This window comes from Paraburkholderia sp. J8-2 (genome assembly GCF_905220195.1).
Classification (GTDB): Bacteria; Pseudomonadota; Gammaproteobacteria; order Burkholderiales; family Burkholderiaceae; genus Paraburkholderia.
The window spans coordinates 1-113426 of sequence record NZ_CAJMZA010000021.1 but is presented as its reverse complement, the minus strand read 5'-3'; the positions used below and the strand labels follow the sequence as shown (position 1 = coordinate 113426).

Sequence of the window (113426 nt, the reverse complement as noted above, 5' to 3'; positions counted from 1 at the left end):
CAAAGCCTGGCGCATCTGTACAACCTCACCGGCGTGACGCTGCCCGAAACGCCGCCGTATGCCACGGAAGGCCACTTCGTCGGCAATTTCAGGCGCGGCGCGAGCGTGTTCCGCTATGAGAACTTCACGGGCCGCGTGGGCGGCAGCGACCTGAACGGCACGGTGGTGTACCAGCAGCGCACGCCGCGGCCGCTCCTGAGCGGCGAACTGGTTTCGAACCTGCTGCAGTTCTCGGACCTCGCGCCGATCATCGGCGCAGACAGCACGGCGAGCAAGGCAAAGCGCGGCGACACCGTTGCGCAGCCGGCCGATCGCGTGATCCCGGTCGAGCCGTTCCGCACCGACCGCTGGAGCGCAATCGACGCCGACGTCAAGTTTACGGGCCGGCGCATCATCAAGCAGGGCAGCTTGCCGGTTCAGGACCTCTACGCGCACGTCATGCTGACGAACGGCGTGCTCGTGCTCGATCCGCTGCAGTTCGGTGTGGCGGGCGGCACGCTCGGCACACGTGATTCGCTCGACGGCAGCGGCGCGCCGCTCAAGGCGCGCGGCACGCTGGAGGCGCGTCACCTGAAGCTCAAGCAGCTATTCCCGAACTTCAAGACGATGCAGTCGGCGCTCGGCGAGATCAACGGCGACGCTTCGCTTACGGCGACCGGCAACTCGCCGGCGGCGCTCGCCTCGACCTCGAACGGCGAGGTGAAGCTGCTTGTCACGCAGGGCACGATCAGCCGATTGCTCATGGAGGCGGCGGGCCTGAACGTGGCGAACGTGGTGTACGAGAAGCTGTTCGGCACGCGCGACGTGAATATCAACTGTGCGGCGGCCGACTTCGTCGCCACCAACGGCGTGCTCGATCCGCGCGTGTTCGCGCTCGACACCGACGACGCGGTGATCAACATCGACGGCCCGATCGACCTGCGCGACGAATCGATGAACATGAAGGTCCATCCGCATACGAAGGGCTTTCGCATTTTCACGCTGCGCTCGCCGCTCTACGTGAGGGGCACATTCAAGAACCCGCACGTAGGCGTGGATGCGACGGCGCTCGCGCTGCGCGGCGGCGCGATGATCGGGCTCGGACTTATCAACCCGTTCGCCGCGCTGATTCCGCTCATCGCGCCGAGCAACAACAAGCCGCTGCCATGCGACGCGCTGTTCGCGCAGATGCGTGAACATCCCGTGGCGCCGCCGCCGGGCCAGAAAATGCGCGCGCTGCCGAAGCCGGACCTCGCAAGCGCAGGCGCGGGCGCGAGCGCCGCTGCGGCGACGGATAAGGGCAATAAAGGGGAAGGGGGCGTGAAAGCGAGCCCGGCCACGCGCGACGCGCCGTCGCCAGCCTCGACTGCAACGCCGACGCAAGGGCAGCAGCCGCTCTACAAGGGAAGCTGATTCGGGAAGCTGAAGCGGAAAAACCGCTGCGCCGGGTGTATCGACCCGGCGCAGCGGTGCAGTGAACTTCGTTGAGCGCGCCGACCTGGCGCAACGACTAGCGCAACGAGCGCGGCGCGGTGTCGCCGGCGGCGTCCTGGCGGCGCGTGACGCGGCGGGTGGTCATGGTCGGACGTGCCGCACCGAACTCGGGCAGGACCCGGCTGCGTGCGCGGCTCGCGAACACAAGAAAGCCGAAGCCGTCCGCTTCATACCAGTAACCGCCGTTCTCGAGGCCTTCGATCGGCTGCTCGAGCGCGTGAGCGATCGATTCGATGCAGCGCTTGCGCAATTCACTCGTGCCCGGATACGGTGGCTGCGCTCCGCGCACGCTGCACAGGAGCACATCGAGCCCCGGCAGGATATGCGCATAGAGCACGGGCTCGTCCTGCGCGCGTGCTCGCGCGATCTTGGTATCGAGTTGGCCGAACGGCTTGAAGTGGCTCAGCACGGCGAGAAATGACTCGTCGCCGTCAGCCTTGACGCGTTTGCGCTTTTTCGGGAAGGACATAAAAATTCGCCTGAAAAAGGTGGATTGCAGTACACGCAGCGTTCCCATGCGACCACTCCCGGACTGGTGCGCCGCACGTCGATCCTTTATAGCACACGGATTTGCTGCGTTCACGAGGATAGAGATGGGGACGGTCCGCTCTTGCGGCGCGCGGAGCGCCTGAAGCGATCCGGACCTGCGCGGCCCGCCTGCTGCCCCTCTTTCAAAACCCTCATTGCGTTCGCAAACGCCATGCCGGATCGCACGTCGCGCTCATGTAGATATCCCGGCGCTCTCTCGCTCGTCTCCGTCTCAATAATAGACCTGTGTGTGCGCTCGGTGTGGCGAATTGCCGCAAAAAAACGGGTTTTCCGCGACTCAACGTGTGTGGTGTCACATACATTGTCATCCTGAAAAATCGCGCAGATAATGTTGCGGTTCTGTTGCCCGTGGTTGTCCGGGGCGCCTCGGGCCGATTGGCGTTGCGTGGGTGCATGCCGCGGGACGCATTGCAAATAAACTGGCGAAAAGCACGGCGCGCCGCCCAGACCCGCCACCGAAGCAGGCCAACATGAAACTCTTCGCCAAGGGGCTCTTGCTGATCGCGATTCCGAGCGTCGTCGAACTGGCGCTGCTCGGCGTCGTGTTCGACACCCAGGGGAAGGCCGCGCTCGCGGCCAAACGCGCCGAAAACACGCAGCAAATCCTTTGGCAAGCCAACAGTCTCGTCGACCCGCTGCTGCGCGAAGCCGCGCGCGTGCGCACGGGCATCGTGCTCGAAGATCCTTCATTCATCGATCGCCACGCCGTCTGGACCGAGTTCGCCGACCGCATCACGTTGCTCGCGCGTATGGTCGCCGACAATCCTCCCCAACTCGCGCGCGTCGAGCAGATGCGCAACGCCGCCTATGCATGGCGCAAAGAAGCGGGTGAAATTGCCGATGCACTGCGCATGGGCCGCAGCACGTCGTTCGCTCAGGTGGCGGGCAACGGCATGCCTCCGGAGATCGAGACGGTGCGCGAAGTGCTCGGCGACTTCATCGCCGAGGAAACGCGGCTCGACGAGGCCCGCGCGGCCATGCTGCGCGAGACGCGCGAGCGCCAGCAGGACGCGCTGATCTTCGCGGTGGTGGGCTCGATGCTGATCTGGGGGTTCACGGCCATGGCGTTCGCACGCAACGTGGGCGTGCGCCTTGCCGCGCTCAGCGCGAACGCCGAGCGCCTTGGGGAAAGTGCGCCGCTTGCGCCGCCGCTCACGGGCAACGACGAAATCGCCGCGCTCGATGCGGTGCTCCATCAGACGAGCGCGCAGCTGCGCGTGGCCGAGCGCGAGCAGGCCGCGCTGAAGGCGCAGCTCCAGGCGCGCGCCGCGGACCTCGCGAGCGCCAACGAACATCTGCGCCAGGAGAGTCAGGACAACGAGATGTTCATCTACAGCGTCTCGCACGATCTGCGCTCGCCGCTCGTGAACCTGCAGGGCTTTTCGAAGGAGCTGCAGGTATCGTGCGACGACTTGCGCGCCCAGGTCGACGCGGCGGGCTTGCCCGAGCACGAGCATCGCGCGATGACCGAAGTGCTCGACGGCGACGTCGACGAATCGTTGCAGTTTCTGCGGCAGGCGGTGGCGCGCGCAGCGGCGATCATCGACGCGCTGTTGCGTCTCTCGCGCGCCGGGCGCCTTGAATACCGTTGGCAGCGCGTGAACGTGGCGCGGCTCGTCGAGCGCGTGCTGGGCGGCCTCTCCGAGGAACGCGCGCAGGCGGCGCGCATCGAGGTGGGCGAGCTGCCGCCCGCCTGGGGCGATCCGGCGGCCATTGAACAGATATTCGGCAACCTCATCGAGAATGCGTTGCACCATCTCGATCCCGCGCGCCCGGGCCGGGTCGAGATCGGTGCGCTCGCTGCCGCTAGCGAATCCGCCGACGAAGCCGGCAAAAGCGCGGGCAAGGATGCAGGAAAAACAGGGGCAGCGGAGCCTCTCGAGCGTACGCGGACTTATTTTGTGCGCGACAATGGCGTTGGTATCGCGCAAGCGTATCTGCCCAAGCTGTTCCGCGCGTTTCAGCGGCTGCACGGCGGCGAATCGCCCGGGCAGGGCACGGGCCTCGCGCTCGCCAAGCGGATTGTGGAGCGGCACGGCGGGCGCATCTGGGTGGAATCGGCCGAGGGCGCGGGCTCGACGTTCTTCGTCGCGCTGCCTGACCAGCCGTTGCGCACCACATAGCGGGCACTCGGGCGCGCCTGCCGGCAAGCTTTCAACAAGTTTCGAAAAGTTCATGCGGTACGTAGGAGAGTCGAGATGACGAACGGGGAACAGGTCAGCATCGTGCTGATCGAAGACGACGACGGGCACGCCACGCTGGTCGAGCGCAACCTGCGGCGTTCGGGGATTTCGAACAGCTTCCTGCGCTTTCGCGACGGCCAGGAGGCGCTCGATTACTTTTTCGGCACGCCGGGCGACAATCCGGCAGCGGCGGCGAACTGGGCGTCGCGCGACGCGCTCAGCAATTTCGTCGTGCTGCTCGACTTGCGCATGCCGCGCGTGGACGGCTTCGAGGTGCTGCGGCGCCTGAAAGCGGAGCCCGCCACCGCGTCGGTGCCGGTGATCGTGCTCACGACCACCGACGACCCTCGCGAGATCGAACGCTGCTATGAACTCGGCTGCAACGTGTACATCACGAAACCGGTCGAATATGACGCGTTCATCGAGGCCGTGCGCCGACTCGGCTTTTTTCTCCAGGTCGTCAAGCTGCCGCCGGGCCATCGCTTCGTCCAGGCGCGACCGGCCGGCGCCCAGTAACGGATCGCGCGGGCATCGCGCATGGAAACATCACGCATTGGCAACCGAATGAAAGCAAGGCGACACGCTCGACCCATGCCTGAAGGGACGCTTCGCGCATGACGGAGGAACCCACGATGCTGGACGGCGCGCGCGTGCTCGTCGTCGACGACGACGAAGGCATCCTGCGCCTCGCCCGCAAATCGCTACTGCGCGCGGGTGCGCGCGTGGACACCTGCACGGGCGTGGGGGAGGCGCGCGCGTTGCTCGCCGTGCAGACGCCCGACGTGCTCGTACTCGACTATCAGCTCGACGGCGCGGAAACGGGCCTCGACTTCTTCCGCCGTCTGCGTGCCGACGACGTGCGCGTGCCGGCGATCCTCGTGACGGGCTTCACCGACGAGTCCCGCGTGATCGCCGCGCTACGCGCGGGCGTCTCGGACGTGGTGCCGAAGTCGGGTGATTATCTCGACTATCTGCCGGAAGCCGTCGCGCGCGTGCTCTCGCAGGTGGCGCTGCAGCGCGCCTCCGACGAAGCGCTACTGCTGCGCGATCGCGAAGAGCACTACCGTACGCTCTCCGAAGCGTTGCCGCACCTCGTGCTCACCTGCGGCGCGGACGGCAATTGCGACTTTGTCTCGAAGCAGTGGCTCGACTATACGGGGCTCGACGCCGGCCAGTCGCACGGTCTCGCCTGGCTCGACGCCGTGCACGCCGACGATCGCGAAGAGATTCGCCACACCTGGCTCGAAGCCGTGGGCAGCGGCGCCACCGACTATCGCCATGAGTTGCGTATTCGCCGCCGCGATGGCGTGTATCGATGGTTCGATGTCCGAATCGTTGCGATGCGCGACCCGCGAGGCGGCGTGAACAAATGGTTCGGCAGTTGCACCGACATCGACGCGCAACGCGAAGCGACCGAGGAGCGCGAGCGCCTCCTTGCCTCGGAGCAGGCAGCGCGTCAGACCGCCGAAGAAGCCAACCGCGCGAAAGACCGCTTCCTCGCCATGCTCTCGCACGAGTTGCGCACACCCCTCACGCCGGTGCTCGCGGGCACGCGGCTGCTGGAGCAGATCCCGGCCCTGCCCGACGCAGCGCGCTCGGGCGTACTGATGATCCGCCGCAATATCGAACTCGAGGCACGTCTGATCGACGACCTGCTCGATCTCACGCGCGTGGCCAATGGCAAGCTGAGCCTCGCGCTCGACACGGTCGACGTGCACGAGGTGATCGAGGCCGTGCTCGAGCTTTTCCATAGCGAAATCCAGATCAAGCAGCAGGATGTCCATGTCGACCTGCGCGCCCAGCAGCACTATGTGCGCGGCGATCGCGCGCGCCTGCAGCAGATGCTCTGGAATCTCGTGCGCAACGCCGCGAAGTTCACGCCCGACGGCGGCCACATTTACGTACGCACGCGCGATGAGCGCACGCACGTGGAGATCGAGGTCGAGGACACAGGCATCGGCATCGCGCCCGAGCAGATCGGCAAGCTCTTTCATGCCTTCGAACAGGGCAGCCACAATCTCACGCGTCAGTTCGGCGGGCTCGGGTTAGGCCTCGCCGTGACGCGGGCGCTGACCGAGGCGCACGGCGGGAGCGTGAGTGCGAGAAGCCCCGGTGCGCATTGCGGCGCGACCTTCACCATCGTGCTGCCGAGCGCCGCGCGAGGCGAGGGCGCCGCCGCGGTGGCCGAGCGTCGCGGGCCGCATCGGGTGGGCGCGCTGAACATCCTGCTGATCGAGGATCACGAGGATACCGCTGAGGTCATGTCGCAACTGATGCGCTCGGGCGGCCACGAGGTGGCGGTGGCAGGCAGCGTGGCCGGTGCGCTCGCGCTCACGGCCAGCATGGCCTTCGACCTCGTGGTAAGCGACATCGGTTTGCCGGATGGCTCGGGCATCGACTTCATCCGCGCGTTCCGTGCGCAATCAACGGCGCCTGCCGTCGCGCTCACCGGCTTCGGCACCGACGACGACGTGCGCCGCAGCGTCGAAGCGGGCTTCACCGCGCATCTCACGAAGCCCGTCAACTTCGAGCAACTCGAACGGCTGATCGAAGAGGCCGCGGCCGCGCGCAGTGCGTCGGCCGCGCCCGATTCCGCCGCGCCGGCTCCCTGAGTCTTCCTTGAGCCTCGCTTGAACCGGGCATAAAAAAGCCCGCGCGGCCTTGCGGCGGCGCGGGCTTATGTCTGGACGCTCGCGCGGATCAGCGCGGATTGTTCTGCAGCGAATCGCGGATCTCGCGCAGCAGCAGCACGTCTTCAGGCGTGGGCGCCGGCTCGGCGGGTGCAGCGGGCTGCGGCTGGCGCAGCTTGTTGATGAACTTCACCATCAAAAAGATGATGAACGCGAGGATGACGAAGTTGATCACCGCGGTGATGAACGAGCCATAGCCGAACACGGCCACGCCCGCAGTCTGCAGATCCTTGTACGACTCGGGGTTGCCTTTATAGCTGGCCGGAATGTGTCCGAGCCGCACGAACATGTTCGAGAAGTCGAGGCCGCCCGTGATCACGCCGATGACCGGCATGATGAGATCTTTCACGATTGAGTTGACGATGCTCGAGAACGCACCGCCGATGATCACACCGACGGCGAGATCCATCACGTTGCCTTTGACGGCGAATTCCTTGAACTCCTGGACGATGCTCATGAGCGGGCTCTCCCTGAATGGCGCGGCACGGGGCTGGGGTCAATACGGCGTATTGGCGCAATCATAGCGAACGCATCCGTATCGCGGTAGCAATTTGACATTCCCTGACCTTTCTCCGGGGACTGGCGACGAAGTTCTACCGGACGCACGCGGCGTGCCCACCGCGCTGATTGAAGCCCGTCTTTGGCCTGCTTTCGACTTCAGTGCGCGAGCGAGATCTGCTCGTGAAAGGTTGCTGGATCGGTGTTGCTGCCACCCAGCAGCACGCCTACGCGCTTGCCTTGCAGCGTGTCGCGCAGCGGCCCGAGCAGCCCCGCCGTGGCTGCGGCGCAAGCGGGCTCCACGGCGAGCTTGAGTTGCTCGAAGAGCACGCGCATCGCGCTGCGCAGCGCGTCGTCGGAGACCGTGACGATGCGCTCGAGATGACGGCGGCACAGCGTATAGCTGTATTGCTCTGCATGCGACGCCATGAGCGAGTCGGCGATCGAGTGCATATGCGTCAGGCGCACCGTGTGGTTTGCGGCGAAGCTGCGGCTCATCACGTCCGAACCCTCGGGCTCGACGCCATACACGCGCACGCGCGGGTTCGCGAGCCGCAACGCTGTGGCAACGCCCGCAGCGAGCCCGCCGCCGCCGACGGGCACAACGACCGCGTCGAGATCGGGCGCCTGGGTGGCCCATTCATAGCCAAGTGTGGCCGTGCCGAGCACTGTGCGATAGCCGTTGAACGGATGCACGAAATAGCGTCCCTCGTCGGTCTCGATACGGCGCACGATCTCGAACGCCTCGCTGCTGTTGCTTGCCACGACGATTTCCGCGCCAAAGCGCCTGCATTGCGCGACACGCGCCGCGCTCGTGGTGCGTAAGAGCACGACCTTCGCGCTGATGCCCAACCGCATCGCCGCATACCCAACCGCCATGGCGTGATTACCGCCCGACACGCACGTGACGCCGGCGCTGCGTTGCGCGGCATCGAGCGCGAGCAGATGCGTGAACGCACTGCGCACCTTGAAGCTGCCGCTCGACTGCAGCAGCTCGAACTTGAAGTTCACGAGCGTCGCTTCGAGCGTGGACAGATCGTGGCGGTCGAACACCGGCGTGCGCAACACCCACGGCGCGAGCGCGAAATGCTGCGAAGCGATCTCGTCGAGGGTGGGGATTGCCTCACCGTCTATCGTGTTGCTGGTGGGAAGCGGCGAGGCGGTGGACATGATAGTGCGCGTCCAGCGAGATTACTGCGCCAGGGCTTCGGCGGACATGCCGTGCACGAGCTTGCGCAGGAAACCTTCGCACGCCGCAAGCTGTTCGAGCGAGACATATTCGTTCGGCTTGTGCGCCTGCTGGATGTCGCCGGGCCCGCACACCACGCTCGGAATGCCCGCGCGAGCAAAGAGGCCCGCCTCGGTGCCGTAGGCCACCTTGCGGCGTGCGTCATCGGCGGTGAGCGCGCGCACGAGTTGCGTGATCGCGGCCTGCTCGGTGGCGTCGAGGCCGGGGGCCGCAGCGATCTTCGTGAACTCGATCGCGCCCACCGCGTGCTCGCGTTGCATCTTCGGCACGAGCGTTTCGCGCGCGTACTGTTCGATGCGCGCGAAGATCGTGTCGGGGTTGAGCGTCGGCAGATTGCGGAACTCGAACGCGAAACGGCATTCGGCCGGCACCGTGTTGATCGCATTGCCGCCTTCGATCGTGCTGGTTTGCGCGGTCGTGAACGGCACGTCGTATAGCTCGTCGAACGGGCCGTTCGCGCGGAATTCGTCGGCCATGTCGCGGATGTAGCAGATGAGACGCGCCGCGTACTCGATCGCGTTCAGCCCGCGCGGCGTGAGCGACGAATGCGCGGCCTGGCCGCGCACGCAGCACTGGTACGCGTTGATGCCCTTGTGCGCCACGATGGGGCGCATGCTCGTGGGTTCGCCCACGATGCAGCCTTCGGGCTTCACGCCGCGCTTCACGAGTTCTTCGATCATGAGCGGCGCGCCCACGCAGCCCACTTCCTCGTCGAACGAGAGCGCGAGGTGCAGGGGCTTGGCGAGTTTCGTCTTCTGGATCTCGGGCACGAGCGTGAGCGCCGCGCCGATGAAACCCTTCATGTCGCAGGTACCGCGGCCATAGAGCAGGCCGTCGCGGATCTCGGGCTTGAACGGGTCGCTGTCCCATTTCTGGCCGTCCACGGGCACCACGTCGGTGTGGCCGGAGAGCACGATGCCGCCGTTCGTTTCGCCGTCATGCGCGGGGATCGTGGCGAACAGGTTGGCCCATTTGCCGTCGCGGCCATAGGTGAGCGTCGATTCGATGCCGCGAGCACGCAGATCGTCGCGCACCGTCTCGATCAGGCCGAGATTCGGATGGCGGCTGACCGTGTCCATCGAAACGAGGCGGGTGACCCAGGGGAGCGAGGCGGGAAGGGAGGCGGAAGGCGTAGACGACTGCGCTGTTTCAGCGGCGAGGGACATATTGGGCTCCAGCTTGCTTGTATTCTTCATCTTACCCAAAAAGAATGCGGCAAGCCAAAGCGGGCAGTGCGGCGTCACACGTTCCCGACGATTGCGGTGTACATGGCGCGCTGCAGCATGACGTGAAAACGCCCGCGCGGAGGGCAAACCGCGCGGGCGTCCGAAGATGCGCTAAGGGCGCTTAGCGCGACGCGCCAGCGCGATTGGGTGCACCGAGCGCGCGCAACGTCTCCTTCACGGTAGCCACGCGCACGGCGAGGTCGGGGCTGCGCGTTTCGATGCGCAGCTTGTCCTGGCCCGCGAGCTTGATGTGCTTGTGCTTCTGCACCATCTCGATGATGCGCATGGCGTCCACGGGCGGATTCGGCACGAACTGCAGGCCGATGACCGCTTCGCCCGCATCGATCTTCGTGATGCCGAGCGGCTTCGCCGCCAGTCGCAGACGATGCGTTTCGATCAACGCGTGGGCCTGTGCCGGCATCTTGCCGAAGCGGTCGATCAGTTCTTCCTGGATGCCGTCGATCGAATCGTCGTGCTCGCAGTTCGCGAGGCGCTTGTAGAGCGACAGGCGCTCCTGAACGTCGCCGCAATAGTCGGCTGGCAGGATCGCGGGTGCGTGCAGGTTGATCTCGGTGGTCGCCGCGAGCGGCGCGTTGAGATCGGGCTCGCGGCCGTCTTTGAGCGCTTTCACGGCGTCGTTGAGCATGTCCGTGTAGAGCTGGAAGCCGATCTCCTGGATCTCGCCCGACTGCTTGTCGCCGAGCACTTCGCCCGTACCGCGAATTTCGAGGTCGTGCATCGCCAGATAGAAGCCCGAGCCGAGTTCCTCCATCTGCTGGATGGCTTCCAGCCGCCGTTGCGCCTGCTTCGTGAGCCCTTGCGGATCGTGCACGAGCAAATACGCGTACGCCTGGTGGTGCGAGCGCCCGACACGGCCGCGCAACTGGTGCAACTGCGCCAGACCGAACTTGTCGGAGCGGTGGATCAGGATCGTGTTCGCGGTCGGCACGTCGATGCCGGTCTCGATGATCGTGGTACAGAGCAGCACGTTCGCGCGCTGCGCCACGAAATCGCGCATCACGGCTTCGAGTTCGCGCTCGTGCATCTGGCCGTGCGCCACCGCAATGCGCGCTTCGGGCACCAGCGCTTCGAGCATCGCACGGCGGTTCTCGATGGTCTCGACTTCGTTGTGCAGGAAGTACACCTGGCCGCCGCGCTTGAGTTCGCGCAGCATGGCCTCGCGAATCACGCTGTCTTCCTCGCGGCGCACGAAGGTCTTGATGGCGAGCCGCTTTTGCGGCGCGGTCGCGATCACGGAGAAGTCGCGCAGGCCTTCGAGCGCCATGCCGAGCGTACGCGGAATCGGCGTGGCGGTGAGCGTGAGCACGTCCACTTCCGCGCGCAGCGCCTTGAGCGCCTCCTTCTGGCGCACGCCGAAGCGGTGCTCCTCGTCGATGATGACGAGCCCGAGGCGCTTGAACTGCACATCGGACGACAGCAGCTTGTGCGTACCGATTACGATATCGACGCTGCCGTCGTTGATCTGCTGGATCGCGCCGCTCACTTCCTTCGCGGACTTGAAGCGCGAGAGTTCGGCAATGCGAACGGGCCAGTCGGCGAAGCGGTCCGTGAAGGTTTGCGTGTGCTGCTCGGCGAGCAGCGTGGTGGGCGAGAGAATCGCCACCTGCTTGCCGCCCATCACGGCGATGAACGCCGCGCGCAACGCGACTTCCGTCTTGCCGAAGCCCACGTCGCCGCACACGAGGCGGTCCATCGGCTTGCCGCTCGTCATGTCGCCGATCACGGCGGCGATCGCGGCCGCCTGGTCGGGCGTTTCCTCGAAGCCGAAGCTTTCCGCGAACTTGACGTAGTCGCGCGGTTCGAGCGCGAACGCGTGGCCTTCGCGCGCGGCGCGGCGCGCGTAGAGATTCAAAAGCTCGGCCGCGGTGTCGCGGATCTGCTGCGCGGCCTTGCGGCGTGCCTTTTCCCACTGGCCGGAGCCCAGCGCATGAAGCGGCGCGCTATCCGGATCGGCGCCGCTGTAGCGTGAAATCACGTGCAATTGCGAGACCGGCACGTAGAGCTTGCTGCCGTTCGCATATTCGAGGTGCAGGAATTCGGTATCGCCTTCGCCGAGGTCCATCGTCACGAGGCCGTGATACCGGCCGATGCCGTGTTGCGCATGGACCACCGGATCGCCCACCTTGAGTTCGGAGAGATCGCGCACCATCGAATCGACGTTGCTCGCCTGCTCCTGGCGGCGACGGCCCGCACGGCGCGCAAGCGGGCCGTAAAGCTCGGTCTCGGTGATGACCGCAAGCTCCTCGCCCCGCAGCGAGAAGCCCGTGGAAAGCGGCGCGACGCCCAGCGCGAAGCGCTCGTCGCCGGTGAGCCAGTCCTCGAAGCTGTCGGCGCCCGCGGGGCGCAGATGGTTGTCGGCGAGCAGTTGCGCAATGGTTTCGCGCCGCCCCGCCGACTCCACTGCGAACAGCACGCGGTTCTTCGTCGTGTCGAGATAGCTGCGCAGCGAGGCGAGCGGGTCGTCGGCGTGGCGGTCGATTGCGAGATTCGGCAGCGCCGTGGCCCAGCCGCCCGCGCTCGCAGCGGGCAGCACGAGGCGCGCGAACGGCTTTGCGAACGCGAAGAAGTCCTCGTCGGTCAGGAAGAGGCGCTGCGGCTCCAGGATCGGCCGCTCGCGGTCGTGCGAGAGGAAGTTGTGGCGCTGCTTCGTGTCGTTCGTGAAGCGGCGGATCGACGCGTCGAGGTCGCCCGAGAACACCAGCTGGGCGTTTTCCGGCAGATAGTGGAAGAGCGTAGCCGTCTCTTCGAAAAAGAGCGGCAGGTAGTATTCGATGCCGGCCGACGGCACGCCATTGCCCATGTCCTTGTAGATCGTCGCGCGGCTCGGGTCGCCCTCGAACACTTCACGCCAGCGGCTGCGAAACGCCGTGCGCGCGGCTTCGTCGAACGGAAACTCGCGGCCAGGCAGCAGGCGCACGTCCTTCACGGGGTACAGGCTGCGCTGGCTGTCCGGGTCGAACGCGCGAATCGAGTCGACCTGGTCGTCGAAAAGGTCGATGCGGTAGGGCAGCGGCGAGCCCATCGGAAAGAGGTCGATGAGCGAGCCGCGCACGCAGTATTCGCCGGGGCGCACCACCTGGCTCACATGCTCGTAGCCCGCGAGCGTGAGCTGCGACTTGAACTTCGCTTCGTCGAGGCGCTCGCCCTGCGAGAACGAGAACGTATAGGCCGCGAGAAACGACGCGGGCGGCATGCGGTAGAGCGCCGTGGTGGCCGGCACGATCAGGATGTCGCAGCGGCCTTCGCCGAGATCGTGGAGCGTAGCCAGACGCTCTGAAACGAGGTCCTGGTGCGGCGAGAACGTGTCGTACGGCAGCGTTTCCCAGTCGGGCAAGAGGCGCACGCGCGCCTCCGGCGCGAAGAACGGAATCTCCTGAGCGAGCCGCTGGGCATCCACGGCGCTGGCGCAAATCACGGCCAGCAGCGGCGCCTGGCGTGCGCCGGCGCGCGCGGCCTCGCGGTAGCGCGCGATCAAGAGCGCGTCGGACGAGCCGTGCGTGCCGTCGAACGCGAAGCGCTGCCCCGGCTTGACGACGGAGACGGGGGACGGAGATTGCGAGGAAGCGGCGATATCGGACATAGGCAACAGGGTGGCCGACGCGTGTGTCGGTAGGGTGGCCAGTTCAGTTCGGGCGGAGTGCAACGCCAGAATATGGGGGCCGGTTACTGGTCTTCAAGTGAATCCGGCGCGTTTCGACGACGTTTCGCCGACGTTTTGCGGGCGTCCGGCGTGCGGGTAAGGGACCTATTATAAAATCCGTCCTTTACTTTGACTCATGCGGCTCGCGACACCGTGACTTCACGCCTTTTTGCCCTGATTCCGTGCGCCGGCACCGGCAGCCGTTCGGGCTCGGCCATGCCGAAACAATATCGAATCGTTGCCGGACGCGACCTCCTGCACTATACGCTCGCCGCTTTCGACGCCTGCAACGAATTCTCGCAAACCCTCGTGGTGATTTCTCCCGACGATAACCACTTCGACGCCCGGCGCTTCGGCGGCCTGCGCTTTGCCGTGCGGCGTTGCGGCGGCGCCTCGCGCCAGGCCTCGGTCTATAACGGCCTGGCTGCGCTCGCCGAATTCGGCGCAACCGACAACGACTGGGTGCTCGTGCACGATGCGGCGCGCCCCGGCATCACGCCCGCGCTGATTCGCACGCTCGTCGAGTCGCTCAAGGACGACCCCGTGGGCGGCATCATGGCGCTGCCGGTGGCGGACACGCTCAAGCGCGTCGCCCCGAAGGACCCCGCGGCGCCCGGCGTACACATCGCGCGCACCGAATCGCGCGACGGACTCTGGCAGGCCCAGACGCCGCAGATGTTCCGTATCGGCATGCTGCGCACGGCCATCGAGCGCGCGCAGCAAGACGGTCACGATCTCACCGACGAAGCGAGCGCGATTGAATGGCTGGGTCACGCGCCGCGTCTCGTGCAGGGCAGTCTGCGCAACTTCAAGGTGACGTACCCCGAAGACTTCGCGCTCGCCGAAGCGATCCTCAGCCGGCCCGCAGAATAAGCGCACCGCAATCCCTACACCTGAAACCCCTGGAACCCCACACATGGACATCAGAATCGGACAAGGCTACGACGTGCACGCGCTGGTGCCTGGCCGCCCGCTCGTGCTCGGCGGCGTGACGATCCCCTATGATCGCGGCCTGCTCGGCCACTCGGACGCCGACGTGCTGCTGCACGCCATTACCGACGCGCTGTTCGGCGCCGCCGCGCTCGGCGACATCGGCCGCCATTTCCCCGACACCGACAAGCAGTTCTACGGCGCCAACAGCCGCGTGCTGCTGCGCGAATGTCTGCGCCGCGTGCAGGAGGCGGGCTTCGCGCTCATGAACGTCGATACCACGGTGATCGCCCAGGCGCCCAAGCTCGCACCCCACATCGAATCGATGCGCAAGACGATTGCCGAAGACCTGAACCTACCGGTCGAACGCGTGAACGTGAAGGCGAAGACGAATGAAAAGCTCGGCTATCTCGGCCGCAGCGAAGGGATCGAAGCGCAGGCGGCTGTACTGCTGCTGCGCGCGTGATCTTCCGTTCAGCCCTTGTTTTGAAGGGCTGAACGGCGCAGAGCAGGGCGCGTGCCTGCTCCGCGCCCTACGGCGATGATTGCAATTGCAATCATCGCCGTTGCTTTTCTTGTCGATTAATTTCCGTTTTTTTCGTCCCATACTGAACCGCTATCCGGAAGTGGGGAGGGCAATGGCGGGAGTTGAAAAACGCGTGAAAGGCCTCGACGGCCTGCGGGCGCTTGCAGTCGTGCTCGTGTTCCTCTCGCACAAGGCCCACGTCGACGCGATCGATGCGGGCAAGATCGGCGTCTGGCTGTTTTTTCTGATCAGCGGTTATCTGATCATTGGAGAACTGCATCGCAATCGGGTTCGCATCGAACAGCGCGGCGCTCGCACGGCCGCGCTGCTGTACGTTTTCTTCATGAAGCGCACGCTGCGCATTTTTCCGGTGTACTACCTGCTGCTCGTTGCACTCACCATCGCGCATGCGAGCTTCTATCAGCGCGAGGTTGACCTCGGGCTCGCGTGGCATTTCGTATTCCTCTCCAATTACTGGATCGGCGTGGTACACGATGGCTGGCCCGGCACCGTTTCGCATTTCTGGAGCCTCGCGGTCGAACAGCAGTTCTATCTCGTCGCGCCGTTTGCGCTGCTGTTCATGCGCGCGTCGCGCCATCTCGCGCTTTGCGCGGTGGTCATTGCGGCGGCTGCGTTCGCGCATCTCGCGCTGTACGAGGAAGGGGCGATCGCGCCGCTGATTTACGCGTTTTCGCCATGGAATTTCGCCATGCTCGCGCTCGGCGGCGCACTGGCGATCGGCGGTGCGCGCGTGCCGTTGCGCCCGGGGGTGTTCAGTGCGGTGTGGTTCGTCGGGGCGTGTGCGGCGATCGCCGGCTTCGCGCTGGCGCGCGCCGATTGTGCCGAAGGCGTGAACGGCGCGACGATACAGTCGGGCTTCTTCGACATCGGACTCGCGCTCGCGCTCGGCACGCTGTTTCTGTGGCTCGTGCGTCGCCAGGACAGCATGGTCGTTGCGGTGCTGGAAGTGCGGCCGCTCGCGTATCTCGGCACGATCAGCTACGGCTTCTATCTGTTTCACAACCTCGTGCCGTCGCGCCTTGGCGTGGCGCCGGGGTTTTACGCGCGGCTCCATGTGCCCGATGGTGCGCAGCCCGTTCTTGCGCTCGTGCTGCAGTTCGCGTTGGCCGTGCTGCTCGCGCATCTGTCGTGGCAGGTTCTGGAAAAACGCGTGCTCGAGTGGAAGCGACCGCTCGAAACGGCAATACGCAACCGCTTGCCCACGCGCGCAGCGGCGAGCCGGACTTGATGCAACAGCGCGAGGTCTAGAGCGTCTCGCCGCCCACCACGCGGCCGTCGGGGCACAATTCGCCGGTCTGTAGCCCGTCGAGCACGCGCAGCACTTCTTCGGCGCTGCGCCCGACGTTCAGGTTGTTCACCGTGACATGCTGGATCGTGTTGTCGGGATCGACGATGAACGTTGCGCGCAGCGACACGCCCGCTTCCTTGTCGCGTATGCCGAGCTGATCGATGAGCTCGCCCTTCACGTCGCCAAACGAATAGTGATTGAGGCGATCGAGCGTCTTGTCCTCGCGCCGCCACGCGAGCTTCACATATTCGTTGTCGCAACTGCCGCCCATGACGACCGTTTCGCGGTCATCGAATTCCTTGATGAGCCTTGCGAACGCGATGATCTCGGTGGGGCAAACGAGCGTGAAATCCTTGGGGTAGAAGTAGATGACCTTCCACTTGTTGGCGAAGGTCTGCTCGGTGATCTCGATGAACGCCGATTCGCCGTTTTCCACGGGATGATTGAAGCCGGGCTTCGCGGCGGTGACGGTGAAGGCCTCGAGTTTGTCGCCGACGGTTTTCATGGGGCAGTTCCTCAGACGAGAGGCGGGCAGCGGGGCCCGCTTTGACGCCGCGCGCGAGAGAGCGCAACGCGGCATGCCGATGAAAACGATTGTCGCAGGTGCGGGCGGCGCGTGATGCGAGGGTGCGCCGCCGACGGCTTTCGGTCAAGCGAGGGGAAAGCGGCTCAGGCGCCCTTGGCGAGCGGGAACTCGATCGTCACTTCGAGACCGGGGCCCGGCAGCCGGTTGCGCAGGCGCAGCGCGCCGCGATAGCGGCCCACGAGGCGCTGCACGATGGCCATGCCGAGGCCGGTGCCGTTCGCCTGCGTGCGAGCCGTGTCGACGCGGTAGAACGGCCGCGTGACGAGCGGGAGCTGATCCTCGGGAATGCCCGGGCCTTCGTCGACCACCGAAAGTTCGACGCGCGAGTGCGAGACGCGCGTTTCGAGCATGATGTGCGGAATACCGTCGGTTTCGCTCGCGCCGTATTTGCGTGCGTTTTCGATCAGATTGCCCACCACGCGGCGCATGTCGGTGTCGTCGGCTTCGATCATGGCCGAAGGCGCGAGCCGCGTGATGAGGCGCACGCCGTCTTCGCTCGCCATGCGCGCGGCCATCTCGCCGGCAATGACCGAGAGATCGACGCGCTCGGGCATGCGCTGGGCGGGGCGCGCGTAATCGAGGAAGCGGCCGATGATCATGTCCATCTGCTCGATGTCGTCGATCATCGCGTCCTTGGTCGCCTGATCGGACGGACTCATCTCCGTTTCGAGCCGCAGGCGCGCGAGCGGCGTGCGCAAATCGTGCGAGATGCCCGCGAGCATCAGCGCGCGGTCGGCCTCCAGCTGCTCGAGGTCGCGCACCATCTGGTTGAACGAGCGATTCGTTTCGGCGGCGACGCCCATGCCGCTCTCGGGCAAGGGCGCGGGAGGCTGCCCGGAGCCCAGCATGCGCGCCGACATGGCCAGACGCGCGAATGGCCGGTTCACGAGGCTCGTGATGAAGGCCGCCCCGAAAAGCGATAGCGCGAGCGCGGAAACGCCCCATCCGACCCACTGCAGGCCTGTGACGTTGTCGAGCTGGTCGCGGTCGAGCGCGACCCAGTAGTCGTCGTCGTCGATCTTGAAGCTGATCCACACGCCCGGAATGTCGTTCACGGACTGCGCGATGATCGTGTCGTCGCCAAGACGCCCGCGAATGTCATGCTCGATCAGACGATTGAGCGACTCGTCGGGCTGGAGCTTGTACTTGTCCGTGGTTTCGCGCGGGTACACACGCACGCCCTCGTTGCTCTCGAGATCCTGCAGCAGCGCGCGGCGCAGATCGGGATCGGAGTAGAGGAGCGCCGTGCGCGTGAGCTTCACGATCGCGACGAGCTGGAGCGCCACGCGCTGCGCGCGCGGCTCCCGCTCAATCACGCGAAAGCTCTGGAACCACGCGGCGAGACTCACCGCGATGAGAAGGGCGATCAGCAGGAAGGTGCGCCAGAACAGATCGCCGAACGCGAGCGTGAGCAAACGCCGGTCAATCCGCATGGACCCTTCCCGTTTCAACAGAGGCAGTGCAGACAACGAGACTCCATCCAGGATCAGGCGGCGCCGTCGGGGATGAACACGTAGCCGAGGCCCCAAACCGTTTGAATGAAACGCGGGCTGCCCGGATCGGGTTCGATGAGCTTGCGCAGGCGCGAGATCTGCACGTCGAGGCTACGGTCGAACACTTCGTATTCACGGCCGCGCGCAAGCTCCATGAGCTTTTCACGCGAGAGCGGCTGGCGCGGATGACGCGCGAACACCTTGAGCACCGAGAATTCGCCCGTGGTGAGCGGAATTTCCTGGCCGGCCTTGGTGAGCGTGCGCGTGGCGAGATTCAATGCGAATTCGCCGAACTCGAACACCTCGGTGGTTTCCGAAGGCGCGCCCGGCAGTTCGGACGGCGCCTGACGGCGCAGCACCGCATGAATACGTGCGACAAGTTCGCGCGGGTTGAAGGGCTTGGGCAGATAGTCGTCGGCGCCCATTTCGAGCCCGACGATGCGATCCACGTCCTCGCCCTTGGCGGTGAGCATGATGATGGGCGTGCGGTCGTTGCTGCCGCGCAGACGGCGGCAGATCGACAGGCCGTCTTCGCCTGGCAGCATGAGGTCGAGCACCAGCAGGTCGAAGCGCTCGCGCACCCACAGCTTGTTCATGGCGGGGGCGTTTTCGGCCACGTAGACATTGAAGCCCTGCTCGCCGAGGTAGCGGCGCAGCAGGTCCCGGAGTCGGGGATCGTCATCGACAACGAGAATTTTGGACGGGTTTTTGGTTTCCATGCCTGGCATCTTAGCGCGATTGGATACTGATGCGAGTTTGCACCAATTATCAGGTTACAGTCAGTTACAAAATTTACCCGTGCTGTGCCACGACGGCAAGCACTGACAGATAGACTTCTTTACGTAAAGCGGCTGTTCGGTAGATACTTCATTCGACTTTAAAATTCATGCCCGCGCCGAGCCGGGTTCGCACATGTATTCGAGGTAGCCGTTTGCCGCGTCAAGAAGGGAACAAAACGATGGGAGGGGTCAGGCCGACAATGCGCCACACCATGCTTGCACTGGCGCTAGCCGGTGGCGTGGCGGCTGCACTGGAGTCGTTGCCGGCCCGGGCCCAGCCCTCCGCAGACCGCTACGAGAACCCGCAGTCCTTTGCTCGCTCTCAGGGCGGCAAGCCATCAATGCGGCGCATACGCAGCGATACGGTTCCGCGTCCAGCGTCTGACATCAACCAGCGTCCTGCCGTTCCCCCCGACCTCGATCAGCGCCGCCGCGACGGCCATATGACGCCCGACGAGCGACGTCTCTTGCGTCAGCATATCGAAGACGCTGTGCGCGAACTGTACAAGCGCTAATACTGCTTTCGGCGTGCGTCAACGCCGCTGCGCGGCGATAACGTTTACGCAATATTCAATTCGCGACGCGTTCACGCCTTTCTCGCGCCTTTCACGATTTTATCGGCATGCCATCGTGCATTCGCGCCGTGCAAACGCGCTGAAAAAAACCGTAGCAATTGCGTAGTCAACATCCGTTTTGCCACAGCCGTTAAACCGGTACATTCATTGACTGCGCCGGCGGTTTCGTCGTGCGCCCGTTCATCATGAGCGACTCCAGACGGTCGAGGCCAAACGCGCAGTCCGACGTGCACGCGTCGGCGCCAGACACTGGCGCGGATGCGCGGCTCGACGCCGACGACGCCCGCCATCTTCTCGTACGTACGGGCTTCGCGCCGCGCGAGAGCGAAGTGGCGCCTTATGTGGGGCTCACGCGAGAGCAGGCTGTCGCGCGACTCGTCGGCAGCGCGCGCAGCGAGGCGCTCACGCCGCTTCCCGCATGGACCGCCGAAGTGCCGCCGAGCCGGGCGCAGCGCAATGCACGGACCCCAGAAGAGCGTCAGGAAGCGCAGCGCCAGCGCGGCGCGCGCTACGACGAATTGCGCGCTTGGTGGCTGCGCGAGATGCTCGTCACGTCGTCGCCGTTGACCGAGCGCATGACACTTTTCTGGCACAACCACTTCACCTCGGGCCAGGACAAGGTTGGTGAGCCGCAGTTGATGGCCGCGCAAAACGCGCTTTTGCGGCGCGACGCGCTGGGTAGTTTCGCGAACCTGCTGCATGCCGTCGCGAAGGATCCCGCGATGCTGCTTTACCTCGATGGCGCGAGCAATCGCAAGGGCAGGCCCAACGAGAATTTCGCACGTGAAGTGATGGAGTTGTTCACGCTGGGCGAAGGCCAGTACTCGCAGCGCGACGTTGCCGAAGCGGCGCGCGCGTATACGGGTTGGAGTCTCGATCCCGACACTCAGGCGTTCGTCTGGCGCGTCGACCTGCACGACGGTGGTGAGAAGACCGTGCTTGGCCGCAGCGGGGCGTTCGACGGCGATCAGGTGCTCGACATCCTGCTCGCGCAGCCGCAAACTGCCCGATATGTATCGGGCAAGCTGTGGCGCGAGTTCATCTCCTCGACGCCTGACGAGGCGCAGCTTACAAACGTCGCCGATCGTTTTCGCGCGAGCGGCTATGAGGTCGGCGATGCGCTTCGCGCGCTACTCGTGACGCCAGCGTTCTGGGATGAGCGCAACCGTGGCGTGCTCGTGAGTTCGCCGGTGGAGTTCATCGTCGGCACGGTGCGCCGGTTCGACGTGGTGTACGGCGACACGTTGCCATTTGCGCGCCGCTCGGCGGCGTTGGGCGAGAATCTGTTTTACCCGCCAAACGTGAAGGGGTGGCCAGGCGGGGCGTCGTGGATCAACAGCGCGACGCTGCTCGCACGCAAGCAGTTCGTCGAGCAGTTGTTTCGTGCGACGGAAGCGGGGCGGCCGCCTGTGTCGGGCGCACCCGCCAAGGTCGCGGCAAGCACGCCGCAAAGCATGCAAAACGTGGCGAACGCAATGCGCCGCGATGTGTTGCAAGGCGGTATGCGCTTCGATCTGGATGGCTGGCTTTCGCGTTACGGTCTCACTGCCGATGCCACGCCCGGTCTTTCAGCGCAGTTGCAAATGCAGCACGCGATCTTGCCGCTCGCGCCTGTCGATGCGATCGCGGTTGGCAGCAGTGCGGGTTCCTGTCTCCAGGCACTGCTGATGGATCCGGTGTATCAATTGAAGTGACGCATGGGCATGAACGGCCGAATCCCTGGCGGCAGCGTATGCCGCTGCACTGACAAGCGAGGCAAGCCATGAAGCGACGCGACTTTCTTGCAGCCGGTGCGACGGCCGCCGCCGCGATGGCGGGCTCTGCGCTATGGCTGCCTGGCGCCGCGCGCGCACAAGGGGCAACGCCCGGGCCCCCGGGCCTTGCTAGCGGCTACGAGAACCTGCTGATTCTCGTCGAGCTCAAGGGCGGCAACGACGGCCTCAACACGGTCGTGCCTTTTGCCGATCCGCTTTATTACCGCTACCGGCAAGCCATTGGCGTGCCACGCGCGCAGGCGATACAACTGGACGAGCGCACGGCGCTGCATCCGGCGCTCGCGCCGCTCATGCCGATGTGGCGGGCGCACGAGCTTGCGATCGTGCAGGGCGTGAGCTACGCGCAACCGAATCTGTCGCACTTTCGTTCGATCGAGATCTGGGACACGGCTTCGCGCTCCAATGAGTATCTGCGCGAAGGCTGGCTCACGCGCGCGTTCGCACGCGAGCCGGTGCCGCCAGGATTTGCCGCCGATGCGCTCGTGCTCGGCAGCGCCGAGATGGGTCCGCTCTCGAACGGCGCGCGCGCCATCGCGCTCGTGAATCCGGCGCAGTTCGCGCGCGCGTCGCGCCTCGTCACGCCGGTCACGCTCAAGGAGCGCAACCCGGCGCTCGCGCATATCCTCGATGTCGAGAACGACATCGTGCATGCCGCCGATGCCCTGCGGCCACGCCCGGGCAACTACGCGCTGAAGACGGCGTTTCCTTCGGGTGCATTCGGCGCCTCGATCAAGACGGCCATGCAGGCGCTCGCATCGAGCGACACCGCGCAAGGCGCGCCGGTGGCGGGGCGCGGCGTCGCGGTGATTCGTCTGACGCTGAACGGCTTCGACACGCACCAGAACCAGCCGCAGCGTCATGCCGATTTGCTGCGCCAGTTCGCCTCGGGCATGGAGGCGATGCGCTCGGCGCTCGTGGAACTCGGGCGTTGGGATCGCACACTGATCGTGACGTATGCGGAATTCGGGCGGCGCGTGCGCGAGAACCAAAGTCGCGGCACCGATCACGGAACGGCTTCGGCGCACTTCGTCGCAGGCGGGCGGGTAGCGGGCGGGCTCTATGGGCAGGCGCCGCAACTCGCGCAGCTCGATGGCAATGGCAATTTGCCCGTAAGCGTCGACTTCAGGCAGATCTACGCGACCGTGCTAGGCCCGTGGTGGGGGCTCGACGCACAGGCCGTCCTGCAGCAGCGCTTCGAGCCGCTGCCGTTGCTGCGCGCATAACGTAAGCGCGAGCCTCAGCTTCGGCGCGCGGCGCGCCAGGCGATCCACAGTTTGCGCACGGGCGTGAGCACGATCTGCTGATGCAGCACCTGGTAGCCTTCGCGCTCGACTTCGTCGAGCAGCGCGAGTTCGAGCGCGGCGAGCGCACGCAAGGTGCGCTGGTCGCGGCGCGCCGAGGCGGGAATCCCGTCGAGCGCGGCGTGCACCGCTTCGCGCGCACGCGAGGTCTGGAACTGCATGAGTTCAGTGAACTCCGCGCTGTAGCGCCGGTTGATGAGATCGGCGGCGGTGACGTTATAGCGCTGCAATTCGTCGATAGGCACGTAGATGCGGCCATGGCGCGCGTCGTTGCCGATCTCCGGCACGAACTGGGCGAGCATGAGCGCGTTGCCAAGCGGCGCGGCCCAGCGCGCGGCGTCCTGGCGGTCCTCTTGCGTGCGCGCGCTGAGTTGCGCCACGAGCGAGGCGAACGTGCCGCCCACGCCGTCCATATAGCGGCGCAGATTCGGCAGATCGAGATAGCGCGCCTGCTCGAAATCCATCTCGAAGCCAGCGAGCAGCGCCTGCAAGCCAGGATAGACGGCCTTCGAATCGCCGAGATGCGTGGCGAGCGCCTGCGTGACCGGATGCGCGGGATTGCCCGCGGCGAGCGCGGCCAGTTCCTTTTGCCACCAGGCGAGCTTCGTGCGGCCGACGGTGGGGTCGCTCGTTTCTTTCGCGGTTTCCTCGAGTTCGCGACGCAGCGCGAAGAGTGCGGTCAAGAGCGGCTGGCGTGCGGCGCGGGCCTGACGCAGCGCGTAGTAAGTGCTCGAACCAGGGGGAGCCGCCTTTTGCAGGCAGTATTCGTCGAAGTTCACGGCGTTTGGAGATGTGGGGCAAAGCGGCTCGCGCGGCGACCAGAGCGCGGCGCGACGGTAGAGCCGCGATTCTAGCATCGGCGCGGCTTCGGCCAGGCCGGGCTGGGCTCGCCTGCGCCCTCGACGATGCGCCTGCCATGACCCCTCGCGCACTGTTTTCAGGATGCAGACAAGCGCCAGGCAATCGGTTAGAATCTCGCGCTTGCGCTTTCTGACGCTTAGCTGGAAGCACGCGGCCGGCACATAATGAAGCATCGCCGCCGGCAGGCGTAGTCAGAAAGCAGGCTGGATTGCGGGCGAGGTGGACAACATCGCCCGGCGTCTCACGAGGACTCGATCAGTCGGCATGTCGCACAGGGTTGTATCGCGCGCGTTTTCTGGAGTGAAGCGCAGCGGTCCTGCCGGGCGCAAGAACAGAAGCGCAAAGAATTCGCGTGAGTGGCGAAATTGGTAGACGCACCAGGTTTAGGTCCTGACGCCCGCAAGGGTGTGCCGGTTCGAGTCCGGCCTCACGCACCAAAGTAAAAAGGCCATGTACCGTCAGGTACATGGCCTTTTTGTTTGTGTGACGTTTGCGCGATGCACTCGCGATGGCGGCCTGGATGTTGCCCGATCCTGCCCGCCATCTGTTTAGCTTATTGCCTCTGCTCGCGCGGACCGCCTTACAGTTCGGTCTGCATGGCTTCGATCACCTTGTCGAGCGCACGCGCGAGTGCGTCGCGCTCCTTGTCGTCGAGGCTCGCGAAGAGGTCGACATTCCACTTGCGCGCGATGGGCATGACCTTGCGATACAGCGCGCGTCCATCGGTTGTGAGCGAAACGAGCACGAGGCGTCCGTCTTCCTCGCTCGTGTCGCGCTGCATGAGGCCGCGGCGCATCAGCGCCTCGGCTGCACGGCTTGCCTGGCTCTTGTCGAGATTCGCGTGACGCGCAAGCTCCATCACGGAAAACGGGCCGAACGCCCCCACAGCTGCAATGAGCCGAGCCTCCGGAAGTGTGATGCCGAGCTTCGCCTGGTAGCGTTCGCTGGCGCCCCGTTCGGAGAGTTTGTTCAGGACATGCAGCCGATAGGTGAGGAATTGTTCGAGTCCGGCTTTGCTTGCCTTCATGGGAGTCCTGGTCTGGTCGCTTGGGAAGGGCGCGATCGTGTCGCGATTCCATGATTGTTGCCCCATCTTGCGCGCGGGTCAACGCATCCGAACCCTTGTGCGGCTCGTTCGGTTCGGTGCACGAATCTATTAATCGCTTACTGCGGAATGTGTGGCCCGCGTATTCAACAGATCGGACTGCGAAATCCCGGGGGCATCGCCAAAGCCGGGGCGGCGTGCCCCGGCGAATTTGCCTAGTTGGATGTACGCGCAGCGTATTTGAGGCGGGCGAGCTGCTCCGCTTCGTTGGCGAGCAGGCGTGCGGCGTCGCGAATCGCGGTTTCGAGCGTGATGGGGCCCGGCGCAGGCGAGAAGCAGCCGCTGAAATGCTCCGCGAGACGCGGCAGGGCGGCTGCGTCCACGGCGCCCGAGAGCAGCGTGGCGGGCACGCCCACGGCTGCGGCGTGGCGGCAGGCGATGAACGGCGCCTTGCCGTGCAGTGTCTGCACGTCCGAGCGGCCTTCGCCGGTGATGAGCCAGTCGGCGCGATCGAGTGCTTCGTCCAGACCGATGGTGCGCGCAACGACTTCGGCGCCGGGCTCGAAGCTCGCGCCGAGCATGCGTAGCGCGAAACCGAGGCCGCCGGCCGCACCGGAGCCGGCTTCGTCGCGCACGCGGCGACCCAGCGCCGCTTCGAGCAGGTCAGCGAAACGGCCGAGCGCCGCGTCGATCGGCGCGACCTGCTCCGGCGTCACGCCTTTTTGCGGACCGAACACGGCAGTCGCGCCGTGCTCGCCCGTGAGCGGATTGTCCACGTCCGACATGCCGACGAACGACGCCTCGCGAAGTCGCGCGTCTAGCCCGGAAACGTCCACCCGTGCGACTTGCGCGAGAGCTTGCGGCGTGGGCGCCAGCGGCTTGCCAGCGGCGTCGAAGAGTTGCAGGCCGAGGCCCGCGAGCAAACCGGCGCCTGCGTCGTTGGTGCTGCTGCCGCCGAGCGCCACGTAAAAGCGCCGCACGCCTTCGTCGAGCAGCGCGCGGATCGCTTCGCCCATGCCGCGCGTGCTGCGCGCCTCCACCGGCACGCCCATGCCGACCGGGTCCGTGATGCCGACGATCTCGGCGGTTTCGACGATCGCGCTGCCGTCGCTCAGCAGCCCGACCGCGGCGTCGCGCTTCGGGCCCGCTGCGCCTTCCACGGTCATGACCCGGCGCTCGCCGCCGATCGACAGCATCGCGTCGAGCGTGCCTTCGCCGCCATCGGCCATGGGACGGATACGGATGTCGGCGTCGGCGCGCACGCGGCGGATGCCCTCGGCGATCGCGGCGGCGACCCCGTCCGCGCTGAGCGAGCCTTTAAAAGAGTCTGGAGCAATGACGATAACGGGAGCGTCAGTCGACGAATTCGGCATGGTGTCTCTGCTGGAAGAATTGTGTTGGGAGCGGCTGCGGCCGGCGGGGCGTCCGGCGCGAGCGTAAGCTTAACAGCCTCGTCGCGTGGGCTGGATAACGGCGTTGCGATAGCGCGCATCGGAGCGCGCTTCAGGCGCGTAGCGGTTCAAAAGCAGGCCGAAATCAGGTCAAAAACAGGCACATAACACACGCAAACGGCAATTCCACTGGTACCGGGAAATAGTTTGCTAAAATACTTGGCTCTTTTGACGGAACCGCACCGCAAGCCGCCCGTTTCGGCGCTGTTGAGCGGCGCACGAGGCGCCTGCGTTCAGCTCCAAAGCGGGTTGCTGGACCCCGGTTGACCCCGGCGGGCCCCCAGCGGACTGCGGCACGCAAAGACCACAGATTACTGATTCGCTCGAACAATTTTAGGACGATTGAAGCCATGGCTAACGTTGTTGAAAACCTCGGCAAGCTCGAACGCCGCGTGACGATTTCCCTGCCGAAGGACGCCGTGCAGAAAGAAATCGATTCGCGCATCCGTAAACTCGCAAAGAACGTGCGCATGCCGGGCTTCCGCCCGGGCAAGGTGCCGCTCAAGATGGTCACGCAGCAGTATTCGGGCCAGGTCGAAGCCGAAGTCCTGAGCGACAAGGTCGGCAAGGAATTCTTCGACATCAGCCGCGCCGAGAATCTGCGCGTTGCCGGCCAGCCGAGCTTCGCACCGAAGTCGGAAGCCGCTGAAGGCGACTACGCATTCGACGCGACCTTCGAGGTCTACCCGGAAGTGAAACTCGGCGACGTCGCAACGGCCGAAATCGAGCGCACGACCACGAGCATCACCGAAGCCGAAATCGACCGCACGCTCGACATCCTGCGCAAGCAGCGCGTGCACTTCCACGCTCGCGGCGAAGCCGGCGAGCACGGTGACGGCGGCGCCGACACCGCAGCGAAGGAAGGCGACCGCGTGACGGTCGACTTCGTCGGCAAGATCGACGACGTCGCGTTCCCGGGCGGCACCGCCGAAGGCTTCGCCTTCGTGCTGGGCGAAGGCCGCATGCTGCCGGAATTCGAAAAGGCCGCGATCGGCCTGAAGAAGGGCGAGTCGCGCGAATTCGACCTCGCGTTCCCCGAGGACTATCACGGCAAGGACGTCGCCGGCAAGACGGCGAAGTTCACGATCACGATGCAGCAGATCGAGTGGCCGCACCTGCCGGAAATCGACGGCGAATTCGCCAAGTCGCTCGGCATCGCCGACGGCGACCTCGTGAAGATGCGCGCTGAAATCAAGGACAACCTCGAGCGCGAAGCGAAGCGCCGCACGCAATCCATCGTCAAGAACCAGGTGATGGACGCGCTGCTGAAGATCGCTGAGCTCGACGTGCCGAACGCACTCGTCGAGCAGGATCAGGAACGCCTCGTCGAAATGGCGCGCGCCGACCTCGCGCAGCGTGGTGTGCCGAACGCCAAGGACGCGCCGATCCCGGCCGAAATGTTCAAGGAACAAGCCGAGCGCCGCGTGAAGCTCGGTCTCGTGCTCGCCGAACTCGTGAAGGCCAACAGCCTCGAGGCGAAGCCGGAGCAAATCCGTGCTGAAGTCGACGAATTCGCGAAAAGCTATGAGGACCCGAAGGAGGTCGTGCGCTGGTATTATTCCAACCAGCAGCGTCTGGCCGAAATGGAAGCCTACGTCGTCGAATCGAACGTCGTGGACTTCGTGCTCGGCAAGGCCAAGGTGACGGACAAGCAAGTTAGCTTCGAAGAACTGGCAAGCGCGACGGCGCAGGCTTAAATCTGCCCGCTACGGCGTGCCGGCTGTCGGAGCGACCGACGGCCAGCACGCCGTTTTTGTATCCGCAGGTTTTAGCCATGCTGCCCGTGTGGTTGATTTAACCAGGGTCCGTCGCCATACCGGTATATCAGAAGAACTTTTCCAGACAAGGATGCACCGCATGACCATTCGCGCTCAATCGCTGGATACGTTGACCTCCCACTCGTCGCGAGACTTCGACCCGCAGGCGCTCGGCCTCGTGCCGATCGTCGTCGAAACGAGCGGTCGCGGCGAACGTTCCTACGACATCTACTCGCGCCTGCTCAAGGAGCGCGTGGTGTTCCTGGTCGGCGAAGTGAACGACCAGACGGCGAACCTCGTGGTCGCCCAGCTGTTGTTCCTCGAAAGCGAAAACCCGGACAAGGACATCAGCCTGTACATCAACAGCCCGGGCGGCTCGGTCTCGGCCGGCATGGCGATTTACGACACGATGCAGTTCATCAAGCCGGACGTTTCGACCCTTTGCATGGGCCTCGCGGCCAGCATGGGCGCGTTCCTGCTGGCGTCGGGCGCCAAGGGCAAGCGTTTCGCGCTGCCGAATTCGCGCGTGATGATTCACCAGCCGCTCGGCGGCGCGCGCGGCCAGGCTTCGGACATCGAAATCCAGGCTCGCGAAATCCTGTACCTGAAAGAGCGCCTGAACCAGTTGCTCGCGCACCATACGGGTCAGCCGGTCGAGCGCATTGCGCGCGACACGGATCGCGACAATTTCATGTCGGGTGACGACGCTCAGGCATACGGTCTCGTCGACCAGGTTCTGCACAAGCGTCCTTAAGCTGCGCGAGCGGTTTTGCGCGTCCGACCCTGCGAAGGGCGGCGCGCAGGCGCAGTCCTGAAGGATCCGCTCGGCCCCCGTACAAAAGGGGATAGCCGACGCCGCGCAGACCTTGTGGAATAATCGGCAAACGCGCTTCGCGGCCTGCGGCCCCCAACGCCGTCACAGCAAGCGGTTCACGCACCCTCCGGCCTCGCCGGGGGAAACGGCGTATCATGTAACAGAGTGTCCGGAGGCTCATTTATCCATGGCGGACAAGAAAGGTTCTAACAGCGAGAAGCTGTTGTATTGCTCGTTTTGCGGCAAGAGCCAGCATGAGGTGAAAAAGCTCATCGCTGGTCCGTCGGTCTTCATCTGCGATGAATGTATCGACCTGTGCAACGAGATCATTCGCGACGAAGCCGCCGGTGCGGGCGTCGACGCGGCGCTGTCGCGCTCGGACCTGCCGAGCCCGCAGGAGATCCGCGACATCCTCGACCAGTACGTGATCGGGCAGGAACGCGCGAAGAAGATCCTCGCAGTGGCGGTGTACAACCACTACAAGCGTCTGAAGCACCTCGACAAGAAGGACGACGTCGAACTCTCGAAGAGCAACATCCTCTTGATCGGGCCCACGGGCTCGGGCAAGACGCTGCTCGCGCAGACGCTCGCGCGCCTTCTGAACGTGCCGTTCGTGATCGCGGACGCCACCACGCTGACCGAAGCCGGTTACGTGGGCGAAGACGTCGAGAACATCATTCAGAAGCTGCTGCAGAACTGCAATTACGAGGTCGACAAGGCCCAGCGCGGCATCGTCTATATCGACGAAATCGACAAGATCAGCCGCAAGTCGGACAACCCGTCGATCACGCGCGACGTGTCGGGCGAAGGCGTGCAGCAGGCGCTGCTCAAGCTCGTCGAAGGCACGATGGCTTCGGTGCCGCCGCAGGGCGGCCGCAAGCATCCGAACCAGGATTTCATCCAGGTCGACACGACCAATATCCTGTTCATTTGCGGCGGCGCGTTCGACGGTCTGGAAAAGGTCATCACCGACCGCACGGAAAAGACCGGCATTGGTTTTGGCGCGAGCGTGAAGAGCAAGCAGGAGCGCGACACGGGCGAAGTGCTGCGCGAAACGGAGCCGGAAGACCTGATCAAGTTCGGCCTGATTCCCGAACTGATCGGCCGTCTGCCGGTGGTGGCGACGCTCGGCAAGCTCGACGAAGCCGCGCTCATGAAGATTCTGGTCGAGCCGAAGAATGCGCTCGTCAAGCAGTATCACAAGCTCTTCAACATGGAGCGCGTGGAGCTGGAAATTCGTCCGGCCGCACTGCAGGCTGTCGCCCGCAAGGCGATCCGCCGCAAGACCGGTGCGCGTGGCCTGCGCTCGATCCTGGAACAGGCATTGCTCGACGTGATGTACGAGCTGCCGGCCATGAAGGGCGTGAGCAAGGTCATCATCGACGACAACGTGATCGACGGCGACGGCAAACCGCTCTTGATCTACGAAGACGCTCCGAAGGTCGCAGGGTCGAACTGATGGTGGTGATCGGCTAAAGAGTTCCGGAAAAAGGCCGTTCATACAATGGGATGAACGGCTTTTTCGTTTATCTTGTGGTCGATGGCGCACTATTTTGGAGTCACTGAACTTTTCCCACACGCGCGAGGCTTGCAATCGGTATCTCAGGCCTCAATTACCGAACAATTGATTCCACTCATGGGGAAATGAAATGTCAGGAACCCAACTCCTCCCGCCGGAACGCACCACGCTCCCGCTGCTGCCGCTGCGAGACGTCGTAGTTTTCCCGCATATGGTGATTCCCCTTTTCGTGGGCCGACCGAAATCGATCAAGGCCCTCGAAGCGGCAATGGAAGGCGGCAAGCACATCATGCTCGTCGCCCAGAAGACTGCCGCGAAGGATGAGCCGACCGAAAAAGACATGTATGAAGTAGGGTGTGTCGCCAACATCCTGCAAATGCTCAAGCTGCCCGACGGCACCGTGAAGGTGCTCGTGGAAGGCCTGCAGCGCGCGAAGACGCTTTCCATCGAAGAGCAGGAAACGCAGTTCTCGTGCGAAGTGATGCCGCTCGAGCCGGACCACGCCGACAGCGCAGAAACCGAAGCGCTGCGCCGCGCGATCGTCTCGCAGTTCGACCAGTACGTGAAGCTCAACAAGAAGATCCCGCCGGAGATCCTGACCTCGCTGTCGGGCATCGACGAAGCCGGTCGTCTTGCTGACACCATTGCCGCGCACCTGCCGCTCAAGCTCGACCAGAAGCAGCACATCCTCGAGATGTTCCCGGTCGTGGAGCGTCTGGAGCATCTGCTCGCGCAACTCGAAGCCGAAATCGACATTCTCCAGGTGGAGAAGCGTATTCGCGGCCGCGTGAAGCGCCAGATGGAAAAGAGCCAGCGCGAGTACTACCTGAACGAGCAGGTCAAGGCGATCCAGAAGGAACTGGGCGAAGGCGAAGAGGGTGCGGATCTCGAAGAACTCGAGAAGCGCATCACGGCCGCGCGCATGCCGAAGGAAGCCAAGAAGAAGGCCGACGCCGAGCTCAAGAAGCTCAAGCTGATGTCGCCGATGTCGGCGGAAGCCACCGTCGTGCGCAACTACATCGACACGCTGATCGGCCTGCCGTGGCGCAAGAAGAGCAAGGTCAACAACGACCTCTCGAACGCCGAAGCCGTGCTCGATGAAGACCACTTCGGTCTCGAGAAAGTAAAGGAACGCATTCTCGAGTATCTCGCGGTGCAACAGCGCGTGGACAAGGTCAAGGCGCCGATCCTGTGCCTCGTCGGCCCTCCGGGCGTCGGCAAGACGTCGCTCGGCCAGTCGATTGCGCGCGCAACGAATCGCAAGTTCGTGCGCATGGCGCTGGGCGGCGTGCGTGACGAAGCCGAGATCCGCGGCCACCGTCGTACGTACATCGGTTCGATGCCGGGCAAGATCCTGCAGAGCCTGACCAAGGTCGGCGTGCGCAATCCGCTCTTCCTGCTCGACGAAGTCGACAAGATGGGCATGGATTTCCGCGGCGATCCGTCGTCGGCGCTGCTCGAAGTGCTCGATCCGGAACAGAACCACACGTTCGCCGACCACTACATCGAAGTCGATTTCGATCTCTCCGATGTGATGTTCGTCGCCACGTCGAACTCGCTGAACATCCCGCCGCCGCTGCTCGACCGGATGGAAGTCATCCGCCTCTCGGGTTACACGGAAGACGAGAAGGTCAGCATCGCCCAGCGTTATCTCCTGCCCAAGCAGAAGAAGAACAACGGGCTGAAGCCGGGCGAAATCGAAGTGACCGAAGACGCGATCCGCGACATCATTCGTTACTACACGCGTGAAGCGGGCGTGCGTTCGCTCGAGCGCGAAGTGTCGAAGATCTGCCGCAAGGTCGTGAAGATGCTGCTGCTGAAGAAGGCCGACAAGGCTGTCACGGTGGACAGCGCGAACCTCGACACTTTCCTCGGCGTGCGCAAGTACGACTTCGGTCTGGCCGCGAAGGAAAACCAGATCGGTCAGGTCACGGGCCTCGCGTGGACGGAAGTTGGCGGCGATCTGCTGACGATCGAAGCGGCGGTCATGCCCGGCAAGGGCAATGTGATCCGCACGGGTTCGCTCGGCGACGTCATGAAGGAATCGGTCGAAGCGGCACGCTCGGTGGTGCGTTCGCGTTCGCGTCGCCTTGGCATCAAGGACGAGGCGTTCGAGAAGCAGGACATCCACATCCACGTGCCGGAGGGTGCGACGCCGAAGGACGGTCCGTCCGCAGGCGGAGCGATGACGACGGCGCTGGTGTCCGTGCTCACGGGCATTCCGGTGCGCGCCGATGTCGCGATGACGGGTGAAATCACGCTGCGCGGCGAAGTGCTGCCGATCGGCGGGCTGAAGGAAAAGCTGCTTGCAGCGCATCGCGGCGGCATCAAGCTCGTGCTGATTCCGGAAGAGAACGTCAAGGATCTCACCGAGATTCCGGACAACGTGAAGAACTCGATCGAGATCGTGCCGGTTCGCTGGATCGACAAGGTGCTCGAACTCGCACTCGAACGCGTGCCGCAGCCGCTGCCGGAAGAAGAAGTGAAGGCCGAGGACGCCAAGGCGCCCGTGGCCGAATCGAAGGACGCCGGCACGACGGAAGTCGTCAAGCACTAAGCCTTCTGTAAGCGCTCAAGCGCAGCGCACTCCACCCCGAAAAGCCCGCGGCATGGTCCGCGGGCTTTTTTTGCGCGTCACAATCCATGACGTTGCGGTGACAACCAGCGGTCTTTTCCGCGATTTCCCACTTGTTCGAATGATCCCTCGAATATTCCCTCGAATCGCCCGCCAAATCAGGCTGAACCCCGCTTGACACGGCCCTTTCGGCCCCGTTAAATGAGCGGTCCCCGCGCTACGCCGGGGACGTCTATCCAATAAGTTGACCTTCTTTCTTACGATTGCCCAAACACATTCTCGGGGGCTGGAATGAATAAAACGGAACTGATCGACCATATCGCGCAACAAGCCGACATTTCGAAAGCGGCTGCGGGACGCGCACTCGACGCCGTGATCGGCGGCGTCAAAGGCACGCTCAAGAAGGGCGGCTCGGTCACGCTCGTCGGCTTCGGCACGTTTGCCGTCGGCAAACGCACGGCGCGCACGGGCCGCAATCCGCGCACTGGCGACGCGATCAAGATCAAGGCGGCGAAGGTGCCCAAATTTAGGCCTGGCAAAGCGCTGAAGGATGCGCTAAACTAGCGGGCTCGCTACCTGATAAGGGTGGCGCAGCAGAAGTCGCAGTGCCGGAAGCAGCGCAGGAAAGCATGAAGCTGGGTGCTTAGCTCAGTTGGTAGAGCGGCGCCCTTACAAGGCGTAGGTCGGGAGTTCGAGCCTCTCAGCACCCACCACAGCTTCAGTTCCGGTACCTTGCGCCGCGAGTGGAAACACAAAAGCGCGCAAACCGCATGGAGCGGTAGTTCAGTTGGTTAGAATACCGGCCTGTCACGCCGGGGGTCGCGGGTTCGAGTCCCGTCCGCTCCGCCAAGGATATCTCGACAAGAAGGCGAACTCCGGTTCGCCTTTTTTGTTGGCCGCTGTTGTAATATCGGGCGTTCCATTTTTTGGCGCCCTCAACGTCTGGTCACGCATGCTCGACTTTTTCCGCAATCACAAACGCCTGATGATGTTCATGCTGCTCCTGGTCATTCTGCCAGGGCTGGGCTTCGTCGGTATTCAAGGTTTCCGCGGCTTCTTCGATGAAAGCGCGAACGTCGCAAGCGTCAACGGCCACAAGATCACGCGTGTCGAGTACGACAACGCTGCGCGCCAGCAACTCGACCAGGCCCGCCAGGTCCTCGGCGCGCAATTCGATGCCAGCCTGTTCGACACGCCCCAGCATCACAAGGACATTCTGGACGGGCTGATCCAGCAGCGCGTGCTCGTGGACGAAACGCAGCGCCTGCATCTCACCGCCTCGGACGACGCCGTGCGCCGCGCGCTGCTCGCCGACCCGGTGATCTCGTCGCTCAAGAATCCCGACGGCTCGATCAATCTCGACCAGTACAAGCAACTGCTCGCCATGCAGGGCATGACGCCCGAGCAGTACGACGAGCGCGTGCGCTATAGCCTGGCCATGCAGCAATTGCCGGCGTCGATCATCAGCAGCGCGTTCACGCCGAAGGCGCTCGCGCAGCAGCTCACCGGCCTCTCGGAGCAGCAGCGCGAAGTGCAGGGCCTGGCGTTCCACGCGAGCGACTACGCGCCCAAGGTCCAGCCGACCGATGCACAACTGCAGGCGTATTACGACGCAAACAAGAACGCATTCGCCACGCCGGCCACGGCGCAGATCCAGTATCTCGTGCTCTCGGCGGCTACGGTGGCCGCCGGCGTGCAGCCGAGCGACGCCGACCTCAAGAAGTACTACGACGACAACATTGCGCACTACCGTACGCAGGAAGAAGTGCGCGCGAGCCATATCCTGATCACGGTGCCGAAGAACGCGAGCGCCGACGTGCGCAACGCCGCGAAGCAAAAGGCCGAATCGATCCTCGCCGAAGTCAAGGCGCATCCGGATCAGTTCGCGCAGATCGCGCAGAAGGAATCGCAGGACCCGGGTTCGGCCTCGAAGGGCGGCGACCTCGGTTACTTCGGCCCCGGCATGATCGCGGGCGGTCAGGCGTTCGACGACGCGGTCTTCAAGCTCAAGAAAGACGAGATCAGCGGCGTGATCCAGTCGGACTTCGGCTATCACATCGTCAAGGTCACCGACCTGAAGCCGGCGGTCACGAAGCCGTTCGACGACGTGAAGGCGCAGATCGCGAACGACGTGAAGGCCCAGCAGGCCGCGAAGCTGCTCGCCGAAGCGAGCGACGGCTTCACGTCGGTGGTCTACGAGCAGGCCAAGAGCCTGCAGCCGGCCGCGGACAAGTACAAGCTGACGATCCAGACGGCCACGGTCACGCCGAAGCCCAATGCAACGCTGCCGCCGGATAGCCCGCTGAACAACCAGAAGTTCCTCGACGCCGTATTCGCGAGCGACTCGGTAAATCAGCACAACAACACCCAGGCAATCGACGTCGGCAACAACACGCTGATTTCGGCGCACGTGACGAACTACCAGCCGGCCGCCGTGCCTGCCTTCGCCGCGGTCAAGGATGCCGTGCGCCAGAAGGTTGTCGCTCAACTGGCCGCCGACATGGCTCGCAAGGACGGCGAGGCCAAGCTCGCAGAATTCCAGAAGTCGAAGTCGACCGATGGCTTCTCGTCGGCGCTCAAGGTGTCGCGTAACGACGCTCAGGGTCTGCCGCCTGGCGCGCTCTCCGCGGTCTTCAAGGTCGATTCGCAGAAGCTGCCCGCCTACGTGGGCGTGGACCTCGGCAAAGACGGCTATGCGATCTACCGCGTGAACAGCGTGACGAACGGTCCGGCCGCTGACGGCCAGCGTCTGGCCGCCGCGCAGCAACAGCTTGCCCAGGTGGGTGGGCAGTCGCAGGTGCAGTCGTATCTCGACGCACTGCGCGACCGCTCGAAGGTCAAGCTCTACGGCTCGCTCGGCTCGGCCAGCCAGTCAGGCGACGGCGACAGCGGTCAGTAAGCGCGACCCGCGTATCCGCCCGTTAGCGGAGAACGCCGCAGCAAAAAAAGCCCCGCGATGCATCGCGGGGCTTTTGCGTTGTGGCGAGCGCGAAATCAGAGGCAGGCGTTGATGTCGCCGGTGGCGTCTGCGCCCCCACTGCCGCCGGAGCGGAAGCCAACCCACGTCTTCGCGCTGGCACTCCACGCCGGGCGCACCGTTGCGGCTGCGCCGTTGGGCGGCTGCTGGCCAGGGACGTAGACGTCGACAGCCTGGTTGTTGGCGAGCACGGACTGCGAGACGACTTGCTGTTGCGACTTGTCGGCCCATTTTTGCGCGATGCATTGCGCAACCGCCGTGGGCGGTTGCTGGCTGGTGCCGACGGACTGCGCTCCGCTCGGCATCGGCTGATTGGCGCAGGCAGCAAGCGCTGCCGTAACGACAATGAGAGGTAAATATTTCACGCTTCTTCCCTCCAGTCAGGGTCGGTCGGATTCAGACGACGCAGCTTCTCGGGCTCGCGTGTCTGACGCAAACGGTGGCCAATGGCGAGACGCGCTTACCCGCCGCCACGCCGCCCAAGGCGAGATCGGCCTGAACGCGCCTGTGGCGGGGCCTTGCGGCCGGGCGCCCGGTGAGGACGCCCGCAGATTTGTCCTGTTGCCGCCTCAGCGCCGTGCGCTGTCGCCTAGCAACGGCTTGAGCGTTGGCCACACGTTGTCGAGCAGCAATGGCTGTGCCTGCTGGGTGGGATGGATCTGATCGGCCTGGAAGAGTTCGGGCTTGTCGGCGAGGCCGGCGAGGAGAAAGGGCACGAGCGGCACGTTCAGTTCCTTCGCAAGCCGTTCGTAGATCGCGTGGAAATCGCGCGTGTAGTCGGGCCCATAGTTGGGCGGCACGTACATGCCGATCAGCACGGGCTTCGCGCCGCCCTTGCGGATCTGCGCGACGATGGCGCGCAGATTGCTCTCGGTTGTCGTGAGCGGCACGCCGCGCAGCGCGTCGTTGGCGCCCAGTTCGACGACCACGATCGAGGGCTTGATGCGCTGCATGACGAGCGGCAGGCGGGTGAGTCCGCCGCTTGTCGTGTCCCCGCTGATGCTCGCATTCGCAACGTTATAATCAATGCGCTCACTGGCCAGGTGCTGGCGCAGCAGGGCCACCCAGCCTGTATCGCGAGGCAGGCCGTATTCGGCGGAAAGGCTGTCGCCGAGCACGACGATGTTGGGTTTTGCCATGGCGGGGCTCGTCGCCGCGTTGGCAGTGGGCGCGGGCGTAGCCGCGAGCGCGGCGCCGGTCATGCCAAACGATGTGCCAAGCACTGCAGCGGCGGTTAAGCTGGTGATCGAGGCAAATGCAGAAACAAACGCGCTGAAGCGGGACCCGGTGCGGGAGAGGGTGGCGCGCCGCGCGGCGCGTTTCTGGTTCACGGCTAACCTGTGCGTCATCATGTGCGAATGAATAGCGATCCAGTCATCGAAGTACGGGGTTTGTGCAAGCGGGTGACCGACGCCACCGGCGAACTGACGATCCTCGACGGCATCGACCTCACCGTGCAGGCGGGCGGGAGCGTTGCGATCGTCGGTGCGTCCGGTTCCGGCAAGTCGACGCTGCTCGGCCTGCTGGCCGGCCTCGACAGCGCGAGCGCGGGTTCCGTGCGCCTGCTCGGTCATGAGCTTACCGGCATGGCCGAAGATCAGCGCGCGGCGCTGCGCAACGGCTCGGTGGGTTTCGTGTTCCAGTCGTTCCAGCTGATGCCGCATCTCACCGCTTTGGAAAATGTCGCGCTGCCGCTCGAACTGCAGGGCGGGATGTCGACGCGTGATGCTTTCGCCCGCGCGCGTACGTTGCTCGAGCGCGTGGGTCTTGCCGAGCGCACGGGCCACTATCCGAAGCTGCTCTCGGGCGGCGAGCAGCAGCGCGTGGCGCTCGCCCGCGCATTCGTGACGCGCCCGGCCGTGCTGTTTGCCGACGAGCCCACCGGCAGCCTCGACGCCGCCACGGGCCACGCCGTCATCGACCTGATGTTCGAGCTCAATCGCGCCAACGGAGCGACGCTCGTGCTCGTCACTCACGATGTCGATCTTGCGCAGCGTTGCGATGCGATCATCACGATCGAAGCGGGCCGCCGCGTGGCCAACACGCCGCATGGCGCGGCCGCTTCGCGCAGCGCAAGCAACGTCGAAGCCGGGCGCTAGTGCGCGAGCAACCAGCAAACCAATAAACGGCGTGCGCAGCCCACGCGCACGCCGGATCGACGCGAATTAACGCTTGAGCGCCGCACGGGCGCGCGCGATCAGCGCGGCCGTGGACGAATCGTGCGGCTTCACGTTCCCGCTCGCCGCGTTCAGGTCGGCTTCGACCACCTTGCCGAGGATCTTGCCAAGCTCCACGCCCCACTGGTCGAACGGGTTGATGTCCCACACGCAAGCCTGCACGAGCACCTTATGCTCATACAGCGCGATGATCGCGCCGAGCGAGCGTGCGGTAAGCGCGTCGACGAGCAGCGTGGTGGTCGGCCGGTTGCCGGGGAACATGATGTGCGGCACGAGTTCTGGCTTGTCCGGGCCCGCGATCTTGCGCGCTTCTTCCTCGGTGCGGCCAAGCATCAGCGCCTCGCTCTGCGCGAAGCAGTTCGCGAGCAGCTTCGGATGATGGTCGGCCAGCGGATGCTCGGGCGTGAGTACGGCGATGAAGTCGATCGGCACGATCGTCGTGCCCTGGTGCAGCATCTGGAAGAACGCGTGCTGGCCATTCGTGCCCGGCTCGCCCCAGGTGATCGCCGAGGTCGCATAGTCGACGAACTTACCGTCGAGGCGCGCCTGCTTGCCGTTGCTCTCCATTTCGAGCTGCTGGAGATACGAGGGCAGGAAGTGCAACGCTTCGGAATAGGGCGCGACGAGATAGCTCTGCGAGCCGAAGAAGTTGCGATACCAGACGCCGATCATGCCGAGCAGCACGGGCAGGTTCTTCTCGAGCGGCGCTTCGCGGAAGTGCTTGTCCATGTCGTGCGCGCCGGCGAGCAGTTCGTCGAACTGCTGCGGCCCGATGGCGATCATGATCGAGAGGCCCACAGCCGACCACAGCGAATAGCGGCCACCGACCCAGTCCCACATCTCGAACACGTTTTCTTGGGCGATGCCGAATTTCACGACTTCGGCCGGATTGGCCGAGACGCCCACGAAGTGCTTCGCGAGTTCGCTTTCCGGGCAGCCGTGCTTGACGAACCAGTCGCGCATGGACAGCGCGTTGGTCATGGTTTCGAGCGTCGTGAACGTCTTCGAAACGATGATTGCCAGTGTTTCTTCCGGGTCGATGTTTTCGATCGTGCGCCACAGATCCGCGCCGTCGACATTCGAGACGAAGTGCGAGGTGATCTCGGGCAGCTCGAGATGCTTGAGCGCGTGCACGACCATCTTCGGCCCGAGGTCCGAGCCGCCGATGCCGATGTTCACAACGTGGCGAATGCGCTTGCCGGTGTAGCCGGTCCATGCGCCGCTGCGCACGGCGTCGGCGAACTTCGCCATCTTTGCGCGCTCGGCGAGGATCTGCGCGTGGAACGGGGCGTCGGGCTCGGTGGCGCGCAAGGCGGTGTGCAGGGCCGCGCGGCCTTCAGTCGGGTTGACGACTTCGCCTTTGAACATCGCATCGCGGCGCGCTTCCACGCCGGCCTCGCGAGCGAGCTGCACGAGCAGCTTGAGCGTGGCGTCGGTGATGCGGTTCTTCGACAAGTCGGCGCCGAGGCCGGCGCCTGCGAACGTGAAGCGTTCGGCGCGCGTCGGCGCAGGGTCGTTGGCGGGAGCGAACCAGTCGCGCAGCTTTTCGTCGCGGATCTGTTCGTAATGCGTCTGTAGCGCGGACCAGGCGGGGAGCGGATTCGTCATGTTCGTCTAGCGAGGGATCACGAATAAGAGGGCGGCAGGTGCGGTTCGCCGGTCAGGCCGAACGCGCGCTTCGCGCGCCGCGGAGAAAGCACGGGCCGCCTCCGGTGAGAGGCGGCGTGCGGAGGATCAGTATAGCGGCCCCGCGCGACACTGCGCAGCGTTCTGGCGCTTGCGGGGGCAATGTGCGCGAGAGGCGGGGCGAAGGTCCTGGCGAAGCAAACTGCGTGCCGCGCGGGCGAACGTGCGGCGTGCGGCTTCGGGCTGCGCTCAGGCTCCTTTCATGCTGCGTTCAGGCAGTGAAGCCCGGCGCATAAAAGAGCCGGTTCATGAGCTTGCGCACAACCGGCGCGAGTTCGCCGGCGGTGAGGCCCGCGGGGCCGTCGCCTTGTGCGCACAGCGTGTCGGCGGCAAGGCCGTGCAGATAGACGCCCGCGAGCGCCGCCTCGTAGGGCGGCAGGCGCTGGGCCAGCAGCGCGCCGATCATGCCGCCGAGCACGTCGCCGGTGCCGCCCGTGGCGAGGCCGGCATTGCCGGTGGGATTGACGGCCACGCGGCCGTCGGGTGCCGCGATCACGGTGCCGCTGCCCTTGAGCACTGCAACCGCCGCATAGCGGGCCGCGAGTGTCCGCGCTGCGGCCACTCGGTCGCGCTGCACGGCGGCGGTATCGCAGCTCAACAGCCGTGCCGCTTCAAGCGGGTGCGGCGTGAGCACGCAAGGCGCCCCGCGCGTGGCGGCCGACTGTACGACGTGCGACGCGAGCGCTTCGTCGCGCGCGACGAGATTGAGCGCGTCGGCATCGAGCAGCACGGGAGCGTGGAGGCGCAGGATGGTGTCCACCAGCTGCCGTGCGGACGCGCTGCCGCCCATCCCGCATCCTGCCGCCACGGCGTCCATCGCATCGAGCGCGAGCCGGGCCGCCGCGTGCAGCATGAGTTCGGGGTGCGGGGCGTCGTACGGCGGCGCGTCGTTGCCGAGAAAGCCCACGTGAACCTTGCCCGCGCCGGTGAGGAGCGCCGCGCGCGCCGCGAGAATCGGCGCGCCGCACATGCCTGTGTCGCCGCCCACGACGGCCAGTGTGCCGAACGTGCCCTTGTGAGTGGCGAAGTCGCGCGCGGGCATTGCGGCGGCGAAGAGCGACGGTGCGTTCAGGCGCACGGCGCCCGCGGTGTTTTCGGTGTCGATGCCGATCGGCGCGACCGCGACGGCGCCCGCGTAGTCGCGCCCGAAACCCGTGTACAGGCCGGGCTTGGCGGCGATGAACGTGACGGTATGTGTCGCGCGCACGGCGGGGCCGCTGCCGACCACGTTGCCCGTATCGCTGTCGAGGCCGCTCGGCACGTCGAGCGAGAGCACGTGGCCATGGCTGCGCGCGCGTGCCGACAGTCTTTCGGCGAGTTCGGCGAACACGCCTTCGAGCCCGCGCGCGAGACCGATGCCGAACATCCCGTCGACGAGCCAGCCGTAAGCGTCGAACGACGCGGGCACGGACGAAGCGAGGGGCACGCCCGCCGCGCGCGCCTCGGCGAGCGCCCAGCGCGCGTCGTCGGGCTTGACCTCGGCTGGCATACAGACTTCCACGGTGACGCCCGCGCGATGCAGTTCGGTGGCGACGACGAGCGCGTCGCCACCGTTGTTGCCGGGCCCCGCGACGAGCCACACGGGTTTGTCGCTCGCCCACGAGGGCGCGTGCGCGAGCTGCTCGCTCAGGAAGTGCGCGGCGGCGGCGCCTGCGCGCGCCATCAGGGCGTGTGCAGGCAAGGCCGACTGTGTGGCGACTTCGGCCTTGCGCAACGCTTCGACGGCAAGAAGCGGCACCGCACGATCGTGCGGATTGACGAGCACCGGTTGCCCGGCGCCAGAGAAGTGGGGAGCGTGCGTCATGGCGATGCGGTTCCGGGAAGCGACATCGCAACGATACCCGAGCATGCCTTCAGACGGCACGCCTCAGATGCGCGGCGGACCGGCGCGGCGGCAAGGCAACGCCGCGCACGCACGCCTCGCTTAATCGCGGCCTGGCCAGAGCGCCTTGATGGTATCGGCCGGCAGGTCCGGCGCCGTGTTGGAGATCTGCTGGGCGACGAGGCGCGCCGAGCCGAGCGAAAGCGCCCAGCCCGCCGGCCCGTGGCCTGCGTTGACGAACAGGCGCGGGTGGCCCACGTTGCCGACCGCCGGCAGGCCGTCGGCGGAAAGCAGCTTCATGCCTTCCCACGCAAGCGCGGCCGAAATGCGCGCGGCGCCCGGCGCCCAGTCGCGCGACGCTTCGCCGAGCAGCGCGAGGGCGTCCTCGGTGAGCCCCTCCGGCAGTGCGTCGTCGACTTCCTTCGCACGCAGCAGCACGGCGGCGCCCGATATGCGCAGCCGGTGATTCATACGCGCGATGGCGATGCGCTTGCCTGCATCGACGATCGTGGTCTGCGGCACGCATTCCTCACGCGCCACCGGCGAATTGAGCGTGTGCATGCGCAGCGGATAGAACGGCATCTTGAGGCCGAGCGGCGCGAGCAGCCCTGGCGTTTGCGCACCCGCGGCGACCACGACGGCGTCGCCCGAGATCACCTCGACGTCGTGCGAGCGGCCCGCTTCGTGCGCAGGCGGCGCAAGTTCTACTGCCGCGCGCCGGTCTTCAAGGCGAATCGCGCTGACTTCGCGGCTCGTTTCGAACTGCACGCCCCCCTGGGTGTCGAGCACCTGCTTGAGCAGCTTCACGAAGAGCGGGCAGTTGGCGACCCGGCCAGTCTCGAAGTGCACGCCGCCCGCAAACGGCGGATCGGCGGGGATGGTATGGTCGAACGCCACGCATTCCGCGGGCGAAAGCGCGTGGTGGGGCGTCTCGAAGCGGCGCAGCTGTTCAAGAGCCGGCTGGGTGAGCGACCATTCATCGCTGCCGCGCACGAGATAGAGCAGGCCGTCGCGCTGCTCGTAGTCGAGCTGGAAGCGGGCGTCGATGTCGGCGAGTGCCGCTTGCGCGGACTCGATAAGCGGGCGCAGCAGCGCATAGCGCTCGGCGAACGCCTCGGAGCCGTGCAGCGTGGCGAGGCGCTTGACGAAGCCATGCGCCTGGCCGCGCCAGCCGGTCTTGCTGATCACACCGCCGGACGATTGCCGGCCATTGCGCAGGAAGGTGGGGCCGAACCAGACGTCGAGCGGCGTGGGCAGCGCAATGCCGCTATGGCCGTAGGTCGCGCCTTGCGCAACGGTGGCGTGGCGTTCGATCACGCAGACGCGGTGCCCGGCCGCGCGCAGCTGCCAGGCGGTGGCGATGCCGGCGATTCCGCCGCCGATGACGATGACATCCATGACGATACGATCTGCAGGCAGGTGACGCGCCAAGGTGAGGGCGTCCTGCGAAGGTGGGGCGTGCGGCGCGCCGAAACCATGCCCGGGTGCGCCGATCAGACGAAACGCGCAATCATAGCAGCGAAAGCGCCCGCGTCGCCATGCGCGAGGCCGGGGTGCCACATGCGTCTTGCGAGGCCGCCGGCGCCTTGCGGGCCAAGCCTCGGGCACGTCGAGGCGCATGCATCGATGCGCCCGGCATATCGCAAATTCAGTGCTTTTCGCGTGCGGTTTGCGTTGCCGTCCGTCATGACTGTCTCGAAATACGGTGCGATGCGCCTGCAAAGCCGTCCGCGGCGCGGCCGCAGGGGCGGCCAGGACAGTCCTTCCGGGTTATAATCGCGGTCTCCCTTCGCCTGACCGTCGCCATCCCCGCGCGACGCATCGCCACCTTGCGACGTGTTTCGCGCGAGGCGAAGCCGCGACGCAACTCTGACGCAACCTCGACGCAACGCCCCAGTCCATGGCCCACTTCTCGTGTTTCCCCGGCGCTTCGGCCCTTTCCGACTTCCGTCAGACCCGCCTGCTCGAGACGCTTCAGCGTATCGACGCCAACATCGTCGGCGTGCACGGCCAGTATCTGCATTTCGTCAACTCGGCCACGCCGCTCTCCGCTGACGACAGCGCGAAGATCGAAGCGCTGATGCACTACGGCGCGCCCTTCGCGGCCCCGCAGGAGCGCGGCAGCGCGCTCACGTTCCTCGTCGTGCCGCGTTTTGGCACCGTGTCGCCGTGGGCGAGCAAGGCCACGGACATCGCACACCATTGCGGTCTCGAGCACCTGCGCCGCATCGAGCGCGGCGTCGAGTACACCGTGGTGCTCAAGTCGGGTCTGCTCGGCGGCAAGAAGACGCTTTCGGAAGAGGCGCACGCGGCCGTCGCGGCGGCGCTGCACGACCGCATGACGGAGAGCGTGGCGCCTTCGCGCGACGCGGCGCTGCACCTGTTCGACGAACTGCCGGCCCGCCCGATGCAGACGGTCGACGTGCTGGGCCACGGTCGCGCGGCTCTCGAAACGGCCAACGGCGAATTGGGCCTCGCGCTCGCCGACGATGAAATCGACTACCTTGTCGAGAACTTCAAGAAGCTTGAGCGCAACCCGACCGACGTCGAGTTGATGATGTTCGCGCAGGCCAACAGCGAGCACTGCCGCCACAAGATCTTCAACGCGAGCTGGACGATCGACGGCCAGGACCAGGATATGTCGCTGTTCGCGATGATCCGCAATACCGAGAAGATCAGCCCGCAAGGCACGATCGTCGCGTACTCGGACAACTCGTCGATCATGGAAGGCGCGGTCGCGGAGCGCTGGTTCCCGCGCAAGACCAACGCCGACGGGACGCCTGGCGAACAGTACGGCCGCCACACCGAACTCACGCACACGCTGATGAAGGTGGAGACGCACAACCACCCCACGGCGATCTCGCCGTTCGCCGGCGCGGCCACGGGCTCGGGCGGCGAAATCCGCGACGAAGGCGCGACGGGCCGCGGCGCGCGCCCGAAGGCGGGTCTCACGGGCTTCACGGTCTCGAACCTCGATCTGCCCGACGCACGCGAAGCATGGGAAGACGCCCGCGACGCGGCTGTGCCGCTCACGCTGCGCAATCCCGCCGACACGCAGGGCGCCTATGGCCGCCCGGACCGCATCGCTTCGCCGCTGCAGATCATGATCGACGGCCCGCTCGGCGGCGCCGCGTTCAACAACGAATTCGGCCGCCCGAACCTCGGCGGCTACTTCCGCACCTACGAGCAGAACGTTGCGGGCACCGTGCGCGGCTATCACAAGCCGATCATGATCGCGGGCGGCCTCGGCAACATCAGCGCCCAGCACACGCACAAGCACGACCTGCCGGCCGGCACGCTGCTGATCCAGATCGGCGGCCCGGGCATGCGCATCGGCATGGGCGGCGGCGCGGCCAGCTCGATGGCGACCGGCACCAACACCGCCGAACTCGACTTCGACTCGGTGCAGCGCGGCAATCCCGAGATCGAGCGCCGTGCGCAGGAAGTCATCAACTCGTGCTGGCAGCTGGGCGAGCGCAATCCGATCCTGAGCATTCACGACGTGGGCGCGGGCGGTTTGTCGAACGCGTTCCCGGAACTCGTCGACGGCGCGGACAAGGGCGCGCGCTTCGAGCTGCGCGAGGTCCAGCTCGAAGAGTCGGGGCTTTCGCCGCGCGAAATCTGGTCGAACGAATCGCAGGAACGCTACGTTCTCGCGATCGCGCCCGCCGATCTGGCCGAGTTCAAGGCGATCTGCGAGCGTGAGCGCTGTCCGTTCGCCGTCGTGGGTGTCGCAACCGACGCGCGCGACCTGAAGCTGATCGACACCGACGAGCACGCACTCGCAGCCAACGGCGGCCACCAGCCCGTCGACATGCCGATGGACATCCTGCTCGGCAAGCCGCCGCGCATGCATCGCAACGTCGAACACGCGAGCGTGCCGCTTTCGCCGGTCGAAGTCACGGGCATCTCGTTCGACGAAGTCGCGAAGAGCGTGCTGCGTCACCCGACCGTGGGCAGCAAGTCGTTCCTCATCACCATCGGCGACCGCTCGGTGGGCGGCACGACGGTGCGCGACCAGATGGTCGGCCCGTGGCAGGTGCCGGTGGCCGACTGCGCGATCACCGCGCTCGACTACGCCGGTTACAAAGGCGAAGCGATGACGATGGCCGAGCGTACGCCGCTCGCCGTGATCGACGCGCCGGCATCGGGCCGCATGGCCGTGGGCGAGGCGATCACCAATATCGCGAGCGCACCGATCCTGTCGCTCGACAAGCTCAAGCTTTCCGCGAACTGGATGGCCGCGTGCGGCGCACCGGGCGAAGACGCCGCGCTGTACGACACCGTGAAGGCGATCGGCATGGAGCTGTGCCCGGCGCTTGGCATCGGCATTCCGGTGGGCAAGGATTCGCTCTCCATGCGCACGAAGTGGAACGAGGAGGGCGTGGCGAAGGAAGTGGTCGCGCCGGTTTCGCTCATCATCTCGGCGTTCGCGCCGGTCGAAGATGTGCGCCGCCATCTCACGCCGCAACTGCGCCGCGTTGACGAAGTGGGCGAGTCGGTCCTGATCGCCATCGATCTGGGCCGCGGCAAGAACCGCATGGGCGGCAGCATCTTCGCGCAGGTCACGCAGCAAGTGGGCGACGCGGTGCCCGACGTGGACAGCGCCGAAGACCTCAAGCAGTTCTTCACGGCCATCCAGCAACTGAACGCGAACGAGCAGCTGCTCGCGTACCACGACCGATCGGACGGCGGCCTGTGGGCGACGGTTTGCGAAATGGCCTTCGCGGGCCACACGGGCGTGTCGCTGAATGTGGACATGCTCACGCTCGACAGCGAGCATGAGTCCGACTACGGCGACGCCAAGGACTGGGCGAAGCAAACGAGCGGCCGCCGCGAAGACCGCACGCTGCGCGCGCTCTTCTCCGAAGAACTCGGCGCCGTGATCCAGGTGCCGGCACAGCAACGCGACGCCGTGATGGCGGTGCTGCGCACGCACGGCTTGTCGGTCTGCTCGCACGTGATCGGCACGCTGAACCCGCGCGACTCGATCGAAATCTACCGTGACGCCAAGCGCATCTACGACGCGCCGCGCGCCGAACTGCAGCGTGTGTGGAGCGAGGTGAGCTGGCGCATTGCGCGCCTGCGCGACAACCCCGCCTGCGCCGATTCCGAATACGACGCGCTGCTCGACGCCGCCGACCCTGGCATGCAGCCGCATCTCACGTTCGATCCGGCCGAGGACATCGCCGCGCCGTTCATCGGCAAGGGCGCGCGTCCGCGCGTGGCGATCCTGCGCGAGCAGGGCGTGAACTCGCATCTCGAAACCGCGTACGCATTCGACCGCGCCGGCTTCGACGCGCACGACGTCCACATGAGTGACCTGCTCGAAGGCCGCGCCACGCTCGCCGACTTCGCGGGCGCGGTGGCCTGCGGCGGCTTCTCGTACGGCGACGTGCTGGGCGCTGGCGAAGGCTGGGCCAAGACGATTCGCTTCAACGCGAAGCTCGCGGACATGTTCGCGGCGTTCTTCGCGCGTCAGGACACGTTCGCGCTCGGCATCTGCAACGGCTGCCAGATGCTGTCGAGCCTCGCCTCGATGATCCCGGGAGCCGAAGCCTGGCCGAAGTTCACGCGCAACAAGTCGGAGCAGTTCGAAGCGCGCTTCTCGCTCGTGGAAGTGGAGAGCTCGCCGTCGATCTTCTTCAACGGCATGGAAGGCTCGCGCATTCCGGTGGCGGTCGCGCACGGCGAAGGTTTCGCGGACTTCTCGCAGCAGGGCGACCTTTCGAAGGTGGCCGTGGCGATGCGCTACGTCGACCATCGTGCCCAGGCCACGGAAGCCTACCCGTTCAACCCGAACGGCTCGCCGCAAGGCATCACATCGGTCACGACGCCCGACGGCCGCTTTACGGTGCTCATGCCGCACACCGAGCGCGTGCAGCGCACGGTGACGATGAGCTGGCACCCCGAAGCCTGGGGCGAGGCGAGCCCGTGGATGCGTGCGTTCCAGAACGCACGCAAATGGGTGGGCTAACACGCTGACCGGACCGCGCGCGGACGTTTGACGCCGGGGCACGCCAACGCGTTCGCCTCGACTGAAAACCCCGGCCATGCCTCGATTGCGAGTGCGGGCCGGGGTTTTTGCCTTTCGGACGCCGACCGGTGAGTCTTGCGGCGAATACCGGCGCTAATCGCCGCATTTTTCGCGGCGATTAGCTTGTGCGTGCGGCGAATACGTCTCATAATCGCCGCATGAATAGCGGCGAATACACCTACATCTGGCAAGCCGGCGACTGGCCTCAGTGGCGCTTCGATCTGACGGCGCTCGCCGAGCCCATGGCCGAGGTCAGTCGCGCCCAAGGCTTGCTGGTGGGCCGGCTGGCCGATGTCGGCATGGCGTTGCGCGATCAGGCGAGCCTCGCGGCGCTCACGGAGGACGTGCTCAAGACGAGCGAGATCGAAGGCGAACAGCTCAATGTCGCCTCCGTGCGCTCGTCCATTGCGCGTCGAATGGGCGTGGACATCGGGGCGCTCGCGCCGGTGGATCGCCACGTTGAAGGCGTTGTGGAAATGGTGCTTGACGCGACCACCAACAGCCGCGCGCCGGTCACGCGCGAGCGCCTGTTCGGCTGGCACGCCGCGCTGTTTCCTACGGGCTACGCGGGTCTCTCGCGAATCAACGTCGGCGCATGGCGCGACGATGCGAGCGGGCCCATGCAGGTGATCTCGGGGCCGATTGGCCGTCAGCGCGTGCATTTCGAGGCGCCGCCCGCGAACCGGCTGGAGGCCGAGACGCGGCGCTTTCTCGACTGGCTCAACGGCCCGGCACAGGAGCCGCCGCTCATCAAGGCCGCCCTCGGCCATCTATGGTTCGTCACGCTGCACCCGTTCGACGACGGCAACGGCCGGGTGGCGAGAGCCATCGGCGACTTGCTGCTCGCGCGCGCGGACGGCAGTGCGCAGCGCTTTTACAGCCTCTCCGCGCAGATCCAGCGGGAGCGCAAGGGCTATTACGACATTCTGGAGCGCACGCAGCGCGGCTCGATGGACGTCACGCTGTGGCTCGCCTGGTTCTTCGACACGCTGCATCGTGCGGTCGATCAGGCGCAGATCACGCTGGACGCGGTGCTCGCCAAGGCGCGTTTCTGGCGCGACTGGGCCACGACGCCGTTCAACGAGCGGCAAGTCAAGCTGCTCAACCGTCTGCTCGACGGTTTCGACGGCAAGCTCACGAGCGGGAAGTGGGCCGCCATCGCCAAATGTTCGTCCGATACCGCGTTACGCGACATCAACGATCTCGTGGCGCGCGGCGTGCTGCGCAAAGCGCAGGGCGGCGGGCGCAGCACGAGCTACGAGCTCAACGCGTAGCCACAAACAAAAACCCCGCGCCTTCGAAAGGTCGCGGGGTTCTTACGAGCGGCGCAAGTGACGCATGTGCCGCGATTCGGCCTTACTGAATCTTCGCTTGCTTGCGCAGATTCTCTTCGAACGCCTGCAGCTTTTCCTGCTGGATCTGCTGAACGATCTGCGGGCGCACCTGCTCGAGCGGCGGCGGCGTGACCGGGCGGATATCGTCCACGCGGATGATGTGCCAGCCGAACTGCGTGTGCACCGGCGTATCGGTCATCTGGCCTTTCTGCAGATGCGTGGCCGCGGCCGCGAAATCCGGCACATACGCCTTCGGGTCCGACCAGTCGAGGTCGCCGCCGTTCTTGGCCGAGCCCGGGTCCTTCGAGTATTGTTTCGCGAGGTCTTCGAAGCTGGCGCCGGCCTTGATCTTCGCGATCAGGTCCTTGGCCTGCTGCTCGTTGTCCACGAGGATGTGGTGCAGGTGGTATTCGCTGCCGCCCGCGTCCTTCGTGAGCTGGTCGTAGCGCGCCTTGACTTCGGCGTCGGTCGGCTGGTTGTTCTTCACGAAGTTCTGAATCAGCGCGCGCAGCACGACGGTCTGCTGGGCCACGGCGATTTGCGCCTTCACGTCGGGGTTGTTCGGAATGCCCTCGCGAATGGCTTCCTGCATGAGGATTTCGCGGTTCACGAGTTCTTCGCGCACCGCCATTTGCAGTTGCGGCGAATCCTGCTGGCCTTGTTGGACGAGTTGCTGGACCAGCGCATCGGCGCGCGCTTTGGGAATCGGCGTGCCGTTCACGACGGCGATGTTCTGCGCAAAGGCGGGGGCCGCCGCGCACGCAGCCAGCAACACCCAGAGATGGGTCTTCTTCAAGGTCATCGGAAAGTCCTAACGGGGCGAACCAAAATGGCGAACAAAAGAATCAAGCAGATCGAAATCTAACGTGGGGCTTACCGGGGCAGCGCCGCGGCTTCTTCGGGCGTGAGCGCGGTGATCGCGAGTGCGTGAATGCCGCGCTGCATGGCATCGGCCAGCGCATCATACACCATGCGATGCCTTGCCACGCGGGCTTTCCCCGCGAATGCGGGCGCAACGATCGTGACATGATAGTGACCGCCGGCAGCGGCGCCGGCGTGTCCGGCGTGCTGCGCGCTGTCGTCGCGCACCTCGATGGAAACGGGCGCGAGCGCCGCGGTGAGGCGCGTTTCGATGAGCGCCATACGCTCGGCCGGGCTCGCGTTGAGAAAGACGTCGCTCATTCTTCTTCCTTCATGTAACGCGAAAGCCACAGGCTCTGGCCGACGATGAACACCACCAGGATGCCGGTCGCGCCGAAGAGCTTGAAGTCGACCCACGCGTCGGTGGAGAAGTGGAACGCCACGAACAGATTGAGAATGCCGAGCAGCGCGAAGAAGATCGACCACACGAAGTTCAGTTGCGTCCAGATGCGCGGCGGCAGTGTGATCTGCTTGCCCATCATCGCTTCGATGAGGTTCTTGCCGAAGGCCACTTGTGAAACGAGCAGCACGACCGAGAACGCCCAGTAGAGCACCGTGGGCTTCCACTTGATGAAGGTTTCGTCGTGCAGCATCAGCGTGGCGCCGCCGAACACGACGACGATGCCAAGCGAAAGCCACAGCATCGGGTCGACCTTGCGGTGGCGGAACGCCACCCAGGCGATCTGCACGAGCGTCGCACCGATCGCCACGGCCGTCGCCGTGAAGATGCCCCACAGCTTGAATGCGACGAAAAAGAGGATGATCGGGAACAGATCAAACAGGAATTTCATTATCGGCCTGAGAGGTTACAAAATGAGCCCCGTGCAAAAGAGGGCACGTCGCTTTCAAGGCCCTGTTTCACCCGATGGGGCCCCGCGCGGGGCGCGGGGCTGCCTTGCCAGCGTTCACTTGGGCTCGAATTGTAGCGCAGCCGAATTGATGCAATACCGAAGGCCCGTTGGGGCCGGACCATCTTCGAACACGTGGCCGAGGTGTGCGCCGCAGTTCTTGCAGCGCACCTCGATGCGCAGCATGCCGTGCGTACGGTCGGTTTTCTCCTCGATCACCTCGCCGTTGATCGGGCGGAAGTAGCTCGGCCAGCCGCAGCCCGCGTCGAATTTCGTGTCGGACTCGAAGAGCGGCGTGCCGCAGCACACGCAGTCGTACACACCCCGGTCGAAGTGGTCCCAGTACTTGCCCGTGAACGCGCGCTCGGTCGCGGCGTGGCGCGTGACCTGGTACTGCGTTTCGTCGAGCTGCTCCCGCCATTGCTCGTCGGCTTTGTAGCCCGGGTAGGCGGTGGAGTTATGGTCGTCCTGGCTCATGTTGGGTTCCTGTCGGGTGGGAAACACGGATCACGTAGATGGGGGCGCGCTCACGAAGAGCAACTGACTTCGAGCGAACTCGCCCAGTCGGGCGGCAGCCCCGCGTACGACGCGTGCTCGGGCTGCTCGTCGAATGGCCGCTCCAGCACCTTCGCGAGCCGTTCGACCTCGCTGAAGTCCTTTTGCGCGGCGCGCTCGATCGCGGTTTGCGCGAGGTGATTGCGCAGCACGTATTTCGGATTCGTGCGTTTCATCGCCTCGGCGCGCGCGGCGTCGTCGCGTGTTTCGTGCGCAAGGCGCGCGCGGTAGTCGGCCGCCCAGGCGTCGAAGGCGGCGCGATCGAGAAAGAGGTCGCGCACGGACGTGTCGCCGCTCGCGTCATGCTTGGACACGCGCGCGAGATTGCGATACGTGAGCGTGAAATCGGCCCGGTTGGCATGCATGATTTCGAAGAGCTTGTTCGCGAGCGCGTCGTCGCCTTCGCGCGCATGCGCGAGGCCGAGCTTCGCGCGCATGCGCGCTTCGAGTGCCGGCGCGAAGTGCCCCTTGAAGCGCTCGAGCACGCCTTGCGCGTCGGCCACCACGCGCTCGCCGCGCTTCTTTTCGTCGGCGATGTCGTAGTGCGCGCCGAACAGCGGCACCAGGGCCTGCGCGAGGCAAAAGAGATTCCAGTAGGCAATCTGCGGCTGCATGCGGTACGCGTAGCGGCCCTGCGAATCCGAATGATTGCAGATGTGGTTCGCGTCGAAGCCGTCCATGAAGCCGAACGGACCGTAGTCGATCGTGAGGCCGAGAATCGACATGTTGTCGGTATTCATCACGCCGTGGCAAAAGCCCACGGCCTGCCACTCGACCATCAGCGCCGCCGTGCTGCGCACCGCTTCGTCGAGCAGGGCGAGGTACGGGTCGTCGGCTTCGCGCAGTTGCGGATAGAAGCGCGCGATCACGTGGTCGGCGAGCGCACGCAGCGCGTCCACGTCGTCGTGCGAGTAGAAGTGCTCGAAGTGGCCGAAGCGCACGAAGCTCGGCGACACGCGCGTGACGACCGCGGCCGTTTCCATCTCTTCGCGGCGCACGGGCTGGTCGGAGCCGGTGACCGTGAGCGCGCGCGTGGTCGGAATGCCGAGATGATGCATGGCTTCCGAGCACAGGAATTCGCGGATCGACGAGCGCAGCACCGCGCGGCCGTCGCCCATGCGCGAGTAGGGTGTGCGGCCCGCGCCCTTGAGCTGGATCTCGTTGCGTTTGCCCTCGTGCCCGACTTCACCGAGCGTGAGTGCGCGGCCGTCGCCGAGCTGGCCTGCCCATACGCCGAACTGGTGGCCCGAGTAGACCGTTGCGTACGACATGGTCGATGGCGAGCGCTCGCGCGTGAAATTCCCGCAAAAGAACGCGGCGAACGCGGGATCGGCAGCAGCGGATGCATCGAGCCCGAGTTGCGCGGCCATGCCCTTCGAAAAGCCGACGACGTAGGGTGCTGGCAGCGGCGCGCCCGGCAGCCGCGTATAGAAGCGGGCGCCGAGCGCGGCAAAGGCGTCGTCGCGCGGCGCGATCAAGGCGCGTTCGAAGTCGGCGAGCGGACCGGTGGCGGGCGTGTGCGTAGCGGACGAGCCGCCTTGGGATTCGGGTGTGCCTGGTGAAAACGACATATTGAGGGCCTGTTGAATACTCGATATTGTAATTCCGCACCCGCCGGCGTGCTGGAGCACGTTCGAAGCCTGCCGGCGTGCCGCCTGATGCGCGAGAGTAAAACGCGAAAGCGCGACGCGAAAGATTACGACACACAACGCCGATCAACGCGAGGAGACCGCCAACGATGAGTGCGCCGCTGCTGGGACAGATGATGGATGTGCCGCTCACGCTCTCGTCGTTGATCGCGCATGCGGCGCGCCATCATGGCAGCGCGCAGATCGTCTCGCGCCGTATCGAGGGCGATATTCATCGCTACACCTACCGCGAATGCGAGGTGCGCTCGAAGCAGCTTGCACAGGCGCTCATCGCGCTTGGCGTGGCGCCGGGCGAGCGCGTGGGCACCCTGGCCTGGAATGGCTATCGGCATCTCGAAGCGTATTTCGGCGTGACCGGTTTCGGCGCCGTGTGCCACACCATCAATCCGCGTCTTTTTCCCGAGCAGATCGCATGGATCGTCAATCACGCCGACGACCGCTACGTGCTGTTCGACATCACGTTCGCTGCGCTCGTCGATACGATCGCGCCGCAATGCCCGAACGTACGCGGCTGGATCGCGCTGTGCGACGAGTCGCACCGGCCGCCCTTGCGCACGGAAGTGCTCTGCTACGAAACACTGCTCGCGGCGCAAGACGGCAACTACACGTGGCCCGAACTCGACGAGCGTAGCGCGTCGAACCTTTGCTACACGTCCGGCACCACGGGCAATCCGAAGGGCGCGCTCTACACGCACCGGTCTTCGGTGCTGCACGCCTACGCCGGCTCGCTGCCCGACGCGCTGGGATTATCCGCGCTCGACGCCATTCTGCCCGTCGTGCCGATGTTCCATGTGAATGCGTGGGGCATCCCGCATGCCGCGCCGCTCACGGGCACGAAGCTCGTGCTGCCCGGCAAGGATCTCGACGGCAAGTCGCTCTACGAACTCATGGAGGCCGAAGGCGTGACCGCCTCGGCCGGCGTGCCGACTGTCTGGCTCGGCCTGCTCGCGTACATGCGCGGCGCGGGCGTGCGCTTTTCCACGCTCAAGCGCACGGTGATCGGCGGTTCGGCGTGCCCGCCCGCTATGCTGCGCACCTTCGAGGACGACTACGGTGTGCAGGTGATCCACGCGTGGGGCATGACGGAGATGTCGCCGCTCGGCACGCTTGCGAAGCTCAACTGGGAGCAGTCGAAGCGCCCGCGCGAAGCGCAGCAAGCGCTGCTCGAGAAGCAAGGGCGCGTGATTTTCGGCGTGGACATGAAGATCGTCGGCGAGAACGGGCGGGAGCTGCCGTGGGACGGCGTGACGTTCGGCGACCTGCATGTGCGCGGGCCGTGGGTGATCGACCGCTACTTCCGGCAGGACGGAGGCTCGCCGCTCGTGGAAGGCTGGTTCCCCACGGGCGACGTCGCCACGATCGACCCCGACGGCTTTCTGCACATCACCGACCGCAGCAAGGACGTGATCAAGTCGGGCGGCGAGTGGATCAGCTCGATCGACCTCGAAAACATCGCGGTGGCGCATCCGGCCATTGCGGAGGCCGCGTGCATTGCGTGCGCGCATCCGCGCTGGACCGAGCGGCCGCTCATCGTTGCCGTGAAGAAGCCCGGCGCCACGGTCACCCGCGAGGAACTGCTGGCCTTCTTTGAAGGCAAGGTCGCGAAATGGTGGCTACCCGACGACGCCGTGTTCGTCGAGGAATTGCCGCACACGGCAACGGGCAAGCTGCAAAAGCTCAAGCTGCGCGAGCAGTTTCGCTCGTACGTGCTGCCGACTGCGCTTGCGGTGGAAGGTTGCCCGTTCGATCCGGCGCAAGACGTCGCGAAGCACGACTAAACCACAGCGCGCAACCGCGCAAAGGTTCTCCGGCGCAGCCTCTGGCTGCGTTTTTTTTCTTCCGACTTTTGCCCGCCGGCCCGCCAGATTCGCGCGTTCAGTACAAACCCTGGCGTCCGCAGTGCAGCAAAAAATTGAACGAACGTTCTTTTTTGGGTATTCTGCCTGCTGACCGGGAATGTCGGACAATGAAGCCGACGACGCACATCGCGGCCCGCAAGCATGGAGGCAGGCAAATGGCAGTGGACTACACGACTCGCGACGGCGTTGCCGTCATCACGCTCAATAATCCGCCCGTCAACGGCCTCGGGCATTCGACCCGCGCGGGCATTGTCGAGGGCCTCGCGCGCGCCGCGAGCGATCCGGCCGTTTCGGCCATCGTGATCACGGGCGCCGGCAAGGCGTTCTCGGGCGGCGCGGACATCACCGAATTCAATACGCCGAAGGCGATGCAGGAGCCCACGCTCCACACCGTCATCAAGGAAGTCGAGAAGAGCGCGAAGCCGGTCGTCGCCGCGATCCACAGCGTGGCGATGGGCGGCGGTCTCGAACTGGCGCTCGGCGCGCACTACCGTATTGCCGCGCCGGGCGCGCAGATCGCGCTGCCGGAAGTGAAGCTCGGCATTCTGCCGGGCGCGGGCGGCACGCAGCGCCTGCCGCGTGCGATCGGCCTCGAAGCCGCCCTCAACATGATCGTGACGGGCGCCCCGGTGATGAGCGAAAAGCTCGCGAATTCGGGGCTGTTCGACGCGATGGCGCAAGGCGATCTGCTCGAAGAGGCCATCGCTTTCGCGCGCAAGGCGGCTGACAAGCAAGGGCCGCATCCGCTCGTGCGCAACCGCAAGATCGAGCATCCGAACCCCGAAGGCTTCCTGCAGTTCTCGCGCAACACCGTTGGCGCGATGGCGAAGAACTATCCCGCGCCGGTGAAGTGCGTGGATGCCATCGCAGCGGGCGTGAAGCAGGGCTTCGACAAGGGTCTCGTGTTCGAGCGCGAATGCTTCCTCGAACTCGTGCAGACGCCGGAAAGCCGCGCGCTGCGCCACGCGTTCTTCGGCGAGCGTGCCGCGAGCAAGATTCCCGACGTGCCGTCGAGCACGCCCACGCGCGACATCCAGCAGGTGGCCGTGATCGGCGCGGGCACGATGGGCGGCGGCATCACGATGAACTTCCTCAACGCGGGTGTGCCGGTCACGCTGCTCGAAACGAAGCAGGAAGCGCTCGACCGCGGCGTCGCCACGATCCGCAAGAACTACGAAGCCCAGGTCAAGAAGGGCAAGCTCACGCAGGAGAAGGTGGAAGCGCGCATGGCGCTCATCAGCCCGACGCTTTCCTACGACGATCTCAAGCAAGCCGATCTCATCATCGAAGCGGTGTTCGAAGAACTCGGCGTGAAGGAGCAGGTGTTCAAGCGCCTCGACGAAGTCGCCAAGGCCGGCGCGATTCTCGCCTCGAACACCTCGACGCTCGACGTCGACAAGATCGCGGCCTTCACGAAGCGTCCGCAGGACGTGGTGGGTCTGCACTTCTTTAGCCCTGCCAACGTAATGAAGCTGCTCGAAGTCGTGCGCGGCAAGGAAACGGCCAAGGACGTGCTCGCCACCGTCATGCAGGTCGCGAAGAAGATCCGCAAGACGGCCGTGGTGTCGGGCGTGTGTGACGGCTTCATCGGCAACCGCATGATCGAGCAGTACGTGCGCCAGGCGCTCTATATGCTCGAAGAAGGCGCGCTGCCCGCGCAGGTGGATCGCGCGATCGAAAAGTTCGGCTTCGCCATGGGCCCGTTCCGCATGAGCGACCTGGCCGGCAACGATATCGGCTGGGCGATTCGCAAGCGCCGCTATCAGGAACATCCGGACATGAAGTACTCGAAGATCGCCGACCGCCTGTGCGAAACCGGCCGCTTCGGGCAGAAGACCGGCGCGGGCTGGTACGACTACAAGGCGGGCGAGCGCAACGCGCTGCCTTCGAAGCTCGTGGACGACATGATCGTGGCGTACTCGAAGGAAGCCGGTGTCGAGCGCCGCAAGATCAGCGACGAGGAAATCGTCGAGCGTCTCGTGTTCTCGCTCGTCAACGAAGGCGCGAAGATTCTCGAAGAGGGCATCGCCTCGAAGGCGTCCGACGTCGACATGGTCTATCTCACGGGCTACGGCTTCCCGCTGTGGCGCGGCGGCCCGATGCTGTACGCCGACACGGTCGGCCTCTATAACGTCGAGCGCGCCATTCGCCGCTATGCGCAGCAGCGCAACGGCGAGGCGTGGGAAGTCGCGCCTTCGATCGTCGAGCTGGCTGCCAAGGGCGGTACGTTCAACTAAGTTTCATCGAGAGCGAACAGGCGGACGAACATCATGAGAAGCGCAGACGACGTGCTCCTGCTGATCGACCTGCAATACGACTTCATGCCGGGCGGGGCGCTTGCCGTCGCGCATGGCGATGAAGTCGTGCCGGTCGCCAACCGGCTTGCGCAGGGCTTCAGCCATGTGGTGCTCACGCAGGACTGGCACCCGGCGCAGCACGTTTCGTTTGCGGCCAACCACGCGGGGCGCGCGCCGTTCGAGACAACGACGCTGCCCTATGGCGAGCAGGTGCTGTGGCCCGTGCATTGCGTGCAGGGCACTGAAGGCGCGGCGTTGCATCGCGACCTGAATGTGCCGCACGCGCGCGCGGTGATCCGCAAGGGCCATCACGCCGACGTGGACAGCTACTCCGCGTTTCTCGAAGCCGACCGCAAGACGCCCACGGGCCTCGCGGGTTACTTGCGCGACGTGGGTGTGAAGCGCGTGTACTGCTGCGGCCTCGCGACCGACTATTGCGTAGCGTGGTCCGCGCTCGACGCGCGCGCCGCGGGCTTCGAAACCGCGCTGATCGAAGACGCTTCGCGCGCCATCGACCTGAACGGCTCGCTTGCCGCCGCGTGGGAGCAGTTGCTCGCCGCAGGCGTAAAGCGCGCGCAGTCGGCCGAGGTGCTCGCATTGTCCGCTTGAACGTTCGAACAAAGGCATCCTCTGGATTCAATATTCGTAGTGGGAGACATCGCATGACTGACGCCGTAATCGTATCGACCGCCCGCACGGGCCTCGCCAAGTCCTGGAAGGGCGCCTTCAACATGACGCACGGCGCCACGCTGGGCGGCCATGTGACGCAAGCCGCCGTCGAGCGCGCGAAGATCGACCCCGCGCGCGTGGAAGACGTGATCATGGGCTGCGCGAATCCCGAAGGCGCGACTGGCGCGAATATCGCGCGCCAGATCGCGCTGCGCGCGGGCCTGCCCGTGAGCGTGGCGGGCATGACGGTGAACCGTTTCTGTTCGTCCGGACTCCAGACGATCGCGCTCGCCGCGCAACGCGTGATCGCGGGCGAAGGCGACGTGTTCGTGGCGGGCGGCGTGGAGTCGATCTCGTGCGTGCAGAACGAGATGAACCGCCACATGATGGCCGAAGGCTGGCTCAACCAGCACAAGCCCGAAATCTACTGGAGCATGCTGCAAACGGCCGAGAACGTCGCGAAGCGCTATGAAATCTCGAAGGAGCGCCAGGACGAGTACGGCGTGCAGTCGCAGTTGCGCGCTGCGGCCGCGCAGGCCGCGGGCCGCTTCAACGACGAAATCGTGCCGATGACGGTGCTCGCCGGTGTCGCCGACAAGGCCACCGGCCAGCTCGTCACGAAGGAAGTGACGATCGCCGCCGACGAGGGCATTCGCGCCGACACCACGCTCGAAGGCGTGTCGAAGATCCGCACGGCGATGCCGGGCGGCGTCATCACCGCCGGCAACGCGAGCCAGTTCTCGGACGGCGCGAGCGCCTGCGTCGTGATGAACGCGAAGGTCGCGGAGCGCGAAGGCCTGCAGCCGCTCGGCATCTTCCGCGGTTTTGCCGTGGCGGGCTGCGAGCCGGACGAGATGGGCATCGGTCCCGTCTTCGCGGTGCCCAAGCTCCTCAAGCAGACGGGCCTGAAGGTCGAGGACATCGGCCTGTGGGAGTTGAACGAAGCGTTCGCAGTGCAGGTGCTGTATTGCCGCGACAAGCTCGGCATTCCCGCCGACCGCCTGAACGTGAATGGCGGCGCGATTGCCGTCGGCCACCCGTATGGCGTGTCGGGCGCTCGCCTCACGGGCCACGCGCTCATCGAAGGCAAGCGCCGCGGCGCGAAGTTCGTCGTGGTGACGATGTGCATCGGTGGCGGGCAGGGCGCTGCAGGCCTCTTCGAAGTCGTTTGACGCAGGGCGCGGCGGATTCGCAAGCGTTCGCCGCTGTCCCGGCCAGGCCACCGCTTTGCGCGCGTTGGCGTGCGCCGGGCCGCCCTCGGGCCCAGGCCGCTGCAGGTATCATGACGGCTGTCGGCGCGCGCACGGTGCGGCGCCTGTTCCCATGCAGACAGAAGAGGTGAGTTCGTGATTCGTCATATCGTGATGTGGAAGCTCAAGGAGTCGGCCGAAGGTGCGACGCGTGCCGAGAATGTCGTGAAGTTCAAGGCATTGCTCGAAGGCTGCCGCAACCTCGTGCCGGGCACGCTGCACCTCGAAGTCGGTGTGGCCGCGCCGGGTCTCGCTTCCACGTTCGACCTCGTGCTCGTTTCCGATTTCGCCGATCAGGCCGCACTCGACGGCTATCAGGACCACCCTGAGCATCTCGTTGTGAAGCAGTTCGCGAAGCTCGTGGTCGAGTCGCGCCAGTGCGTGGACTACGTGGTCTGAAGCCCATCATGATCGGTACCGCAGATCAATCCCCGGGCGGCGGCTCGCCGGAAGGCGAAGCGCAGCAACACCCGCAAACGTCGCTCACTATCATTGAAAGTCCCTTCGTCGAGCATCTCGGCGCGCAACTCGTGAGCGCGCGCGACGGGGCAAGCGAAGTCGTGTTGCCGCTCGCCGAGCGGCATCTGAATACGTGGGACGTCGCGCACGGCGGCGTGACGATGACGCTTGCCGACATCGCACTTGCGATGGCGGCCCGCAGCGTCGCCGCCGACGGCGTGGGTGTCGTCACCGTCGAAATGAAAGTGAACTTCATGCAGCCGGGGCGCGGCGAATTGCGCGCCAGCGGCCGCGTGCTGCACCGTTCCACCACCATGGCCTATTGCGAAGGCGAGATTCGCGACAGCGAAGGCCATTTCGTCGCCAAGGCGCTCGGCACCTTCAAGTACATGCGCCGGCTTGCGGTGGGCCGCGACGTGACGCGTCAGCGTTTGCGCAGCGACCCCAGCGCGCGGCCGGGCCCGAGCGACGGTTAATACGTGCGATCGGGCGCGAGCGAGGGCTTGGCTCCCGCGCACCCGATCGCGGTTCTCTTGCGCGGCAGGCGTGCAACGCCTCGCCGCGCCCAACAAAGCAACACGGACGCCATGACCCAGACCAATCGCCAGATCCTGCTCGCTTCGCGCCCGGAAGGCGCCGCGAGCGTCGATAACTTCCGCCTCGTCACAACGCCGCTCGCACCGCTCGAAGAGGGCCAGGTGCGCGTGCGCAACCACTACCTCTCGCTCGACCCGTACATGCGCGGGCGGATGAGCGACAGCAAGTCGTACGCGGCGCCGCAGCCGCTCGACTCGGTGATGATCGGCGGCACGGTGGGCGAGGTGGTCGAATCGCACAACGCGAAGTTCAAGGTCGGCGACAAGGTCGTGGGCATGTTCGGGTGGCAGGAGTTCGGCACGTCGAACGGCAGCGACCTGCGCGTCGTCGATACGACCCACGTGCCGCTTGCCGCGTACCTCGGGCCCGTGGGCATGCCGGGCGTCACCGCGTGGTACGGCCTGAATCGCATCATCGAGCCGAAGGCCGGGCAAACCGTGGTCGTGAGCGCGGCGAGCGGCGCGGTGGGCAGTGTGGTCGGCCAGCTCGCGAAGCGCGCGGGCTGCCGTGCCGTGGGTATTGCCGGCGGCGCGGACAAATGCCGCTATGTCGTCGAGACGCTCGGTTTCGACGCCTGCGTCGATTACAAGGCGGGCAATCTCTATCAGGACCTCAAGGCGGCGACGCCGGACGGCGTGGACGGCTACTTCGAGAACGTCGGCGGCGCGGTGCTCGACGCCACGCTCGCGCGCATGAACGCGTTCGGGCGCATCGCGCTGTGCGGCATGATCGCGGGCTACGACGGCGAGCCGATGCCGCTGAAGTATCCGCAACTGCTGCTCACGCAGCGCCTGCTCGTGCAGGGTTTCATCGTGAGCGAGCACATGGAAGTGTGGCCGCAGGCGCTCACGGAACTGGGTACGCTGGTCGCGAAGCAGCAGCTCGCGTATCGCGAGAGCGTGGCCGAAGGGCTCGAGAATGCGCCTGGCGCGTTCCTTGGTATGCTCAAGGGCCAGAACTTCGGCAAGCAGCTGGTCAAGCTGATTTAACGGTTTCACTGATAGAAGCAAGCGCCCGGAAAGGGCGCTTCGCTTTTCCGTCTGCAGTTTTCACCGCAACCTTCACCGCAGGATTCGCAATGTCCGAACCGTTTGAGTTCGACGGCCGCGTGGCCGTCATCACGGGCGCGGCAAGCGGCTTTGGCCGCGCGTTTGCGCAGCAGGCCGCAGCGCTTGGCATGAAGCTCGTGCTTGCCGATGTCGATCAGGCGCTGCTCGACGAAACCGTCCATGCACTGCGCGAAGGCGGCGCACAGGCCATCGGCGTGCGTACCGACGTGCGCGACGCCGCGCAGGTCGACGCGCTCGCGAAAGCCGCGCTCGATGCCTACGGCAAAGTGCATCTGCTTTTCAACAACGCAGGCGTTGGCACCGGCGGCTTCGTGTGGGAGAGCAGCGCAAAGGACTGGGACTGGGTGTTCGGCGTGAATGTGATGGGCGTGGCCAACGGCGTGCGCAGCTTCACGCCGCTCATGCTCGAACAGGGCGAGCGCGCGCATATCGTCAACACGGCTTCGGTGGCGGGGCTGCTATCGCCGCCTGCCATGGGCGTGTACAACGCGTCGAAGCATGCGGTGGTCTCGCTGACCGAAACGCTCTATCACGACCTGAAGAACGTGAGCGACCGCGTGAGCTGCTCGCTGCTGTGCCCCGCCTTCGTGCCGACCGGTATTGCGAACGCCGAGCGCAGCCGCCCCGGCGAGTTGCGCAACGAAACGCCGCTCACGCGCTCGCAGCAGGCCGCCGATCTGCAGTTGCAGCGCGCGGTGCGCTCCGGCAAGCTCACGCCCGACGACGTCGCGAAAGTGACGTTCGACGCCGTGCGGGAAGGGCGTTTCTATATCCTCACGCATCCGCAGATTCTCGCTTCGGTGAAGCTGCGTCATGAGGACATCGAAACATTGCGCAATCCGACCGATCCGCTCTCGCTCAAACCTGAAGTCAAGAAAGCGCCGCAATAAAAGCGGCGCACGGGGTCCGTGCCATGCCTCTCACCGCGAAGATCGCACTCGTGCTCGACATGGTGGCCCGCACGGGCCGCGCGCCGTATCACGAGCAGACGGCGCAGGCGGCGCGCGCCGAGTATGAAAAAAGCGCGACGGTGCTCGAAATTCCCGCTGCGCCGATGCATGGCGTGGAAGACCTTCAGGTGTCAGTGCGCGACGGCGCAACGATCCGCGCGAGGCTTTACCTGCCGGTCGAACCGACCTGGGCGGAACCCCTGCCTGTGCTCGTCTACTATCACGGCGGCGGCTTCACGATCGGCAGCGTCGACACGCACGATGCGCTTTGCCGCATGTTCGCGCGCGATGCACGCTGCGCCGTGTTTTCCGTGGACTACCGGCTCGCGCCCGAACATCGTTTCCCGACGGCGGTGCACGACGCGTTCGACGCCTACACATGGCTCCACGCGCACGCGGCCGAGTATGCGCTGGATGACTCGCGCTTCGCCGTGGGCGGCGACAGTGCGGGCGGCACGCTCGCTACGGTCTGCGCAGTGCTGGCGCGCGACGCGGGTATCGCGCCGGTGCTGCAGCTGCTGTTCTATCCGGCCGTGAGCGCGCATCAGCAGACCGAATCGCACAAGCGTCTTGCAGATGGCCATTTGCTGACCGCACCGACTATCCAGTGGTTCTTCGATCACTATGTACGCGACAACTCGGATCGCGACGACTGGCGTTTTGCGCCGCTCGACGGCATGCGCGGCGAGCCGGATTTTCGCGGCGTCGCTCCGGCATGGATCGGTGTGGCCGAGTTCGATCCTCTAGTGGACGAAGGCGTGGCCTATGCGCAAAAGCTGCGCGACGCAGGCAACGAGGTCACGCTCGAGCGATTCGACGGCGTGATTCACGAGTTCATCAAGATGGGCGCGTTCATCGACGAGGCGCGGCGCGCCCAGCTGCAGGCTGTCCACGCGCTGCGTGCGGCGCTCGGCACGGGCGACTAAAGCGCGCTTAGCCTCTTTCGACCGTGTAGGTCTCGTGGCGCTCGAAGGCACCCGGGCGCGCGACACGGTGCGAGCCGTCGTCGTCGCTGCGCTCTATCGCTTCCACATCCAGAAGGGCGCCGCGCAGCGTGACACGCAGCGCCGTGGTGCCGCGCGTGCCGTAATCGGGCGTTTCGATGAAGGCCGCGGAAAGCGCGCGTTCGCGTTCCAGTGAAATACCCGTAGCGGGCAAGTCGCGGTCGGGCGCGACTTGCGGGTCCCGCATCATCTCTACGAGCCGTGCGAGCGGCACCTGCGCGTCGCCTCCTGCGAGTTGCGCGAGTTCGGCGCGCTTGCGCACGAGCTTGGGCCACGGTGTGTCGAGCACGGCGTTCGAAATACCGTGCGTGCCTTCGGGCAGCAACGCGGGCGCACGGTCCGCGCGATTGCAGTACCACGCAAGCTCGCGCCTCGCCCAGTCGCCGACGATCAGATTGAAGCCGTTGTAGAGGTCGCCCGAGCGCGCGATTTCGTCGAGATAGCCGAGCGGCGTATCGGGCAGATCCTGCGCGCCGGTGAGCCAGCGCGAGACGAGCGTGCCGCGCGTGGGTGCGTCGGGGCGCATGTCGTTCGGCGCGCGATAGTTCGTGAGCGCGGCGAAGCGGCCGCTGCGCGTCATGCCAAGCCAGGTGCCGCCGCCCACGAGATCGCGGCCCGCCAGCACGCCCGTTGCCGAACTGCCCGGCGATGTGATGTCGTCCGAGGCGTTCCACCAGTGCAGGGGATCGGCGGTGCGGCGCAGGAACTCGTCGCGGTTGGCCGCGAGCGTGAAAAGCGCGCCAGCGTTCGCGCGCGGACGCCAGTCGAAGACGATCAGGCACATGGGGTGGGCCCTTGCAGGGTCGGGAGTGGGGCCGCGCCCACGCGTTGAGAGACGCGGGGCGCCTCACTCGCAATGGACGCGGTGTGCGGCGTCAAACTTCGGCAGGCAACGCGTACGGCAGCGGCAGCACGCGCAGCGCGGGGCCGTCCGCGGCGCCCAGATGCACGCTACCCGTTTCGAGCGCGGCAAGCTTGATCTCGGCGAGCAGATCGACGCCGCCCTCGGGCGCGGCTGCTGAGTTCACGACCATGCCGCACGGCTGGCTCGGGTCGTCCGAGTGGAACAGCTCGACGCCCGCGTGCGCGGCGTCCAGGCTCGCGGCCACATTGGCGAGCGCGGTACGGCGCTTGATCGTGCCGCGATACTGGCTGCGCGCGACGATTTCCTGGCCCGGATAGCAGCCCTTGCGGAAATTCACGCCGCCCAGCACGTCGTAATTGACCATCTGCGGCACGAACTGCTCGCTCACGGCCTGCGTGATGCGCGGCTCGCCCGCGCGAATGTCGAGCCAGTCCCACACGGCCGGCGGCACGCGCTTCACCGCACCGTCGAGCTTCGCGAGGCGCGCCAGCACGGCTTCTTTCGGGCCGACCCACAGATAACGCAGCACGCCGGCCGCGTCGGGCACGCGGATCAGCGTGCCTGCGGGGTCGTCCACTTTCACGTGCACGCCGTCTGGCAGGGCGTCGAACACGCTCGCGAGCGCGCCGCGCACGTCGCCCGCAAGGCCCACCACGAGCAGCTTGTCGGTGTCGTCGGTGAGCTTGGCCTTGGCGCGCAGCACGAACATCGACAGGCGTTTTTGCGCCGTTGCCTGCACGTCCTTCGAGATCAGGAGGCGGATCGTGTCGCCCGTCTTCCAGGTGAGGAACGAGGCAAGCAGACGCCCCTTGGGCGAGCAGTAGCCTGCAAGGCGCGCACCGGCTACGTCGAGATGCTGGACGTCGTTGGTGAGCTGGCTGTGCAGGAAGGTCGCCGCGTCGTCGCCATTGGCGTCGATCACGCCGAACTGCGGCAGGATCGCGTAGGCGCCCCCTTGCAGAACGGCGTCGAAGTCGGCCGCGCCTGGAGGCGCATCGGCAGGGGAAAATTCAGGAGCGGAGAGCGTGGAAGCGGGATCGAGCGGTGAGTTCATGGATTCGGGGAACAGTCAATCCTGACTTTAGCGAAGGCAAGCAGTTATTATATGAGGTCCCCCTGAGTCGTGTTTCCATGTCCCTCCTGAAGAAATGCCTTGTTGCCGGCGCCGCGCTAGTCGTGATTGGCGCCGCCGCGGCGGGCGGCGTATGGCGCTGGGCCACCACGCCCCTCGAACTTGCCGCCCCACAGCTCGACGTCACCATCAAGCCGCACAGCACCGTGCGCAGCGTCACGCTGCAATTGCGGCGCGGCGGCGTGCCCGTGCAGACACAGCTTTTCGTGCTCATGACGCGCGTGCTCGGCCTGCAAAGCCAGCTTAAATCGGGCAACTACGAGTTCAAGGCGGGTGTCACGCCGTATGACGTGCTCCAGAAGATGGCGCTTGGCGACGTGAACGAGTCCGTGGCCACGATCATCGAAGGCTGGACCTTCAAGCACATGCGCGCCGAACTCGACGCGAACCCTGCGCTGCGCCACGACACGGCCGGCATGAGCGATGCCGAGCTGCTTGCCGCGATCGGCGCGCCGGCCGCGCCGAACGGCAGCGGGGAAGGGTTGTTTTTCCCCGACACTTATCTCTTCGACAAGGGGGCGAGCGATCTCGATGTCTATCGCCGTGCCTATCATCTGATGCAAACACGTCTGAACGAAGCGTGGACCGCGCGCGCGCCTGGCTTGCCGCTCAAGTCGCCCTACGAGGCGCTGACGCTCGCTTCGCTCGTGGAGAAAGAGACAGGCCGCGCCGCCGACCGCGCGCTCGTGGCGGCCGTGTTCTCGAACCGTCTGAAAGTGGGCATGCCGCTGCAGACGGACCCGGCCGTGATCTACGGCCTCGGCGACACCTACGCGGGGCATTTGCGCAAGCGCGATCTGCAGTCGGACACTCTTTACAATACCTACCTGCGCCTTGGGTTGCCGCCAACACCCATTGCGCTGCCCGGCGCCGCGGCGATCGAGGCGGCGCTCAATCCGGCATCGACGGCCGCGCTGTACTTCGTGGCGCGCGGCGACGGCAGCAGCGTTTTTTCAGACAATCTTGTCGACCACAACAAGGCCGTCGACAAATACATCCGGGGTAACTAAATGGCGCGGGGCCGATTCATCACGTTCGAAGGCATCGACGGCGCGGGCAAGACCACGCATCTCGCCTGGTTTCGCGATCAGCTCGTCGAGAAACTCGCGCCCTCGGGCCGAACGGTCGTCATGACGCGCGAACCGGGCGGCACGCCGCTTGGCGAATCGATCCGCGATCTCGTGCTGCATCAGCCGATGGACCTCGAAACCGAGGCGCTGATGATGTTCGCGGCGCGCCGCGAGCACCTCGCCAAGGTGATCGAGCCCGCGCTCGCGCGCGGCGACTGGGTGCTGTCCGACCGCTTCAGCGATGCCACCTTCGCCTACCAGGGCGGCGGCCGCGGGCTGCCGCGCGACAAGCTCGAAACGCTGGAGCGCTGGGTGCAGGGCGGGTTCCAGCCAGACCTCACCGTACTGTTCGACCTGCCGCCCGATACGGCGAGCGAACGGCGAGGTGCGGCGCGCGAGCCCGACCGCTTCGAAAGCGAATCCGACGCGTTCTTCAATCGCACGCGCACCGAGTACTTGCGCCGTGCGGAAGAGGCGCCGTACCGTTTCGCGATCATCGATTCGTCGCAGGGTATCGACGCGATTCGCGCCAAGCTCGAGCAAGTGATTGCAACACTCTGATTTCAAAGCGATATTTGGTGCTTTTATATGGCTGCACGATTTTTGTGTAACTTCTCGTGAAAGTCGTCTAACCAATTGATTTTAAAGATGATCTATCCTTGGCAAACCGACGACTGGCAACGCCTGCAGCAACTGCGCAGCCACTGGCCGCATGCGCTGCTGCTGCACGGCCAGGCGGGTATCGGCAAGCTCCAGTTCGCCCAGCATCTGGCGAAGGGACTGCTCTGCGAAGCGCCGCAGGCCAACGGCGAGCCGTGCGGCGCCTGTGCGGCGTGCAACTGGTTTGTTCAGGGCAATCATCCGGATTACCGGATCGTCGTGCCGGAGGCTCTGGCGGGTGAAATCGGCCAGGCCGGCGACGACGACGCCAAGGCTGAGAAAGCAGACAAGGGTGACGGCGAAGAAGGCAAGAAGGGCCGCGCGCCGAGCAAGGAAATCCGCATCGAGCAGGTGCGCGCGCTGCTCGACTTCACAGGCGTGGGCTCGCACCGCGGCGGCCTGCGTGTGGTCGTGCTGTACCCGGCCGAGGCGCTGAACGTCGCCGCCGCGAACGCGCTGCTGAAGACGCTCGAAGAGCCGCCTGCGGGTGTGGTGTTCCTCGTCGTATCGGCGCGCATCGACCGCCTGCTGCCGACCATCATCAGCCGTTGCCGGCAGTGGCCCATGGGCACGCCCGCGCCCGAAGCCGCCACGGCCTGGCTCGCGCAGCAGGGCGTGGACGACGCGCCGGCGCTGCTCGCCGAAGCCGGCGGCGCGCCGCTCGCGGCGCTCGCGCTCGCGAACGACGAAAACCGCACGCTGCGCGACTGGACGCTGGCCCAGCTCGCGGCGGGCCCGGCTTGCGACGCTTTTGCCTGTGGCGAGACGCTGCAAAAGCTGCCGGTGCCGCTCGTGCTCGGCTGGCTGCAGCGCTGGGTCTACGATCTGCTCGCCCAGCACACCGCAGGCCGTCCGCGCTATTTCCCGCAGGCCACGAACGGCCTCGCGCGCTGCGCCGCGAAGCTCGACGCGGCGGCGCTGGCGCGCTACCTGAAAACGGTCACGCGCCAGCGCGCGGTGGAAAACCATCCGCTGAATGCGCGCCTCGTGTTCGAGGAACTCTTTCTCGGCTATCGTGAACTGTTCGCCTGACGCTCGCGCTCCGGCCTGAATCTTTCATCGCAGGACCACCCATGTTTGTCGATTCACATTGCCACATCAACTTCGAGGGCCTCGGCGACCGCCTCCCGCAGGTGCTCGAGAACATGCGCGAGAACGCCGTCACGCACGCGCTGTGCGTGTCGGTGGACCTCGAAACGCTGCCTTCGGTGCTCGACATCGCGAGCCGCTACGAGAACGTCTACGCGTCGGTGGGCGTGCATCCCGACCACGAGCACATGCGCGAGCCCAGCGTGGCCGAACTGGTCGAGCTGGCCGTGCATCCGAAGGTGATCGCGATCGGCGAAACGGGGCTCGATTACTATCGCCTGGGCGAGCGCACGATCGCCGACATGGAGTGGCAGCGCGAGCGTTTTCGCACCCACATTCGCGCGGCGCACGCCACGGGCAAACCGCTCATCGTCCATACGCGCGCGGCTTCCGACGACACCCTGCGCATCATGGAAGAAGAGCGCGCGGGCGAGCCCGGCGGCGTGATGCATTGCTTCACGGAACCGTGGGCGATTGCCGAGCGCGCACTTGCGCAGAATTTTTACATCTCGCTTTCGGGCATCGTGACGTTCAAGAGCGCGACGGATGTGCAGGAGGTCGCGCGCCGCGTGCCGATCGAGCGTCTTTTGATCGAAACCGATTCGCCATACCTTGCGCCAGTGCCATTTCGTGGCAAACCCAATGAACCTGCGTACGTGAGCCATGTCGGAAGATTCATTGCCCAGCAACGCGGGTTGCCGGACGCCGAACTCGGCGCTGTCACCACACAGAACTTTTTCCGGCTCTTCAAGATCCAGCCTCAGGCTTGAATCGCAAACCGCATGCTGTCAATGGTGTTAAATATCAACGACATAGCAGATAACGTTAAGGCTTGACATGAACTCGAAACCGCTTCCGCACGCCGCAAACCCTGTCCGCCGTACCGCCGCCGCGCTCGTGCTCGGCGTCGCCGCCACGCTGTTTGGCGCCGCGGCCCACGCCGCTCCGATCGACTCGCTCATCAAGAGCGTCAAGTTCGACGACGACAAGGGCGTGCAAAAAGCGCTCGCAAACGGCATGGACCCGAACGCCACGGACGACCAGGGCATGCCGCTCCTCGTGATCGCGGCGCGCGAGAAGTCCGACAAGGTTGGGGCGGTGCTGCTCGACAACCCGAAGACGAACATCGCCGCCGAAGACCGTGCAGGCGAAAACGCGCTGATGCTGGCCTCGCTGAACGGCGACGTGGACTTCGTGAAGCTGCTCATCGCCAAGGGCGCCGAGGTCAACAAGAAGGGCTGGACGCCGCTGCACTACGCCGCCGCGAACGGCAACGACGACGTTGCGAAGCTCCTGATCGGCTATTCGGCCGACGTCAACGCGCTCTCGCCCAACGGCACGACGCCGCTGATGATGGCCGCGCGCGGCGACCATCTCACGACGCTCCAGATGCTGCTCGAGCACGGCGCGACGCTCGGCGCCAAGAACCAGATCGGCATGACGGCGCTCGATTTCGCGCGCCAGTACAAGGCGCCGGACGCGATCAAGGACCTGACGGCGCGCATGACGCAGGCTGGCCTCTCCACGGCGGCCCCGGCAGCGCCGCAAAACAGTGCAAAATAATGGGGATGAAGGCGGCCGCACTGGACCAACGCGGCCGACCGGCGGCGCTCGACATGCTCGCAGCGCCGCTCCCCACGACAATTCAAGGAGAACCATGCTGCGGGTTCTGATCTGTGCGGGCGCGATGGCGTTGCCGCTCTCCGCTTTCGCATTCACGGCAAGCGACCTCAACCGGCTCTGCACGAAGACCGACGTGGCTTCGCGCAGTGCGTGCGCTGCCTATATCGAAGGTGCCGCCGACGGCATTTTCAACACGATCGACGCCATTGGCGGCACTACCGGGCCGCGCGTGGGTCAATACTTCTGCCTGCCGCCCGACGCGCGCTCCGCGCAACTGACCGACGCGGTGCGCAAGTACATCGCCGACAACCCGAACGTGGCAGGCTATAACGCCAGCACCGCCATTTCGCTCGGGCTTGGCAAGGCGTTTCCCTGCAAGACCGGCAACGGCAGCTGAGGCCGGTCGGTTGTTGTAGATGTAACAGGTAGCACGGCGCGGCGCCTTCTCTCGCCGCGCCACTCATCATCGAGGCCGCTGCGAGGCCAGTTGAACCGTCGCCGTGGCCGTCCGCGGGCTTGGCGCCCGTGCCGTTTCCAAGAGTCACCTTTTTGCTCAGGATGCTCAGGAGGAACTGGCCGCAGATGCCGACACTCGACGATCTCTCCCGTTTTACCGACGCGCCGTTGCACGACTGGCTCGGCACGTTGCTCGTGAGCGCGCTCGCGCTCGTTCTCGCGTTCGCCATGCACTGGGTCGGCGGCCGCGTCCTGCTGCGCATCGCACGCCCGTATCCGCGCGTCAGCGGGTTCTTGCGCTATATCCGCAAGCCGGCTTTGGCCGTCCTCGCCATCCTCGCGATCGAGTTCGTCTGGTGGCAGGCGCCCGACACGCTCAGGCACATCGACGGCCTGCGCGAGTTGTGCGCGTTCGCGCTGATCGCCGCGATCACCTGGCTTTCGGTGCGCTGCGCGGCCGCGATTGGCGAAGCCATCATCGCCGCGCATCCGCTCGACATCGCCGACAACCTCCAGGCCCGCCGCATTCACACCCAGGCCCGCGTGCTCGCGCGCACGGTGATGGTGCTCATCATCATCGTGGGGGTGGGCGCGGCGCTCATGACCTTCCCGAACGTGAGGCAGATCGGTGCGAGCCTGCTCGCTTCGGCGGGCGTTGCCGGTCTCGTTGCCGGTATCGCGGCACGCCCCGTGCTAGGGAATCTGATCGCCGGTTTGCAGATCGCGCTCTCGCAGCCGATCCGGCTCGACGACGTGGTCGTGATCCAGGGCGAGTGGGGGCGCATCGAGGAAATCACGGGCACCTACGTTTCGGTGCGGATCTGGGACCAGCGGCGGCTCATCGTGCCGCTGCAGTGGTTTATCGAGAATCCGTTCGCGAACTGGACGCGCAGCAGCTCGCAGATCATCGGCACGGTGTTTCTGTGGCTCGACTACCGCATGCCGCTCGCGCCGCTGCGCGAGGCGCTCGCGCGCATTGTCGACGGCGCGCCCGAATGGGACCGCCGCGTGCAGGTTCTACAGGTCACCGACGCCAACGAGCGCGCCATGCAGGTACGCGTGCTCGTGAGTTCGCGCGACTCGGGCCTGAACTTCGATTTGCGCTGCCGCGTGCGCGAAGGGCTGCTCGATTTCGTCAACGAGCACTATCCGCAGTTCCTGCCGCGAGCGCGCGCCGAGGTTTCCGCGGAACTCGAAAGCAGCAGCGGCGACGTGTCGTCGTTCGTGCGGCGCCCGGCGCGGCAGGCTGCGGCGAGCACGGCGGCTCATACTGAGGCCGATCCCGTGACGGGCACACGCGTGCCGGGGGATAGCGAGGAACTGGAGGTGCGTCGCCAGGCGGCGGCGGCGGACGCCAACGCGACCGAAGCCGCCAGCGCCCGTGAGCCGGCGACTGAAAGTCGCCGCGAGGGAGCCTGAACCGCAGCGAAGGTCACCTGAGCACAACGGCGGCATGCTGCTCGGGCAATCCATTGCGCAGTCGATGCAGCAGTGCGAGGACAGGAGGAGGAACGGCAAGATGGGCAGACTGATAGTCGTCTCGAACCGCGTGGCGACGCCGACCGAAACCAAAGGCTCGGCGGGCGGGCTCGCGGTTGGCGTGTTCGGCGCGCTGAAGGACGCGGGCGGCGTGTGGTTCGGCTGGAGCGGCGACGTGGTGAGCGAGACGGTGGCGAACGCGGGGCCGACGCTCGTCGAAGACGGCCCCGTCACCTTCGCAACGGTCGGCCTCACGCGCAAGGACTACGATCAGTACTACCGCGGCTTCTCGAACGCCACGCTGTGGCCGGTCTTCCACTACCGCAACGACCTTGCGCGCTACGAGCGCGACGAATATGCGGGCTACCGGCGCGTGAACGCGTGGCTCGCGCACAAGCTCATGAAGCTGCTTCACCCGGACGACAACATCTGGGTTCACGACTATCACCTGATTCCGTTCGCCGAAGCGCTGCGCTCGGAAGGCGTGCGCAACCGTATCGGCTTCTTCCTGCATATTCCGTTTCCTTCGCCGCAAGTGCTGCAGACCATTCCACCGCACGAGGAACTCGTCAGATCGCTGTGCTGCTACGACCTGCTGGGCTTCCAGACGCAAAACGACCAGCAGGCGTTTCACGACTACATTGCGCGCGAGGCGCGCGGCAAGGTGGGAGCGCGCGCGGAGAATCCGGAGCATGGGGAGGTCGAGGCGTACGGCCGCAAACTGCGCACGGGTGTCTACCGCATCGGCGTGTTTCCCGATGAAATCGCCGAGCAGGCTGCGCGCTATGAAAGCCGCCAGCACGTGCTCGATCTCAAGCAGAGTCTGGAAGGGCGCAAGCTCATCATGAGCGTGGACCGGCTCGACTACTCCAAGGGGCTCGTCGAGCGGTTCCACGCGTTCGAGCAGTTGCTGGAAACATCGCCCGAATGGCGCGGCAAGGTCACGCTCGTGCAGATCGCGCCGCCCACACGCTCGGACGTCGCGAGCTACAAGGTCATACGCGAGGAACTGGAGCGCGAGGCGGGGCGCATCAACGGCCGCTATTCGAGCCTCGATTACACGCCAATCCGCTATCTGAGCCAGCAGTACGACCGCTGGAAACTGATGTCGCTCTTTCGCGAGTCGCAAATCGGCTATGTGACGCCGCTGCACGACGGCATGAACCTCGTCGCCAAGGAGTATGTGGCCGCGCAGAATCCCGCCGATCCGGGCGTGCTCGTGCTCTCGATCTTCGCGGGCGCCGCGGCTGAACTTTCCGGTGCGTTGCTCGTGAATCCTCACGATGCGGCCGGTATGTCGGAAGCGCTGGAGCGCGCGCTCTCGATGCCGCTCGAAGAACGCCAGGCGCGCTATCAGACCAACATGGAGGCGCTCAGACGCAACGATCTGGGCGTGTGGCGCGACAGCTTCCTGCGCGATCTCGCGGCAGTGCCCCAGCCGCGCTGACGGATGCAGGGCACAGGCGGTTCGCGTGGCTGAACGATTGCGTATGATGCGTGGCTTATCGAGGCACCACCAAGGCATCACCCAAGGCACTCGCCACGCACGTTCATGCTGACTACGCTCGCCATCGCCAATTACCGCTCGCTGCGCGAACTCATCGTGCCGCTGGGCGCGCTCAACGTCGTGACCGGCCCGAACGGCAGCGGCAAGTCGAATCTCTATCGCGCGCTGCGCCTGCTCGCGCTCACGGCGCGCGGCGGCGTGATTCCGTCGCTGGCGCGCGAAGGCGGCCTGCAATCGACGCTATGGGCGGGCCCCGAGCGCTTCTCGCGCGCGGTCGCAGCGGGTGAGTACGCCGTGCAGGGCACGGTGCGCAAAGACGCGGTGAGCCTGCGCCTTGGCTTCGCGGGCGACGCCTTTGGCTACGCGATCGACCTGGGATTGCCGTTGCCTTCGTCCACCTCGCAGTTTTCGCTGGACCCGGTCATCAAGCGCGAGTGCATTTGGAGCGGACCGATCCTGCGGCCTTCGGCGCTGCTCGTGGACCGCCAGGGGCCGATGATCCGCATCCGCGACGCATCGGGCGAATGGACGACGCTCGCGCAGCCCGTGGCGAGCTTCGACAGCATGATGACCGAGTACGCCGACCCGCGCAGCGCGCCTGAAATGATCGCCGTGCGCGAGCAGATCCGCTCGTGGCGCTTCTACGACCACTTCCGCACCGACGAACACGCGAGCGCGCGCCAGGTGCGGATCGGCACGCATTCGCCAGTGCTAGCCGACGACGGCGCCAACCTCGCCGCCGCGCTGCAAACGATCCGCGAGATCGGCGACGGGCAGGCGCTCGACACCGCCATTGGCGACGCCTTTCCGGGCGCGCGCGTGGAGATCGTGAATCACGAGGGCCGTTTCGAGGTGGCGCTGCGCCAGGAGGGGTTGCTACGGCCGCTGCGCGGCGCGGAGCTCTCGGACGGGACCTTGCGTTACCTGTTGCTCGCGGCGGCGCTGCTGAGCCCGCGGCCTCCCGGCCTGCTGGTGCTCGACGAGCCCGAGACGAGCCTGCACCCGGACCTGCTGCCGTCGCTTGCACGGCTCATCGCGCGGGCGTCGCGGCACTCGCAGGTCATCGTGGTCTCGCACGCGGCGCGGCTCGTGGCGGCACTGGAGCGCGAGGCGGGCAGCCAGTCGGTCGTGCTCGAGCGGCGCCTCGGCGCAACCGGATTCGCCGATCCGGACACGCTCGACGCGCCGGCATGGAAATGGCCCGCCAGGTAGGCCGGCAGGGCAAACGCAGGGATTGTTTCGGCATGTAACACCGTATAGAAATTGAAAGACTGACGGCGCACGTCGCCCGCTTGCCGAATAATGGGGATAGCCGAATGGGACAGTTGCCCGTCGCGCAGGCCTGACCGGACCCAACCCCGCAACAATCCGTGCTTACCCGGGGTAAGCCCGGGCCGCGGAGGCCGGGTCCGGCTGCCTTAGAATGTCCAGCACCGCAAGAACGGGCAACGCGGCCCCGTTTCCTGGAGACACTCGATGAGAATTGCGCAGATCGCCCCGCTGACCGAATCGGTCCCGCCCAAGCTCTATGGCGGCACCGAGCGCGCTGTTTCATACATCACCGAAGCGCTGGTCGAACTCGGGCACGACGTCACGCTGTTCGCGAGCGGCGATTCGCTCACGAGCGCGAAGCTCGAGCCCGTGTGGCCGCGCGCGCTGCGGCTAGACCCTGGCATTCGCGACCGCATCGCGCCGCACATGCTCCTCATGGAAATGGTGCGCCGTCAGGCCGACCAGTTCGATGTGTTGCACTTCCATATGGACTACTACTCGTTTTCGGTGTTCAAGCGCCAGGAAACGCCGTTCGTGACGACGCTGCACGGCCGCCTCGACCTGCCCGAACAGCAGCCGGTGTTCGATACGTTCAACACCGCGCCCGTCATTTCGATCTCGAACTCACAGCGTCAGCCGATGCCGCAGGCGCGCTGGCTGCGCACGGTCTACCACGGCCTGCCCGAGACGCTCTATACGCCGCAGCCCGTGGAGCAGCGCTATCTTGCATTTCTCGGCCGCATTTCGCCGGAAAAGCGCGTCGACACGGCAATACGCATTGCCGGGCGTTGTGGGTTGCCCATCCGCATCGCCGCCAAGGTCGACGAAGCGGACCGCGAGTATTTCGAGCGCGACATCAAGCCGCTGCTCGCGCTGCCGCACGTCGAGTACGTGGGCGAGATCAACGACAGCCAGAAGGCCGAATTCCTCTCCGGCGCGCATGCGCTGCTGTTCCCGATCGACTGGCCGGAGCCGTTCGGCCTCGTGATGATCGAGGCGATGGCATGCGGCACGCCCGTGGTCGCGTTCAATCGCGGCGCGGTGCCGGAGGTGGTGGAAGAGGGTGTGACGGGTTTTATCGTCGAGGACGAGATTGGTGCCGTGGCGGCGGTGAACCGCATCTCGCGCGTGACGCGTGCCGGTGTGCGGCGCCGCTTCGAAGAGCGTTTCACCTCGCACCGCATGGCGCAGGAGTACGTGCAGGCGTATGAGGCCGTGATTCGCGCGAACAAGCGCTCGCGCTTCAAGGTGATCGATACGTCCGCGAGTTGAGCCCGCGGACGTAACGGGCGCGCTTGCGCGCGTTTAAAAGTCGAGCTTCGTGATCTTCGTGCCGCCGAGCGAGAGGTCGCCGATCAGCCCGCTGTTGGTGAGCACGAAGACCTGCACGGGCTTGGTGGCCGTGGTGGTGTCGATCGAGCCGTTCGCGCCGACCTTCACGAGCGCGACCGATGCGTCGCCGCCTGCCGACCAGCCGCTCGAATTGCGGAATTTCGCGAGCGCGTCTTCCGTCATGAAGAGATAGACGACCGACTTCGACTGCACGCCGAGCGTTGCGCCGACCGAAGCCGACGACGTGCTGTAGAAGCCAACCGTGCTGCCGCCCACGCGCAGCGCGCCGTCGCCGTGCTCGCCGCCTACGCCAATGCCCGCCTGGATCACGCGCGGAAACACGAGGATGCCGCGAGCTTTGCTGACCAGCTCGCGCGAGCCTGGCACGGTTTGATAGAGACGCGAAAGCGTAGCGTCGACGTCGGAGTTGATTGAGTCGGCGCGCGACGCGTTGGTCGCGGCGTTCGGTGCCTGGCTGCCGGTGGTGGTGCAGCCCGAGAGTGCCGCGGCGCCGACGGCGATAGCGACAGAAGCCTTCAAAATGAAGCGGGATACGGCCATTTTATTCTCCGTTCTGGTTTCCGGGCGCCGTGATGTCACGGCGTCCGTTTGTTATACCTGAACGTCCCGCTCCGCACTTTGAGGCTGCGCAGCACAAACGCTGCGCGGTGGCGCATGCACGAAAGAAGCTAGTGCTCCGGCACCGGTTTGGCCGTGGGCCGCCGCAGGGCGCGCTTCACGCCGCCGATCAGCACGCCGAACGCGAGCAGCACCGCAGCGGGCACGACCCAGTAACCGACGAACGCGTGCCACAAATAGCCCGCGAGCGTGGTGCGTCGTACCGCGTATTCATCGCGCGCTTCCTGCTGGCGCTGCGCGTTCGCCGCGAGCACTGCGGCGGGACAACCGGCCGCACGCGCGGTGTCTGGCGTGCCGTGGCAGCGTAGCGCGGCGCCGGCGTCACGCTCGGCGTCGGTGAAGGTCCAGGTCGTCAGCGCGCGCTGCAAGTCCGCGCGGTTGTACGCCATCTCGTCCTGAACCTCGCGCACCGCGACGATCATCACCGGGACAAGCCAGAAGGTGATCACCATCAGCCAGCGGCGAAACCAGCGGTTCTTGTGTCTCCATGCCATCTGCGCCTCCGTTCGATGCCTTTGGCATCAACGTCAACTCGGCTGCCCGATGGCTAATAGGTGATTTCGCAGGCAGGGGCCGCCGCTCCAGCCATCATAGGAGAAAAACGACCAGGCTGAATGCGCTGGATTACGCAAATCCGCGCGTTTTCAGGTGACTTCGCCTCCTTCCACGATGATTCGCACAACCGAAGACCCGGGCGCGCGCAGATCGAGCGAACGCTGCAGCGCACAAAACCGACGCATAAAAAAACGCGCCGCAGCAAACGCTGCGGCGCGTGGGACCTGCCGTTCAGAAGGGTGCCTGAATTCGGTTCGCTCAGCTCTTTGTCGAAAGGCACGTCTTCATGAAAGCCTTGCGGTCGTCGCCCTTTTTGTCGCCGGCCTGGGCGTTGCACGCCTTCATGCGCTCCTGCTGGGTCATCGTCGGAGCCGGAACACCGGCAGCCGAAAGACACTGCTTCATGAAAGCCTTGCGATCATCGCCTTTCTTGTCGCCGGCCTGGGCGTTGCACGCCTTCATCTTGTTTTGCTGGCTGTTCGCAGCGGGCGCGGCGGGCGCAGCAGGCGCGGCGGTTTGCGCGAACGCCGGCGCGGCCAGCACGCCGCCCAGCACGATTGCAGCAATGACGGATTGCATCTTCATCGTTCACTCCCTTGAGTTTGGTCGTTCTGAGTTACCGTGCGGCCTGGCCGCTTGTGGACGGTGCGTCTTGCGTGCGCCGCCATTATGGCAAAGCCGCCATTAAAACGATGCGGCGATGTGTTCGGTTGACGCGCGCGCTGCTGCACAATGTTCGCTATCGGCCGTCGACTCAGCCAACCTCGTCCGACGCGGCCGCAACAGCACGGAGAACACGCATGCATTACCTCTTGATGTACGAGCTTGCAGACGACTATCTCGAACGCCGCCCCGAACACCGCAGCGCGCATCTGGCGCTCGCTTGGGCCGCCGCCGAACGCGGCGAACTACTGCTCGGGGGAGCCATTGCCGATCCCGTCGACAACGCGCTGCTGCTTTTCCAGGGCGAAAGCCCGGCCGCCGCAGAAGCGTTCGCGCGCGCCGACCCGTATGTGCGCTCAGGGCTAGTGAAGCGGTGGCGCGTGCGGCCCTGGCAAACGGTGGTGGGCGAAGCGGCTTCGAGTCCGGTGCGATAGGGTGCGCCAGGGTGCAATAGGGCGCGGCTGGGTGCGATCGACTGCGAGCACAAACAGCGGGCGAGGTTCAGACTGGCGCTTCGCCGTTTGCGTCCTCAGCGGCCGCTAGCGCCAGCAGGTCGCGTACGGTCTCGTCGCTGACCTGATCGAAGTCGAGGTAGAACTGGCCGACGCTGTAGAACGCCTCGGGCATGCGTGCGCAAACGAATTCGTCCACGGCGCCGCTCAGGCGCTCTTGCGAGCCGGCGGGCGCGACCGGAAGCGCCGCGACAATGCGCGCCGGGCCAAGCGTGGCAAGTGCGAGCGCCGCGGCCTTGAGCGACGCACCTGTGGCCATCCCGTCGTCGACGACAATCGCGACCCGGCCCGCCACGGCAAGCGGCGCACGTTCGCCGCGATAGCGCGCCTCGCGCCGGCCAAGCTCGATACGCGCGAGCGCCATGGCGCTTTGCAACTGCGCTTCGCTCACGCCGGCGCTGCGCACGAGCGAGCTGTCCACGTACTGTGCGCCGTTCGACGACAGCGCGCCCATGGCGAGTTCCGCCTGCCAGGGCAGGCCGAGCTTGCACACGGGCAGAACGTCGAGCGGCACGTGCAGCGCCTTCGCGATTTCATAGCCTACCGGCACGCCGCCGCGCGGGAGCGCGAGCACGATCACGTCGCGTCTGCCCGCGTAGGCCAAGAGCGGACCGGCGAGCAAGCGGCCCGCCTCGCGGCGGTCGGTAAAGGGGCGTTCCATGAGGAGATCCTCCGATTCCGTTGCGGGCAAACCGCCGCACAACGATGCGTTCAGTTTGCCACTCACAGGCGCACGCTGCTCGTAAAGCAACGCCGCGCACGCAGCCAGCACGCCGCACACCGTGCGAGTGGTGCGAGCGGCTCGCGCATGCCACTGCCAGCGCGATCCAAAGCCTGGCGGCATTCATTTGCATACGCGGATTTCTCGTTTGGCGCGCTCGTGCTGCCTCGCTACGATGAAGTCGATCCCGCTACCGACGAGGTCTCGCCATGTCCGAATCCGCCTCCTTCAATCCGCGCGTCGTCGAACCGGTCGTGCCCGATGCGCCTGACGGCCTCGGGCTTGCCGTCGAGCTATGGCTCGCGCGCCCGGTCGACGGCATCGCGGGCCGAGCCGTGCGCATACACCTGCGGCACGGCGCGCGCATGGAGCAGGCCGAGACGCTGCGCGATCTGCTCCATGCGGTCGGCACGGCGATCGTGGTCTCCTGAAGGCCCGGTCATCGCGCTCCTTAATCGAGCGGCGTGGCAAAGAGCGCGTCGAGCAGGTTCGACGAGGACGTGTCGGCGAGGCGCGTGAGCGATTCGACCATGCGCACCTGGCAGTCCACGAGCGGCAGCATGCGAATGCGCCGTGACTCGCCGAATTCCGCATGCGCGATCACGCCCACGCCCACGCCTTGCGCGATGGCCGTCTGCAGCGCCTCGCGCCCATCCACATAGAGCACGGGCTGGACCTGCAAGCCTTTGCGCACGAGTTCGGCTTCGAGCAATTGCTGCGTGACCGAATGCGTTTCGCGAAACACCATGGGTTCGCGCACGAGTTCCTCATAGGTCATGCGGCGCTTCTTCGCGGCGGGGCTCTCCGCGGGCACCACCGCGACCAGCGGTTCCTCGCGCAGCACGCGCGCCTGCAACCGGCTGTGCACCTGGCGCGCGGCCGTGATCGCGGCGTCGGCTTCGCTCGCGAGCACGCGGCGCATGCATTCAGTCGCGTTCGCGATCGAGAGCTTGATCACCACGCCGGGATAGCGCCGCCTGAACGCGCCGATCAACTTGATCGCGAGGTCCGGCGCGTCGGCGGCGAGGGCGAGTTCGCCCGATTCGAGCGCGCCCGCCGCTTCGAGCAGCCGCCGCGCGTCGCGCTCGCAGCCCACCATCTGACGCGTCACCGCGAATAGCCGCCGCCCGAGTTCCGTGAGTTCCACGCCGCGCGGCCCGCGCTCGAAGAGTTTGACCCCGAAATCCTGTTCGAGCCGCTTCACGTGGTCCGACACGGCCGGCTGCGTGAGCGAGAGCGCCTGCGCGGCGCGTGAGAACCCGCCGTGTTCGGCGACCGCGTGAAAAGCACGCAACTGCGCGTATTGCATGTCGAAGCGCTCCGGTAACAGGGGAAACGGCAAGGGATAAGTCAGGCTTATATCGACATCGATTATATCGATTTTACCGATGGAGGGCGCTGCGCTAACGTGTCGCCATTGACAGCCCTGACGCCCACCGGAGCCCGCATGACCACCCCCGCCGAGCCGTATCTCCTGACCCCCGGACCGCTCACCACCGCGGCCTCGACCAAGGCCGCGATGCAGCGCGACTGGGGCTCGTGGGACGCCGACTTCCGCGCCATGACCGCGCAGTTGCGCGCCGCGCTGCTCCAGATCGCGGGCGACGAGCGTGGTGACTATGACTGCGTGCCGTTGCAGGGCAGTGGCAGCTATTGTGTCGAGGCGATGCTCGGCAGCTTCGTGCCGCGCGATGGCCACGCGCTCGTGCTCGCCAACGGCGCGTATGGCAAGCGCATTGCCACGACGCTGCGCTACCTGGGCCGCCAGCACACCGTGCACGATACCGGCGACTACCTGCCGCCTCGCGCCGCGGACGTCGAGCGCCTGCTGGTCGCGAACCCGGACATCACGCATGTCGTCGTCGTGCACTGCGAGACCAGCTCCGGCATTCTGAACCCGATCGAGGAGATCGCGGCCGTGACGGCGCGCCAGGGGCGGCGCCTCCTGATCGACTCGATGAGCGCGTTCGGTGCCGTTCCGCTCGACGTGCGCGCGCTGCCTTGCGACGCGTTCGTTTCGTCGGCGAACAAGTGCATCGAGGGCGTGCCGGGCTTCGGCTTCGTGATCGCGAAAAAAGAAGTCCTGAGCCGCGCAAAGGGCGTGAGCCACTCGCTCGCGCTGGACATCTACGACCAGTGGGATGTCATGAACCGCACCGGCCAGTGGCGCTTCACGCCGCCCACGCATGCCGTGGCCGCGTTCATCGAGGCGCTGCGGCTGCACGCGCTCGAAGGCGGTCAGCCTGGGCGACTTGCACGCTATGCGCACAACCGCGACGTGCTCGTCGAGGGCATGCGCGAGCTCGGTTTCGAGCCGCTGCTGACCGAATCCTGGCGCTCGCCCATCATCGTCACGTTCTTTTCGCCGGCCGATCCCGCATTCGACTTCACGCGCTTTTACGAGCTCATGAAGGCACAGGGTTTCATCATCTATCCGGGCAAGCTGACCAGTGTGGAGAGTTTTCGCATCGGCTGCATCGGTGCGCTCGACGAAACCGTCATGCGCCGCGTCGTGGCCGCATGCGGCGAAGCGCTGCGCGCGCTCGGCGTGGCGAGTGCCGCGCCCGCGCCAGTCGATCTCGGCGCACGCGAAGCGCTCGCCGCTTGATGCGCGCCTATTGTTAAGAGTACAGACCACCGATTATTTGGCAGGACGCATGCAATGAAACACGTCAAGGCAGTGATCTTCGACTGGGCGGGCACCGTGGTCGACTACGGCTCGCGCGCGCCAATGGGCGCCTTCGTCGAGACCTTCGAGCAATTCGGCGTGCCGGTCACGATCGACGAGGCGCGCGGGCCGATGGGCATGGCCAAGCGTCCGCACATCGCGGCGCTGATGGCGCTGCCGCGCGTCGCGGCGGCATGGGAAGCGCGCTACGGCCACGCGCCGGGCGAGGCCGATATCGACGCCGTGTACGACGTCTTCGTGCCGAAGAACGTTGCCGTGGCCGCGCAGTACAGCGACGTCATTCCAGGCGTGGCGGCCGTGACCGCCGCGCTGCGCGCCGATGGCGTGCGCATCGGCTCGACCACCGGCTACACGCGGGAGATCATCGACCAGATCGTGCCGGGCGCGAAGGCACAGGGCTTCGAGCCGGACAGCATCGTCTGCACCGGCGACACGCCCGAGGGCCGGCCATCGCCCTACATGATCTACCGCACGCTGCCGCAACTCGGCGTGTGGCTCGCTCGCGATGCGATCAAGGTGGACGACACCGAAGTCGGCATCGAAGAGGGCATCAACGGCGGCACGTGGGCGGTCGGGGTCGCCGTGAGCGGCAACGCCTTCGGCCTGACCGAGGAAGAAGTCCACGCGCTCGCCCCCGATGAATTCGCACGCCGGCGCGCCGCGGCCGTAGAGCGTCTGCGCGCGGCGGGCGCGCACTATGTGATCGACAGCGTCGCCGACCTGCTGCCCGTGGTGAACGAGATCGAATCGCGGCTTGCCCGCGGCGAGCGGCCGTAAGCTGTATCTCGCGCGGCTTTTGCAGGCGACCCCGTCGCCTGCGCTAACATGGGCGCCCCTGTCATTGGCCGCCGCCCATGAAGACGTTTCTACTTTTTGTCGTGACCGCGCTCGCCGAGATCGTCGGCTGCTATCTGCCTTACCGGTGGCTGCGCGAAGGCGCGAGCGCGTGGCTTCTGTTGCCGGCCGCTGTTTCGCTTGCGCTTTTCGCCTGGCTGCTCACGCTGCATCCCACGGCCGCCGGGCGCACCTATGCGGCCTATGGCGGCGTTTATGTGTGCGTGGCGATTCTCTGGCTCTGGGCCGTCGAGGCGATCCGGCCAAGCCCCTGGGACTGGGCCGGCATCGGCTTCACGCTGGCCGGCATGGCGCTCATCATGTTCCAGCCGCGTTGAACGGCGCGAACCTCAACCGACGGTATTGACCTGCGGAAACTTGTCGCGAAAGGCCTGCGGCATCGGTACGACCTTTTTCGCTTCGTAATCGAAGAATACGAAGCCGGATTTCGCCATGGCGATGAGCGCGCCGTCGGCGGGCCGCGTAATGCGAAAGATGATGTCGCCGCCGTACTTGTTGAAATCCATGATGCCCACTTCGAAGCAGAGCGCGTCGCGCGCGTAGGCTTCGGCGCGATAGGTCGTGGCCAGATCGGTCACGATGATGCTCGTGTGCGCGTCCTTCATGCCCTCGATGCCCGCGTCGAACAGAAAACGCGCGCGCGCCTCGGAAATCATCGAGATCATCGAATCGTTCGCGAGGTGATTGGCCGAATTGATGTCGGTAACGCGCACTGTGAGGTGCGTCGAGTAATAGAACTGGTCTTCGGGAAAGTGGAGCTCGATGCGGGCCATGATGCGATGCGAAAAATTGGGGACGGGCGACGCCAGCGGGCTTGTAGGGCATGGGCGCCGGGGCGCGTTGGCAGGCGCGATTGTAACGGCTGACGCGTCGCCCCCGGCGCCAGCCCGGCGCTAGAATGCGTGAGCCTTTCGCCCGAGACTACCTTGCGCGCTCGCCATATTCATCGATTCCCGCCATGACCGACATAGCTGGCCCCGCATCCCGCACCGCCGCCGATACGCCCCCCGCGCCGAACGAGTTGCCCACACTAAACGGCCGCACGGTCGCGCTGCATCCGCTCTGCGCGCAAGACGCGCCACGCCTCGTCGCCGCGGCGGCGGACGGCGAACTCTGGAACCTCAAGGTGACGGTGGTGCCTGGTGCCACTACCGTCGATGCCTGGATTGCCCGGGCGCTCGATGGCGTGCGTGCCGGCACCGTCATTGCGTTCACGATCCGGCTGCGCGCCAGTGATCGCGTGGTGGGGAGCACGCGTTTCTGGAAGGTCGACCGTGAGAACCGCAAGCTGGAAATCGGCTCGACGTGGCTCGCTGCCTCGGCGCAGCGCACTGTCGTGAATACCGAGGCGAAGTTTCTGATGCTCAGCTACGCCTTCGAAACGCTCGGCTTCGTGCGTGTGCAGTTCACGACCGACGTGCTCAACGCGAAGTCGCGTGCCGCAATCCTGCGCCTGGGTGCGAAAGAAGAGGGCGTGGTGCGCCGTGAACGCATCATGCCGGATGGCCGCAAGCGCGATTCCGTGCGCTTTAGCATCATCGAGGACGAGTGGCCCGAGGTGAAGGCTGGCTTGTTGCGGCGGTTACAAGCCGCCGGCTGAGCCTTGCCGCGTCGGCGCAGCCGCTCGGGTGGCGCTTCAGTCGGCGGATCGCCTTCGGGTACCGGCGGCGGCTCGGGGTCCGAAACCGGAGGGGGCGGTGGGCGACGCGGATTATCGGGCTCCTCTGTCGGCAGATGGGCCTCGGGACCACGCAAAAAGCGAGCGGCAAGAAGGAAGTTCGAACGCATAGACCTCTCCGCGTTACAGGATGCGTGTGCGTGTGCGTGATGCGCTGCGGCATCGCGAATGCGCGAATCCACGCAAATCCATTTGCCCGGCGAAGCGCAAGCGCCGTGCCGCACAACACGCTCCTGGAACGCACGTTGCTGCGATTCGCGCACGGACCTTTGCAGTCATCTGTGAGTGGCGCGCGGCTATCCGCGCGGGCAGCAGTGGGACATCCGCCGCGCCGCGCTGGTCCCGGCGCGATTGCGCGCCGTGTAGGCGCAACCGTATTCCGTAAGCGACTCCTCATGGCGAACGTGGGCCCCCGGGTACAGCGCTTGCATTGGCGCGGTATTCATCGTCCATTTGCACAAGGGAGGGGGATACCATGACGACACAATCGAATCGCCCGCTGAAGTCGCGTGACCGGGCATCCCGGCACACATCGGCATGCGTCGTCGCGCTTGCGTGCGCGCTTGGGTGCACGTTGGGCGCGCCTTCTGCCGCGCTCGCGCAGGGCGCACCGCAATCGATCGCCGTGCAGCGCATGGCCACGGTGCAGTCGGGCACCGGCTTTCGCGCGTCGAAGCTCGTAGGCTCCGATGTCTACGACAATAGCGGCGGCAAGATCGGCGCAATCGACGACATCGTGCTCGAATCGCCTGACGAAGGCGCCTTCGCCATTCTCTCCGTGGGCGGCTTCCTCGGCATGGGCAAGCATCTCGTGGCCGTACCGTTCAACGATCTGCGCATCGACAGGAAACAGATCGTACTGCAGACCGATAAGGCGCAGCTAAAGGCCATGCCCGAGTTCAACTACGCGCACGATTGACGCGCGCGCGGGCGCGCTTGCTGGAGGTCAAGCCGGCCAGCGCCTTAGTCCAAAGTCCTATTGCGCGCGCCACGTCCACACACCATAGTGGAAGGATGCCTCGTGGGAGGCGTCCGAAGCGGGGAGCAATTCAATGGCGAAGAAAGAGGAAGTCAAGGCCGCGAGCGCAACGCAGCCGGCGGAAAAACTCAGCGAAAAAGCCTATCAAAAGGAGCTCGAGCACTTGCATGGCGAACTCGTTCGCTTGCAGGAGTGGGTGGTCCAGAAGCGCCTGCGGGTATGCATCCTGTTCGAAGGGCGCGACGGCGCAGGCAAGGGCGGCACGATCAAGGCGCTCACCGAACGGGTGAGCCCGCGCGTGTTTCGCGTATTCGCGCTGCCCGCGCCCACGGAGCGCGAAAAGTCGCAAATGTACTTTCAGCGCTACCTGCCGCTGTTGCCCGCTGCCGGTGAAATCGTGGTGTTCGACCGCAGCTGGTACAACCGTGCGGGCGTTGAGCGCGTGATGGGCTTTTGCACGCCGGAACAGGCGACGGAATTCCTGCGCGGCGTGCCGCTCATCGAGCGCGCCATCATCGACTCGGGCACGATCCTCATCAAGTTCTGGCTCGAAGTGAGCCAGAAAGAACAGACGCGGCGCCTCGAAGGGCGTATCAACGACCCACGCAAGATCTGGAAGCTTTCGCCGATGGACCTGCTGTCGTATAGCCGCTGGTACGACTATTCACGCGCGCGCGACGAAATGTTCGACATGACCGATACGCCGGAGTCCCCATGGTTCGTTGTCCGATCCGATGACAAGAAACGCGCGCGCCTGAACGTCATCAATCATATTCTGAACACCATTGCGTACAAGGCGCTGCCGCGCGAGAAGGTCACGCTGCCCGATCGCCAGAAGCCACATGGTTACCGCGACCCGGACTACCCCTACCGGTACGTGCAGGAGAAGTACTGAGCGGCGCGCGCGATCCGGCGCGGCTTCTCGTCGCGGCGGATCAAACCACACTATCATCACGATTGAACGCTCACGAGGGGTAGACCATGGCCGAACTGCTGCTGGGAAATATCGACGAACACGTCACGGACGCCGAAATCAACGAGTTTCTGGAGCGCTACGGTTTTCCGCCGTACGACGCAATTCAGCGCATCGAGGGGGCGGGGCGTCCCGGCGCCTTGCTCACCTTCCACGCGGCGAGCGAAGAGGGGCTGCGCAGGTTGCAGGGCCGCATTAACAACCTGTTCTGGCGCGATCACACCATCAGCGCTCAGGTCATGCCGCCGGCGCGCGAGGAGTAGGCGGGCGCCAACACACAACAGGGCGCGTACCACGGCTTTGTCAGCTGCGGTGCGCGCCCTGCGTTTTCAGGCGCCGTTTCAGGGCGCTCGAACTCGGACCGAAGTCAGGCCTGATCTCAGGCCGGCGTCAATAAAAGATCAACCCCGGCTTCTCCGTGCTCACGCGCGTGCCCGCCTTGCCTTGGGTAATCGCCACGATATCGGGCAGCGCGCCAATCACTGCATCCTTGCCGGTGTTACGCGCGAACTCGGCTGCCGCCATGACCTTCGGTCCCATCGACCCGGCCGCAAAGCCAAGCTTCTCCAGTTCGTCGGGATGCGCGCTTGCAATCGCCTTTTGCGACGGCTTGCTCCAGTCGACGTAAGCGGCGTCCACGTCGGTGGCGATGATGAGCATGTCTGCTTCCAGCTCCTGCGCGAGCAGGGCGGAGCACAGATCCTTGTCGATCACGGCCTCCACGCCGCCCAGCTTGTGGCCTTCGCCGTAAAGCGTCGGAATGCCGCCGCCGCCCGCGCAGATCACGATCGTGCCGCGCTCCAGCAGCCATTTCACAGGGCGGATCTCGAAGATGTGCTTCGGCCGCGGGCTCGCCACGACACGGCGGAACTTGTCGCCGTCCGGCGCGATGGCCCAGCCACGTTCGGCGGCAAGCTGCTCCGCCTGTTCCTTCGTGTAGACCGGGCCGATCGGTTTGCTCGGATGCTGGAACGCCGGATCGTTCGCGTCCACTTCGACCTGGGTGAGAATGGTCGCGAAGGGCACCTCGTACGGCAGGAGATTGCCGAGTTCCTGCTCGATCATGTAGCCGATCATGCCTTCGGTCTGCGCGCCGAGCACGTCGAGCGGGTAGCTGGGCACGTCCTTGTAGGCTTCGCCTTGCAACGCGAGCAGGCCGACCTGCGGCCCGTTGCCGTGCGCGATCACCAGTTCGTTACCCTGTGCGATCTGCGAGATCTGGGTGGCCGCGAGGCGCACGTTTTCGCGCTGGTTCTCCGCCGTCATCGGCTCGCCGCGACGCAGCAGCGCGTTGCCGCCGAGCGCAATCACGATTCGCATGTCTGACTCCCAAGGTTAGGCGTATCGGTGAAGTGGGGCGCGCGCACTGCACACGCGCCCCGTCGAGCGGCGTAGCTCAAATGTCGGCGAGCGTCGACACGAGAATCGCCTTGATCGTGTGCATGCGGTTTTCCGCCTGCTCGAAGGCCAGATTCAGCGGCGACTCGAACACTTCCTCCGTGACCTCGACGCCGCCCTTGAGCTCGGGATACTTGTCGGCGATCTGCTTGCCGATCACGGTCTCGCTGTTGTGGAAGGCGGGCAGGCAGTGCATGAAGCGCGTATGCGGCGTGCCGCTCGCTTTCATGAGCGCCATGTTCACCTGGTACGGCAGCAGCGCCTTGATGCGCTCGCCCCAGGCTTCCATGGGCTCGCCCATCGAGACCCACACGTCGGTGTGGATGAAATCGACGTCCTTGACGGCGGCCTTGGGGTCCTCGGTGAGCAGGATGCGCGCGCCGCTTTCCTCGGCGAACTTCTTACAGTCCGCCACGAGATCGTCATGCGGCCAGAGCGACTTCGGCGCGGCAATGCGCACGTCCATGCCGAGCTTCGCGCCGACGAGCAGCAGCGAGTTGCCCATGTTGTTGCGCGCGTCGCCGAGATACGCGTAGCTGATTTGCGTGAGCGGCTTGTCGGAATGCTCGCGCATGGTGAGCACGTCGGCGAGCATTTGCGTGGGGTGGTATTCGTCGGTCAGGCCGTTGAACACGGGCACGCCCGCGAACTTCGCCAGTTCCTCGACGATGTCCTGTTTGAAGCCGCGATACTCGATCGCATCGTACATGCGGCCCAGCACACGTGCCGTATCCTTCATGCTCTCCTTGTGGCCGATCTGCGAGGAGGTTGGATCGATGTAGGTGACGTTCGCGCCCTGATCGTAGGCCGCGACTTCGAACGCGCAGCGCGTGCGCGTGGAAGTCTTCTCGAAGATCAGCGCAATATTGACGCCCTTGAGGTGTTGCTGCTCGGTCCCCGTGTACTTGGCGCGCTTGAGGTCGCGCGAGAGGTCGAGCAGATAACGCAGCTCGCGGGTGCTGTGATGCATCAGACTAAGCAGGCTGCGGTTGCGCAGATTGAAAGCCATGTCGTTTCTCCGTTGCGAATGCAGTGGGTTGCGGTTTGGTGCGGCGCTCAGAGATCGATGGCGTCGCGCACGATCGGGCACGTCATGCAGTGGCCGCCGCCGCGCCCGCGGCCCAGTTCGCTCGCCGTGATCGTGATGACCTCCACGCCGGCCTTGCGCAGCAGCGTATTCGTATAGGTGTTGCGGTCGTAGCCAATCACGACGCCGGGTTCGAGGCACACCACGTTGTTGCCGTCGTCCCATTGCTCGCGCTCGGCCGCGAACGCGTTGCCGCCCGTCTCGACGATGCGCAGGGCCTTCAGGCCCATCGCTTCGGCCACCACGTCCACGAAGGGCTTTTCCTCACGGCGCAGGTCGAGCTTCGAGGGGCTCTTGTCGTCGGGGCGAACCGAGAACGGCACGATCTCGTTGACGACTTCCGGGAAGATCGTCACGAGGTCGCGGTCGCAGAAGCTGAATACCGTATCGAGGTGCATGGCTGCGCGCGACTTGGGCAGGCCCGCCACGACGACGCGCTTTGCGCCGCCTTTGGCGAAAAGGTTCTGCGCCAGACGCCCGATGGCCTGGCGGCTCGTACGCTCGCCCATGCCGACCAGCACGACGCCGTTGCCAATCGGCATCACGTCGCCGCCCTCCAGCGTGGCCGCGCCATGGTCCTCGTCGGGGTCGCCGTACCAGACCTCGAAGTCCTTGCCGGCGAACTGCGGGTGATAGCGGTAGATCGCCGTGGTGAGCAGCGTCTCCTGCCGCCGCGCCGGCCAGTACATCGGGTTCAGCGATACGCCGCCGTAGATCCAGCATGTCGTGTCGCGCGTGAAAAGCGTGTTGGGCAGCGGTGGCAGCACGAAGCTCGAATAGCCGAGGTAGCTGCGGAACTCCTTCAGGATCTTGCTTTGGTCGCTGTCCGGAATATCCTCGGCCACCACGCCGCCAATCAGAAATTCCGCGGTGCGGCGCGGCTCCAGCCCTTCGAGCCAGCTGCGCACCTCGCCGGCCAGCGAAACGCCCACGGTTTCCGGGCGAATCTTGCGATCGAGGATGTACTTGAGCGCTTCCGGGTTCTGAATCGCTTCGGTCAGCAGATTGTGCATCTCGAGGACTTCCACGCCGCGTTCGCGCATCTTCGTCACGAAGTCGAAGTGGTCGCGCTTCGCCTGGCTGACCCAGATGACGTCGTCGAATAGCAGTTCGTCGCAGTTGCTGGGCGTGAGGCGTTGATGCGCGAGTCCGGGTGAGCACACCATGACCTTGCGCAGCTTGCCCGCCTCGGAATTGACGCCAAAGGCGACAGTGTCCGTACTCATCATGAGACTCCTCGAATCAGAGGGTGAGAAAGCCCTTGTACAGGCCGAAAGCCGCCACCAATGCGCCAATCAGCACAGCGGCGAAAACGAACCTCTCGATGTTCGTGAACACGGGCTGGCCGACTTCGCGTTTTGCGCGCGCGAACAGCACGATGCCTGGCGCGTAGAGCAACGCGGAGAGCAGCACGTATTTGAGACCGCCGGCGTAAATGAGCCAGATCGCGTAGATCACGGCAACGCCCGCGATGACGAGGTCCTTGCTGCGCTCGCCGCTGTCGGTTTCGTACGTTTCGCCGCGCAGCGCGAGCAGGAATGCGTAGGCCGCCGACCAGAAGTAGGGCAGCAGGATCATCGAGGTCGCGAGATAGATGAGCGAGAGATACGTGCCCTTCGAGAACAGCGTGATGACGAGGAAGATCTGCACCATGCCGTTCGTGAGCCACAGCGCGTTGGCCGGCACGTGCTTCGCATTTTCCTTGCGCAGGAAGTTTGGCATCGTGTGGTCGCGCGCGGCCGAGAAGATGATTTCGGCGCACAGCAGCACCCACGAGAGCAGCGCGCCCGCGAGCGACACGACCAGCCCCACGCTGATCAGAATCGCGCCCCAGTGGCCGACCACGTTTTCGAGCACGCCTGCCATCGAAGGATTCTGCAGGGCGGCGAGTTTGGGCTGCGTGAGCACACCGAGCGACAGCACGTTCACGAGCACGAGCAGAAGCAGCACGCCAACAAAACCGATGACCGTGGCCTTGCCGACATCGCTGCGCTTCTCCGCACGCGCGGAGAAGATGCTCGCGCCTTCAATGCCGATAAACACCCACACGGTCACGAGCATCATGTTGCGGACCTGGTTCGTCACGCTGCCGAGCTTGGGATTCATTTGTCCCCAGAAGTCGGCCGTGAAGATGCTGGAGCGGAAGGCAAACGCACAGAGAATAATGAAGAGGCACAGCGGCACCAGCTTCGCGACCGTGGTGATCTGGTTGACGATCGCGGCTTCCTTGATGCCGCGCAGCACGAGAAAGTGCAGCGCCCAGAGCAGCACCGAGGCGCAGATGATGGAGATCGGCGTATTGCCCTCGCCGAAGACCGGGAAGAAGTAGCCGAGCGTACTGAACAGGAGAACGAAGTAGCCGACGTTGCCGAGCCACGCGCTGATCCAGTAGCCCCACGCCGAGCCAAAGCCCATGTAGTCGCCGAAGCCGGCTTTCGCGAAGGCGTACACCCCGCCGTCGAGTTCGGGCTTGCGCACGGCCAGTGACTGGAACACGAACGCGAGCATGAGCATGCCGACCGCGGTGATCGCCCAGCCGATCAGCACCGCTCCGGCGTCGGCGCTGGCCGCCATGTTTTGCGGCAGCGAAAAGATACCGCCGCCCACCATCGAGCCCACGACGAGGGCGGTGAGCGCGCCGAGGCGCAGCCTGTTGGCGGCGGCTGGCGCGGCGGCGCTATCGGGTTTTGCGGCGGGGCGAGGCGTAGACGTCGATTCGGACATGCGCGGTCTCCTGTACGAGCCGGCAGGGCCGCAGATCTCGCGCTGCGCGCCAACCCGTCAACTTGCTTTGTGCCTGCGTCTGCAGCGCGCGTCGCATGCCGCGAGAGCGCAACCCGCGCCGCTACGCGCTCAATCTGATAGTGGGCGCGCGATCTGACAATAAGACCTTGGTCCGATAGGGAGAGGAGAATTGGCGGGAATTAGCGAAATTAAAGGCATTAGCGCATTGCATTTTTATGACAGCTCATATGCCAATTGCGTACGGGTTAAGTCATAAGCATGATCTCCCCGCAGAACAGGTGTTGTGCGCGGTGAGGAGAATCCGAGATTTGGTTGATTTGTGCGGTACAACACAGCATACGAATTGGAATATTCGTTGATTGAGTCCGGCAATAAAATGGTGGTCACGCGAGCGTATTCAATCCAGGCTTTTATTCGAAATATTAAAAATGAATACGGATTGACAATGCAATGACGCGTGACGTTAGCGGACATCGCTGTGAGTGAATGTAAGCGAGCCTCTTCCACTGGTTTCCCTGAATTGTTCGAGGCGCACTGGCTCCGGCACCATTAGGTCAGACAAACCCGCAAGCGCCCGCGCAACGAGATGAACGAAACGCTCACCGCATCCCCTCCGGCCTGGACTCCGACGCCGCAGCAGGTCGAATCGGCCCGCATCACCCAGTTCACGAAGTGGCTCGGCGATACGCGCGGTCTGACGTTCGACGACTACGACGCGCTATGGCGCTGGTCGGTCGAGGACGTCGACGCGTTCTGGTGCGCGCTCTGGGACTGGGCGCAGATTCCCTCGCGCGAGCCGCGCGGCGTGGCGCTAGCCGACGCCGCGATGCCCGGCGCGCGCTGGTTTCCCGGCGTCGAGTTGAACTACGTCGAACGGGCTTTCCAGCTTGCGAGCGAGGCACGACCCGCGATCGTGTCGCGCAGCGAGAGCGGCCCGACGGCCGGGCGCACGCGCGAATTGAGCTGGGCGGAGCTGCGCCGCCAGGTGGCGGCTTGCGCGGCCACGCTGCGGCGTATGGGCGTGACCCGCGGCGACCGCGTGGCGGCTTTCATGCCGAACACGCCAGAGACCGTCGTGGCATTTCTTGCCACGGCGAGCGTGGGGGCGATCTGGTCGGTGTGCTCGCCCGACATGGGCCCGCTCGCGGTCCTCGACCGCTTCCGGCAGATCGAGCCCAAGGTGCTGTTCGCCGTGGACGGCTATCGCTACGGCGGCAAGCCGCACGACCGGCGCGAACTGATCCACCATTTGCTGCGCGAGTTGTCGAGCGTGGCGCACCTCGTGTTCGTCCCGCAGCTCGATCCCGACGCCAACGTGAAGGAGTACCCGCAAGCGACGGCGTGGCGCGACGCAGTCGCGGGAAACGTCCCGCTGCAAATCGAGAGTGTGCCGTTCGACCATCCACTGTGGATCGTTTATTCATCGGGCACGACGGGCATGCCCAAGGCCATCGTGCATTCGCACGGCGGCATCGTGGTGGAGCACGTGAAGCTCACTGCGCTGCACCTCGACTTGAGCCCCGGCGACCGTTTTCACTGGTACGCCAGCACGAACTGGATCATGTGGAACTGCCAGGTGGGCGGCCTGCTCGCGGGGGCGACGCTCTGTCTCTACGACGGCAACCCCACGTACCCTGACGCGCAGGCGCTGTGGCGCTTCGTGGGCGAGACGGGCGTCACGTTCTTCGGCGCCGGGGCGGCGTATTTCCAGGGATGCCTGAAGTCCGGTGTCGAGCCGCGCGCGGCGGCGGATCTCTCGCGCCTGCGCGCGGTCGGCTCAACCGGCTCGCCGCTGCCCCCCGAAGCGTACGCGTGGATACTCGAACACGTGGGCCCGGTGTGGATCGACGCGATTTCGGGCGGCACCGATTTCGCGGGCTGCTTCCTCGCAGGCGTGCCGACCTTGCCGGTTTATCTCGGCGAAATGCAGTGCCGATGCCTTGGCGCGCGAGTCGAGGCGTTCGATGAGGCCGGGCACGCGCGCATCGACGAAGTCGGCGAACTCGTGTGCACCGCGCCCATGCCTTCGATGCCGCTCTACTTCTGGCGCGACGAAGCGAACCGCCGCTACCGCGAGAGCTACTTCGACATGTTTCCTGGCATCTGGCGCCACGGCGACTGGCTGCGCATCACCCCCCGGGGCGGCGCGGTCATCTATGGTCGCTCGGACGCCACCATCAACCGTCACGGCATTCGCATGGGCACGAGCGAGCTGTATCGCGCGGTGGAGTCGGTACCCGAGGTGCTGGACAGCCTCGTGGTCGATCTGGAGTACCTGGGGCGCGCCTCGTCAATGCCGCTCTTCGTGGTGTTGCGCCCCGGTGTCGAGCTGACCGACGCGCTCGCGCAGCGCATTCGCGCGCGCGTGCGCGAGGCGCTCTCGGCGCGCCACGTGCCCGACGAGATCCATCAGGTAGCGGCCGTTCCGCGCACGCTCTCGGGCAAGAAGATGGAGGTGCCGATCAAGCGGCTTCTGCTCGGGCAGCCGCTCGAGAAGGTGGCCAATCCGGACACCATGGCCAACCCGGAGAGTCTCGCGTGGTTTGCTGAATTTGCGCAGGCGAGGGGCGAAGCGCACTAAGCGGCCCGCGACAGCGCAAGACTTCGGGGCGCGGCAGCGCCGTTTCGGCCGCGCCGATTTAGAATGGCGCGCGCGGGCTGACGCCTAAGTCGGTCCGTTTCCACGGCCTTCCATTGTCAACGCATGCCATCGCCTAGCGCCACCGTTCCCATCTCGCTCGTCAACGGCTTTCTCGCCGGCGCCGGTGCCGAGCCCGCTGTGATCCGCCGCTATCTGAACGAGGCGGGCATCGCGCTGGAACTGCTCGCCAAGCCGGGCGGCCGGGTGACGGAAGAGCAGTTCTCCACGCTCTACCAGACGCTCGCCATCGAACTCGACGACGAGATGCCCGGCATCTTCAGCCGGCCGCTGCGCAGCGGCACGCTCAAGTTTCTCTGCCTGAGCCTGCTCGATGCGCGCAACCTCGAAACGGCGCTGCATCGCTTCGACCAGTTCTTCCACATCGTGCTCGACGATTTCCGGCTCGAATCGCGCCGCCAGGGGCTCGTGGCCCAGGTGGCATTACGCGCCAATGCCGCGTATGGCGCGATCGGGCCGCTCGGGCAGGAACTGACGCTCAAGCTCGCACACGGCGTGTGTTCCTGGCTGATCGGCCAGCGCATTCCGCTTCTGCAGGTCGATTTCGCCTGTGCGCAGCCGCCGCACGCGCTCGATCACCGCTACTTCTTCCATGGGCCCGTGCGCTTTGGCAGCGAGGCCACGCTGATGCGCTTTAGCGCGGCCTATCTCGACATGCCGATCCGGCAGAGCAAGCGCAACCTGCGCGCGTTTCTCGCGCGCTCGCCCGGCGACTGGATCTTCGAAACGTTCAGCGAGCAGCTCGTGAGCCACAACGTGCGCCAGTACCTTGCCGCGCAGCTGCCCGACCTGCCGACCATCGAAGCGGCGGCCGACAGCCTGCACTGCTCGGTCCGTACGCTCTGCCGCCGCCTCGCCGCGGAGGAGACCACGTTCCAGGCGCTCAAGGACGAACTGCGCCGCGACGTGGCGATCCAGCGCCTCACCGACACCCAGGACACGATCGCGGCCATCGGCGGCGATCTCGGTTTCGACGACCCCAGCGCCTTCCATCGCGCCTTTCGCCACTGGACCGGCAGCACGCCCGGCACGTATCGCCGCCGCGGCTGAGCGCCGCCCGCCACAAAGCGCGCACGCCCACCCATGATGGGTGGGCACAGCGGCCAATAGCGTGGCCAGAATTGTCACCATGTGGTCCGGTTTGGACAGTGGTATGGCGACCGATTGCCGCTACGATCCGTCCTGTACTGCCGCAACGTGGCCACCCAGACATCCCTGGCCCGGCGGCGCATCCATTTTGACCCCTGAGTGACTGGAAGGACCGATCATGAGCTATAACGCCCCCGTCAAGGACATGCTGTTCGTGCTGAAAGAGCTGGCCGGCATCGACGCCGTCGCAACCCTGCCGGGTTTCGAGGACGCTGGTTTCGACACCGCACAGGCCGTGCTGGACGAGTGCGCGAAGCTCTCCGGCGAAGTCATCGCGCCGCTGAACGTGGAAGGCGACCGCACGCCGAGCAGCTGGCGCGACGGCGAGGTCACGGCAACGCCGGGCTTCGCGCTCGCGTTCCGCCAGTATGTCGAGGGCGGCTGGCAGGGTCTGCAGCATCCGTCCGAGTTCGGTGGCCAGGCGCTGCCCAAGCTGATCGCCACGCCTTGCATCGAAATGCTCAACGCGGCGAACCTCTCGTTCGCGCTGTGCCCGCTGTTGACCGACGGCGCCATCGAGGCGCTGCTCACCGCGGGCAGCGAGGAACTGAAGGCGCGCTACGTGCCGAAGCTCATCTCGGGTGACTGGACCGGCACGATGAACCTCACCGAGCCGCAGGCCGGCTCCGACCTCGCACTCGTGCGCTCGCGCGCCGAACCGCAGGGCGACGGCACGTACAAGGTCTTCGGCACGAAGATCTTCATCACGTGGGGCGAGCACGACATGGCGGAGAACATCGTTCACCTCGTGCTGGCGCGCACGCCCAACGCGCCCGAAGGCGTGAAAGGCATCTCGCTCTTCGTCGTGCCGAAGTTCCTCGTGAACGACGACGGCTCGCTCGGCGCGCGCAACGACGTGCATTGCGTGTCGATCGAACACAAGCTCGGTATCAAGGCAAGCCCGACGGCCGTGCTGCAATACGGCGACCATGGCGGCGCGATCGGCTATCTCGTGGGCGAGGAGAATCGCGGCCTCGAATACATGTTCATCATGATGAACGCGGCGCGCTTTGGCGTGGGCATGCAGGGCGTGGGCGTCGCGGAAAGCGCGTACCAGAAGGCCGTGGCGTACGCGAAGGAGCGTGTGCAGAGCCGCCCCGTCGACGGCTCGCTCAAGCAGTCGGCGACCATCATTCATCATCCGGACGTGCGCCGCATGCTCGGCTCGATGCGCGCGATGACCGAAGGCGCCCGTGCGCTCGCTTATGTCGCCGCGGCCTATAGCGACAACGCGCACTACCACGCCGACCCTGAAGTGCGCGCCCGCAATCTCGCGATCTACGAATACCTCGTGCCGATCGTGAAGGGCTGGAGCACGGAAATGGTCAACGAGGTGACGAGCCTCGGCGTCCAGGTGCATGGCGGCATGGGCTTCATCGAGGAAACGGGCGCCGCGCAGTACTACCGCGACGCGCGCATTCTCGCGATCTACGAAGGCACCACGGCGATTCAGGCGAACGACCTGGTCGGCCGCAAGACGGTGCGCGACGGCGGCGCGGTGGCGAAGGCGTTGCTTGGCGAGATCGCACGCACTGCCGAAGAACTCGGGCAGGCCGGCGGCGCGGCAGCGGCATCGATGCGCGAGCAGCTGGAAAAGGGCGCGCGTTCGCTGGCGAACGTCGTCGACTACGTGGTTGCGAACGTCAAGAGCGACCCGAACGCGGTGTTCGCTGGCAGCGTGCCGTATCTGAAGCTTGCGGGCATCGTGCTGTGCGGCTGGCAAATGGCGCGCGCGCTGCTCGTGTCGCAACGCGAACTCGCGAACGACGCCGAGTTCCACGGCGCGAAGATCGCGATCGCGCAGTTCTACGCAGAGCACATTCTCCCGCAGGCAGGCGCCCTCGAAACGTCGATCCTGGCCGCAAAGGGCGACGCTGGCGTGCTCGCGCTGAGCGAAGTGCAGTTTTGATAGAGCGGTTTAGGGCGCTCAGTTAGCAAGCAAGGAAGAGGATATGTCGTCGAGTGATCTGATTGCGCAGTACGGCCCACGTGAGTCGATGGAATACGACGTCGTGATCGTCGGCGGTGGCCCCGCCGGGCTGTCCGCTGCGATCCGCCTGAAGCAGCTGGCCGCGGAAAAAGGCGCTGAAATCGGCGTTTGCGTGCTGGAAAAGGGCTCGGAAATCGGGGCGCATATCCTCTCGGGCGCGGTCATGGATCCGCGTGCCCTGAACGAGCTGATGCCGGACTGGAAGGAACAGGGCGCACCGCTGAACGTGCCCGTGACTGAGGACAAGTTCCTGTTTCTCACGGAGACCGGCGCGAAGGGCGTGCCGAACTGGGCGCTGCCCGACAACTTCAAGAACCACGGCAATTACGTCATCAGCCTCGCCAATGTCACGCGCTGGCTGGGCCAGCAGGCCGAGGCGCTGGGCGTGGAAATCTTCCCCGGTTTTCCGGCTGCGGAAGTGCTCTACAACGACGATGGCTCGGTGAAGGGCGTCGCCACCGGCAACATGGGTGTCGGCAAGGACGGCGAGCCCACCGAGAACTTCCAGCTCGGCATGGAGCTGCACGCCAAGTACACGCTGTTCTGCGAAGGCTGCCGCGGACACCTGGGCCGCCAGCTGAACGAGAAGTTCAAGCTGGGCAAGGATTCGGACCCGCAGGTCTACGGTATCGGCATCAAGGAACTGTGGGAAATCGATCCGGCGAAGCACCAGCCGGGTCTCGTGATCCACACGGCGGGCTGGCCGCTCGAATCCGATACGTATGGCGGCTCGTTCCTCTACCACATCGACAACAACCAGGTGATGGTGGGTTTTGTCGTCGGTCTCGCGTACCAGAACCCGTACCTTTCGCCGTTTGAAGAGTTCCAGCGTTACAAGACGCACCCGGAAATCCGCAAGTACCTCGAAGGCGGCAAGCGCGTGTCGTATGGCGCACGCGCGATCACCGCAGGCGGCCTGATGTCGCTGCCCAAGCTCGTGTTCCCGGGCGGCGCGCTCGTGGGCGACGACGCGGGCTTCCTGAACGCCTCGCGCATCAAGGGCAGCCACGCGGCGATCAAGACCGGCATGCTGGCCGCAGATGCGGCGTTCGAAGCCGTGCAGGCCGGCCGCCAGAGCGATGAACTCGCGGCCTACCCCGAAGCGTTCAAGCAGTCGTGGCTCTACACGGAGCTGTACAAGGCGCGCAACTTCAAGCAGTGGATGAGCAAGGGCCTGTACCTGGGCACACTGATGGTGGGCATCGAGCAGAAGTTGCTGGGCGGCAACGTGCCGTGGACGCTGCATCACCAGCACCGCGATCACGAGATGCTGAAACCGGCTTCGCAATGCAAACCGATCGAGTATCCGAAACCTGATGGCAAGCTCACGTTCGACCGGCTCTCCTCGGTGTTCATCTCGAACACGAACCACGAAGAGAATCAGCCCGCACACTTGACGCTCAAGGATGCGAGCGTGCCCGTCGGTATCAACCTCGCGACTTACGCCGGCCCCGAGGCGCGCTTTTGCCCCGCAGGCGTCTATGAGTTCGTGAAGGACGAGCAGGACGACCATCGTCTGCAGATCAACGCGCAGAACTGCGTGCACTGCAAGACCTGCGACATCAAGGACCCGACGCAGAACATCGTGTGGGTCACGCCGGAAGGCGGCGGCGGTCCGAACTATCCGAACATGTAAGCGCGGGGCCGCGCGTTCGCGCCCCTTGTAGAACCATTCCCTTGCGCCGGCTCCACCCACCGCTACCGGGTGGGTTCAACTGCGACGGTTTGCCGTATGTTCATCGTGACGGCAACAACGCAACGGAGACAGGGAATGGGCGTATTGAGCGGTTTTCGCGTGCTGGAGTTCGAGGCAATCGGCCCGGCTCCCTTCGGCACGATGCTGCTGGCCGACATGGGGGCGGACATCATCCGCGTGAACCGGCCCGTTGCCCCCGACGATCTCGGGCCGAAGCGCGATGGCGTGCATGTGGATGTGACGGGGCGCGGCCGCCGCTCGATCACGCTCGACCTCAAGCGTCCCGAAGCGGCACAGGTCGCACTGGACCTGATTGCCGAGGCCGATGTCCTCATCGAGGGCTTTCGCCCCGGCGCAATGGAGCGGTTGGGTCTCGGCCCCGAAGCGGCGCTCGCGCGCAATCCGAAACTCGTCTATGGCCGCATGACCGGCTGGGGGCAGAGCGGGCCGCTCGCACAGCGCGCCGGCCACGACCTCAACTACATCGCGCTATCGGGCGTGCTTTCCGGCATCGGGCGCGCAGGAGAGGCGCCGGTGCCGCCGCTGAACCTCGTGGGCGACTATGGCGGCGGCGGCATGCTGCTCGCGCTCGGTGTGGTGGCGGCGCTATGCAACGTGCAGCGCGGCGGCGCGGGCCAGGTGGTGGACGCGGCCATGGTCGAGGGCGCGGCGCAACTCGGCTCGATCGTGTGGGGGCTGATCGCGTCCGGCAACTGGCGCGAAGCACGCGAGAGCAATCTGCTCGACGGCGGCACGCCCTGGTACGACAGCTATCTCACGAAAGATGGCCACTACATGGCGGTGGGCGCGGTGGAATCGCGCTTCTATGCGCAGTTGCTCGACAAACTCGGGCTTGCCCATGCCGACCTGCCGAAGCAGCACGACCGTAACGGTTGGCCCGTGCTGCGGCAGCATTTCGAGGCGGCGTTCCTCACGCGTACACGCGACGAATGGTGCGCCGTGTTCGAGGGAAGCGACGCCTGCGTCGCGCCCGTGCTGGGCTTTTCCGAAGCACCGAGGCATCCGCACAACGTTGCGCGCGCAAGCTTCGTCGAGGCGCACGGCGTCGTGCAGCCGGCGCCCGCGCCGCGCTTCTCGGCTACGCCTTCGGCCATCGGCCGCCAGGCACCGGCGCGAGGCGAACAGGGCCTTGCCGCGCTGCTCGACTGGGGCTTCGACGAAGGGACGATTGCGCGCATGCGGGAGCATGGGCTCGGTTATCAGGAGTAAGTGACGCTGCACGGCGCGATTGTGCGTATCGAGCAGCGGCATCGAATGTATCGATCTGGAGGAAGACATGAAGGTGTTGGTAGCAATCAAACGCGTGGTGGACGCCAACGTGAAGGTTCGCGTCAAGGCGGACGGCTCGGGCGTCGATCTCGCGAACGTCAAGATGAGCATCAATCCGTTCGACGAAATCGCCGTTGAGGAGGCCGTGCGGCTGAAGGAGCAGGGCGTGGCGAGCGAGGTGGTCGCCGTGTCGTGCGGTCCCGCCGCCTGCCAGGAGACGCTGCGCACGGCCATGGCGATCGGCGCCGACCGTGGCGTGCTGATCGAAACGGACGCCGCGCTCGAACCGCTCGCCGTCGCCAAGCTCCTCAAGGCGCTGATCGAGAAGGAAGCGCCGCAACTCGTGATCCTCGGCAAGCAGGCCATCGACGATGACTGCAACCAGACGGGCCAGATGCTGGCCGCGCTCACCGCGCGCCCGCAGGCGACGTTCGCGAGCAAGGTCGAGATCGCAGAGGGCAAAGCACGCGTGACGCGCGAAATCGACGGCGGCCTCGAGACCGTGCAGCTTGCGCTGCCGGCCATCGTGACGACCGACTTGCGCCTGAACGAGCCGCGCTACGCGACGCTCCCCAACATCATGAAGGCCAAGAAAAAGCCGCTCGACACGACCACGCCCGCGCAACTCGGCGTGGACGTCGCGCCGCGCCTCACCACGCTCAAGACCGCGGAGCCGGCGGGCCGCGCGGCCGGCGTCAAGGTGCCCGACGTCGCGACGCTCGTCGCGAAGCTGAAGAACGAAGCGAAAGTGATCTGAAGGAAAGCAAATGACTGCTGGTAAACCGGTTCTGGTCGTCGCCGAGCACGACCACGTCTCGATCAAGTCGGCCACCCTCAACACGGTGACGGCCGCCCTCCAATGCGGCGATGACGTGCACGTGATGGTGGCGGGTCACAACGCGGCAGGCGCAGCAGAGGCAGCGTCGCGCATTGCGGGGGTTGCGAAGGTGCTCCACGCGGATGGCGCGGCACTCGCCGATTCGCTCGCCGAAAACGTCGCCGCGCAAGTGCTGGCCGTGGCCGCCAATTATGGCCACATCCTTTTTGCCGCCACGAGTGCGGGCAAGAACGTCGCGCCTCGCGTGGCCGCGCTGCTGGACGTCGCGCAGATCTCCGAGATCACGCGCGTGGTGAGCGCGGACACGTTCGAGCGGCCAATCTACGCGGGTAACGCGATTCAGACCGTGCAAAGCGCCGAAGCAGTGAAGATCGTCACGGTGCGCATGACGGGCTTCGATGCAGCGGCGCAGGGCGGCGCCGCACAGGTCGAAAGTGTCGCAGCGGTTGCGGACAGCGGCCTGAGCGCGTTCGTCGAACGCGTTGTGGTGAAGAGCGAGCGGCCCGAGCTTGCGGATGCGCGCATCGTCGTGAGCGGCGGTCGGGCGCTTGGCAGCAGCGAGAAGTTCAACGCCGTGCTCACGCCGCTCGCCGACAAGCTCGGCGCCGCGCTTGGCGCGAGCCGCGCAGCCGTGGATGCCGGCTTCGCTCCGAACGACTGGCAAGTGGGGCAGACCGGCAAGATCGTCGCGCCTCAGGTGTACATCGCGTGCGGCATTTCCGGCGCGATCCAGCATCTCGCGGGCATGAAGGACTCGAAGGTGATCGTGGCGATCAATAAGGATGCCGAAGCGCCGATCTTCAGTGTGGCCGATTTCGGCCTCGAAGCGGACCTGTTCGAGGCAGTGCCTGAACTGGTGGCGACGCTCTAGGCGAAGCGTTGCGGCCAGTGCAAGCGTCACTGGCCGCGCCGAAAATTTTCCGGGTTTTCCGGTGCGTGCCGTCGATGCGGCTTGTGGCAGGCAGGGTGCGATGCGCCTTGCCTGCCATTTTTTATGCCCGCGTTTTTTTACGTGAGTGAATACCAGTACATGCCGTCGTCGCGCAGTTCGCGTTTCACTTCGCCGCGGTAGGTCAGGTAGTTCAGGCACGCAAGGCTCTCGCCGGTCGCGAGGCTCATCTGCGCGAGATCGTCCTCGCCAATGCGCCGCGCGAACAGCGCACCGAACACATCCACGGCGCGGCGTGGTTCGGCGAGCGTTGCGCGCAGACGTGCGAGGCTCTTGTCCTGCCCCTGGCGCAAACGCTCGATGCGCGCGTGGAGCCCGTAAAAGCAGTCGTTATGGGAGGGAAGCACGAGCACATCGTCGGGCACTTCGCGTTGCAGTTTGTCGAACGAGGCGTACCACTGGGCCATGGGGTCCGCGTCGGGCTCGATCGGATAAACCGAGACGTTCGAGGAGATGCGTGGGAGCACCTGGTCGCCGGAAACGAATAGCTTGAGCGCCGGGCAGTAGAAGCAGGCGTGTTCCGGCGAATGCCCCATGCCGACGATCACGCGCCAGTCGTACGCGCCGATGCGCACGACCTCGCCGTCCTGCAGGCGCCGGAAGCTTTCTGGCAGTGCGTGGATATACTGGCCAAAGCGGCCAAAACGAGCACGGTAGACATCGATTGCCGACTCGCTCCAGCCCGCACGGCGATAGAAGTCGAGCGCGTCGGCGGGCGCTTCGCGGCCCGTGTCGGCGGCGGCCACGCGGCAGTTGAAGTACTCGGTGCGCGTCATCCAGAGCCGGCAGTCGAATGCGCGCGTGAGCCAGCCGGCCATGCCCACATGATCGGGGTGCATATGCGTGGCCAGCACGCGCGTCACGCGGGAGGCCGCTCGCGCCTCGCCGCCTTGCGCGAGGATCGCGCGCCACACGTCCGTGGCAGCGTCCGTGCGTGCGCCCGTATCGATGACCGCGCAACCGTCGGCCTCGTCGATGAGCCACACGTTGATGTGGTCGAGCGCCCAGGGCAGCGGCATGCGCAGCCAGCGCACGCCCGGCGCGATCTCGAGGGTCGAACCGGGCGCAGGCGGTTCTGCGTAAGGGAAGCGCAGCGCCGTTTGCGGGCTGTGGGAGAGGTCTTCGGTGCGTTCGGTCATGCTTCGTGGCACATAAGGAAATGGGGCGCGCAAACTTGCGCGCATCGCGCAGGATAGCGCGAACGCGGCGTGGCCGCCCACCTTCGTTTGGGGGGCAGAGTGCATAACGCGCGAGCCTGAGGCACGATTTCGTACTGCCCACACCTGTTTACTTTTGTTTCCGCTTGTTGCGTCTCGTTGCCGCCTGTTTCGCTTTGTTGCCAGATGACGACGCCGGATGGCGTAGCATCGCCCCTCAACGTCGATATTTATTGCGCCGCAACAAAATGATGCCTACACTGACTTGGTCTGCCGGCTACCTCGACGCTTTCGCAAAGGAGGGCGTGACATGACGACTCGATCAAACCTATCGCATGCATCGCCAAAGCTGCACGTCTTCGAACAGGAAGGAGGGTGGCATTGGGGCATCACCATCCCTCGCAGCGCGGGTAGTGGCTTCAAGCTCATCGCGTACAGCGAAACGGCCTTCAACGGCGAGAGCGAAGCGCTGCGCGACGGCAGCCGTGCGCTCGAAAATCTTCCGGTAGACGCGGCGCTCGCGTTCGCGTCCTGAAATCGCGCATGCGATAAGCGCGTTCGCGCAATCTCTTTGCGGCACATGCAGCAGATGAAGTTCTGCGTGGCGCCGCCGGGCGCATGGCGCCGCTCACATCATTCCCCGTCTTCTTCGCTCGTCCTGCGGCTGCCATGGCTGGCCGCGGCGCAGGCAATCCCTTGATTCGCGTTCAGGACGCCGCTTGCAGGCTACGCGGCGGCCGACTCTGGCACGTTTCTGGAGCGGCGAGTTTTCCTAAGTTATCGATGCATTGTGATAAGAATAGTTATCGCAACAGCATGTTTTTGCTACCTCGTATGGAGCGTGTGTAGCGATTGTGCTGAAAAGCGGCAGGCTTGCACGTCGCGGCTTTCGCGCGACGTGCAAGCGGATCACAAACGCGCGTGCATAGCGGTCGTCAGACAGCCTCTGTCACATGCTTCGCTCGTCATCCAATCTTGTTGGCCTGCTCCTTCGCAAGCAGGCGTTGAGCCTGATGATCTCCGCGGTTGGCTTCTTGCGCGGTCTGCACCGATGATTCGGTGGCTTCGGCCAATGCAGCGCGTGCGGCGTTGCTGATCGTGACGGCATAGGAAGCCGACGACGTCGAACTCGGTGTCGTCGTAGTGGACTGCGTCTGCGTCGTGCTGGCCGGTTGCGCAGCGGCAGTCGCCTGCTGGTTCTGCGCGCCGGTATTCGCCACAGTTGCAGTGGCGGGTTGGCTAGAAACTGCCTGGATTGTCATTAGAAGGTCTCCAAAGAAAGAGAGAAAAACCGCGAACAGCGCACGGTTTATCGGAGCACCTTCCAAATACTTAAGCAGTATTTATTTCGTGAAAAGGAGTCAAATTAAGGCTCGCATAAGCTACGGTTCAATTCGCGTCGACGCCATTCATAATGCCTCGCCCTCAAGCCTTGGTACGCCTGCCTGTCGAAGCCTTCGCCCGCAATTTCTGGAATGAAAGCGACTTTTATTCAGGTAAAAGGCGGGTAAAACTTTGCCATCGAAAAAATAGGGACTCCACGTTGGGAATATCGCTTCGATAAGGAGTTCATCAGAATCCAAAGCTACCATCCCGCAGATCTTTCAAGTTTTCTCTGGAAATCTATCTTGCTGCCGCTTACGAACAACGTGACTCACGATAACTGGTCCACATGGGTGCTCCGGCAGCGTCATGGCGACGATCGCGCCCATGAGCACGAGGTCCGTGCTGAGATCACGAAATACGCAGACCGCGTCCTGGATTACGTTCGCCTTCGTCCGGGCATGACACTGGCCGACATCGGCACGGGTGATGGTCTCGTGGGGTTTCGCGCGATCGAACGGGCCGGCGCCTCGCTGAGGGTGCTCATGACCGATGTTTCGCCTGCGTTGCTGCGGCACACGGAAGAGACCGCCAGAAGTCTGGGTGTGAGAGGGCAGTGCGCATTCACGCACGGCAGCGCCGAGAAGCTGGAAGGCATTGCCAATGACGCGGTCGATGCCGCCACGATGCGCGCGGCTCTCGCGTATGTGGAAGACAAGCCCGCTGCGATGCGAGAGCTCTATCGAATACTCAAGCCAGGCGCTCGCTTTGCCATCGCGGAACCGATTTTGCGCGACGAAGCGCTTGAGGTCTGCATGCTCAAGCAACTGGTCGATGCCCGTGCATTCAACACCGAGGATCCGTTCTTTCCCTTGCTGCTTCGATGCCGGGCGGCACAGTTCCCCGACACGGAGGAGAAAGCGCGCGCGCTGCCGATTACGAACTACGGTGAGCGCGACCTTGTGCGCTTCGCAATCGACGCGGGATTCACAGACATTCATCTGGAATTGCACATCGAAGTGCGAACGGAAGACAGTCTTCCCTGGGAAACGTTTCGCCGTACCTCGCCTCACCCGCTGGCGCCCAGTCTGGAAGAGGTCTTCGAGAAGGAGTTTACCGGCGATGAGCGCATGTACCTGGAAGCTCGCATGCGTGCGATTTTCGAAAGCGGGGCGCAGCTCGGTGCGGAGCGCATTGCGTATCTGACGGCGAAAAAGCCGTAGGTATCGCACCCGAACGCCTGCTTAAGGATTGCATAAGCGTATACCCTGCAGAATGCGCCGCATGCCTGACGCTACGCCACGAACGTGTGGTGTCTGCGTTCAGGTTCAGGCTCGCGCATTCATGCAGCGCGGGATTGGCTCAAGGAGTGCATTTTGCCCAGTCCGCAGTCTCGCGCGACGTTGCCGCGCGTCTTTCGTCTCTCCATTCCTGTTTGCTCGCGTGCCACGCTTGTCGCTTTGACATCGGGCGCCGCGCTGCTTGCCGGATGCGCAAGCTACATGGCGCAGCCATTGGCTACCGGGCCTTCGTTGATCAAGCAGGACGCGCTTGCACGGGTTCAGATCGATCCCGCGAAAATGCCGTTGCCCGAGCTTGCAGCACATCGCTTCGATCCGACGGACGGCTTTGACATCGAAGACGTCGCGATGCTGGCCGTCGCCAATAATCCCGACCTGAAACTTGCGCGCGACGATCTTGGCATTGCGCAAGCGCAGGCGTTTTCGGCAGGACTCCTGCCAGACCCACAGGTGAGCATTTCCAGCGACTATCCAGGCGCTGTGGGGCTCTCGCGCGCGTTCAGCTATGGCCTGAGCATGGACGTGATGGCGATTCTCACGCGTGGCGCGAACACGAAATCCGCCAACGCCACGGTTCGCAAGACCGACCTCGGTCTGCTCTGGCAGGAGTGGCAGGTCGTGGCGCAGGCCAAGCAACTGTACGTAAGAGCGCGCTTTCAGGACGAAGTGTTGCCGCTGCTCGGGCAGCAGGCGGAGCTGGCCCGCACGCGTTACGAACGCACCGCGCGCGCGGCAAGCGAGCACAACGTAACGGCTGACCTTGTCACTGCGTCGCTCACCGCATACGAAGACGCGCGCAAGCAATACACCGATATGCAACGCGCGCGCGAGCAGACGCACCACGACCTCAACGCGCTGCTCGGACTCGGGCCCGACACGACGCTGGCGCTTGCAGGCGACGCGACAGTCACGCCGCTAGCCGATGGCACACTCGATTCCGCCATTGCGATGCTGGCGCAGCGCCGTCCCGATCTGATTGCGCTTCAGGCCGGCTACGAAGCGCAGGAGCAGAAGTACCGCGCCGCAATCCTGAGCCAGTTTCCGAGCCTCTCGGTGGGCTTTACACGGCAGCGCGACACTTCGGAAATCTACACGAGCGGCTTCGCAATCAATCTCACGTTGCCGGTATTCAATCGCAATCGCGGCAATATCGCCATCGAGCAAGCAACGCGACAGCGCCTGGCGGACGAATACCAGACCCGCCTGAACGCGGCTTACGCGGATATCGCGCACCTGCGTGCGGACAGCGCGATCGCCACGCATCAGCTCGATCAGGACGACGCTGCGCTGCCGGGGCTCGAGCGCGCCGCCGCGCAGGCGGCCAACGCCTATGCGGCGCGCAACATCGTGCTAGGGCAGTACGTCGATGCGCAAAGCGCGGCGCTCGCGCGTCGTATCGACGCCGCCACCGCGCGCGAAGCGCTAGCGGAACAACGCATTGGTCTCCAGGCGCTGCTCGGCAGTGCGATTCCCGATCCGTATCGGACTCCACCCGCGCGAGGCGCCACTGCTGAGAGCGCGTCCTCCAACACCTTCGTCGCACGTTGATCCCTATGACTGACCAACGCTTCCTTTGCGGCACGCGTACGCGTGTCGCCGTCTGCGTACTCGGCGGGGCGGCCGCGCTCGCTGCCAGCGCAGTGCTGTTCGCACCGCATGCCGCGCGCGCAGACGACACCGGCACGACGGGCAGCGCGCCTGCGCCTTCTGCTGCCGTGCAGGTCGTGCACGTGACGCGCGAGCCGGTTTCTCAAACCGTTGTCGCTTTCGGCTCGGTTGCATCGGCCGCCTCGAACGCCACGACCGTCAGCCTTCCGTATCTCGCACGCGTCACGCGCGTGCTCGTACAGTCCGGACAAACCGTCGCGCGCGGCGCGCCGCTCTTCGTCGTGCAAGCCGATCCGAACGCCGTGATCGCCTATACCCAGGCACAGAGCGCCGCGACGCTCGCCCGTGGCGAAGTCGCGCGCACCGGCGCGCTTTTGCACGACGGTCTTGCCACGCAATCGCAGTTGGCCGCCGCGCAAAAGGCGCTCGACGATGCGCAGCAGGCGCTCGCCGCACAACGCGCGACGGGCATTGCCGCGGGTTCGAAAACCGTCACCGCGCCAGTGGCCGGCGTGGTCGCGCAGCTTGCCGCCGTGCCGGGCGACCAGATCCAGGCGGGCACGGCGCTCGCCCAGCTTGTTGCAACCGATGGTCCCGCGAACCATGCCGCGAACGTAACGCTAGGCGTTGAACCGGCCGACGCGCTCACGCTGCGCGCCGGCGACCGCGTCGTGTTGCGCCCACTGTCCGCCGCGCTCGGTTCGCAGCGTGCACAAGGGCGCGTCGTGCTCGTTGGCGCAGTGATCGATGCGCAAAGTCAGCTCGTGAATGTCGGTGCGAACGTACCGCTCACGGGCACCGCGTTCCTGCCAGGCACGCGCGTGCGGGCCGACATCGACACGCAGACCGGCACGTGGTGGAACGTGCCGCGCGCCTCGGTGCTTCAGGACGCGAAGGGCAGCTATCTGTATCAGGTTGCGCCGAACAACAAGGCGCACCGCGTCGATGTGATCGTGAAAGTCGAGCATGGCAATACGTACGGCGTGGATGGTGCGCTCGACGCCTCGCGGCCGCTCGTGGTCGTCGGCAACTACGAACTCGAAGACGGCATGGCCGTGCGCGTGGCGCAAGGCGGCAAGCGATGACGTTCAGCCAGTGGATGCAGCGCCATCGGCGCTCGCTTCTGTTCGTGATCGCGCTTGCCGCGCTTGCCGGTGCGCTCACCGCGCTGCGTCTGCCGATCTCGCTCTTTCCGAACGTGTCTTTCCCGCGCGCCGTGATCTCGCTCGACGCGGGCGATCGTCCCGCTGAACAGATGGCGACGCTCGTCACGATGCCGGTGGAAGAGGCGTTGCGGCGCGTGCCGAACGTGCGCGACGTGGAATCCCGCACGAGCCGCGGCGCGGCTGAGATCTCGCTGAATTTCGACTGGGGCACGGACATGGCGCAAGCCACGTTGCAGGCACAGTCGGCCATCGCCGAGATCCTTGCCACACTGCCGCCCGGCACCACGATGCAGGTCCGCCGGATGGACCCGACGGTGTTTCCGGTCCTCGCGTACAGCCTGACGTCGTCGCGATTGTCGCTCTCGCAACTCTACGATCTCGCGCAGTTCCAGTTGCGTCCGCTGCTTTCCTCGGTTGCGGGCGTGGCACGCGTGGACGTGACGGGCGGGGCGCGAGACGAACTCGAGGTTGCCGTCGATCCCGCGCGCCTCGCGGCGTACAAGCTTTCGGTCGCCGATGTCTCGCGCGCGATCGGTGCGGGCAACGTGCTGATGGCCACCGGCCGCATCGAGGACCACCACAAGCTCTATCTCGTCGTAGCGAATTCGGCATTCAGCGGGCTCGATACGCTGAAAAACGTAGTCGTTTCCTCCGCGGGCGCGACGCAGATCCGTCTCGGCGATGTCGCCACCGTCGCTCGGGGGACCGTGCCGCAATGGATTCGCGTGACTGCCGATGGTCACGACGCCGTGCTGATCAACGTCTTTCAGCAGCCTGGCGCGAACAGCGTGGCGATGGCGCAAGCGATTCGCGCGCGCATCAAGGACTTTGGCGCGCAGATGCCGCAAGGCGTGAAGCTCGCGAACTGGTACGACCAGAGCGAACTCGTGATCGCCTCGGCCACGAGCGTGCGCGATGCCATCATGATTGGCATCGTGCTCGCGGCGCTCACGCTCTTCGTGTTCCTGCGCAACACGAAGATCACGCTCATTGCCGTGGCGCTCGTGCCGGTGGTGATGGCCGCGACGATTCTGCTGCTAGACGTGTTCGGCATGGGCTTCAACATCATGACGCTAGGCGGGATGGCGGCGGCAGTGGGCCTCGTGATCGACGATGCGATCGTGATGATCGAGCACATCGCGCGGCGCATGCGCGAAGCCGGCGCGCAAGCGTTCCATGGCCGCGTGATGAGCGCGGCGCTCGAATTCACGCGGCCGCTCGCCGGCTCTTCAGCGGCAACGCTGATCATCTTCGTGCCGCTGGCGTTTCTCTCGGGCGTCACGGGGGCGTTCTTCAAGGCGCTTTCCGTGACAATGGCGAGCGCGCTCTTTATTTCGTTTCTGGTGACCTGGCTTGCCATTCCGATTCTTTGCGACCGCTGGCTCACGGCGCAAGACGCCGAGGAGCATCGCGAAACGCGTTTCGCGGCATGGCTGAACCGGACCTATGCGCGGCTCGTCTCGCGCGTGAGCGCGCGGCCCATGTGGGTGCTCGCGCTTGTCGTGCCGCTCGCGCTGCTGTCGGCGCTTGCGTTCACGCGCGTGGGGAGCGGCTTCATGCCGTCGATGGACGAGGGCGGTTTCGTGCTCGACTATCACACGCAGCCGGGAACGTCGATCACGGAAACCGATCGTCTGATGCAGCAAATCGAGGCGATCATTCGCGCGAATCCGAATGTGGCCACCTATTCGCGGCGCACCGGCGCGGGACTGGGCGGCGACTTGAACGAGCCGAACAAGGGTGACTTCTTCGTACGCCTGAAGTCGGGCAGCCGCGAGTCGATCGACACTGTGATGGAGGAGATCCGTTCGCAGATCGAAACAAACGTGCCTGGTGTGAGCGTCGAGCTTGCGCAGTTGATGGAGGACCTGATCGGCGACCTCACGGCGGTTCCCCAGCCCGTGCAGATCAAGATCTACTCGGACGACCAAAACGTGCTCGACAAGACGGCGCAGCGTGTGGCTGCACGCATCGGCAAGATTGGCGGCATCGTCGACGTGAACGACGGCATTAACCCTGCCGGCGACGCCATCGACCTGCGCATCCGTCCCGATGCGGCGGCCGCCGAGGGCATGGACCCGCAGGCCATCGCGCAGCAGGTCTCGGATCTGCTGGACGGCAACGTCGCCACGCAGTTCCAGAACGGCCCGAAGACGGTCGGCGTGCGCGTGCGTGCGCAAGGCGCGCTGCAAATGACGGACACCGAACTCGCACGCCTGCCGTTGCGCGCGCCGGACGGGCATGTGTTCGCGCTGTCGCGCGTTGCCGACCCGCTGCATGTGAGCGGCCAGCCCGAGATCAGCCGTGACAACCTCAAGCGCATGGTGGCGGTGACGGCGCGCATTGATGGTCGAGACCTCGGCTCGACCATCGCCGACGTGCAGCGCGCGCTCGCCGATTCCGCGTTGCTGCCAAAGGGCGTCTATTACGAGCTTGGCGGGTTGTACCAGCAACAGCAGATCGCGTTCAGAGGCCTGCTCGCGGTATTCGGCGCAGCCGTGGCGCTGGTGTTCGGCTTGCTGCTGTTCCTCTACGAACGCTTTCGTGTGGCGCTCGCGGTCATGGCGATGCCGCTGCTCGCCACCGGGGCCGTTTTCATCGGCCTGTGGGTGACGGGCATCGAGCTGAACATCTCCGCGATGATGGGCATGACGATGATCGTCGGCATCGTGACGGAGGTGGCGATCTTCTATGTCTCCGAGTTTCAGGGGCTCGTGCGCGACGAAGGCATGCCGCTCGAGGAGGCGTTGCAGGCCTCGGGCCGCAACCGCCTGCGGCCCATCGCGATGACGACCATCGCAGCCATTCTTGCGCTGCTGCCGCTTGCCTTCGCAATCGGCCAGGGTTCCGCGATGCAGCAACCGCTCGCCGTTGCGATCATCTCGGGCCTGATCGTGCAGATGCCGCTCGTGCTGCTGGTGCTTCCGGTGCTGCTACGCCTCCTGCTGCGGCTGAAGGAGGGCAGGTGAGCGGCGGCAGTGCGTTTGCAGACGTGGCGTTGCGAAGTCGTTTCCACCGTATCGATTTCTCTTATCGGCGGCCGGGTCGCTAACCCGGTCTGCCCGACTCCCGCCTTCGAGGGATAGTCCGCGCGAAGCCTTGCCCAGCTTGGCGCTGCGCGGCTCGTCGTGAGCCACGGGCACGCCTTGCGCACGCGTTTTTGCTTGCGGAGCGCCCCTCGCTTGCCGTTAACCCGATGTAGTTTTCCGCTTTCACCGTTTCTATCTTGACGAAAAATCATTTCGTGCAGGAATACAAGAGGAGATGGCGATGAGCGGCAATGCAAGCGTAGGTGAGGGTGGATATCAAGGAACGAGAACGGCAATCGACGGCAAGCCGACTCTCGGTGCAATTGTGCGCGCCGGCATTGCCGGCGGCTTGACGGGCGCGGTGATCATCTGGATTTACGAGGCGCTGATCTGGGTTGGCGCCCAGCATCTCATGCCGCTTGCGGGCATTCCCCGCAACGCCACCGGCCTCGTGTTCGGCAAGGGCGTACAGGAGGCGCTCGGCATCTGGGCGTATTTCCTCGGGACTGCCATCCATTTCTTCTTCGCCATTGGCTGGGGCGTGCTGTTCGCCGCGATCTGGCCGTATTTCCGCCGCCGCGGCTACGAGGCCACGTTCGTCGCGCTCTTTTACGCGATCTTTGCCTGGATCGTCATGCACGTGGCGATCAGCATCGCATCCGACAACCATCCTAACTACTACGACCCGGTCGTCATCATCGGCGGTTTCATGTCGCACTTTTGCTTCACCGTGCCGCTCGCACTCGTGGTCAAGCGCATGCTCGCGACCGGGCCCGCACGCTGACGCCTTAATACCGTCACCGATCTATCAAAAAGTCAACAACAGGGGAATATGACGATGCCGTTAAATAGAGGAATCCTTAGTTTGTCGGTGATTAGTGCGGCGATCATCGCCAGTACGCCGGCAATGGCGCAATCGTCGGTGACGCTTTATGGCGTGCTGGACGTGTTCGCCGGCTACCAGAACACGAAAGTCGCCGGCAAGACCACGTCGCTCGCCGTGCTCGGCAATAACGGCTTGATGACGAGCCGGTGGGGCTTGCGCGGCACGGAGGACTTAGGCGGGGGCTACCGCGTGAATTTCGCGCTGGAGAGCGGCTTCGATCCGGGCACGGGCAAGTTGCAGAACAGCTATCGCTTCTTCGATCGACAGGCGTGGGTCGGTGTGGGCGGTGGGTTCGGCGAGGTGCGCTTCGGCCGGCAGAACACGCCGATGTTCGCCTGGAGCGGCAATATGGACGCCTTCAGCGCGGCCACTTACGCCTCGGGCTACAACAACTTCGCGAACTGGCTGGCGCGCGTGGACAACGATATTGCGTGGATCTCGCCGAAGTTCGTGGGCACGCAGGTCGAGCTGCACTATTCAGTGGGCGGACAGCCCGGCACGCTCGCGGGCAATGCGGTGTATCAGGCCGGCGTGCAGACCACCCAGGGTCCGGTTTATCTCGCGCTCGCGTATTTGAATGCGGCGAATGCCACGGCCTCCAACCGTGTGCAGGAATTCATGGCGGGCGGCAATCTCGACTACGGGTGGGGGCGTATCTACGTCGGTTACTTCCGCGCCAACGACGTGATTTCCGCGACCACCGGCAACGCGCTCAGCAACCCCGCGGGCAAATATGACCCGACGGTGGGTCCGGTTGGCAACACGGCCGGGGACTGGCACAGCACGTATTCGCTTTCGGCCGACTACCGGTTCTCGCCGTTCTTCAGCGTGGGCGCGGGTGCTGCCTACACCAAGGACAGCACGCACCTTGGCAACGACGCCCTGCAATATGGGGCAATCGTCAACTACGATCTTTCGAAGGGGACGCGGCTCTACGGCACGGTATCCGAATTGAAGAACTACGGTACCGCGCAGTTCAAGATGGCGGGCGCCAGCATTACGACGGGTTCGTTCCTCACGCCTGGACCCGGTCAGAGCGAATTCGGCGTGCAGGTCGGCATCCGGCATCTGTTCTAGCGTTCGCGTGCGCAACGAGACCATGCGTAGCGCGTAGACGTACACGCCATCACTTCGTGGCCATCGGACATTGGATAGCGGTCCCTCGGTCGTAAGTACTACGATCGTGATTGCAAGGGCGATGTTGTCGCTTTTTCGATTCCGCTCACGGCAGTCGCCGTGCATCGAAATATGCAAACCTTGCAGCGGAAGACGGGCTCGCCGGACGCCAGCGCACCGAAAGGAGGGCGCTTGGCGAGCCGGCGTATTTCCATTTGTCGATGGAGGCGCCATGAAAGCACTGGTCTACAACGGTCCGGGCAAATTTGCGGTCGAATCGCGGCCGATGCCCGCCTTGCAGGGT

The 113426-nt window shown here is 65.3% G+C and carries 98 protein-coding genes and 3 tRNA genes (1 of these 101 running past the window's edge); 65 read left to right on the top strand and 36 right to left on the bottom strand.

The features are described from left to right. A protein-coding gene (locus U5A52_RS31255; RefSeq protein ID WP_321937633.1) for an AsmA family protein crosses the window boundary here: on the top strand, nt 1-1392 show its 3' portion. 1110 nt of this gene lie to the left of the window's left edge; the window shows 1392 of its 2502 coding nt (coding positions 1111-2502); the start codon falls outside the window, past its left edge; its stop codon occupies nt 1390-1392. 97 nt (nt 1393-1489) lie between these two features. Here the strand turns inward: U5A52_RS31255 and U5A52_RS31250 are convergent, their stop codons facing one another. Beyond that, the gene (locus U5A52_RS31250) at nt 1490-1990 is read right to left on the bottom strand and encodes a hypothetical protein (RefSeq protein WP_321914844.1); all 501 of its coding nucleotides are present in this window, start codon (nt 1988-1990) and stop codon (nt 1490-1492) included. A gap of 502 nt (nt 1991-2492) precedes the next feature. Between U5A52_RS31250 and U5A52_RS31245 the strand changes: the two genes are divergently transcribed. The 3 genes from U5A52_RS31245 (at nt 2493) to U5A52_RS31235 (ending at nt 6817) form a co-directional block, all read left to right on the top strand. Next, nucleotides 2493-4145, top strand: coding sequence for a sensor histidine kinase (locus U5A52_RS31245; protein WP_321937631.1), 1653 nt, complete (start codon nt 2493-2495; stop codon nt 4143-4145). Nucleotides 4146-4220: 75 nt separating this feature from the next. Further along, nucleotides 4221-4721, top strand: coding sequence for a response regulator (locus U5A52_RS31240; protein WP_321937630.1), 501 nt, complete (start codon nt 4221-4223; stop codon nt 4719-4721). A 98-nt stretch (nt 4722-4819) separates the two neighbouring features. Continuing rightward, complete coding sequence (locus U5A52_RS31235; protein ID WP_321914847.1) at nt 4820-6817, top strand: response regulator; 1998 nt, start codon at nt 4820-4822, stop codon at nt 6815-6817. Between the two features lie 88 nt (nt 6818-6905). Here U5A52_RS31235 and mscL read toward each other — a convergent pair whose 3' ends face one another. The 4 genes from mscL to mfd all read right to left on the bottom strand — a co-directional run bounded on the left by mscL (nt 6906) and on the right by mfd (nt 13469). Next, complete coding sequence (gene mscL / locus U5A52_RS31230; protein ID WP_321914848.1) at nt 6906-7352, bottom strand: large conductance mechanosensitive channel protein MscL; 447 nt, start codon at nt 7350-7352, stop codon at nt 6906-6908. 200 nt (nt 7353-7552) lie between these two features. After that, a complete protein-coding gene (locus U5A52_RS31225) occupies nt 7553-8563 on the bottom strand; it encodes a threonine/serine dehydratase (RefSeq protein ID WP_321937629.1) in 1011 nt (336 codons plus the stop codon). Between the two features lie 21 nt (nt 8564-8584). Beyond that, nucleotides 8585-9808: an acetylornithine deacetylase gene (argE, locus tag U5A52_RS31220; protein WP_321937627.1), complete on the bottom strand. Its 1224-nt coding sequence runs from the start codon at nt 9806-9808 to the stop codon at nt 8585-8587. Between the two features lie 181 nt (nt 9809-9989). Next, nucleotides 9990-13469 carry a transcription-repair coupling factor gene (gene mfd / locus U5A52_RS31215; protein WP_321914851.1) on the bottom strand — a complete coding sequence of 1160 codons (3480 nt, stop codon included), beginning with the start codon at nt 13467-13469 and terminating at the stop codon, nt 9990-9992. Nucleotides 13470-13682: 213 nt separating this feature from the next. Between mfd and ispD the strand changes: the two genes are divergently transcribed. The 3 genes from ispD (at nt 13683) to U5A52_RS31200 (ending at nt 16234) form a co-directional block, all read left to right on the top strand. Then, the gene (gene ispD / locus U5A52_RS31210) at nt 13683-14402 is read left to right on the top strand and encodes a 2-C-methyl-D-erythritol 4-phosphate cytidylyltransferase (RefSeq protein WP_321914852.1); all 720 of its coding nucleotides are present in this window, start codon (nt 13683-13685) and stop codon (nt 14400-14402) included. 43 nt (nt 14403-14445) lie between these two features. Next, the gene (ispF, locus tag U5A52_RS31205; RefSeq protein ID WP_321914853.1) at nt 14446-14925 is read left to right on the top strand and encodes a 2-C-methyl-D-erythritol 2,4-cyclodiphosphate synthase; all 480 of its coding nucleotides are present in this window, start codon (nt 14446-14448) and stop codon (nt 14923-14925) included. Nucleotides 14926-15097: 172 nt separating this feature from the next. After that, nucleotides 15098-16234, top strand: coding sequence for an acyltransferase (locus U5A52_RS31200; RefSeq protein ID WP_321937625.1), 1137 nt, complete (start codon nt 15098-15100; stop codon nt 16232-16234). A gap of 16 nt (nt 16235-16250) precedes the next feature. On the opposite strand, the gene U5A52_RS31195 is transcribed toward U5A52_RS31200, so the two are convergent. The 3 genes from U5A52_RS31195 to ompR all read right to left on the bottom strand — a co-directional run bounded on the left by U5A52_RS31195 (nt 16251) and on the right by ompR (nt 19101). Beyond that, entirely contained in the window at nt 16251-16799 is a 549-nt protein-coding gene (locus tag U5A52_RS31195; protein WP_321914855.1) for a peroxiredoxin, read from the bottom strand. A 164-nt stretch (nt 16800-16963) separates the two neighbouring features. Then, nucleotides 16964-18313 (bottom strand): ATP-binding protein, encoded by a 1350-nt coding sequence (locus U5A52_RS31190; RefSeq protein WP_321937623.1) that lies wholly within the window; start codon nt 18311-18313, stop codon nt 16964-16966. A 53-nt stretch (nt 18314-18366) separates the two neighbouring features. After that, nucleotides 18367-19101, bottom strand: a complete 735-nt coding sequence (gene ompR / locus U5A52_RS31185) for a two-component system response regulator OmpR (RefSeq protein ID WP_027814652.1) — start codon at nt 19099-19101, stop codon at nt 18367-18369. A 251-nt stretch (nt 19102-19352) separates the two neighbouring features. Between ompR and U5A52_RS31180 the strand changes: the two genes are divergently transcribed. From U5A52_RS31180 to U5A52_RS31170, 3 genes are all read left to right on the top strand, one after another. Further along, nucleotides 19353-19667: a hypothetical protein gene (locus tag U5A52_RS31180; RefSeq protein ID WP_321937622.1), complete on the top strand. Its 315-nt coding sequence runs from the start codon at nt 19353-19355 to the stop codon at nt 19665-19667. Nucleotides 19668-19912: 245 nt separating this feature from the next. Then, nucleotides 19913-21421: a DUF1800 domain-containing protein gene (locus U5A52_RS31175; protein WP_321937620.1), complete on the top strand. Its 1509-nt coding sequence runs from the start codon at nt 19913-19915 to the stop codon at nt 21419-21421. Between the two features lie 68 nt (nt 21422-21489). Then, a complete protein-coding gene (locus tag U5A52_RS31170; RefSeq protein ID WP_321937619.1) occupies nt 21490-22725 on the top strand; it encodes a DUF1501 domain-containing protein in 1236 nt (411 codons plus the stop codon). Between the two features lie 14 nt (nt 22726-22739). Here the strand turns inward: U5A52_RS31170 and U5A52_RS31165 are convergent, their stop codons facing one another. Beyond that, nucleotides 22740-23582 (bottom strand): squalene/phytoene synthase family protein, encoded by an 843-nt coding sequence (locus U5A52_RS31165; protein WP_321937646.1) that lies wholly within the window; start codon nt 23580-23582, stop codon nt 22740-22742. 432 nt (nt 23583-24014) lie between these two features. On the opposite strand from U5A52_RS31165, the gene U5A52_RS31160 reads away from it, so the two are divergent. Continuing rightward, nucleotides 24015-24101, top strand: a tRNA-Leu gene (locus U5A52_RS31160). A gap of 143 nt (nt 24102-24244) precedes the next feature. Here the strand turns inward: U5A52_RS31160 and U5A52_RS31155 are convergent. Beyond that, on the bottom strand, nt 24245-24691 hold the full coding sequence (locus U5A52_RS31155) for a MarR family winged helix-turn-helix transcriptional regulator (RefSeq protein ID WP_028206975.1): 447 nt from the start codon (nt 24689-24691) through the stop codon (nt 24245-24247). Between the two features lie 233 nt (nt 24692-24924). Next, nucleotides 24925-26082, bottom strand: coding sequence for a glycerate kinase (locus U5A52_RS31150; protein WP_321914860.1), 1158 nt, complete (start codon nt 26080-26082; stop codon nt 24925-24927). 428 nt (nt 26083-26510) lie between these two features. Between U5A52_RS31150 and tig the strand changes: the two genes are divergently transcribed. From tig to U5A52_RS31110, 8 genes are all read left to right on the top strand, one after another. Beyond that, nucleotides 26511-27857 (top strand): trigger factor, encoded by a 1347-nt coding sequence (tig, locus tag U5A52_RS31145; protein ID WP_321914861.1) that lies wholly within the window; start codon nt 26511-26513, stop codon nt 27855-27857. Between the two features lie 160 nt (nt 27858-28017). Next, nucleotides 28018-28671 carry an ATP-dependent Clp endopeptidase proteolytic subunit ClpP gene (gene clpP, locus U5A52_RS31140; RefSeq protein ID WP_028206978.1) on the top strand — a complete coding sequence of 218 codons (654 nt, stop codon included), beginning with the start codon at nt 28018-28020 and terminating at the stop codon, nt 28669-28671. Between the two features lie 247 nt (nt 28672-28918). Further along, nucleotides 28919-30190 carry an ATP-dependent Clp protease ATP-binding subunit ClpX gene (gene clpX, locus U5A52_RS31135; protein ID WP_028216418.1) on the top strand — a complete coding sequence of 424 codons (1272 nt, stop codon included), beginning with the start codon at nt 28919-28921 and terminating at the stop codon, nt 30188-30190. A 190-nt stretch (nt 30191-30380) separates the two neighbouring features. Beyond that, the gene (gene lon / locus U5A52_RS31130) at nt 30381-32807 is read left to right on the top strand and encodes an endopeptidase La (protein WP_321914862.1); all 2427 of its coding nucleotides are present in this window, start codon (nt 30381-30383) and stop codon (nt 32805-32807) included. 309 nt (nt 32808-33116) lie between these two features. Continuing rightward, nucleotides 33117-33389 carry an HU family DNA-binding protein gene (locus tag U5A52_RS31125; RefSeq protein ID WP_027796408.1) on the top strand — a complete coding sequence of 91 codons (273 nt, stop codon included), beginning with the start codon at nt 33117-33119 and terminating at the stop codon, nt 33387-33389. Nucleotides 33390-33462: 73 nt separating this feature from the next. Next, nucleotides 33463-33538 (top strand) — tRNA-Val (locus U5A52_RS31120). Nucleotides 33539-33597: 59 nt separating this feature from the next. Beyond that, nucleotides 33598-33674: transfer RNA gene (locus U5A52_RS31115), tRNA-Asp, on the top strand. Nucleotides 33675-33777: 103 nt separating this feature from the next. Then, nucleotides 33778-35724: a SurA N-terminal domain-containing protein gene (locus tag U5A52_RS31110; protein ID WP_321914863.1), complete on the top strand. Its 1947-nt coding sequence runs from the start codon at nt 33778-33780 to the stop codon at nt 35722-35724. Between the two features lie 95 nt (nt 35725-35819). Here U5A52_RS31110 and U5A52_RS31105 read toward each other — a convergent pair whose 3' ends face one another. Continuing rightward, nucleotides 35820-36167 carry a hypothetical protein gene (locus U5A52_RS31105; protein ID WP_321914864.1) on the bottom strand — a complete coding sequence of 116 codons (348 nt, stop codon included), beginning with the start codon at nt 36165-36167 and terminating at the stop codon, nt 35820-35822. 204 nt (nt 36168-36371) lie between these two features. Beyond that, the gene (locus U5A52_RS31100) at nt 36372-37004 is read right to left on the bottom strand and encodes an arylesterase (protein WP_321937617.1); all 633 of its coding nucleotides are present in this window, start codon (nt 37002-37004) and stop codon (nt 36372-36374) included. On the opposite strand from U5A52_RS31100, the gene U5A52_RS31095 reads away from it, so the two are divergent. Then, nucleotides 36940-37164: a hypothetical protein gene (locus U5A52_RS31095; protein ID WP_321937650.1), complete on the top strand. Its 225-nt coding sequence runs from the start codon at nt 36940-36942 to the stop codon at nt 37162-37164. The two genes, U5A52_RS31100 and U5A52_RS31095, sit on opposite strands and share 65 nt — an antisense overlap. Beyond that, on the top strand, nt 37161-37901 hold the full coding sequence (locus U5A52_RS31090) for an ABC transporter ATP-binding protein (RefSeq protein ID WP_415765957.1): 741 nt from the start codon (nt 37161-37163) through the stop codon (nt 37899-37901). The genes U5A52_RS31095 and U5A52_RS31090 overlap by 4 nt, the downstream gene beginning before the upstream one ends. 66 nt (nt 37902-37967) lie before the next feature. Here the strand turns inward: U5A52_RS31090 and pgi are convergent, their stop codons facing one another. The 3 genes from pgi to U5A52_RS31075 all read right to left on the bottom strand — a co-directional run bounded on the left by pgi (nt 37968) and on the right by U5A52_RS31075 (nt 42885). Continuing rightward, entirely contained in the window at nt 37968-39587 is a 1620-nt protein-coding gene (gene pgi, locus U5A52_RS31085) for a glucose-6-phosphate isomerase (RefSeq protein ID WP_321914867.1), read from the bottom strand. 289 nt (nt 39588-39876) lie between these two features. Further along, nucleotides 39877-41469, bottom strand: a complete 1593-nt coding sequence (locus U5A52_RS31080; RefSeq protein WP_321937615.1) for an NAD(P)H-hydrate dehydratase — start codon at nt 41467-41469, stop codon at nt 39877-39879. A 120-nt stretch (nt 41470-41589) separates the two neighbouring features. After that, entirely contained in the window at nt 41590-42885 is a 1296-nt protein-coding gene (locus tag U5A52_RS31075) for an FAD-dependent oxidoreductase (protein WP_321937613.1), read from the bottom strand. A 502-nt stretch (nt 42886-43387) separates the two neighbouring features. Here U5A52_RS31075 and purL point away from each other — a divergent pair. Together purL and U5A52_RS31065 are read left to right on the top strand one after the other, a co-directional pair. Continuing rightward, the gene (gene purL / locus U5A52_RS31070) at nt 43388-47464 is read left to right on the top strand and encodes a phosphoribosylformylglycinamidine synthase (protein WP_321937611.1); all 4077 of its coding nucleotides are present in this window, start codon (nt 43388-43390) and stop codon (nt 47462-47464) included. A 218-nt stretch (nt 47465-47682) separates the two neighbouring features. Further along, nucleotides 47683-48798, top strand: a complete 1116-nt coding sequence (locus U5A52_RS31065) for a Fic family protein (RefSeq protein WP_321937609.1) — start codon at nt 47683-47685, stop codon at nt 48796-48798. A gap of 82 nt (nt 48799-48880) precedes the next feature. Here U5A52_RS31065 and U5A52_RS31060 read toward each other — a convergent pair whose 3' ends face one another. The 5 genes from U5A52_RS31060 to U5A52_RS31040 all read right to left on the bottom strand — a co-directional run bounded on the left by U5A52_RS31060 (nt 48881) and on the right by U5A52_RS31040 (nt 52753). Next, the gene (locus U5A52_RS31060) at nt 48881-49660 is read right to left on the bottom strand and encodes a peptidylprolyl isomerase (protein WP_321937607.1); all 780 of its coding nucleotides are present in this window, start codon (nt 49658-49660) and stop codon (nt 48881-48883) included. Nucleotides 49661-49731: 71 nt separating this feature from the next. Next, complete coding sequence (locus U5A52_RS31055) at nt 49732-50040, bottom strand: BolA family protein (protein WP_321937605.1); 309 nt, start codon at nt 50038-50040, stop codon at nt 49732-49734. Further along, nucleotides 50037-50570: a septation protein A gene (locus U5A52_RS31050; RefSeq protein ID WP_042269484.1), complete on the bottom strand. Its 534-nt coding sequence runs from the start codon at nt 50568-50570 to the stop codon at nt 50037-50039. The genes U5A52_RS31055 and U5A52_RS31050 overlap by 4 nt, the downstream gene beginning before the upstream one ends. Before the next feature lie 114 nt (nt 50571-50684). Beyond that, entirely contained in the window at nt 50685-51104 is a 420-nt protein-coding gene (gene msrB, locus U5A52_RS31045; RefSeq protein WP_321914873.1) for a peptide-methionine (R)-S-oxide reductase MsrB, read from the bottom strand. Between the two features lie 50 nt (nt 51105-51154). Then, nucleotides 51155-52753, bottom strand: a complete 1599-nt coding sequence (locus tag U5A52_RS31040) for a protein adenylyltransferase SelO (RefSeq protein WP_321937603.1) — start codon at nt 52751-52753, stop codon at nt 51155-51157. 167 nt (nt 52754-52920) lie between these two features. Here U5A52_RS31040 and U5A52_RS31035 point away from each other — a divergent pair, with 167 nt between their 5' ends. The 9 genes from U5A52_RS31035 (at nt 52921) to U5A52_RS30995 (ending at nt 62908) form a co-directional block, all read left to right on the top strand. After that, the gene (locus U5A52_RS31035) at nt 52921-54609 is read left to right on the top strand and encodes a 3-(methylthio)propionyl-CoA ligase (RefSeq protein ID WP_321937602.1); all 1689 of its coding nucleotides are present in this window, start codon (nt 52921-52923) and stop codon (nt 54607-54609) included. A gap of 236 nt (nt 54610-54845) precedes the next feature. Beyond that, nucleotides 54846-56927, top strand: a complete 2082-nt coding sequence (locus U5A52_RS31030; protein WP_321937601.1) for a 3-hydroxyacyl-CoA dehydrogenase NAD-binding domain-containing protein — start codon at nt 54846-54848, stop codon at nt 56925-56927. 33 nt (nt 56928-56960) lie between these two features. Beyond that, a complete protein-coding gene (gene pncA / locus U5A52_RS31025) occupies nt 56961-57596 on the top strand; it encodes a bifunctional nicotinamidase/pyrazinamidase (protein WP_321937599.1) in 636 nt (211 codons plus the stop codon). Between the two features lie 53 nt (nt 57597-57649). Further along, a complete protein-coding gene (locus U5A52_RS31020; RefSeq protein ID WP_321937598.1) occupies nt 57650-58828 on the top strand; it encodes an acetyl-CoA C-acyltransferase in 1179 nt (392 codons plus the stop codon). Between the two features lie 174 nt (nt 58829-59002). Continuing rightward, complete coding sequence (locus U5A52_RS31015) at nt 59003-59305, top strand: Dabb family protein (protein WP_321914880.1); 303 nt, start codon at nt 59003-59005, stop codon at nt 59303-59305. An 89-nt stretch (nt 59306-59394) separates the two neighbouring features. After that, complete coding sequence (locus U5A52_RS31010) at nt 59395-59841, top strand: PaaI family thioesterase (protein ID WP_321914932.1); 447 nt, start codon at nt 59395-59397, stop codon at nt 59839-59841. A 111-nt stretch (nt 59842-59952) separates the two neighbouring features. Then, nucleotides 59953-60951, top strand: coding sequence for an NADP-dependent oxidoreductase (locus tag U5A52_RS31005; RefSeq protein ID WP_321937596.1), 999 nt, complete (start codon nt 59953-59955; stop codon nt 60949-60951). A gap of 89 nt (nt 60952-61040) precedes the next feature. Beyond that, nucleotides 61041-61922: an SDR family oxidoreductase gene (locus U5A52_RS31000; RefSeq protein ID WP_321937594.1), complete on the top strand. Its 882-nt coding sequence runs from the start codon at nt 61041-61043 to the stop codon at nt 61920-61922. A gap of 23 nt (nt 61923-61945) precedes the next feature. After that, nucleotides 61946-62908, top strand: a complete 963-nt coding sequence (locus tag U5A52_RS30995) for an alpha/beta hydrolase (protein WP_321914883.1) — start codon at nt 61946-61948, stop codon at nt 62906-62908. A 7-nt stretch (nt 62909-62915) separates the two neighbouring features. On the opposite strand, the gene U5A52_RS30990 is transcribed toward U5A52_RS30995, so the two are convergent. Both U5A52_RS30990 and U5A52_RS30985 read right to left on the bottom strand, forming a co-directional pair. Further along, complete coding sequence (locus U5A52_RS30990) at nt 62916-63770, bottom strand: NRDE family protein (RefSeq protein WP_321937593.1); 855 nt, start codon at nt 63768-63770, stop codon at nt 62916-62918. 91 nt (nt 63771-63861) lie between these two features. Beyond that, nucleotides 63862-64905 (bottom strand): folate-binding protein, encoded by a 1044-nt coding sequence (locus U5A52_RS30985; RefSeq protein ID WP_321937591.1) that lies wholly within the window; start codon nt 64903-64905, stop codon nt 63862-63864. A 77-nt stretch (nt 64906-64982) separates the two neighbouring features. Here U5A52_RS30985 and mltG point away from each other — a divergent pair, with 77 nt between their 5' ends. The 10 genes from mltG to U5A52_RS30935 all read left to right on the top strand — a co-directional run bounded on the left by mltG (nt 64983) and on the right by U5A52_RS30935 (nt 75411). Then, nucleotides 64983-65993 (top strand): endolytic transglycosylase MltG, encoded by a 1011-nt coding sequence (mltG, locus tag U5A52_RS30980; RefSeq protein WP_321937590.1) that lies wholly within the window; start codon nt 64983-64985, stop codon nt 65991-65993. Beyond that, nucleotides 65994-66614, top strand: coding sequence for a dTMP kinase (tmk, locus tag U5A52_RS30975; protein WP_321937588.1), 621 nt, complete (start codon nt 65994-65996; stop codon nt 66612-66614). An 87-nt stretch (nt 66615-66701) separates the two neighbouring features. Continuing rightward, the gene (locus tag U5A52_RS30970) at nt 66702-67745 is read left to right on the top strand and encodes a DNA polymerase III subunit delta' (RefSeq protein WP_321937587.1); all 1044 of its coding nucleotides are present in this window, start codon (nt 66702-66704) and stop codon (nt 67743-67745) included. 41 nt (nt 67746-67786) lie between these two features. After that, nucleotides 67787-68572 carry a TatD family hydrolase gene (locus tag U5A52_RS30965; RefSeq protein ID WP_321937585.1) on the top strand — a complete coding sequence of 262 codons (786 nt, stop codon included), beginning with the start codon at nt 67787-67789 and terminating at the stop codon, nt 68570-68572. 67 nt (nt 68573-68639) lie between these two features. Further along, entirely contained in the window at nt 68640-69365 is a 726-nt protein-coding gene (locus U5A52_RS30960; protein WP_321914890.1) for an ankyrin repeat domain-containing protein, read from the top strand. Nucleotides 69366-69459: 94 nt separating this feature from the next. Then, nucleotides 69460-69822, top strand: a complete 363-nt coding sequence (locus tag U5A52_RS30955) for a Rap1a/Tai family immunity protein (protein WP_028207010.1) — start codon at nt 69460-69462, stop codon at nt 69820-69822. A 185-nt stretch (nt 69823-70007) separates the two neighbouring features. Then, nucleotides 70008-71300, top strand: a complete 1293-nt coding sequence (locus U5A52_RS30950; protein WP_321937583.1) for a mechanosensitive ion channel family protein — start codon at nt 70008-70010, stop codon at nt 71298-71300. A 100-nt stretch (nt 71301-71400) separates the two neighbouring features. Further along, nucleotides 71401-72807 carry an alpha,alpha-trehalose-phosphate synthase (UDP-forming) gene (otsA, locus tag U5A52_RS30945; protein ID WP_321914894.1) on the top strand — a complete coding sequence of 469 codons (1407 nt, stop codon included), beginning with the start codon at nt 71401-71403 and terminating at the stop codon, nt 72805-72807. Nucleotides 72808-72912: 105 nt separating this feature from the next. Further along, on the top strand, nt 72913-74079 hold the full coding sequence (locus tag U5A52_RS30940; protein ID WP_321937581.1) for an AAA family ATPase: 1167 nt from the start codon (nt 72913-72915) through the stop codon (nt 74077-74079). A gap of 264 nt (nt 74080-74343) precedes the next feature. Further along, entirely contained in the window at nt 74344-75411 is a 1068-nt protein-coding gene (locus tag U5A52_RS30935; protein ID WP_321914896.1) for a glycosyltransferase family 4 protein, read from the top strand. 33 nt (nt 75412-75444) lie between these two features. Here the strand turns inward: U5A52_RS30935 and U5A52_RS30930 are convergent, their stop codons facing one another. The 3 genes from U5A52_RS30930 to U5A52_RS30920 form a co-directional block, all read right to left on the bottom strand. Beyond that, the gene (locus U5A52_RS30930) at nt 75445-76032 is read right to left on the bottom strand and encodes a YSC84-related protein (protein WP_321914897.1); all 588 of its coding nucleotides are present in this window, start codon (nt 76030-76032) and stop codon (nt 75445-75447) included. 128 nt (nt 76033-76160) lie between these two features. Further along, nucleotides 76161-76604 carry a hypothetical protein gene (locus tag U5A52_RS30925; protein ID WP_321914898.1) on the bottom strand — a complete coding sequence of 148 codons (444 nt, stop codon included), beginning with the start codon at nt 76602-76604 and terminating at the stop codon, nt 76161-76163. 319 nt (nt 76605-76923) lie between these two features. Continuing rightward, nucleotides 76924-77250: a PsiF family protein gene (locus U5A52_RS30920; protein ID WP_321937579.1), complete on the bottom strand. Its 327-nt coding sequence runs from the start codon at nt 77248-77250 to the stop codon at nt 76924-76926. Between the two features lie 215 nt (nt 77251-77465). Here U5A52_RS30920 and U5A52_RS30915 point away from each other — a divergent pair, with 215 nt between their 5' ends. Continuing rightward, nucleotides 77466-77762, top strand: coding sequence for a YciI-like protein (locus tag U5A52_RS30915; RefSeq protein WP_321937577.1), 297 nt, complete (start codon nt 77466-77468; stop codon nt 77760-77762). Between the two features lie 67 nt (nt 77763-77829). Here U5A52_RS30915 and U5A52_RS30910 read toward each other — a convergent pair whose 3' ends face one another. Then, nucleotides 77830-78501, bottom strand: a complete 672-nt coding sequence (locus tag U5A52_RS30910; protein ID WP_321937576.1) for a phosphoribosyltransferase — start codon at nt 78499-78501, stop codon at nt 77830-77832. 269 nt (nt 78502-78770) lie between these two features. Here U5A52_RS30910 and U5A52_RS30905 point away from each other — a divergent pair, with 269 nt between their 5' ends. After that, nucleotides 78771-78992 carry a hypothetical protein gene (locus U5A52_RS30905; RefSeq protein ID WP_158757792.1) on the top strand — a complete coding sequence of 74 codons (222 nt, stop codon included), beginning with the start codon at nt 78771-78773 and terminating at the stop codon, nt 78990-78992. Between the two features lie 20 nt (nt 78993-79012). Here U5A52_RS30905 and U5A52_RS30900 read toward each other — a convergent pair whose 3' ends face one another. Further along, on the bottom strand, nt 79013-79870 hold the full coding sequence (locus U5A52_RS30900) for a LysR substrate-binding domain-containing protein (protein ID WP_321914902.1): 858 nt from the start codon (nt 79868-79870) through the stop codon (nt 79013-79015). A gap of 138 nt (nt 79871-80008) precedes the next feature. On the opposite strand from U5A52_RS30900, the gene U5A52_RS30895 reads away from it, so the two are divergent. From U5A52_RS30895 to U5A52_RS30885, 3 genes are all read left to right on the top strand, one after another. Beyond that, on the top strand, nt 80009-81169 hold the full coding sequence (locus tag U5A52_RS30895; protein ID WP_321937574.1) for a 2-aminoethylphosphonate--pyruvate transaminase: 1161 nt from the start codon (nt 80009-80011) through the stop codon (nt 81167-81169). Between the two features lie 54 nt (nt 81170-81223). After that, a complete protein-coding gene (phnX, locus tag U5A52_RS30890; protein WP_321914904.1) occupies nt 81224-82027 on the top strand; it encodes a phosphonoacetaldehyde hydrolase in 804 nt (267 codons plus the stop codon). Between the two features lie 77 nt (nt 82028-82104). After that, on the top strand, nt 82105-82422 hold the full coding sequence (locus tag U5A52_RS30885) for a YnfA family protein (protein WP_321914906.1): 318 nt from the start codon (nt 82105-82107) through the stop codon (nt 82420-82422). Nucleotides 82423-82434: 12 nt separating this feature from the next. Here the strand turns inward: U5A52_RS30885 and U5A52_RS30880 are convergent, their stop codons facing one another. Beyond that, nucleotides 82435-82878 (bottom strand): thioesterase family protein, encoded by a 444-nt coding sequence (locus tag U5A52_RS30880; RefSeq protein ID WP_233881541.1) that lies wholly within the window; start codon nt 82876-82878, stop codon nt 82435-82437. A gap of 185 nt (nt 82879-83063) precedes the next feature. On the opposite strand from U5A52_RS30880, the gene U5A52_RS30875 reads away from it, so the two are divergent. The 4 genes from U5A52_RS30875 (at nt 83064) to U5A52_RS30860 (ending at nt 85998) form a co-directional block, all read left to right on the top strand. Continuing rightward, nucleotides 83064-83705 carry a GNAT family protein gene (locus tag U5A52_RS30875; RefSeq protein WP_321914907.1) on the top strand — a complete coding sequence of 214 codons (642 nt, stop codon included), beginning with the start codon at nt 83064-83066 and terminating at the stop codon, nt 83703-83705. A gap of 553 nt (nt 83706-84258) precedes the next feature. Next, a complete protein-coding gene (locus tag U5A52_RS30870; protein ID WP_321914908.1) occupies nt 84259-84702 on the top strand; it encodes a PRC-barrel domain-containing protein in 444 nt (147 codons plus the stop codon). A 133-nt stretch (nt 84703-84835) separates the two neighbouring features. Continuing rightward, nucleotides 84836-85657 carry a polyphosphate kinase 2 gene (gene ppk2, locus U5A52_RS30865; protein WP_321914909.1) on the top strand — a complete coding sequence of 274 codons (822 nt, stop codon included), beginning with the start codon at nt 84836-84838 and terminating at the stop codon, nt 85655-85657. A gap of 86 nt (nt 85658-85743) precedes the next feature. Continuing rightward, complete coding sequence (locus U5A52_RS30860; RefSeq protein ID WP_110387579.1) at nt 85744-85998, top strand: RNA-binding protein; 255 nt, start codon at nt 85744-85746, stop codon at nt 85996-85998. 127 nt (nt 85999-86125) lie between these two features. Here the strand turns inward: U5A52_RS30860 and arcC are convergent, their stop codons facing one another. The 4 genes from arcC to arcD all read right to left on the bottom strand — a co-directional run bounded on the left by arcC (nt 86126) and on the right by arcD (nt 90944). Further along, on the bottom strand, nt 86126-87055 hold the full coding sequence (gene arcC, locus U5A52_RS30855) for a carbamate kinase (RefSeq protein ID WP_321914910.1): 930 nt from the start codon (nt 87053-87055) through the stop codon (nt 86126-86128). 76 nt (nt 87056-87131) lie between these two features. After that, nucleotides 87132-88142 carry an ornithine carbamoyltransferase gene (locus tag U5A52_RS30850; RefSeq protein WP_321914911.1) on the bottom strand — a complete coding sequence of 337 codons (1011 nt, stop codon included), beginning with the start codon at nt 88140-88142 and terminating at the stop codon, nt 87132-87134. Nucleotides 88143-88189: 47 nt separating this feature from the next. After that, a complete protein-coding gene (gene arcA, locus U5A52_RS30845; RefSeq protein WP_415774080.1) occupies nt 88190-89449 on the bottom strand; it encodes an arginine deiminase in 1260 nt (419 codons plus the stop codon). Between the two features lie 13 nt (nt 89450-89462). Then, nucleotides 89463-90944: an arginine-ornithine antiporter gene (arcD, locus tag U5A52_RS30840; RefSeq protein ID WP_321914913.1), complete on the bottom strand. Its 1482-nt coding sequence runs from the start codon at nt 90942-90944 to the stop codon at nt 89463-89465. Nucleotides 90945-91551: 607 nt separating this feature from the next. On the opposite strand from arcD, the gene U5A52_RS30835 reads away from it, so the two are divergent. The 7 genes from U5A52_RS30835 to U5A52_RS30805 all read left to right on the top strand — a co-directional run bounded on the left by U5A52_RS30835 (nt 91552) and on the right by U5A52_RS30805 (nt 101458). After that, nucleotides 91552-93546 carry an acetoacetate--CoA ligase gene (locus U5A52_RS30835; protein ID WP_321937570.1) on the top strand — a complete coding sequence of 665 codons (1995 nt, stop codon included), beginning with the start codon at nt 91552-91554 and terminating at the stop codon, nt 93544-93546. Nucleotides 93547-93669: 123 nt separating this feature from the next. After that, nucleotides 93670-94674, top strand: a complete 1005-nt coding sequence (locus U5A52_RS30830) for an AraC family transcriptional regulator (RefSeq protein WP_321914915.1) — start codon at nt 93670-93672, stop codon at nt 94672-94674. 217 nt (nt 94675-94891) lie between these two features. Further along, on the top strand, nt 94892-96682 hold the full coding sequence (locus U5A52_RS30825) for an acyl-CoA dehydrogenase (RefSeq protein ID WP_321914916.1): 1791 nt from the start codon (nt 94892-94894) through the stop codon (nt 96680-96682). 43 nt (nt 96683-96725) lie between these two features. Continuing rightward, on the top strand, nt 96726-98399 hold the full coding sequence (locus tag U5A52_RS30820; RefSeq protein WP_321937568.1) for an electron transfer flavoprotein-ubiquinone oxidoreductase: 1674 nt from the start codon (nt 96726-96728) through the stop codon (nt 98397-98399). A gap of 135 nt (nt 98400-98534) precedes the next feature. Next, nucleotides 98535-99689 carry a CaiB/BaiF CoA-transferase family protein gene (locus U5A52_RS30815; RefSeq protein WP_321937566.1) on the top strand — a complete coding sequence of 385 codons (1155 nt, stop codon included), beginning with the start codon at nt 98535-98537 and terminating at the stop codon, nt 99687-99689. 67 nt (nt 99690-99756) lie between these two features. Continuing rightward, nucleotides 99757-100506, top strand: coding sequence for an electron transfer flavoprotein subunit beta/FixA family protein (locus tag U5A52_RS30810; protein ID WP_321937564.1), 750 nt, complete (start codon nt 99757-99759; stop codon nt 100504-100506). Nucleotides 100507-100516: 10 nt separating this feature from the next. Then, complete coding sequence (locus U5A52_RS30805; RefSeq protein WP_321937562.1) at nt 100517-101458, top strand: electron transfer flavoprotein subunit alpha/FixB family protein; 942 nt, start codon at nt 100517-100519, stop codon at nt 101456-101458. Between the two features lie 137 nt (nt 101459-101595). On the opposite strand, the gene U5A52_RS30800 is transcribed toward U5A52_RS30805, so the two are convergent. After that, nucleotides 101596-102675 carry an MBL fold metallo-hydrolase gene (locus U5A52_RS30800; RefSeq protein ID WP_321937560.1) on the bottom strand — a complete coding sequence of 360 codons (1080 nt, stop codon included), beginning with the start codon at nt 102673-102675 and terminating at the stop codon, nt 101596-101598. Nucleotides 102676-103003: 328 nt separating this feature from the next. On the opposite strand from U5A52_RS30800, the gene U5A52_RS30795 reads away from it, so the two are divergent. Continuing rightward, on the top strand, nt 103004-103228 hold the full coding sequence (locus tag U5A52_RS30795; protein ID WP_321914923.1) for a hypothetical protein: 225 nt from the start codon (nt 103004-103006) through the stop codon (nt 103226-103228). Between the two features lie 430 nt (nt 103229-103658). Here U5A52_RS30795 and U5A52_RS30790 read toward each other — a convergent pair whose 3' ends face one another. Then, nucleotides 103659-103955, bottom strand: coding sequence for a hypothetical protein (locus tag U5A52_RS30790; protein WP_321937558.1), 297 nt, complete (start codon nt 103953-103955; stop codon nt 103659-103661). 366 nt (nt 103956-104321) lie between these two features. Here U5A52_RS30790 and U5A52_RS30785 point away from each other — a divergent pair, with 366 nt between their 5' ends. The 6 genes from U5A52_RS30785 to U5A52_RS30760 all read left to right on the top strand — a co-directional run bounded on the left by U5A52_RS30785 (nt 104322) and on the right by U5A52_RS30760 (nt 113083). Continuing rightward, nucleotides 104322-105239 (top strand): class I SAM-dependent methyltransferase, encoded by a 918-nt coding sequence (locus U5A52_RS30785; RefSeq protein ID WP_321937556.1) that lies wholly within the window; start codon nt 104322-104324, stop codon nt 105237-105239. A 279-nt stretch (nt 105240-105518) separates the two neighbouring features. Beyond that, entirely contained in the window at nt 105519-106865 is a 1347-nt protein-coding gene (locus U5A52_RS30780; protein WP_321937555.1) for a TolC family protein, read from the top strand. A gap of 5 nt (nt 106866-106870) precedes the next feature. Further along, nucleotides 106871-108010 carry an efflux RND transporter periplasmic adaptor subunit gene (locus tag U5A52_RS30775; RefSeq protein ID WP_321937553.1) on the top strand — a complete coding sequence of 380 codons (1140 nt, stop codon included), beginning with the start codon at nt 106871-106873 and terminating at the stop codon, nt 108008-108010. Further along, nucleotides 108007-111060: an efflux RND transporter permease subunit gene (locus U5A52_RS30770; RefSeq protein ID WP_321937551.1), complete on the top strand. Its 3054-nt coding sequence runs from the start codon at nt 108007-108009 to the stop codon at nt 111058-111060. The genes U5A52_RS30775 and U5A52_RS30770 overlap by 4 nt, the downstream gene beginning before the upstream one ends. 301 nt (nt 111061-111361) lie before the next feature. Continuing rightward, nucleotides 111362-111904, top strand: coding sequence for a hypothetical protein (locus tag U5A52_RS30765; protein WP_321914929.1), 543 nt, complete (start codon nt 111362-111364; stop codon nt 111902-111904). Between the two features lie 87 nt (nt 111905-111991). After that, on the top strand, nt 111992-113083 hold the full coding sequence (locus U5A52_RS30760; RefSeq protein WP_321914933.1) for a porin: 1092 nt from the start codon (nt 111992-111994) through the stop codon (nt 113081-113083). Between the two features lie 145 nt (nt 113084-113228). Here U5A52_RS30760 and U5A52_RS30755 read toward each other — a convergent pair. After that, on the bottom strand, nt 113229-113426 hold a 198-nt coding region (locus U5A52_RS30755; protein ID WP_321937549.1), incomplete at its 5' end, for a hypothetical protein.

What these genes read in the sequence shown, in the direction of transcription:
- U5A52_RS31065 (WP_321937609.1), top strand. Translation starts at nt 47,683, where the DNA reads ATGAATAGCGGCGAATACACCTACATCTGGCAAGCCGGCGACTGGCCT.
- U5A52_RS31250 (WP_321914844.1), bottom strand. Translation starts at nt 1,990, where the DNA reads ATGGGAACGCTGCGTGTACTGCAATCCACCTTTTTCAGGCGAATTTTT.
- U5A52_RS30905 (WP_158757792.1), top strand. Translation starts at nt 78,771, where the DNA reads ATGTCCGAATCCGCCTCCTTCAATCCGCGCGTCGTCGAACCGGTCGTG.
- U5A52_RS31190 (WP_321937623.1), bottom strand. Translation starts at nt 18,313, where the DNA reads ATGCGGATTGACCGGCGTTTGCTCACGCTCGCGTTCGGCGATCTGTTC.
- U5A52_RS30990 (WP_321937593.1), bottom strand. Translation starts at nt 63,770, where the DNA reads ATGTGCCTGATCGTCTTCGACTGGCGTCCGCGCGCGAACGCTGGCGCG.
- U5A52_RS31125 (WP_027796408.1), top strand. Translation starts at nt 33,117, where the DNA reads ATGAATAAAACGGAACTGATCGACCATATCGCGCAACAAGCCGACATT.
- msrB (WP_321914873.1), bottom strand. Translation starts at nt 51,104, where the DNA reads ATGAGCCAGGACGACCATAACTCCACCGCCTACCCGGGCTACAAAGCC.
- U5A52_RS30985 (WP_321937591.1), bottom strand. Translation starts at nt 64,905, where the DNA reads ATGAACTCACCGCTCGATCCCGCTTCCACGCTCTCCGCTCCTGAATTT.
- U5A52_RS30860 (WP_110387579.1), top strand. Translation starts at nt 85,744, where the DNA reads ATGGCCGAACTGCTGCTGGGAAATATCGACGAACACGTCACGGACGCC.
- U5A52_RS30850 (WP_321914911.1), bottom strand. Translation starts at nt 88,142, where the DNA reads ATGGCTTTCAATCTGCGCAACCGCAGCCTGCTTAGTCTGATGCATCAC.
- U5A52_RS31090 (WP_415765957.1), top strand. Translation starts at nt 37,161, where the DNA reads ATGAATAGCGATCCAGTCATCGAAGTACGGGGTTTGTGCAAGCGGGTG.
- U5A52_RS30775 (WP_321937553.1), top strand. Translation starts at nt 106,871, where the DNA reads ATGACTGACCAACGCTTCCTTTGCGGCACGCGTACGCGTGTCGCCGTC.
- U5A52_RS30930 (WP_321914897.1), bottom strand. Translation starts at nt 76,032, where the DNA reads ATGGCCGTATCCCGCTTCATTTTGAAGGCTTCTGTCGCTATCGCCGTC.
- U5A52_RS31005 (WP_321937596.1), top strand. Translation starts at nt 59,953, where the DNA reads ATGACCCAGACCAATCGCCAGATCCTGCTCGCTTCGCGCCCGGAAGGC.
- ppk2 (WP_321914909.1), top strand. Translation starts at nt 84,836, where the DNA reads ATGGCGAAGAAAGAGGAAGTCAAGGCCGCGAGCGCAACGCAGCCGGCG.
- U5A52_RS30925 (WP_321914898.1), bottom strand. Translation starts at nt 76,604, where the DNA reads ATGGCATGGAGACACAAGAACCGCTGGTTTCGCCGCTGGCTGATGGTG.
- U5A52_RS30920 (WP_321937579.1), bottom strand. Translation starts at nt 77,250, where the DNA reads ATGAAGATGCAATCCGTCATTGCTGCAATCGTGCTGGGCGGCGTGCTG.
- U5A52_RS30765 (WP_321914929.1), top strand. Translation starts at nt 111,362, where the DNA reads ATGAGCGGCAATGCAAGCGTAGGTGAGGGTGGATATCAAGGAACGAGA.
- U5A52_RS30875 (WP_321914907.1), top strand. Translation starts at nt 83,064, where the DNA reads ATGACCGACATAGCTGGCCCCGCATCCCGCACCGCCGCCGATACGCCC.
- U5A52_RS31195 (WP_321914855.1), bottom strand. Translation starts at nt 16,799, where the DNA reads ATGAAAACCGTCGGCGACAAACTCGAGGCCTTCACCGTCACCGCCGCG.
- U5A52_RS31055 (WP_321937605.1), bottom strand. Translation starts at nt 50,040, where the DNA reads ATGAGCGACGTCTTTCTCAACGCGAGCCCGGCCGAGCGTATGGCGCTC.
- U5A52_RS30895 (WP_321937574.1), top strand. Translation starts at nt 80,009, where the DNA reads ATGACCACCCCCGCCGAGCCGTATCTCCTGACCCCCGGACCGCTCACC.
- tig (WP_321914861.1), top strand. Translation starts at nt 26,511, where the DNA reads ATGGCTAACGTTGTTGAAAACCTCGGCAAGCTCGAACGCCGCGTGACG.
- lon (WP_321914862.1), top strand. Translation starts at nt 30,381, where the DNA reads ATGTCAGGAACCCAACTCCTCCCGCCGGAACGCACCACGCTCCCGCTG.
- U5A52_RS31240 (WP_321937630.1), top strand. Translation starts at nt 4,221, where the DNA reads ATGACGAACGGGGAACAGGTCAGCATCGTGCTGATCGAAGACGACGAC.
- U5A52_RS30965 (WP_321937585.1), top strand. Translation starts at nt 67,787, where the DNA reads ATGTTTGTCGATTCACATTGCCACATCAACTTCGAGGGCCTCGGCGAC.
- U5A52_RS30835 (WP_321937570.1), top strand. Translation starts at nt 91,552, where the DNA reads ATGAACGAAACGCTCACCGCATCCCCTCCGGCCTGGACTCCGACGCCG.
- U5A52_RS31225 (WP_321937629.1), bottom strand. Translation starts at nt 8,563, where the DNA reads ATGTCCACCGCCTCGCCGCTTCCCACCAGCAACACGATAGACGGTGAG.
- clpX (WP_028216418.1), top strand. Translation starts at nt 28,919, where the DNA reads ATGGCGGACAAGAAAGGTTCTAACAGCGAGAAGCTGTTGTATTGCTCG.
- U5A52_RS31110 (WP_321914863.1), top strand. Translation starts at nt 33,778, where the DNA reads ATGCTCGACTTTTTCCGCAATCACAAACGCCTGATGATGTTCATGCTG.
- U5A52_RS31100 (WP_321937617.1), bottom strand. Translation starts at nt 37,004, where the DNA reads ATGACCGGCGCCGCGCTCGCGGCTACGCCCGCGCCCACTGCCAACGCG.
- otsA (WP_321914894.1), top strand. Translation starts at nt 71,401, where the DNA reads ATGGGCAGACTGATAGTCGTCTCGAACCGCGTGGCGACGCCGACCGAA.
- U5A52_RS30910 (WP_321937576.1), bottom strand. Translation starts at nt 78,501, where the DNA reads ATGGAACGCCCCTTTACCGACCGCCGCGAGGCGGGCCGCTTGCTCGCC.
- tmk (WP_321937588.1), top strand. Translation starts at nt 65,994, where the DNA reads ATGGCGCGGGGCCGATTCATCACGTTCGAAGGCATCGACGGCGCGGGC.
- U5A52_RS30820 (WP_321937568.1), top strand. Translation starts at nt 96,726, where the DNA reads ATGTCGTCGAGTGATCTGATTGCGCAGTACGGCCCACGTGAGTCGATG.
- U5A52_RS31060 (WP_321937607.1), bottom strand. Translation starts at nt 49,660, where the DNA reads ATGACCTTGAAGAAGACCCATCTCTGGGTGTTGCTGGCTGCGTGCGCG.
- U5A52_RS31080 (WP_321937615.1), bottom strand. Translation starts at nt 41,469, where the DNA reads ATGACGCACGCTCCCCACTTCTCTGGCGCCGGGCAACCGGTGCTCGTC.
- mfd (WP_321914851.1), bottom strand. Translation starts at nt 13,469, where the DNA reads ATGTCCGATATCGCCGCTTCCTCGCAATCTCCGTCCCCCGTCTCCGTC.
- U5A52_RS30950 (WP_321937583.1), top strand. Translation starts at nt 70,008, where the DNA reads ATGCCGACACTCGACGATCTCTCCCGTTTTACCGACGCGCCGTTGCAC.
- U5A52_RS30995 (WP_321914883.1), top strand. Translation starts at nt 61,946, where the DNA reads ATGCCTCTCACCGCGAAGATCGCACTCGTGCTCGACATGGTGGCCCGC.
- ispF (WP_321914853.1), top strand. Translation starts at nt 14,446, where the DNA reads ATGGACATCAGAATCGGACAAGGCTACGACGTGCACGCGCTGGTGCCT.
- U5A52_RS31170 (WP_321937619.1), top strand. Translation starts at nt 21,490, where the DNA reads ATGAAGCGACGCGACTTTCTTGCAGCCGGTGCGACGGCCGCCGCCGCG.
- U5A52_RS30800 (WP_321937560.1), bottom strand. Translation starts at nt 102,675, where the DNA reads ATGACCGAACGCACCGAAGACCTCTCCCACAGCCCGCAAACGGCGCTG.
- purL (WP_321937611.1), top strand. Translation starts at nt 43,388, where the DNA reads ATGGCCCACTTCTCGTGTTTCCCCGGCGCTTCGGCCCTTTCCGACTTC.
- U5A52_RS30960 (WP_321914890.1), top strand. Translation starts at nt 68,640, where the DNA reads ATGAACTCGAAACCGCTTCCGCACGCCGCAAACCCTGTCCGCCGTACC.
- arcA (WP_415774080.1), bottom strand. Translation starts at nt 89,449, where the DNA reads ATGATGAGTACGGACACTGTCGCCTTTGGCGTCAATTCCGAGGCGGGC.
- mltG (WP_321937590.1), top strand. Translation starts at nt 64,983, where the DNA reads ATGTCCCTCCTGAAGAAATGCCTTGTTGCCGGCGCCGCGCTAGTCGTG.
- clpP (WP_028206978.1), top strand. Translation starts at nt 28,018, where the DNA reads ATGACCATTCGCGCTCAATCGCTGGATACGTTGACCTCCCACTCGTCG.
- U5A52_RS31050 (WP_042269484.1), bottom strand. Translation starts at nt 50,570, where the DNA reads ATGAAATTCCTGTTTGATCTGTTCCCGATCATCCTCTTTTTCGTCGCA.
- U5A52_RS30935 (WP_321914896.1), top strand. Translation starts at nt 74,344, where the DNA reads ATGAGAATTGCGCAGATCGCCCCGCTGACCGAATCGGTCCCGCCCAAG.
- U5A52_RS31180 (WP_321937622.1), top strand. Translation starts at nt 19,353, where the DNA reads ATGCGCCACACCATGCTTGCACTGGCGCTAGCCGGTGGCGTGGCGGCT.
- U5A52_RS30810 (WP_321937564.1), top strand. Translation starts at nt 99,757, where the DNA reads ATGAAGGTGTTGGTAGCAATCAAACGCGTGGTGGACGCCAACGTGAAG.
- mscL (WP_321914848.1), bottom strand. Translation starts at nt 7,352, where the DNA reads ATGAGCATCGTCCAGGAGTTCAAGGAATTCGCCGTCAAAGGCAACGTG.
- ompR (WP_027814652.1), bottom strand. Translation starts at nt 19,101, where the DNA reads ATGCCAGGCATGGAAACCAAAAACCCGTCCAAAATTCTCGTTGTCGAT.
- U5A52_RS31030 (WP_321937601.1), top strand. Translation starts at nt 54,846, where the DNA reads ATGGCAGTGGACTACACGACTCGCGACGGCGTTGCCGTCATCACGCTC.
- U5A52_RS30790 (WP_321937558.1), bottom strand. Translation starts at nt 103,955, where the DNA reads ATGACAATCCAGGCAGTTTCTAGCCAACCCGCCACTGCAACTGTGGCG.
- U5A52_RS30805 (WP_321937562.1), top strand. Translation starts at nt 100,517, where the DNA reads ATGACTGCTGGTAAACCGGTTCTGGTCGTCGCCGAGCACGACCACGTC.
- arcD (WP_321914913.1), bottom strand. Translation starts at nt 90,944, where the DNA reads ATGTCCGAATCGACGTCTACGCCTCGCCCCGCCGCAAAACCCGATAGC.
- argE (WP_321937627.1), bottom strand. Translation starts at nt 9,808, where the DNA reads ATGTCCCTCGCCGCTGAAACAGCGCAGTCGTCTACGCCTTCCGCCTCC.
- U5A52_RS30900 (WP_321914902.1), bottom strand. Translation starts at nt 79,870, where the DNA reads ATGCAATACGCGCAGTTGCGTGCTTTTCACGCGGTCGCCGAACACGGC.
- arcC (WP_321914910.1), bottom strand. Translation starts at nt 87,055, where the DNA reads ATGCGAATCGTGATTGCGCTCGGCGGCAACGCGCTGCTGCGTCGCGGC.
- U5A52_RS30815 (WP_321937566.1), top strand. Translation starts at nt 98,535, where the DNA reads ATGGGCGTATTGAGCGGTTTTCGCGTGCTGGAGTTCGAGGCAATCGGC.
- U5A52_RS30780 (WP_321937555.1), top strand. Translation starts at nt 105,519, where the DNA reads ATGGCGCAGCCATTGGCTACCGGGCCTTCGTTGATCAAGCAGGACGCG.
- U5A52_RS31235 (WP_321914847.1), top strand. Translation starts at nt 4,820, where the DNA reads ATGACGGAGGAACCCACGATGCTGGACGGCGCGCGCGTGCTCGTCGTC.
- U5A52_RS31075 (WP_321937613.1), bottom strand. Translation starts at nt 42,885, where the DNA reads ATGGATGTCATCGTCATCGGCGGCGGAATCGCCGGCATCGCCACCGCC.
- U5A52_RS30830 (WP_321914915.1), top strand. Translation starts at nt 93,670, where the DNA reads ATGCCATCGCCTAGCGCCACCGTTCCCATCTCGCTCGTCAACGGCTTT.
- U5A52_RS31035 (WP_321937602.1), top strand. Translation starts at nt 52,921, where the DNA reads ATGAGTGCGCCGCTGCTGGGACAGATGATGGATGTGCCGCTCACGCTC.
- phnX (WP_321914904.1), top strand. Translation starts at nt 81,224, where the DNA reads ATGAAACACGTCAAGGCAGTGATCTTCGACTGGGCGGGCACCGTGGTC.
- U5A52_RS31200 (WP_321937625.1), top strand. Translation starts at nt 15,098, where the DNA reads ATGGCGGGAGTTGAAAAACGCGTGAAAGGCCTCGACGGCCTGCGGGCG.
- pgi (WP_321914867.1), bottom strand. Translation starts at nt 39,587, where the DNA reads ATGACGAATCCGCTCCCCGCCTGGTCCGCGCTACAGACGCATTACGAA.
- U5A52_RS30795 (WP_321914923.1), top strand. Translation starts at nt 103,004, where the DNA reads ATGACGACTCGATCAAACCTATCGCATGCATCGCCAAAGCTGCACGTC.
- U5A52_RS31040 (WP_321937603.1), bottom strand. Translation starts at nt 52,753, where the DNA reads ATGTCGTTTTCACCAGGCACACCCGAATCCCAAGGCGGCTCGTCCGCT.
- U5A52_RS31095 (WP_321937650.1), top strand. Translation starts at nt 36,940, where the DNA reads ATGGCGGGGCTCGTCGCCGCGTTGGCAGTGGGCGCGGGCGTAGCCGCG.
- U5A52_RS30770 (WP_321937551.1), top strand. Translation starts at nt 108,007, where the DNA reads ATGACGTTCAGCCAGTGGATGCAGCGCCATCGGCGCTCGCTTCTGTTC.
- U5A52_RS30915 (WP_321937577.1), top strand. Translation starts at nt 77,466, where the DNA reads ATGCATTACCTCTTGATGTACGAGCTTGCAGACGACTATCTCGAACGC.
- U5A52_RS31175 (WP_321937620.1), top strand. Translation starts at nt 19,913, where the DNA reads ATGAGCGACTCCAGACGGTCGAGGCCAAACGCGCAGTCCGACGTGCAC.
- U5A52_RS31155 (WP_028206975.1), bottom strand. Translation starts at nt 24,691, where the DNA reads ATGAAGGCAAGCAAAGCCGGACTCGAACAATTCCTCACCTATCGGCTG.
- U5A52_RS30885 (WP_321914906.1), top strand. Translation starts at nt 82,105, where the DNA reads ATGAAGACGTTTCTACTTTTTGTCGTGACCGCGCTCGCCGAGATCGTC.
- U5A52_RS30955 (WP_028207010.1), top strand. Translation starts at nt 69,460, where the DNA reads ATGCTGCGGGTTCTGATCTGTGCGGGCGCGATGGCGTTGCCGCTCTCC.
- U5A52_RS30825 (WP_321914916.1), top strand. Translation starts at nt 94,892, where the DNA reads ATGAGCTATAACGCCCCCGTCAAGGACATGCTGTTCGTGCTGAAAGAG.
- pncA (WP_321937599.1), top strand. Translation starts at nt 56,961, where the DNA reads ATGAGAAGCGCAGACGACGTGCTCCTGCTGATCGACCTGCAATACGAC.
- U5A52_RS30870 (WP_321914908.1), top strand. Translation starts at nt 84,259, where the DNA reads ATGACGACACAATCGAATCGCCCGCTGAAGTCGCGTGACCGGGCATCC.
- U5A52_RS31150 (WP_321914860.1), bottom strand. Translation starts at nt 26,082, where the DNA reads ATGCCGAATTCGTCGACTGACGCTCCCGTTATCGTCATTGCTCCAGAC.
- U5A52_RS31020 (WP_321937598.1), top strand. Translation starts at nt 57,650, where the DNA reads ATGACTGACGCCGTAATCGTATCGACCGCCCGCACGGGCCTCGCCAAG.
- U5A52_RS30880 (WP_233881541.1), bottom strand. Translation starts at nt 82,878, where the DNA reads ATGGCCCGCATCGAGCTCCACTTTCCCGAAGACCAGTTCTATTACTCG.
- U5A52_RS30940 (WP_321937581.1), top strand. Translation starts at nt 72,913, where the DNA reads ATGCTGACTACGCTCGCCATCGCCAATTACCGCTCGCTGCGCGAACTC.
- U5A52_RS30970 (WP_321937587.1), top strand. Translation starts at nt 66,702, where the DNA reads ATGATCTATCCTTGGCAAACCGACGACTGGCAACGCCTGCAGCAACTG.
- U5A52_RS31245 (WP_321937631.1), top strand. Translation starts at nt 2,493, where the DNA reads ATGAAACTCTTCGCCAAGGGGCTCTTGCTGATCGCGATTCCGAGCGTC.
- U5A52_RS31000 (WP_321937594.1), top strand. Translation starts at nt 61,041, where the DNA reads ATGTCCGAACCGTTTGAGTTCGACGGCCGCGTGGCCGTCATCACGGGC.